This window comes from Vibrio sp. 10N.261.52.C11 (genome assembly GCF_041471405.1).
In the GTDB taxonomy this organism is placed as follows: Bacteria; Pseudomonadota; Gammaproteobacteria; order Enterobacterales; family Vibrionaceae; genus Vibrio; species Vibrio crassostreae_C.
The window spans coordinates 1-115343 of sequence record NZ_JBFROI010000029.1; the positions used below are offsets into that span (position 1 = coordinate 1).

Below are 115343 nucleotides of genomic sequence, written 5' to 3' on the forward strand. Positions count from 1 at the left end.
TTAACTGATCGGCATTACCGCCTAAGCGACTCTTTATATTCTATTTGTCAGTTTTATGAAGCTAAGTTGTAGTGTATGAGAGCAAGGCGGTGGCACGGAGCTTACGACTGTAAGTGAGTACCACCAACGCAGCTATCATGCGCTACAGCAACGATTCATTAAACTTACGCGATTTTACCGTGACACTGCTTGTACTTCTTACCGCTACCACATGGGCATGGCTCGTTACGGCCAACTTTACGCTCGTCACGCACTACCGTTTGTGGAGATGCCGCTTCAGCTTCATCGTCAGCTAGCTGGTTTTCAGCTGTTGCATGTTGCGCTTGTGCACGACGCGCCGCTTCTTCAGCTTGAGCTTGACGTTGAGCTTCCATCTTTTCAACTTCTTCTTGTTGCTGAACGCGCACTTTAGAAAGGATGGTAACAACGTCTGTTTTCAGTACATCTAGTAGGCCTTCAAACAGTTCAAACGACTCGCGCTTGTACTCTTGTTTCGGGTTCTTCTGAGCATAACCACGTAAGTGGATACCTTGACGAAGGTGATCCATCGCAGCCAAGTGCTCTTTCCAAAGGCCGTCTAGCGTTTGTAGCATCACAGATTTCTCGAAGTTACGCAGTACTTGAGCACCAACCACTTCTTCTTTCTGTTTGTACGAATCAACCGCCATAGCAAGAATACGCTCACGCAATGCTTCTTCATAAAGCTTGTCGTCTTCGTCTAACCAACCTTGAATATCAAAGTCTAGATCGAAGTCATTCTTCAGACGATCTTGCAGACCCGCGATATCCCACATATCTTCAAGAGACTGAGGTGCGATGTATTCATCAATCACTGATGCCAATACATCTTCACGGTTGTGTTCGATCATCTCGCTGATATCGTCAGAGCTCATCAGTTCATCACGAAGCTCATAAACCACTTTACGTTGGTCATTGGCTACATCATCGTACTCAAGAAGCTGCTTACGAATATCGAAGTTACGACCTTCAACTTTACGTTGTGCTTTTTCAATTGAGCGAGAAAGCATCTTAGATTCGATCGCTTCGCCTTCGTCCATACCACTTTGGATAAGACCAGCCATACGATCCGATGTGAAGATACGTAGCAGAGAATCTTCCATTGATAGGTAGAAACGAGAAGAACCCGCATCACCTTGACGACCAGAACGACCACGTAGCTGGTTGTCGATACGGCGAGATTCATGACGCTCAGTACCAATGATGTGCAGACCACCTGACTCAAGCACTTTATCGTGGATTACTCTCCAGTCAGCTTTGATCTTCTCGATCTGCTCTTTGGTTGGATTCTCTAGCTTCTCAACTTGTGCCTGCCAGCTACCACCTAATACGATATCGGTACCACGACCAGCCATGTTAGTTGCGATAGTTACCGCACTCGGCATACCAGCTTGTGCAACGATCTCTGCTTCCATTTCGTGGAATTTAGCATTTAGAACGCTGTGCTTAATTTTTGCTTTTTTCAGTGCGTTAGACAGTAGTTCAGACTTCTCGATAGAAACCGTACCAACCAATGATGGCTGACCAGCAGCTACACGGTCTTTGATGTCTTCAATGATCGCATTGAACTTGTCTTCTTCGGTACGATAAACCACATCTGGCATATCGTTACGAACCATAGGCTTGTTGGTTGGGATAACCACTGTTTCTAGGCCGTAGATAGACTGAAATTCGAAAGCTTCTGTATCGGCTGTACCTGTCATACCTGACAGTTTTTCGTATAGACGGAAGAAGTTCTGGAATGTAATCGATGCTAGCGTCTGGTTTTCATTCTGAATCTTCACACCTTCTTTAGCTTCAACAGCTTGGTGTAAACCTTCAGACCAACGACGACCTGGCATAGTACGACCAGTATGTTCATCAACGATAACTACTTCGCCTTCTTCAGTAACGATGTAGTCGACGTCTTTCTCAAACAGTACGTGTGCACGCAGCGCTGCATTAACATGGTGCAATAGGCTGATATTAGTTGGAGAGTAAAGCGTGTCACCCTCTTCCATCAGGCCGTTTTTGACCATTAGCTCTTCTACAAATTCTTGACCGTTTTCAGTCAGGTGAACCTGTTTCGATTTCTCGTCCATGGTGTAGTGACCTTCACCACGGTACTCTTCAGAATCTTCTTTATCTTGGCGCTCAAGGTTAGGGATCAACGTGTTAATACGCGTGTAAAGATCTGAACTATCTTCAGCTGGGCCAGAGATAATAAGTGGAGTACGAGCTTCATCGATTAAGATTGAGTCAACCTCATCGACAACAGCAAAGAAGCGCTCACGTTGAACACGATCTTCAGCACGGAAAGCCATGTTGTCACGTAGGTAATCGAAGCCAAACTCGTTGTTTGTTCCGTATAGGATATCCGCTTGGTACGCTTCTTTCTTCTCTGGTGGAGCCATGTTTGGCACGTTTACGCCAACAGTCATACCAAGGAATTCAAATAATGGGCGGTTTGTTTCCGCATCACGCTTCGCTAGGTAGTCGTTCACCGTTACTACGTGAACACCTTTGCTAGGTAGGGCGTTAAGATAAGCTGGTAGGGTTGCTGTAAGAGTCTTACCTTCACCAGTACGCATTTCTGCAATTTGGCCAGCATTTAGAACCATGCCACCAATCATTTGCACGTCAAAGTGACGCATGCCGTAAACACGCTTAGACGCTTCACGTACCGTAGCAAATGCTTCAGGTAGAAGTTGGTCTAGCGATTCACCTTTATCTAAGCGCTCACGAAACTCAACCGTTTTTGCTTTTAGCTCTTCGTCTGAAAGAGCTTCAAACGTTGGTTCGTAGTTATTAATTTCTTTTACAATTTTTCTAAGGCGGCGCAGTGTTCTGTCATTGCGACTGCCAATTACCTTTGTCAGCAGCTTAGTAATCATGTGCTTGGAATCTCTTCGTTCTCAGATCGTCCGCGATCTATTTTAAATGCCGTCAGTGTCTCTACTAGCTATGAACTAGTCTTCAGTTACTAACCAAGGATACTGAGATAAATCTAGTATCTTTGATATTGTACTTGAGAGTAGAGTTTTCAAGGCTTGAGTTAAAATTAATGCCCTTTAGTGTAAGTAATTTTCACACCAACAACCATTTATAACCCCATTTGTTTGATGTGCTTGGAACTTTTCTTTCTAATTGCTGATGGATTAGCCAGACTGCAGCTCATTGGGAGACAACTTTCGGATGTTGACGACACTGTATCTGGAAAATAGATACAAAAAAACCAGGTCAATGACCTGGTTTTCGAAATCTTATATTGCTGTAAACAACAATTACGCTAGAACCATTCCTGGCTCAGCAAATGCAACAGGAGAGCCTACTTCTTCTTCGAATGTTGCCCATTCCCAAGCTTCTGCGTCAGCAAGTACTGCACGTAGTAGTTGGTTGTTTAGGCCGTGACCTGATTTGTATGCACGGAACTCACCAATAATAGCGTGTCCACACATGTACAAGTCACCAATCGCGTCTAGTACTTTATGAGTTACGAACTCATTGTCAAAACGTAGACCTTCTTCATTAAGAATTCGGTATTCGTCCAGTACGATAGCATTATCAAAGCTACCGCCAAGTACTAGGTTTTGAGATTGTAGATACTCAATGTCGCGCATGAAGCCGAAAGTACGAGCGCGAGAAATTTCTTTCACAAAACCTTGTGAAGAGAAATCAAACAACAAACGTTGCTCATCAGATTCAATAGCTGGGTGGTTAAAGTCGATCTCAAAGTCCATACGGAAGCCGTTAAATGGAACAAATTCTGCCCACTTATCGCCATCTTCAAAACGGATAGGCTTTTTGATACGAATAAAACGCTTCGCTGCATTCAGTGTTTCTACACCCGCTTGCTGTAGCAAGTATACGAATGGGCTTGCGCTACCATCCATAATTGGGATCTCAGGTGCATCTACTTCAACAATAATGTTGTCGATGCCCATACCCGCTAAAGCTGCGTTAAGGTGTTCCACTGTAGAGATACGTACGCCTTCGTCATTAACAAGAGCTGTACATAGCATAGTGTCACGAACTGACGCTGGATCAGCTGGGAAATCTACAGGTGGATTTACATCTGTACGACGATAAACAATACCTGTATTTGCAGCTGCCGGGCGAAGAGTAAGTGTGACTTTACGACCAGAGTGGAGACCCACACCAGTTGTTTTCACAATTTCTTTCAGAGTACGTTGTCTGATCATCTGCTTGCCTCGTTATCAGTGCTACAAATCACGGTCAGTATTTACCGACCGCGAATTTTACCATTAATTCGACGATAGTCAAATTTTGGGTATTTGTTAATCAGCCTGACGTCGTAAGAATGCTGGAATATCTAAGTATCCACTCTCTTTCTCAGCCTTAGGTGCTGCACTTTGGCTAGCGCCTGTACCTGAAGAAACAGGTGACGTTGTTGGCTGCGGCTTAACTTGAGGTTTAACCTCAGTTTTTTCTTGCAATGGTTGTGCCACTTTCTCTTCCACTTTTGGTGCAGTTTGAGCCGCTACCTGTGGTTGAGGAGTTGGTGCAACCTTAGCTTTACCACCAGCAACTAATGTAATGTCTGGTTTTTTCTCTGTGCCGATACCTGTTGCTACAACAGTTACACGGATTTCATCCGTCATATCAGGGTCTAGAGAAGTACCAATCACAACTGTTGCGTTATCAGATGCGAATGCCTTAACTGTATTACCTACTGTTTCGAATTCATCTAGACGCATATCTAGGCCTGCTGTGATGTTCACAAGAACGCCACGTGCGCCAGCTAGGTCGATGTCTTCTAGTAGTGGGCTAGAAATTGCCGTTTCAGCAGCTTCTTCAGCACGGTCTTCACCTTTTGCGATACCGCTACCCATCATTGCATGACCCATCTCAGACATTACGGTGCGAACATCCGCGAAATCGACGTTAATCATACCAGGGCGAGTAATTAGCTCAGCGATACCTTGTACAGCGTTTTTAAGTACATCATTGGCACTTGCGAAAGCTTCTAGCAGAGTTACGCCGCGGCCAAGTACTTTAAGTAGCTTCTCATTTGGAATCGTAATTAAAGAATCCACATGTTTAGAAAGCTCTTCAATACCTTGCTCAGCAAACGCTAAACGTTTTTTGCCTTCAAAGCTAAATGGCTTAGTTACAACAGCAACCGTTAGCACACCCAACTCTTTCGCAACTTCAGCAATAACTGGAGCAGCACCTGTACCAGTACCACCGCCCATACCAGCTGCGATAAATACCATATCGGCGCCAGTTAGAACTTCTTTAATTCTTTCTCGATCTTCGAGAGCTGCATCACGGCCTACTTGTGGGTTTGCACCAGCGCCCAAACCTTTAGTGATATCACCACCAATTTGGATCACGCTGCTCACGCTTGTTTTACGAAGTGCTTGTGCATCAGTGTTAACACTGATGAATTCTACGCCTTCGATTGATTCACGTACCATGTGCTCAACAGCGTTACCGCCACCGCCACCAACTCCAACGACTTTAATTACTGCATCGTCAGACATTTCCATCATCGGTTCAAACATGTGTTATCTCCGTTTTTTCCTGCAACTCAGGTTAAAACTCTTTTTGTATCCAATTACGCAATTTGCCAAATAAACCAGACATAGAAGGTGCTGAACGCTTAGGTTCGCTGTAATCACCTTCATCACTGATCTGACAATCTCTTGCGTAATGAAGTAAACCAACCGCCGTAGAATGATACGGCTCTTTAACATAGTCAGTTAAGCCACTAACTTCTAACGGCTTACCAACTCGAACTTGATTGCGGAAAACACGTTCCGCACACTCTACCAATCCGTCAATTTGTGCCGCTCCACCAGTGAGAACGACGCCAGCTGCAAGGTGGTGTTTAATACCTTCATCTCGTAGCTGTAATTGAACCGTATCAATAGTTTGGTTAACGAGACCCATAAGTTCAGTGTAACGTGGTTCAATCACTTCCGACAAAGTTTGTCGTTGCAAACTTCTCGATGGGCGACCACCAACACTTGGGACGTTAACAGAATCATCCTTGCTTACGAGTTCACTCAGAGCGCAACCATGGTTTACTTTTATCTCTTCAGCATCGCTCACTGGCGTGCCGAAAGCGAAGGCAATATCACTGGTTACTGCATTTCCTGCGTAGGAAAAGACTTCTGTGTGTCGAAGTGCGCCGCCAGTCCAAATGGAAATATCCATTGTACCCGCACCGATATCGACAACACATACTCCAAGCTCTCTCTCGTCTTCAGTAATTACCGCATTGCTTGAGGCAAGTCCTGAAAACACGATTTGTTCTACTGTGAGACCACATCGTTCAACAGCTTTAATAATGTTTCTCGCCATGTCGCTATGGCAAGAAATTAGGTGAACACTGACTTCCATTCGAACACCAGATAAGCCAAGTGGGTTCTTAATCCCTTCTTGATAATCAATGGTAAATTCTTGTGGGATCACGTGCAGAATTCTCTGCTCATCACCTATTTTAATTGATTTCGCGGTATGGATCGCTCGATCCATATCGTCTTGAGACACCTCTTCATCAGAGATAGTGCCCATGCCTTTTTCAATTCGGCTTGCGATATGTTTACCCGATAGCGAGATAAATACATTGCTGATTTGGCATTCCGCCATCAACTCTGCTTGATCAATAGCTCGCTGAACCGACTTAACTACCGACTCTAGGTCGTTTACACCACCTTTATCCATACCTCTGGATGGGCTTTGCCCAGAACCAATGATATTGATTTGACCATCAGGCAATATTTCACCAACCAGAGCTGATATGGTCGCAGTGCCTATATCAAGACCAACGATTATGTTGTCATCTGCGGTCTTAGTCATCTGTGCTCTCTTCTAACTCTTGCTCTGGAAACCAGCCTACAGCGGCTCCCGTATCATACCTGAGGTCGATGTAGCTCACTTGATTCGCTTTACTACCAAGTTCGTTGTAAAGCGAAATGAAGCGTTCAACACGCTCATCTAAAGAATCTTTACCTAGTTCTAAACGGATACCGTTATCTAGGATTATTTGCCAAGCGCGACGCTCATTGAGAACGAGCGAGGTAACGGTTAACCCTAGATTGTTAATCAAAGGAGTTATTTGTCGCCACTTTTCTATCACTTTTTGGCTGGTGCCGTCTGGGCCGTAAAGCTTGACTCTATCGCCCTTCAAAAGACCGATATCACCATTAAACACCTGACCATTATCATTTAACAGCATGTTACCGTTCCAGATTGCTGCTGCATGATACTCAGTCAAAAATACTTTTATTGTGTCTGGCCACTGCTTACGAATGGACACCACTGAAACCCAAGGTAACGCTTCTAAACTGTCTTGCAACACACCGATGTCTTGCGACATGAACGTTCCAATATGCTCTAGCTCGCCAAAGGCATGTTGAACATCACCAGCAGTTACGTAAGTTAAGTCGCCTTGAAGTACTATTTTGGAGAGAGGCAATCGCTGATCGTCCCACATCCAAGTTAGTGTGGTATAGAAAAGAAACCCAATGAATAGCAATACCATGACAAAAAAAGACCCGCCTAAGGCGTGTTTCTTGAGCGACGGTAAACTGAATAGGTGGCGGTTTTCGCTAAAAGTACTTTCTACCAAAGCCCGCATTCCCTGTCGTTGGTTCGCAATTCTATTCCCTATCTTCGTAATAGAGGTAAAAGCACTTACTTTAACCTATGAATTATACTGAGCAAAATCAAACTATCAAACGTTGATAATAAGATTTTTGGTCAATTTTAGGTCAATCGCAAGAAGTGAGCGATTGACCACAGTCTGTAGACAGTATTCTGTTACGCGTTCTGCATTTTATTAATGTCTAACTGTAACGATTCCAACTGCTTCGCTACTCGACCAACATCGCCTGCACCCTGCGTTAAAACAAGGTCACCGCCTTGAATTACGTTGGCTAAAGCCGATGGCAGTGCGTTGATATCGGCAACAAAGATTGGGTCTATCTTACCACGCCCACGAATAGTTCGACTTAATGAACGTCCGTCAGCCCCTGCAATAGGTTTCTCACCTGCAGAATAAACATCTAACAGAATTAGGACATCAGCCTGCTCAAGAACGTTCGCGAAATCATCATACAGATCGCGAGTACGGCTATAACGGTGCGGTTGGAAGATCATAACAAGACGTTTATCAGTCCAGCCACTACGAGCAGCTTGAATCGTCACATCAACTTCGGTTGGGTGATGACCGTAATCATCGACCAGCATTGCAACGCCTTTACCTGTTTCATACTCACCTAGGTGATCGAAACGGCGACCCGTGCCTTCCGTTCCCGCCATCGCTTTGAGAATCGCTTCATCGCTGATGTCATCTTCTGTTGCAACAGCAATCGCAGCCGATGCATTCAATGCGTTGTGGCGACCTGGAATGTTCAACGTGATATCTAAGTTAGCTTTACCTTCACGTACAACCGTAAACTTGCCTTGTTGACCTTCTTGTACGTAGTTTTCAATACGAATATCTGCGTCTTCAGAGAAGCCGTAAGTAATCACTTGGCGGCTCACCTGAGGGATAAGTTCACGTACAACAGGATCATCTACACACATCACAGCCTGGCCGTAGAACGGCAGGTTGTGTAGGAAATCGATAAATGTCTGCTTTAGCGTTTCGAAATCGCCGCCGTAGGTATCCATATGATCCGCTTCAATGTTAGTTACGATACTAACCATAGGTTGCAGATGTAAAAATGAAGCATCACTCTCATCGGCTTCAGCGATAAGAATACGGCTTGAACCTAAACGTGCGTTAGTGCCAGCACTTTTAACCAAACCACCGTTTACGAAGGTTGGATCTAGGCCGGCTTCCGAGTAAATCTGTGTCACTAGCGCAGTCGTGGTTGTTTTACCGTGCGTACCTGCCACAGCAATACCGTGACGAAAACGCATCAGCTCAGCCAGCATTTCTGCACGACGAACGATCGGTGTGCGCGCTTCACGAGCTGCAATAATTTCTGGGTTTTCTTCGTTGATAGCGGTTGAAACAACCACCACACTTGCGTCGGCAACGTTACTCGCTTGGTGACCGATATAAACGGTCGCACCCTTGCTAACTAAACGATCAGTCACTGGGTTTTGAGCAATATCAGAACCCGTGATCTGGTAGCCTTCATTTAGCAAGACTTCAGCAATCCCGCTCATTCCGGCACCACCAATACCAATGAAGTGGATAGATTTAACACGGCGCATCTCTGGCACCATTGCACGGATTTGCGCTAAGTCTTGGGTATGTTCAATCGTCATCAATTCAATCTCATTATTTTGCTAAAGCTTTAATCGCTTCAGCGACGGTCACATCAGCATCAAGCTTGGCGGCTTGACGAGCTTTTGTTGCCATCATTTTTAATTCATTTCTATCAAGCTGCGTGATAGTGTTCGCTAGCTTATCAGCCGTTAGTTGAGGCTGTTCAATCATTAACGCTGCGCCACATTCAACTAAATGGTCGGCATTCAACGCTTGTTGTCTGTCTTTGTGCATAAACGGAACGAAGATAGAACCGACACCTGCCGCAGACACTTCTGATACGGTTAATGCACCTGAGCGACACACTAATAGATCTGCCCACTCATAAGCTTGCGCCACATCATCAATAAATTCAGTCACTTGAACATTACCAACAGAATGTGATTTGTATTGCTCAATAACTTGTTGTTGATTGTTCTTACCCGCTTGGTGCATCACAGTGAAGCCTTCACCAAGCTGCGCCATCGTCACTGGCAAGGTATCGTTTAGGATTTTTGCGCCCTGACTGCCGCCCATAACCAAGATGCGGATGTCACCATCACGCTCAGCCATGCGTTGCTCGGGTTCAGCTAAGGCAACCACATCTTCGCGTACTGGGTTACCCACCACTTCTGCGGTAGGGAAAGCACCAGGGAAAGCTTGGAAAACCTTTTTAGCAATCTTAGACAGCCATTGGTTGGTTAAACCTGCCACTGCATTTTGTTCATGCAGAACCACTGGAATGCCAGACAACCATGCCGCGATACCACCCGGGCCACTCACGTAACCACCCATGCCAAGTACCACATCAGGCTGCCATGCTTTAATGTGTTGTCTTGCTTGAAGTATGGCATTAATAATCTGGAACGGCGCTTTAATTAACTTGCTAATGCCTTGACCACGCAGGCCTTTCACTTTGATGAAGTCGATTTCAATGCCATGCTTTGGCACTAAATCCGCTTCCATTCTGTCTGCTGTGCCTAACCAGCGAATTTCCCAACCTTGTTGCTGAAGCTTTTTCGCTACTGCTAACCCTGGGAAAACGTGACCGCCAGTACCACCAGCCATCACTAAAAGTTTTTTGTTTTGTTTCATCACGTTAGATTCTTATTCTACTAATTCGTTTTGACTATCAGCTTGTTCTTTTTGTTGCATTCGGCATTCGTGGTCAATGCGCAGCAGCATTGATACCGCCACAGACATAACAATTAAACTCGAACCACCATAACTGATTAGCGGTAGGGTTAGACCTTTGGTCGGAACGATGCCAGATGCAGCACCTACGTTAACAAGCGTCTGAAACGCAAACCAAATACCAATACCAAAAGCCAGATAGCCGCTGAACACTTGATCGTGTTCAAAGGCTTTTTTACCTATCAGAATGGCTTTTAACACCAAGCTGAAGATCAACATTAATACTAAGGTAACACCGACAAAGCCAAGCTCTTCAGCCAACACAGCAAATACAAAATCGGTATGCGCTTCTGGTAAGTATTCGAGTTTTTGAATCGAGTTACCAAGCCCTTGCCCCATCCAATCACCACGGCCAAACGCCATCAATGACTGAGTTAACTGGTAACCACTGCCGAACGGGTCGTTCCAAGGTTCCCAGAATGAGGTAACACGTCGAACACGATAAGGTTCTATAACAATCAAACCGACGACCGCGGCAATACCTGCCACCATCAAGGCGATAAACTGTGAAAGCTTGGCACCAGCAATGAATAGCATGCCGAACAGGGTCACTAGCATTACGACCACAGTACCTAAATCGGGCTGGCCTAGCAGCAGCACGGCAAAAGCGCCGAATACCATGATCGGTTTACCAAAACCACCGAAGAAGGTTTTTCTCACTTCATCTTGCTTCCGAACCAAGTAGCCCGCCATAAAGATAAACAGCGATAACTTGGCGACTTCAGCGGGTTGTAAGTTAAATAGCCCTAATGGGATCCAACGCGATGCGCCGTTAACCGACTTACCGACGGCTAATACCACAATCAGCAAGAAGAAGGACAAGCCCAGTAGATACATACTGTATTGAAACCAGCGTTGCATCGGGATTTGCAATATGACGCTAGAGACACCTAACGCCAATACAAGGAAGATGGCATGACGGAACATAAAGTGAAACGGCTGATCGGTTAAACGAGCACTGATGGGGAACGAAGCAGACGTCACCATCACCAAACCTGTCAGCATTAGCCCAAGAGCAATCCACACCAATTGACGATCGTAAAGCGCCTCGGGAGTAGCACGGTTTAGCCACTGCCAGATGGATTGATTAATCTCTTTGACTCTTTGCACTGAATGTTAGTCCTTCAACACGTTAAGCATACTCATGAGCAAGCTCAGTGAACGCATCACCTCTTGCCATGAAATTATTAAATTGATCGAAGCTTGCGCACGCCGGAGACAGCATCACCATATCTCCAGCCACCAGCTGTGGCGAGATAGATTCGATTATCTGCTGCATGGTATCGAACTTTTGTGCCGATGGGTGCAGAGGCATGAATTGATCTGCATCTTCACCGAAACAACACAGCTGAACACGCTCAAGTTGCGCCAATACTGGTTCAAGCTCACTAAAGTCAGCACCTTTACCAACGCCGCCAACCAAAAGATATAACGTACCTTGATACTCCAACCCAGACAGGGCTGCCAATGTGCTGGCTACATTCGTTGCTTTGGAGTCATTAACCCATTTGATTTCGCGCTTGTCAGCCACGACTTGGCAACGATGCGTCAAACCGTTATAGGCCTTCAAAGCATCAAGACTTTTGCTGTAGTCGATACCAACTTGCTTCAATAGTGCAAGTGAGACTAACGCATTCGCCACATTGTGACGTCCAACCAATGTTAAATCTTGGGTAGCAAGGACAGGTTTACCGTGATCGACCAACCACTCAGTACTATCAATCGTTGATACACCAAACTCTTGGTTATCTAGGCCAAAAGTCAACAATGGCATTGTCTGGTCAGGGTAAGTCTCTTTGTCTTCACGATTAACAGTCGCACACTGCGCGTTATTAAAGATTCTTAACTTGGCCTCACGGTAATCAGCCATGCCTTGATAGCGATCCATATGATCTTCAGACAGATTTAAGAATGCCGCAGCGGCAAGTTTTAAATTCGATGTAGTTTCTAACTGAAAACTTGAAAGTTCAAGGACATATAAATCCGCATCAAGTTCTAGAAGGTCTAGGGCAGGAATGCCAATATTGCCGCCAACGCCAACATTAAGCCCAGCAGCCTTAGCAAGCACACCAGTCAGATCAGTCACGGTACTCTTACCGTTTGAACCAGTAATCGCCACAACAGGCTTATCTACAGCCCAACCAAACAGCTCGATGTCGCCAACGACAGGCGTACCCGCTTGAAGCACATCTTGAATTTCAGGTGTCGCTAAAGCAATGCCTGGGTTAGCAACCACCAGATCAGCCTCAGCTAGCCATTGGCTATTCCAGCTTCCAGAATGCAGCTCAACCGACTCAGGCAAAGATTCCTTTCCTGGTGGTAGCTCTCGCGTATCAATTACCTTTACGCAAGTATGGGGCTGATATTTTACGAGATGTTTAACGACAGAGAGCCCGGTAATACCGAGCCCCACAACCACTACATTTTGAATATTTTGCCAACGTTCCATTTAAACAAGATGCTCTTAATAGTTTTAAAGAGCCTCTAATCTGAGGCTCACATAGGATTAACGAACTTTCAGTGTCGCTAGGCCAACCAGTACTAATACCATTGAGATTATCCAAAAACGCACGATAACACGCGGCTCTGGCCAACCTTTAAGTTCATAGTGGTGGTGAATCGGTGCCATGCGGAAAATACGCTGACCACGCAATTTGTAAGAGCCCACCTGCAGAATCACTGACAGAGTCTCCATTACAAACACACCACCCATGATCACTAGTACCAACTCTTGACGAACGAGTACCGCAATCACACCTAACGCACCACCCAGTGCTAGAGAGCCAACATCGCCCATGAATACTTGTGCTGGGTAAGTGTTAAACCATAGGAAGCCAAGGCCTGCACCAACGATAGCAGTACATACCACCACCAGTTCAGAGGTGTATGGGATGTATGGAATGTGTAGGTATGCTGCAAAGTTAACGTTACCTGTCGCCCAAGCGATAACAGCAAAACCCGCAGCAACCATAACCGTTGGCATAATCGCCAAGCCATCTAGGCCATCAGTTAGGTTTACCGCGTTACTAGTACCCACAATAACAAAGTAAGTCAGCACGATGTACAGCAGGCCAAGTTGTGGCATCACATCTTTAAAGAAAGGCACCACTAATTGTGTCGCAGCAGTGTCTTGCCCATGAGCATACAGAGCAAACGCCACAACCAATGCAATAGCCGATTGCCAGAAGTACTTCCAACGCGCAATCAAGCCATCAGTGTTCTTACGAACGACTTTACGATAATCATCAACAAAACCAACTGCACCGTAACCGCCTAGCACGACAAGTACGGCCCAAACGTAAGGGTTTGATAAGTCAGCCCAAAGTAAGACCGTAATGATGATCGCAGCAAGGATCATCACACCACCCATGGTTGGTGTACCACGCTTACTGAAGTGAGATTCTGGGCCGTCATTACGAACAACTTGGCCAATTTGCAGCATTTGCAGACGCTCAATTAAACGAGGTCCTATCCACAGCGACAGACATAAAGCCGTCAAAATGCTCGCGATTGCACGAAACGATAAGTATTCGAACAAACGGAAAAAAGAAAAGTGTGGCTGTAGTAGCTCTGCAAGCCAAATTATCATGAAAAGTTCTCCTTTAAAGCAGCGGCTATTTTACTCATTCCTGCACTATTGGCGCCTTTTACCAACAAGGTATGTGGCGCGTTTTCTGGCAAGCTCAAGTGCTGCTCTATGTGCGCGATCATCGCTTCATGCGTTGCAAAGTGAGTGCCGTTACACACTTCACTAATCACCTTGGTATCATCACCGTAAGTGAGTACATGCTCAAAAGCGAATGGGGCAGCATATTCACCGACTTGACGGTGAAGTGCAAGGCTTTCATCGCCTAACTCAGCCATATTGCCTAAAATCAACCAACGTTGACCTTTGAAGCTCGATAGCAATTTAGCTGCCGCCTTCATTGCAGGCACGCTGGCGTTATAACTGTCATCTATCAGCTTGATATTCTGACTTAATTGTTGAACCTCAACTCGTCCTTTGACTGAGATAAGATTCGCTAAACCATTTTTTATTTCATCGAGCGTTGCGCCAAACTGAATGCTCAACGCTGCTGCTGCTAAGGCATTCGCTACGTTATGCTGGCCGATAATGCCAAGTTCAACGGGCACAGAACCTTTTGGTGTCTGCATATCAAAGCACGCTTCACCTTGCTCGTTGATACGAATATTTTTGGCAAAGTAATCCGCTGTATCATCACTTTCTGAAAAGGTCAGAACCGCTTTATCTGCGAGAACTTCACCCCAAAATTCGCCACCGTTACTCTCTAAACTAACAATAGCAGTGTCACCAGCTGCAAGCCCCTGAAAAATTTCACCTTTTGCTTGCTTCACACCATCAATTGAGCCAAATCCTTCTAGGTGCGCCGCTGCCACATTATTTACCAAGGCAACCTGTGGTTTCACAAACTGAGTGGTGTAGGCGATTTCACCGATATGGTTAGCGCCTAATTCGATCACCGCATAGTCATCGCTTGGTTCACTACGTAGCAAAGTCAAAGGCACACCAATATCATTATTGAAGTTACCTGCCGTAAACAGCACCTTGCCACGTTGTTGCAGAATGCTCGCCACCATCTCTTTGACGGTCGTCTTGCCACAACTGCCAGTAATCGCCATGGTTGGCACATCACATTGTTTATGGATCCAAGCACTTAACTGACCTAAAGCAAGTTTAGTGTCTTCAACAACAACTTGAGTAATATTTAAGTCAAGTTTTCGTTCGACTAACAACGCACTCGCATTCGCCTCAACGGCTTGATGACAAAAGTCATGCGCATCAAAACGTTCTCCGACGAGAGCAACAAACAATGCGCCCTCTTCAACGGTGCGAGTATCCGTAGAAACGGCATTAATTACGTTATGACTGGAGTTGACAGCCTCAATCAACTCGCCGCTGACTGCTGAACAAATTTGTTCGAGTGATACATCAATCATGATGAAATACCTAAAAGTTGAAGCGTAGACTCTCGGTCTGAGTAATGTACCGTATTGTCTTTCAATACTTGGTAATCCTCATGGCCTTTACCAGCCAAAAGAATAATGTCATTGCTGTCTGCCTGCTCAAGTGCAAACTTAACCGCTTGGTAGCGATCGTGCTCGACGAACGCCGATTCCGGCTCACTTAAACCAGCAAGCATGTCTTTGACAATCAAAACCGGATCTTCGCTGCGAGGGTTGTCATCTGAAATAATAATTTTATCGGCAAACTGCTCTGCGGTCGCTGCCATCATCGGGCGTTTCCCTGTGTCACGATCTCCACCGCAACCAAAGATAGCCCACAATTTTCCCGAGCAGTGCACGCGCAATGCTGCCAGAGCTTTCTCTAACGCGTCTGGTGTATGAGCGTAATCAACAACTACTTTAGCTTTGCTCGGCACTTGGAACAGTTCCATACGACCAATAACAGGCTGAAGCTGAGGTGCAGTATCGACTAATATTTGCTTATCGATGCCCAATGAAAGCAGAGTCGCGAAAGCAACCAATACATTTGATGCGTTAAACTGACCAATTAAAGGAACCGAAAGATCGCCTTGTCCCCAGTTACCACCGAAAGACATCTGAATACCAGTTTCTGCATAAGCGACATCAGACGCCCATACCGATTGTTGATAACCCGTTAGCGGTGATAGTGAAACAGCAATGGCCTTGGATAAATCTGTCATCCAAGCCTTACCCACTTCGTCATCCACATTTATCACAGCGTGCTTGCATTTATGCTCAGTAAACAGGCTCTTCTTAGCTAAAGCGTACTCTTCCATCGTGCCATGGTAATCAAGATGATCACGGCTCAAATTAGTGAATACACCAACTTCGAAGTCCAAGGATTTAACGCGACCTTGCACCAAACCATGAGAAGATATTTCCATAGCTGTGTAAGCCGCGTTTTCTTCCGCTAACTCACTCAGTGTGCGTTGTATTTCAATCGCACTGCCGGTGGTATTCGCCGCGGTTTTTAGACTATCTAAAAAGCCATTACCCGTGGTGCCCATTACCGCAGAGCGTTGACCAACAAGATCAAGCCATTGAACTATCAATTGGGTGATGGTGGTTTTGCCATTGGTGCCGGTAACACCAATCAGCTTAGTCGCCTGAGACGAGTAAACACGACCGGCCAACTCAGATAACACCAAGTTAAGGTCTTTAATGTAAACAACCGGAACAGCATCCAACCACTCAATCAGACCATGGGCCTTTTCAGCATCAGCTTGTGCGATAACGGCATTGGCTCCCTGTGAGACCGCTTTGTCAATGAAACGACGGCCATCAACAGCATGCCCAACTACAGCAACAAAAATATCGCCGTCTTTGATGGCACGACTATCCAACTCCAACTGTTCAACGGCAATCGCATCCAGCTCAGGTGAACTAAAGTCACCCCAAGGGGAAAGTAAAGATGACAGCGTGAGGCTATTACTCATATTGAATCCTGATTAACTCTATTCTTGAAACTTATTTTCATCAGCCGGGACATTCATGATTTGTAGTGCACCCTTCATGATCTCAGAAAATACAGGGGCTGCGACTGAGCCACCATAGTAAAGGTCACCTTGAGGCTCATTGACTACAACAACCAACGCAACTCTTGGGTCACTGACTGGAGCAAAGCCTGCAGTGATCGCAATGTATTCATCACTGTATCCGCCAGCCTCTGCCTTACGAGATGTACCCGTTTTGGCTGCAACGCGGTAACCCGGAACGGCGGCTCTTGTCGCCGTTCCACCTTTTTGAGTCACCCCTTCGAGCATGTTCAAAACCAGTTCAGCGTTTTCTCGCTTGATAATCTGCTTAGAAAAATCTTGGTCGTTGCTCTTAATAATATGAATTGGCTCATATAAGCCTTTGTTGGCTAGCGTCGCATAAGCATGTGCTAACTGCATCGGTGTAACAGACAAACCATAACCAAACGCTAAGGTCGCAATCTCAAACTTTGACCAGCGACGGCGATTCGGGAAAATACCGCTCGTTTCACCAACCAAATTCAGCCCAGACATCTCACCTAGACCAACCGAGCTGTACATACCAAGCAAGGCTTCGAGTGGCATATTAAGCGCTAATTTCGCAACACCTATGTTACTCGACTTTTTGAGGATCAACGCTAAGTCAGCCTTACCCACTTTAGACGAATCTCGCACACGACTACCACCGATCTGCATAATACCGTTGCCAGTATCAATAACGACATCTGGGTCTGCGGTGCCGTTCTCTAGCGCCGCTAAAACCACAAAAGGTTTCACGGTAGAGCCAGGTTCCATGGCGTCGGTTAATACGCGGTTTCGCATCTTAAAGCTTTGTAGGTCAGCACGGTTATTCGGGTTGTAAGATGGCGCGTTGACCATGGCTAACACGGCACCTGTTTTTACATCGAGCAGTACCGCAGAGCCTGAAGTCGCCTTATGATCGGCCACCGCTTGCTTGATCGCTCGATAAGCAATGGCCTGTAATCGTTGGTCGATGGTTAATTCTAATGGCTTGCCTTCTTCACGCTCTTCTAAGGCAATATTTTCGACAACGCGTCCATAGCGATCTTTACGAATGGTACGTTTACCCGCTTCACCAGTGAGCCACTGATCATAACTGCGTTCTACACCTTCAAGACCATGACCATCGATACCGGTTACACCAATAAGATGAGCACTGATTTCACCTGCAGGGTAGTAACGACGAGATTCAGCTTTAAGCCCCACACCCACGAGTTTAAGATCGCGGATATATTTAGCCATCGCAGGGCTAACTTGTCTCTGAAGATAAATAAATCGGCGGGATTTGTTACTAGAGATCTTATCGATCATCGGTTGTCGTTCTAGGCCAAGTACATCAGCTAACGCATACCAACGATCAATTTGAGCCATACCATTTTTATCGAAAATGGTTTTCGGGTCAGCCCATACCGCTTCAACAGGAACACTGACAGCAAGTGGCTCACCATTGCGATCAGAAATAATGCCACGAGCAGAAGGAATAGCCTTAACACGCACCGAACGAAGGTCGCCCTGACGAATTAAGTTATCTGGTTCAATGATTTGTATATAAGCCACACGACCAACAAGTGCAGCAAAGGCAAGAAACACGAAAGCAATAACGACGTTAAAACGCCATTTTATCAGAACTGGATCCGAATCCTTTTCGCTCTTCACACGCTTTTTCGTTGATTTATTAACGGTTTTCGCGGGTGATTTTTCCTTTTTACCGGTCATTTCAGTGTGATCACAACTTCTTTATCAGAGTCTGGACGTTTCATGTCTAACTCTCGTTTTGCCGATGCTTGAACGCGACTGTGTTCAGCCAAAGCTGTCTCTTCAAGCATTAAATTTCGCCACTCATCATCTAGCTGCTCTCGTTCGACTAATGCCATGTCTTTTTGCGTAATCGCCTGACGTGACATATGTGTCGTAAGAACGACCCCCATCGCACTCGCGAAGATACAGATAAGCAGCACCAATGGGACTTTACCCACGGAGATCAAATCAAAAAATATTATCTTGGCTAAGTTAGGTTTGGAGGTCTTCATTGACTATAGCTTTTCTGCGATTCGTAATACTGAGCTACGCGAACGAGTATTCTCATCCACTTCATCTTTAGAAGGCTTGATCGCTTTACCAACAGGCTTAAGATCAGCACTGCCTAGCGCTTTGATCTGCTCTTCTGTTAGTGGCAGGCCATGTGGTACTTGCGGACCTTGGCTCTCTTTACGGATAAAGCGCTTCACCATGCGGTCTTCAAGAGAGTGAAAGCTAATAACAGACAAACGGCCTTGAGGAGCAAGAATGCTTGCTGCGCCTTTCAGGGCTGTATCGATCTCTTCAAGTTCACTGTTGATGTAGATACGGAAGGCTTGGAAAGCACGTGTTGCTGGGTGCTTTTTCTCTTTGAAGCTTTTTGGAGCTACATCCGAGATAAGCTTAGCCAACTGACCAGTGCGCGTTAGTGGTTCGTTCTCTTCATTCTCTTGATAAGCAATGATGCCTTTCGCGATACGACGAGCGTGTTTGTCTTCACCGAACTCACGGATAACCCATGTGATGTCATCAAGATCGGCTTCAACTAACCACTGAGAGACAGGAATACCGGTTGTTGGGTCCATACGCATATCAAGCGGACCGTCTTTCATGAAGCTAAAGCCACGCTCAGCGTCATCTAGCTGTGGTGAAGAAACACCTAGATCCAGTAACACACCATCCACTTGACCGACTAAGTCATAACGCTCCGCATATTCAGCCATACCTGAGAACGGGCCGTGAATAATCGTAAAACGAGGGTCATCAATCTTTTGCGCTTCTGCAATCGCTTGTGGATCGCGGTCAATACTAAAGAGTCGTCCATTCTCGCCCAGTTTAGACAGGATTGTACGGCTGTGACCACCACGGCCAAAAGTACCATCGATGTAGGTACCGTCAGGTTTGATCGCAAGTCCGTCAATAGATTCGTTAAGCAATACTGAAATATGTTTGAATGCTTCTGTCATAGTCTTCTCAGTGAGTGGATTGAGCCATTAGTTCGGCAATAATTTGTTCTATTAACGTTTTAGTGTACTGATTTCACGCCGTATCTCCACCATATTGTGTATAGGCTTTGGGAATTTTTGACCCAAGCTCATATCAGGATGAAGGATTCTAAGGAAATCTAAATAATTTACGTCAATATAAAGCAAAAAACCCATCACTACCGTTAAGTAATGATGGGTTTTTTATATAGGTGGAGTTGACACATACGCCGGGTTCTGTTCCGCTTGCGCGGCGGTAACCATTCGTCTAGGCCTGCAATCGCTCACAGGCTCAAGCAATCTACCCGCCCCCATACGCGAGCAACGCAATGTGAGGGCCTATTTGATCTTGCTCCGGGTGGAGTTTACCTTGCTACGAACTGTTGCCAGTCGCACGGTGCGCTCTTACCGCACCCTTTCAGCCTTACCTGTGCCCCTTCCGAAGAAATGAGGCCATCGGCGGTCTTCTCTCTGCTGCACTTGTCGTGGGCTCGCGCCCCCCAGACGTTATCTGGCACCCTGCTCTATGGAGCCCGGACGTTCCTCCCCTCTGCCAGTCTCCCGAAGGACTTCAACGTCAGTTTCCCGAAGGACCTCAACGTCAGTCTCCCGAAGGACATCAGCAAAGCAGCGATTACCCGTTCAACTCCGAGGGCGGATTGTATAGAGATTAGAGTGCAGTGTCTAGCGAGATCACAAATATGCTGCAAACCGCTAAGTAAACGCATGAATTTCACACAATCCAGACAAAAAAAGAGGAATGAAGGGACGACCTTCATTCCTCACAAGCTTTAAAATAGCACTCTAGCGACTTATACACTGAGCAGCTATTTATCTATTCAGCGTTAACCATCTAGGTGCTCAAGGCCCCACTTGTACAACGCGTTCTTTTTCAGATTGTAGATTTCTGCCGTCATCGCCGCCGCTTTTTTAAGAGGCAGCTCTTTGGTTAGAATGCCTAGTGTGCGAGTCGCTTCGTCTGGCAGTTCTGTGCTCGCTTCTTCACGGTGGCCGTGAATCAGTAACACCATCTCACCGCGTTTACGGTTCGCGTCTTCTTCAATCCACTCAATAAGTTCACCAAGTGGCAGCCCTTGGATGGTTTCGAAGGTTTTGGTTAGCTCACGCGCCAATACAACCTCACGGTCAGGGCCAAGAATCTCGAGCATATCTTGTAGAGAATCTGAAATACGGTGTGGTGATTCATAGAAGATGCATGTGCGCTCTGCCTTTGCGATCTCTAAGAACTTGTCTTTACGACCTTTGCTCTTTGGTGGCAAGAAGCCCTCAAAACTGAAACGATCTGACGGTAAACCAGAAGCACTCAACGCGGTAATCACAGCACAAGCACCAGGAAGTGGCACAACTCTCACACCCGCTTGACGACATTGTGAGACAAGATGGTAACCTGGGTCACTAATTAAAGGAGTACCCGCATCAGAGACTAATGCGATAGACTGACCTTCTAATAACCTTTCGACTAGAACTTGCGCTTTAGTTTGTTCATTATGATCATGTAAAGCGAACGTTCTGGTTGATATATTGAAGTGAGCAAGCAGCTTACCCGTGTGGCGTGTGTCTTCGGCTGCAATAACATCGACACTTGATAAAATTTCAATTGCTCTTTGAGTGATATCTCCCAAATTTCCGATTGGGGTTGGCACAATGTAGAGAGTTGGGCTCTCTGTGAGCAAGGTTTTGTTATCTGTCATTTGTTTACCATCACTTCAACGATTAATATAGATACAAATTTATACGGAATTTAAAGAACTCATGGCAACGATGAACCATAAGAGACTCAGTGTACCACGCTTACTAACTCCAATTGCATTAGCAATTACATTGGCGGCTTGTTCTTCAGGTCCTCAAGCACCAACGAGCGTTGATATTACACTAGATCCAGCGCAATCAACTGAAAGTTACATGATGCAAGCGGATAGTAGCAAAGGAAGTCTACAAAACGACTGGTTAATCATGGCGCTTAAGGCTTCTGTGCAAGCTGGAAAAACCGATCAAGCAACTCTGCTTATTAAACGCTTAGCAAAACAAGAGCTGAGCGAAACGCAACAAGCGGAATGGCAATTAGCTCGCGCTCAACTGTTGGTGAATAACTCGCAGCCTGAACAAGCTTATAGCCAACTGAACTTCCAGCCTTGGTGGAAACTTCCGAACGAGCAGTGGAAAGATTATCACGAGCTACGCGCGAACATTTCTGAAATGCAAAGCGAGTATTTTGAAGCAAGCCGTGAGTTAGTTCTTTATTCAGAATATCTAGACGCTGACGACGAGCTCCAACAACAAGCTGCTGACCGTATTTGGCAGAACCTAAATAGCTACTCTCAATATGAGATTCTAGAGCTTAAGACGTCGCCTACAGAAGACGTTCTTGCAGGTTGGTTACAGCTGGCGATTTACATGAAGACGCTGAATTCAAACCTTCCAAACCTGCAGGAAACCCTGTCTGATTGGCTAGCAGAGAATTCTCAGCACCCAGCAGCAACATATACACCTCAGGCGATCACTGACATCTTGGCGCTAGAGATCAGCAAGCCAACCAGCACTGCACTATTACTGCCGCTAACGGGTAAATACGGTAAGCAAGCACAACTGGTACGTGATGGCTTCATCTTTGCGATGATGAACGACAAAGAACGCGAAGAAGATGCAACGCTGACAGTAATGGATACCAACGTGCAAAGTGCTGCTGAGATTAAAGCGACACTGGAAGAGAACAACGTTGATTTCATTGTGGGTCCGCTGATCAAGAGCAACATTACTAAGCTTCAGCAAGCGCAGAAAAACCACGAGGATTCGATTCCAGCTTTAGCTCTGAACATTCCAACGCAACTAGAACCTGATACCAATATTTGCTATCTCGCTCTATCGCCTGAACAAGAAGTTGCTCAGGCAGCGAAACACCTATTTGCTCAAGGCTACAAGTACCCGCTTATCCTTGCGCCAAGAGGACGTTTAGGTGAGCGAGTTGAGCAAGCGTTTAAAGAAGAGTGGAAAAAATACAGCAGCAACGATGTTGCTATCAGCTTGTTCTCTGACAAACGCCAACTGCAACGTAATGTGAATCAGGTATTCGGCTTGCAAGAGAGCCAACAGCGTATCGCTCAAATGGACGGATTACTGAACCTAGACCTAGAAACCGAGCCACGCAGCCGTCGTGATATCGATTCTGTCTACATTGTGGCTAAGAACTCAGAGCTAACACTAATCAAACCCTTCATTGAAGTTGCAATTAACCCAGATGCGAGCCAACCCGCTCTGTTCTCAAACTCACGCAGCAACAGCGGTGATAAGCAGTATGAAGACCTAACCGGTGTGTTCTACAGCGATATCCCACTATTAGTTGAGAATAAAAACGAGCTTAATAAAGAGCTCAACGACCTATGGCCTGCGCACTCAAACGGCCAAAAGCGTCTGCAAGCACTAGGAATGGATGCATACTATCTAATGGATGCACTGCCACAGATGAAAGCCGTGCAAGGTTACAGCATTCCAGGTGAAACGGGTGTGCTAACCATCGATAACAACTGTGTGGTTCAACGTGAAATCAGCTGGGCAGAGCATGGGGCTTTTTAGCCGAAAGTTCCTATCCAAACCAACCATCACCCACAAACAAGTGGGTGATAAATACGAGGCCGTGGCAAAATCTTATCTGATTAACCACGGTTTATCGTTAATAGAAGAAAACTTCATAGCAAAATGTGGCGAGATTGATCTTATAATGCGCCATAACAATACGGTTGTGTTTGCTGAGGTAAAATACCGCAAGCAAACCCGCTACGGACATGCCGCTGAAATGGTGACTGCCAAGAAGTCACAGAAACTGCTCAAAACAGCCAATGTTTGGCTTATGCAGCAAGGCTTGTCGGTGCACTCTACAGATTTCAGGTTTGATATTGTTGCCATTGAAGGGCCGAATGACACTATCGACTGGATTCAAAACGCGATTACCCAAGGATAAACATGCTAGACAGCATTAAAGAAAGTTTCACAGAAAGTATTCAAATCCAAATTGCGGCTGCAGAAGCTCTGCCTGACGCAATCACGCATGCCGCTCAAGCAATGGTTGCGACCTTGCTTAACGGAAACAAAATTCTTTGTTGTGGTAATGGTGGTTCGGCGTCGAATGCTCAGCAATTTGTATCGTGCCTACTCAACCGATTTGAAACAGAGCGCCCTAGCCTTCCAGCGATGGCACTCACAGCAGATAACACCACGCTAACGGCTGTGGCTAACGACTACCACTATGAAGAGATCTTCTCTAAGCAGGTACGTGCGTTTGGTCAAACTGGCGATATCCTGTTGGCTATCTCGACTAGTGGTAACAGCAAGAACATCATCAAGGCAATGGAAGCGGCGGTAACTCGCGACATGACAATTATCGCCTTTACCGGTAAAGATGGTGGTGAGATGGCAGGTTTGCTTGGTGAACACGATGTAGAGATTCGTATCCCTTCACACCGTACAGCGCGCATTCATGAAGTACACATGGTGACACTACACTGCCTATGTGACCTAATCGATCAAGTACTCTTCCCTGCTCACGAAGAGTGATATACGGAGCATCACAATGAAATCATTAACCTCTATGAGGCTGTTTAAGCTGATTAGTGTTTCGCTACTTACACTGTCTCTGTCTGGTTGTGCTGGCATTTTCATTGCTGGTGCTGCAACCACTGCAAACCTAGTCACGGATACGCGAACAACCAAAGAGATTTGGAACGACAACAACATCGAATTTGAAGTCGCAGCGATTACCAATAAACAACCATTCCGTGGCAACGTACGTGTCACCGCAAGCTCGTACCGAGGTTCGGTGGTATTGATGGGACAAGCAACCACAGATTCAGAACGTCGCGCTTTTGAAAACCAAGCCAAAGAAGTGGCTGGCGTTGAGAGCATCCACAATCAGGTTCGAGTGAAAGAACCTTTGTCTGTAAGTGCTATTAGTAAAGACAGCTGGATTACCACTAAAGTGAAATCAGCTCTGCTTGCGAATGCTGAGCTTAACGGCATCAAAGTAAAAGTGATTACTGAGGATTCAGAAGTATTCCTGCTTGGACTCGTGACTCGAGAGCATGCCGATATCGCAACAGAAGTTGCTCGTAACATCTCTGGCGTAAAACAGGTCATTCGAGCGTTTGAATATGGTGAAGAAGAGACGGCTGTTAACTAGCCTTAAGCCAGTCAATTGAATGCTATATAGCAGAAAAGAAAAAGCAGCGACGAGTCGCTGCTTTTTTATTTGGTTCGTTATTTAACTAACGTTATTTGATAACACGAAGGCTTGGACGACCTTTCGCTGGACGAGGTGGCTCAGGATCTGAGTCAGGCTCTTCGGCATCTACGTCTGCCGTTGCAACGCTCAAAGATGGGCCTTTTTCTGGTTCTTCAAAAGGACTTTCTTCAATCCCTTCTTCAAACGCTTCCATGTAAGCCTCTTCAGGTTCAAACATGGTACCAGCACCATTTTCACGAGCATAAATCGCTTGTACTGCGTAAAGCGGAACGATCACAGAGTGTGGACGACCACTAAAGCGAGCACTAAACGTCACAGCTTCGTTACCCAGTTCAAGTTGTCCAACCGCACGAGGCGCGATGTTCAGAATGATCTGACCATCTTGAACAAACTCTTCTGGAACTCGCACACCCGGTAATGTTGCTTCAACAACAAGGTGTGGAGTTAGTTCGTTATCAACCAGCCATTCATAAAATGCACGAAGCATGTATGGTCGGCGTGGAGTCATATTAGAAATATCCATAAACGCTTAGCGAACGAGTCGCATCTCACGCTCAGCTTCAGTTAGAGAAGCTAGGAATGAATCACGTTCGAATACGCGGTTCATGTAAATCTTAAGCTCTTTAGAACCAGGACCAATCAGTTCGATACCAAGCTCAGGTAAACGCCATAGTAGCGGAGCTAGGTAACAATCAATTAGGCTAAACTCTTCGCTCATGAAGTATTCATACTCAGCGAAGATAGGAGCAAGAGTCAGTAGGTCGTTGCGCAGTTTAACGCGAGCTGCTTCAGATTCTTCAGCGTTGCCTTTAACGATCTTCTCTGCAACTGAATACCAGTTACGCTCAATGCGGTACATCATTAGACGGCTGTTACCACGAGCAACCGGGTATACAGGCATCAACGGTGGATGAGGGAAACGCTCATCTAGGTATTCCATGATGATCTTCGAGTCATATAGAGCAAGCTCACGATCAACAAGAGTAGGTACTGATTTGTACGGGTTCAGTTCAACAAGCTCTGCTGGTAGATTTTTTTCATCAACCAACTCAACTTCAACACTTACGCCTTTTTCAGCAAGAACGATGCGCACCTGATGGCTATACATATCAGAAGCACTTGAGAAAAGAGTCATTACAGAACGTTTATTGGCAGCTACAGCCATGGAGCCCTCCAGTACACTTTAAATAAAAACAATGGAGGCCTAAAGCCTCCATTGAACATTAACATAATTTGGGAATTAGCACGGTATTATAGCACAATTAGTGCACATCACGCCAATACTCTTTCTTCAGCAAAATCACGATGATAGTGAAGATTACTAAGAAGGCCATTACCCACCAACCCATAGCGTGACGCTCAAGTTGAACTGGGTCGCCCGAGTAAACCAAAAAGTTAACAAGGTCACGAACTGCTTCGTCGTATTCACCAGCACTTAATTCGCCAGAGCCGTCAGTCTCAGTGCCAACAACAACCGTCACTTCCTCGCCATCTACCATATGAGTATCGTAGATTGGTGTTGGGATACCTTGCAGTTCTTCAAGAACGTGCGGCATACCAACGCTTGGGAAAACAATGTTGTTCACGCCAAATGGACGAGACGGATCTTCATAGAAAGTACGAAGGTAAGTGTACAGCCAGTCTGCGCCACGAACACGAGCAACCAATGTTAGGTCTGGTGGCGGAGCACCAAACCAACTTGCCGCTTGATCAGAAGGCATAGCATTAACCATCAAGTCACCGATTTTCGCTTCAGGGTCGAAAATCAGATTTTCCTTCATAAGATCAACGGGGATCTCTAAATCATTCGCAACACGTTCATAGCGCTGGTACTGCGTTGAGTGACAAGCGAAACAGTAGTTCATGAACATCTTAGCGCCATTTTGCAATGAAGCTTTGTCTGTTAAATCATTGTTCGCTTTGTCTAATGGTACGTTTGCACCCGCTGCCATCACCAGTGACGGCAACATAGCAAATAAAATTACAATCCACTTTTTCATTTGAATGTCACCCTTTCTGGTAATGGTTTCGTCGCTTCATTTTTACTGTAGAACCACAGTAGAACGAAGAACATGAAGTAACCTAAGCTAAAGATTTGAGCCAGTAGCGTGTATGTTGGCGTTGCTGGAAGCGCACCAAGTACACCAAGCGCAATAAAGCTTATTGTGAATTGGATGATGTTAATCAAATGCAGTTTGCTACGGTAACGGTAAGAACGCACTTTACAACGGTCGAACCATGGTAGTAGGAATAGCACAACAATAGATGCGCCCATTGCTACAACACCTAGCAACTTATCAGGAACAGCACGCAGAATTGCGTAAAACGGCGTGAAGTACCATACCGGAGCGATGTGCTCTGGTGTTTTCAGTGGGTTAGCAGCTTCAAAGTTTGGCGGCTCAAGGAAGAATCCACCCATCTCTGGGTTAAAGAACAGCACATAACAGAAGAAGAATAGGAAACCGGCCACACCAACCATATCTTTCACGGTCCCGTATGGGTGGAAAGGAATAGAGTCAATGATGTCGTATTTCTTAGTGTAATCCTTGTGGAATGGGAACTGCGTTTTGTAGTCGTCGCCCATTGTGCCTTTAGGAAGTTTCGTCTCAATACCGTCTGGGTTGTTCGAACCCACTTCGTGCAGTGCTAGTACGTGAAGTACGATAAGCAGCAGAAGTACAATTGGTAGAGCGATAACGTGCAGTGCGAAGAAACGGTTCAGCGTTGCACCAGAGATGATGTAGTCACCACGGATCCAAAGCGTTAGGTCATCACCGATAACAGGGATCGCACCAAACAGAGAAATGATTACCTGAGCACCCCAGTAAGACATTTGACCCCATGGTAGTAGGTAACCCATGAAAGCCTCAGCCATAAGCACTAAGAAGATCAACATACCGAAGATCCAAAGTAGCTCACGAGGCTTTTGGTAAGAACCATAGATTAGGCCACGGAACATGTGCAGGTAGATAACAACGAAGAATGCCGAAGCACCTGTTGAGTGCATGTAACGTAGTAGCCAACCGTATTCCACATCACGCATGATGTATTCAACAGAAGCAAATGCACCCTCACCTGACGGTACGTAGTTCATTGTTAGCCAAATACCCGTAAGGATTTGGTTAACCAATACCAACATTGCCAAAGAACCGAAAAGGTACCAAAAGTTAAAGTTCTTAGGCATTGGGTATTCAGATAAATGCTTTTTATACGCATTCATCGCGGGTAGACGTTTCTCTACCCAATCAAGCAATCCTTGCATTACGCGTCTCCCTCGTCCACACCGATCATGATCTTAGTGTCACTCAAATACATATGCTTTGGTACAACAAGATTCAATGGAGCTGGTACGCCTTGGAATACTCGACCTGCCATATCAAACTTTGAACCATGACAAGGACAGAAGAAACCAGACTTAACACCCTGAACTTGTTCTGCAAAAGAATCCGGCAGGTAAGTTGGAGAACAACCTAAGTGCGTACAGAAACCAACAGCAACGAAGAATTCCGGCTTAATTGAACGGAACTCGTTCTGTGCGTATTCTGGTTGTTGTTCAGCTTCAGATTGAGGGTCACGAAGTTGACCACCGATCGATTTTAGGTTTTCTAGTACCGACTCAGCACGGCGTACAACCCATACAGGTTTACCTTGCCACTCGACACGAACCATTTGTCCCGGTTCTAACTTACTGACTTCCACTTCCACCGGCGCGCCCGCAGCTTTCGCCTTGGCACTCGGATTCCATGATTTAATAAAAGGCACGGCTACAGCAGCTGCTCCTAAACCACCAACAACGGCTGTTGTTGCGGTTAAGAAACGCCTGCGACCGTTATTTAAAGGCGCGTTGCTCATCCAAACATTCTCCCATTTGCTCCTTGTGGATTGAAATAATTCCGATTAAAGAGCATGGCTAACAAAATATGTATTTAGTTCTATTTATTGACGGCAAATGATAAATAAAACCCTACTTTTTGACAAGATAAAGCTACCTTTTTGTAACAATCATGAGGCAAAGCGCACATTGGGTTACAAAAGCTTTCAAAATATAAGAATTTGGAAATAAAACGAGGAAGGGAAAGCGTTTAGAGGGGGTATAAAAACAAAAAGCCCGGCATATAGCCGAGCTTTGAACCACAATTCCAGTCGTAAAACTGGGGGCGTGTACTTTTTCGTAAAGAAAAATTAACGCTTAGAGAATTGAGGTTTACGACGTGCTTTACGTAGACCAACTTTCTTACGTTCAACGCAACGAGCGTCACGAGTAACGTAGCCAGCTGCACGTAGAGCAGGACGTAGAGTTTCATCGTACTCCATAAGAGCGCGAGTGATACCGTGGCGGATTGCGCCAGCTTGACCAGAAATACCACCACCAGAAACAGTGATGTAAAGGTCAAGTTTCTCAGTTAGTTCAACTAGCTCAAGAGGTTGCTTAACAACCATACGAGAAGTTGGACGACCGAAGTAAACATCAAGGCTACGCTTGTTGATTACGATCTCACCAGAGCCTGGTTTGATGAAAACACGAGCTGCTGAGCTTTTGCGACGACCAGTGCCGTAGTATTGATTCTCTGCCATTTTCATAATCCCCTTAGATGTCTAGTACTTGTGGCTGTTGAGCAACATGGTTGTGCTCAGTACCAGCGTACACTTTAAGCTTACGGTACATCGCGCGGCCTAGAGGACCACGTGGAAGCATACCTTTAACTGCTAGTTCTAGAACCATTTCTGGTTTCTTAGCAATTAGCTTTTCAAAAGTGATAGTTTTAAGACCACCTGGGAACTCTGAGTGACGGTAGTAAACCTTACCCTTAGCTTTGTTACCAGTTACAGCAACTTTCTCAGCGTTAACAACGATGATGTAATCACCAGTGTCTACATGAGGAGTGTATTCTGCTTTGTGCTTGCCGCGTAGGCGAGAAGCGATTTCACTTGCTAGACGGCCAAGAGTTTTGCCTTCAGCGTCTACAACATACCAGTCGCGTTTTACAGTTTCTGGTTTAGCAACGAAAGTTTTCATGCTAATAATTACCTATTTAAAAAATTTACACTTAAGGAATACTCGCGTATTCCCACTGTCTAAGAGTTACCATTCATCACCCCTTCGAGTGTTGGAAAACTCTTGGCATAACGTGATTTTACTCATCGCTAGAGGCCCGCAGTAACGGTAGGTCGCAGGATTATAGAGAAGAGCGAAGAAAAAATCACCTCTTTTTGAACAAAATCACGATTTTTTTAATTCTATTTCTTATTCGAGATAATCAAAGCTAACTTAAGTGTTCTTTTGCCAAATATTCATGGCTCTGCATTTCAATTAAACGCGACTGACAACGTTTAAATTCAAACTCTAGCTGACCATGGGTGTATAGCTTTTCTAGCTCCACTTCCGCTGAAATAATCAGCTTCACATTGCGCTCGTAGAACTCATCAACTAATGCAATGAAGCGCCTCGCAGCGTCATCTGAAGTCGCGCCCATTTGCAATACATCCGCCAATAGAACTGTGTGATAAACCCGAGACAACTCAATATAGTCGTTCTGGCTACGAGCCGACTGACAAAGCTGAGCAAAGGTACCATGCAGTACGCCATCACTCGCTTCGACTACATCTAATTGACGGTGGTTAACCTCTATCTGCTTAAGCTTCTCTTTATCTTCACCAACGAGCTGAGCGTAATACTTTTCGAGATTAATATTCGCTTGGCTATCTAGCGGGTAATGGTAAATCTCAGCCTGTTCTAAGGTACGTAGACGATAGTCAATACCACTATCGACATTAAGGATATGACAGTTGTCTTGAATGAGCTTGATGGCAGGTAAGAAACGCGCTCGCTGTAACCCGTTGCGATACAGATCCGCAGGTGGAATATTAGAGGTCGCAACCAAGATAGCGTTTCGAGCGAATAACTCTTGGAACAAGGTTCCTAGGATCATCGCATCGGTGATGTCTGAAACAAAGAATTCGTCGAAACAGATAATGTCCGCTTCTTCCTTCAACTTGTCTGCGACTAAAGGCAATGGATCACTCACATTACCTAGCGCCTTTAGCTCGTCATGAACTCGATACATAAAGCGGTGAAAGTGAACACGCATTTTTTTAGTGGTCGGTAAGGCATCATAGAATGTATCCATTAGGTACGTTTTTCCTCGCCCTACGCCACCCCAAAAATAGAGACCTTTCGGTGGTTGTGGCAGTTCTGGCTTTTTGCCTAGTAATTTCTGGAAGCGAGTCAGTTGAGGAATGGGCGTATTCATGTAATCTTGAAATTGATGAAAGAGTTCATCTAAAGATTTTACGGCTTGCTCTTGTGCTGGATCTCTTTGAAATCCATGTTCTTTTATATCTTGTTCGTATTTTTTAATGGGATTCATGACGACATTTCCACAATGAAAGCAATATCAGACAACAACTAAAAATGAGCCCAAACAGTACGAGGAATAACGTGATGTGGTGAATAATGCAGCATCAAACTGCTAACTAGCGCACACGCATTTCTCTTTATACTGCGGCTTTCTCATAGTACCATGGAGCCGTATCACGTGTAACTAAGCAGTAACAAACATGTTAAAAAACAATAATAAGGAGCTGTTATGCCTTGGATGTATGCCGTTGCCGGTTTACTAGTCGGAGTTATTTTAGGGGTCGCTATTTCTCGTCTCATGACACCTGAATACAAAAAACAAAAGAACGTACAGAAAGAATTGGATAGCGCAAAGTTTGCCCTTGAGCAGCAGCGACAAGAGCTGGCTGATCACTTTGCGAAATCAGCAGAAATGTTGGACACATTAGGTAAAGACTACACAAAACTGTACCAACACATGGAAAAAACAAGCTCAGAGCTGATTCCTAACCTGCCAGAGCAAGATAACCCGTTTGTGAAAACAGCCGCTGCCCATTCGGACAAGCCACAAGAGAAGCCTTCAGTAAAAGAGGCGACACTTGAGGAACAACCGAAAGATTACGCTAATGGCGCAACCGGTTTATTTACAGAGCAGAAGAAAGAAATCATGAATGCTCCCGATGTTGTTACAGCAAAAGCATCGTAAACATTTAACACTTCTGTGAACTTTACAAAGGTTTTTGAGTCATAACTTTCACTCAGGTCATTTGAAACTTATCATACTTATTAAACGTATAAGAGGGTTAAGACCTTAACTAGAGAGGAGTTTATGATGAAAAAACCTTTGCTTGCTTTATCAGTGCTAACTTTAAGCTTAAGTTCAATCATCACCCCCATTAAAGCAACAGCCGCACTGCCATTAAGTGTGGGTAATGAACAATTACCGAGCCTTGCTCCTATGCTTGAACAAGTGACCCCCGCTGTGGTTAGTATTGCCGTAGAAGGCAAACAGGTACAACGTCAGCAAATCCCTGAACAATTTCAATTCTTTTTTGGTCCAGAACAAACACGAGAGCGTCCCTTCCGCGGATTAGGCTCTGGTGTCATCATTGACGCCGAGAAAGGTCATATCGTGACCAATTACCATGTCATTAATGGTGCGGACGATATCAAAGTAAAACTGCATGATGGTCGAGAGTACGATGCTGAGCTAATCGGCGGCGACCAGATGTCTGATATCGCACTGCTAAAATTAGAAGAAGCCAAAAACCTGACCCAGATAAAAGTCGCAGACTCAGACAAACTAAGAGTTGGTGATTTTAGTGTCGCGATCGGTAACCCATTCGGACTTGGGCAAACCGTGACATCCGGTATTGTTTCTGCACTCGGCCGTAGCGGCCTGAATCTAGAAAACTTTGAAAACTTCATTCAAACCGATGCAGCAATCAACAGCGGCAACTCTGGTGGTGCGCTAGTGAACCTTAACGGTGAGCTAATTGGTATCAACACCGCCATTCTTGGCCCTAACGGAGGTAATGTCGGTATCGGCTTTGCAATCCCTTCTAATATGATGACAAACCTGACAGAACAAATTCTCGACTTCGGTGAAGTAAAACGCGGCATGCTTGGCGTTCAAGGCGGAGAAGTGACCTCTGAATTGGCAGAAGCACTCGGTTATGAATCAAGCAAGGGCGCCTTTGTTAGCCAAATCGTCCCTGACAGCGCAGCCGATAAAGCAGGACTGAAAGCGGGCGATATTATTGTCTCTATTAATGGCAAACGCATTGATACCTTCAGCGAGTTAAGAGCTAAGGTCGCAACACTCGGCGCTGGTAAGCAGATTGAACTGGGTGTGGTTCGTGACGGTAAGAGCAAAACCTTTGATGTGACGCTTGGTGAATCCACCAATAATAAAACACAAGCTGAGAAGCTCCATGAAGGACTAGCTGGTGCTGAGTTAACCAACACAACAGAGAGTGACTCTGCAACGGGCGTCAAGGTATCGAATGTTGCTCAAGGTTCACCAGCCGAAGCCTATCAACTCCTGAAAGATGACATCATCATCGGAGTAAACCGCCAGCCCGTTAAGAACCTTGCTGAGTTTAGAGAGATTCTTGAAAAACAACCTGGTGTACTGGCGCTTAATATCCAGCGAGGCGACCGAACTATCTATCTTGTGATTCGATAGTCTTACGTCAGCGCAATTACAGGGAGGCTCAGTAAGTTTGCTTTAAACTTACTCAGTCTCCCTTTTCTTTAGATCAATCAAAATGCTATGCTTCACTTGTAATCAAATCAGTCATCCATTGATGGAGGCTTCACACCTTACTTGTTGAAGAGGGAAACATGCTGTCCTTTCTATTTCGTTCTATTTCCCTTGGACTCGTTTCAGCGGCGCTTATTCTTCTCGCCTTCCCGAGCTTAAGACCAGCGATTGTCGCTGACGTCACTAGCCCTAAAGTCGATAATATTGGCTCTCTTCAGATTTCATTTAACCAAGCAGTTCGCCGCGCGGCGCCTGCAGTGGTTAACATTTATAGCCGTAAATACGCTGAAAGCGATCGAAACAAACTGCTCACACAAGGTTTGGGCTCTGGGGTGATTGTTAGCGAGAAAGGCTACATCATTACCAACTTCCATGTGGTGGCTCAAGCAGACCAAATAGTTGTGGCACTTCAAGATGGCCGAGTAGCAGCTGCGCAACTTGTCGGTTCAGACAAACGCACCGATATCGCGATACTTAGAGTCAGCGGTGATAATCTACCGGTGATCCCACTCAATCCTAATTACAAAGCCAATGTCGGTGATGTTGTACTGGCTATCGGTAACCCATACAACCTAGGTCAAACAACAACCTTTGGTATCATCTCTGCAACCGGCCGTTCTTCGATCAGTGCCGATGGCCATCAAGCCTTTATCCAGACCGATGCGGCAATCAATGAAGGTAACTCAGGTGGCGCACTGGTGAACTCACAAGGTGAGCTAGTCGGTATCAATACCGCCTCTTTCCAGCAAGCTACCGACATGGAAACCTATGGGATCTCATTCGCTATCCCCTATCCGCTTGCTAATAAAATCATGGAAAAGATCATCGCCGATGGTCGTGTGATTCGTGGCTATATTGGTATCGATGGACAAGACATCAACTCAGTCACCTCACGCATGTTGGGTACTAAGAATATCGGCGGGATCGTTGTGTTGGGGATAGACCCTAATGGTCCGGCTGCCGATGCGGGTTTTGAAGCTCAAGACATTATTGTCAGTATCAACGATAACCAAGTAAATGGTCGCCAGAGTGTAATGGACATCGTTACCGACCTGCGACCTGGTACAGTTATCGATGTGGGTATATTGCGCCAAGGTGAAAGCAAAACCTTAAAGGTGACCATCGCCGAAGATACTCGCCTGTAGAGCAAACTCTGTAAGCAATGATTCAAGCTGCTAATACACAAGTACAAAAAACCCAGCTCATAGGCTGGGTTTTCTTTTATCTAAAGATTGTTTCAAGTATCTCTACGATTCACTTTGCTCTTCGATATCGATGCGAGTCACTCGCTGTAGTCCTCTAGGCAGTAGACCACCACGACGACCACGTTCACCACGGAAGTTTTCAAGATCCGCAGGTTTCAAACCAAGCTTACGTTTACCGGCGTAGATAGTCAGCGTCGCATTCTCTGGGATAGCCATAAGATGTGAGACAAACTCTTCACGCTCTTTTGCTTTCGCAGAAGGGATGTTGATGATCTTGTTGCCTTTACCTTTGCTCAGCTGAGGGAGATCTTTAATCGGGAACAACAACATACGACCTTGGTTAGTAATCGCCAGAATCTGATTACTGTCCAAGTCAGCAATAGGGCTTGGCATCATCACTTCAGAAGCTTGTGGCAAGTTAACCAAGGCTTTACCGCTCTTGTTCTTGGACAGCAGATCGCTACCCTTACAAACAAAACCATAACCTGCATCAGAACCGACTAACCATAATTGTTCATTCTCTCCCATCACCACTTGGCGAATAGAAGTACCTGGGCTGACGTTCAAGCGGCCTGTAATTGGCTCACCTTGGCTTCGCGCCGACGGTAATGAATGTGACTCAAGGGAGTAGCTTCGACCATCACTGCCGAGGAACACCGCTTGTTGGTTACTCTTACCCTTAGCACTCGCTAAGAATTTATCACCCGATTTGTAGTTCAAACCTTCAGCGTCAACTTCATGCCCCTTGGCATGACGAATCCAACCTTTCTCAGACAACACAACCGTGATTGGTTCGCTTGGTACTAAGTCGCGCTCTGTTAGCGCTTTCGCTTCAGCGCGCTCAATCAGAGGTGAACGACGATCATCGCCGTATTTATCCGCATCTGCTTGGATTTCTTTCTTGATCAGCGTATTCAAGCGACGCTCTGAACCGAGTAGCTTTTCAAGCTTCTCACGTTCAGCTTCAAGCTCTTCTTGTTCCGCTCGGATTTTAAACTCTTCTAACTTAGCTAAGTTACGAAGTTTAATATCAAGAATCGCATTGGCTTGAATTTCAGAAATGTTGAAACGGCTCATTAGGACAGGACATGGTTCGTCTTCTGTACGAATGATCTCAATCACTTCATCGATATTAAGATAAGCAGCAAGCAAACCTTCTAAGATGTGCAAGCGTGCCAGTACTTTATCTAAACGGTACTGCAAACGACGGCGAACCGTTGTGCGACGGAACTCGATCCACTCTTTCAGGATTTGAACTAAGCCTTTAACTTGAGGACGATTATCTAAACCAATCATGTTCAAGTTAACGCGGAAGTTTTTCTCTAGATCCGTCGACGCGAACAGGTGACTCATCAATTGGTCACAGTCGATACGATTCGAACGAGGAACGACAACGATACGCGTTGGGTTCTCGTGATCCGATTCATCTCGCAAGTCGTCAACCATTGGCAGCTTCTTAGCGCGCATCTGGTTAGCGATTTGCTCAAGTAACTTCGCACCTGACACTTGATGAGGTAAAGCCGTGATAACAATATCAGAGCCTTCCTTGTGCCAAACCGCGCGCATCTTGATGCTGCCACGTCCAGTACGGTAGATCTTTTCGATGTCCGATTTCGGGGAGATAATCTCAGCTTCAGTCGGGTAATCTGGACCTTGAATGAAACCCATCACGTCTGAAAGCTCAGACTTAGGCGTATCAATTAGGTGAATGGCTGCATTAGCGACTTCACGCACGTTGTGTGGTGGAATATCGGTCGCCATACCTACCGCGATACCTGTAATACCGTTAAGTAGGATGTGAGGTAGGCGAGCAGGCAACATTTGAGGCTCTTTCATCGTGCCATCAAAGTTTGGTTGCCAGTCAACAGTGCCTTGACCTAGTTCACCTAGAAGAACCTCAGCAAACTTAGATAATTTGGCTTCGGTATAACGCATCGCAGCGAACGATTTCGGATCATCAGGAGCACCCCAGTTACCTTGACCATCTACCAATGGGTAGCGGTAAGAGAAAGGCTGCGCCATCAATACCATCGCTTCGTAACAAGCAGAGTCACCATGTGGGTGATACTTACCTAATACGTCACCAACGGTACGTGCTGATTTTTTGTATTTCGATGCAGCCGATAAGCCTAGCTCAGACATCGCGTAGATAATACGACGCTGTACTGGCTTCAAGCCATCACCGATATACGGCAATGCACGATCCATGATCACGTACATTGAGTAATTTAAGTAGGCATCTTCGGTGAACTTGCGCATTGGCAGCTGTTCAACGCCATCATATGTAATTTCGTTAGACATCCATTATACCTCGGCCATATCACCGTTAGTCTGTAGCCATGTACGGCGATCATCTGCACGTTTCTTACCAAGCAGCATGTCCATCATCTCGTTGGTTGCTTCGCTGTCATCAATCGTTAACTGCACAAGGCGACGAGTGTTTGGATCCATGGTGGTTTCACGCAACTGAAGTGGGTTCATTTCACCCAGACCTTTGAATCGTTGCACGTTGATCTTGGCTTTCTTCTGCGATAGTCGCTCAAGCACACCGTCTTTCTCTGCGTCATCGAGTGCGTAGAACACTTCTTTACCGCAATCGATACGATACAGAGGAGGCATTGCCACATAGATATGACCCGCTTCAACTAATGCATGGAAATGGCGAGTAAACAAAGCACACAGCAGTGTCGCGATATGAAGACCATCCGAGTCCGCATCGGCAAGGATACAGATCTTACCGTAACGCAGGCCGGATAAATCATCGTTGTCCGGGTCGATGCCTAGAGCCACCGAGATGTCGTGCACTTCTTGCGAAGCCAATACTTGGTCTGCTGACACTTCCCATGTATTTAGGATCTTACCGCGAAGTGGCATAACTGCTTGGAACTCACGATCACGTGCTTGTTTAGCAGAACCACCCGCCGAGTCCCCTTCCACGAAGAAGATTTCGGTACGGCTTAAGTCTTGAACTGAACAGTCAGTTAGCTTACCCGGCAGTGCTGGACCTGAAGCGATTTTCTTACGCACAACCTTTTTGCTTGCGCGCATACGGCGGTGGGCATTCGCAATACAAGCTTCTGCTAGCTGTTCTGCCAGTTGTGGCTTTTCGTTCAACCACAGGCTAAACGCATCTTTTACCACACCAGACACAAACGCAGCAGTTTGACGTGAAGACAAGCGCTCTTTTGTTTGACCAGCAAACTGCGGATCTTGCATCTTCACCGACAGTACGTACGAACAGCGATCGAAGATATCGTCGCCCGTTAGCTTAACGCCACGCGGCAGCAAATTACGGAATTCACAGAACTCACGCATTGCATCAAGAAGACCTTGGCGAAGACCGTTTACGTGTGTACCACCTTGTTTAGTCGGTACTAAGTTCACGTAACTTTCGGTGATCATGTCGCCGCCTTCTGGCTGCCAGATGATCGCCCAGTTTGCCATTTCTGTTTCAGCGACAAATTCACCAACATACGGTTCTTCAGGCAGTAAGGTGTAACCTTTCACGCCTTCGGCAAGGTAGTCTTTTAGGCCATCTTCATAGAACCATTTATGCTCTTCGCCACCGACTTTGTCGATAAAGGTAATTTCTAAACCTGGGCAAAGCACTGCTTTTGCACGTAGGTTGTTAATCAGACGAAGTGTCGAGAATTTAGGGCTATCGAAGTACTTAGGATCAGGCCAGAAATGTACTGATGTACCACTGTTACGATGACCACAAGTGCCCGTCACAGTAAGCTCTGTTACTGCATGACCGCCTTCAAGTGCGATCTCGTGAACCTGACCTTCTCGGCGTACGGTCACTTCAACACGTTTTGACAGCGCGTTTACAACCGAGATACCTACACCGTGCAGACCACCAGAGAACTTATAGTTGTTATTCGAGAATTTACCGCCAGAGTGGAGCTTAGTTAAAATCAGCTCAACACCTGAGATCCCTTTTTCAGGGTGGATATCGACAGGCATACCACGGCCGTCATCGGTAACTTCTAACGATTGGTCTGCATGAAGTACCACTTTGATCTTCTTAGCGTGTCCCGCTAGTGCTTCATCGACCGAGTTATCAATGACTTCTTGGGCAAGGTGGTTAGGTCTTTCTGTCTCGGTATACATTCCCGGGCGGTGTCGCACAGGGTCGAGACCTTCAAGTACCTCGAGGTCTTTTGCATTATATTGTTCAGTCATAATACGGAGTTTACTCAAAAAGTTTGCGTCAGTTCGCTGGCTCCAGTTTCACTAAAGCAGAATCATTACTATGAACCGTCATAGTAGAGCGAACGAGCGAAGTATTGGGGAATATAGTCTGGAAGCTGAGTAATGATGTCAAGCTAGTTCAAAAACTAAGACATCAAACTATGATATTTCACCATTGATAGATGAAATAACAGGCAAACAAGAGAAAATCACTTGGTTGGTGGAACAGATTAAAGATTTAGAAAGGTGATGATTTGTTGTGGGTAGCGTTCAAAATCAACAAAGCTATGATCCCCGCCCTCTTCTACTGTCTGTGTTGCACCTTGGTACTTCTCTACCGCTTGTCGGTAATCCAGAACTTCGTCTTCCGTTTGCTGAAGTAACCAGAAGTCGCTCGGCTTAGCGATAGCCGAAACCTCTAACGCCTTCAGTTCATCAATATGTTTTGTTTCCAGTACATATCGTTCATCTGTGTATGGGTTTACTTGTTCACCTAAATAGTCAGCAAGAAGCTCATACGGCTTCACTGCTGGGTTTACAACCACCGCTTTAAAACCATAGTGGCTATTCAGCCATGTTGAAAGATAGCCACCCAGCGAGCTACCGACCAACGCTATTTGATATTGCTCTTTGTATTGCTCCACCAGATGTTGCAGATGAAGTGCCGCTTGCTGAGGGAAACTCGGCAGTTGAGGAGTGACGACTTTAATATCAGCCCGATGCTCCGCACAGTAATTAGCCATCACATTCGCTTTATGAGAACGAGATGAACTGTTAAACCCATGAATATAGAGAAGCAATGATGGCTTAGCGACTTGCTGATTAGAACCGGACATTAATAGCCTCCTACAACAATAATCACTAACATCAATAACCACCCGCTTCAAAATCAGGTAAGAACTGCCCATTAGGCAAGCGGCGCACTTGAGTGCTTACTGTGCCATCTTGATGTAATTCAATCTCTCTCCAACCCGGAGACAATGTATCAACGGCAAAGTCATCTGAATTAGGTTTGAATTGCACACAAGTCGACGGGGTTGCCATGACTTGCACACCATGATGATCTCGATTCATGTCTTGATGAACGTGGCCACACAGTACCGCTTTGACATTGGTATGCTGCTGAACCACATCCCAAAATTGATCCGCATCTTTTAGGTTATGTTGATCCAGCCATGCGCTGCCCACTAATAACGGGTGGTGGTGCAGTAAAACCAAGGTATTACGCTCAGGGAATTCGATCAATTTTTGTTCTAACAGATCAAGTTGTTGATCGCTTAGACGCCCATGAGGCACACCAACCACTTGCGAGTCCAGCATCACCATCTGCCAGTTATCACCCAGTAAGACATGGTCAACGCACTGTATTTGAGGTGATGGTAAGACACTGCCCATATTAGGCTTGAAATCATGATTTCCTGGCAACCAATAACATGGCTTTTCCAGAGGTTGAATACCTGATTCAAATTTTTGATACGACTCAGCACTGTGATCTTGAGAGATATCACCCGTCGCCAAGATCGCCTCATAATCGAAGCCTTGGTTAACAATGCCATCAACTACAGCACGAAAGCTATCTTGAGTATTGATGCTTAATAAGCTGCCATTGCTCGGCGCAAACAAATGCGTGTCCGTTAGCTGTACAAGCTTAATACTGCTCTCATCAAATTTTGAAGTGTGTGATAATTCCAAAATACCAAATCCAGATACGTTACTGTTTAAACTTTAAAGTGTTTTTACAATGGGGCTCAATTAAAAAGGAATTGGCGAACGGCTGATACCCGTTTTTAAACAAAACGTTAACCATTCTCCAAGAAATTTGTTCAACTGAAATTTCTCATCCTTTTGCAGAAGCTTAGTGTTGGGATAGTCATATTTCGCTTTGACTCGTGAAAAATCCCCGCTAGCGCACACTTCTGCAACTCGAGCGTCGTGATATAGCCTGACAGACATTTTTGGCAAAGGAAACACTGGCGTCTCGTCACTCTGACATATGTCTATTAATGTGGTGTATTTTGTGACCTCATTCACTGTCAATTGATACACCATATTAACGGCTTGGTAACAGCGAACATCACCAACCTCATGCCCTACCGGCAACAGAGCGTTAAGCTTGGCATAGTTAGTCTCGTAAACTCGCATCAGTTCAGCAAGATCAACATGATACGGTTTCTTGACTGCTATATTTGGCATAACGTTAATCTATCCACTCTGACTGTAATTCTTGGTAGTTCAATTGTAGCCACTGTAGCGCAATGATCGTGGCTCCATTTTCAAATACACCATCTTTTACCAACTGATAAGCAGCTTCGCGACTCATCACTTGTACACGAATGTCTTCACCTTCGTAGTCCAATCCGTGTACCCCTTTGGCTGTCGTTGCATCAACACAGCCAACAAAGACGTCGAGCTTTTCAGAGCAACCACCAGATGAAGGATAATACGAAGTAATAGGCAATACAGATCCGACTTCGACTCCGGCTTCTTCCATTGCTTCACGACGAGCAACATCTTGTGATGATTCGTTCGTATCAATGATCCCGGCCACAATTTCATATTGCCAAGGGTTCTCATGCTCTAGAGCGCCGACACGGATCTGTTCTACGATCACCACTTCGTCACGAATAGGATCATAAGGTAACAAAGCGGCAGCATGACCACGTTCAAACATCTCGCGTTCTATAGGTTGGCTCCAGCCTCCCTCAAATAGTCTATGTTTAAATGTGTACTTGACCATTTTGAAAAAACCACGAAACAGCGTCTCTTTTGAGACTATTTCCACATCTTGCGGAGTAAACTCATGTCGTTGATTGTCATACTGTTGCATTTGGTACCTCACTAAGTGATCTTTATAGTTTACTCATTGTCCGAGTTAACTACCAAGGATAAGGTTCAACTTTTTGTATAAATTTTATAATTAAAGTTAAGTTTTAAAAAATAAATATTGCACAAGTGGACAGTTAAATGTAAAAAAGTGCAAAGTTTCGAGTAAATTACCATCAAACTGGGTTAAACTCTTTCAGAGAAAATTCTATTAAAGGCAGGAATAGGAAAATGAAAAAACTGCTTCCACTATTTATCAGTGCAGCAATTGGCAGCCTGAGTTCGTCAGCTTTCGCTGATACGCTAGCTGAAGTTTACGACCAAGCAAAACAGAACGATCCACAACTTCTTCGTTCAGCAGCGCAGCGCGATGCCGCTTTTGAAGCAGTAACGTCAAGCCGTAGTGATTTGCTACCACAAATTAACCTAACAGCGAACTACGACATTAACCGTGGTGACAGAGATACTTCTGGTTCAGGTAGCTCAAGTATTGATAATAACACTTGGGGAGCAGCGATCGGCTTCACTCAAGAACTTTATCAACGCTCTTCATGGATCTCGTTAGATACAGCAGAGAAAACCGCTCGTCAGGCTGATTCAGCGTATGCAGCAGAGCAACAAGCTTTGATCCTGCGTGTAGCAACAGCATACTTCGAAGTACTGCGTGCTCAAGATAACCTAGAGTTCGTTCGTGCAGAAAAAGCAGCGGTTGCTCGCCAACTAGAGCAAACAAAACAGCGCTTTGAAGTAGGTCTTTCAGCAATCACCGATGTACATGATGCGCAAGCTCAATACGATGCTGTTTTAGCTGATGAAGTTTTAGCAGAGAACACTCTGATTAATAACTACGAAGGTCTACGTGAGATTACAGGTCAAGAACACTCTAACCTAAGCATCCTAGACACTGACCGTTTCTCAGCAAGCAAATCTTCTGAGTCTGCGATTGCACTGGTTGAACAAGCAGAGCAAAAGAACCTTAGTCTACTTGCTGCTCGTATCTCTCAAGACGTAGCAAAAGATAACATCTCTCTAGCAAGCTCTGGTCATCTACCTAGCCTAACTCTTGATGGTAGTTACGCTCTTACAGATCAATCAAACAGCTCAACTGATTATGATCAAGATAACCTAAACCTAGGCTTGAACTTAGTGGTACCTCTATATACGGGTGGTAGCACAACTTCTTTGACTAAACAGGCTGAATACAACTACGTTGCAGCAAGTGAAGATCTAGAAGCAACTTACCGTAGCGTTGTAAAAGACGTACGTGCCTTCAACAACAACATCACAGCTTCTATTGGTGCTCTACGCGCTTACGAACAGTCTGTTGTTTCAGCTCAGTCTGCTCTAGAAGCAACAGAAGCTGGTTTTGATGTGGGTACTCGTACTATCGTTGACGTACTAGATTCGACTCGTCGTCTATATGATGCGAACAAAAACCTTTCAGATGCTCGTTACAACTACATCCTAAGTGTACTTCAGCTTCGTCAAGCAGTTGGTACGCTAAGCGAACAAGACATTGTTGATGTAAACGCAGGTCTAAAAGTAGCAAGTAAGTAATTATTAATTACTTAAGTTACCCCTACAAAAATGCCGCTCATTGAGCGGCATTTTTATTATCTATTGAAAGCTAATTCTCAACCTAGCTCAAAGTTAAGCCTTGAGACTAGAAAACGGGAAGGCTAAGAGTTAGCCTCGACCACCTTTAATCGCTTTAATGATTTCAGTCGTAGAGCAACCATCTTCAAAGTTAAGTACTTTAACTTCACCACCAGCAGCAATCACTTCCGCACCACCAGCGATATCTTCAGGTTTGTAATCACCACCTTTCACAAGAATACTTGGCAATACCTCAGAGATTAAACGTTGAGGTGTATCTTCAGAGAATGGGACAACCCAATCAACTGCACCTAAGCCAGCCAATACCGCCATACGACGATCAGTTGGGTTCACAGGGCGACCAGGGCCTTTCAAGCGCTTCACTGATTCGTCCGTATTAACCGCAACGATCAAACGATCGCCCAACTCAGCCGCATGGTTCATGTAAGAAACATGACCAGCATGTAGAATATCAAAGCAGCCATTGGTCATAACTACCTTCTCGCCTTTCGCACGAGCACGCTTCACCGCTTCAACCAGTGCCGCTTCAGAGATAACGCCGTAGTCTGTGTCTTGACTACCGTGAATTGCTTCCGCTAACTCAATCGTAGATAGAGTAGATGTACCAAGCTTACCCACTACCACACCCGCAGCAGCGTTCGCCAGTGCACACGCCTCATCCAGTGGCTTACCAGCAGCAACGGAAGCTGCCAGTACCGAGATAACTGTATCACCCGCACCCGTCACGTCATACACTTCTTTCGCTTGAGTCGGCAAGTGGAATGGTTCTAAACCTTTGCGAAGTAGTGTCATACCATGTTCACTACGAGTCACTAGCAATGCTTCAAAATCAAACTCTTCGATCAGTGCGAGTCCTTTTTCGATCATTTCTTCTTCAGATTTTACTTTGCCAGCCACCAACTCGAACTCAGCCATGTTTGGTGTAAGCAACGTTGCTCCACGGTAGCGTTCAAAGTCTGCGCCTTTCGGGTCGATAAACACAGGAACTTTTGCTGCGCGCGCTTTTTGGATAAAGCTCTGCACGTGCTCCAACGCACCTTTTGCGTAATCAGATAGAATTACCGAGCGCACATTTGGAAGCGCTTGCTCCATACGAGATAAAACCAGCTCAGGATCCGTATTCTCAAATTTATCTTCAAAATCAAGGCGAATTAGCTGCTGACCACGGCTCATCACTCGCAGTTTAGTAATGGTTGGGTAATCTTCTAACTCAACGAAATCACATTTAACCTTTAGTGCGCCTAAGGTATTTTTTAACACCTCAGCAGGCTCATCTTTACCGGTCAAACCAACGATATGAGCATGGCCACCAAGAGAAGCAATATTCATTGCTACGTTGGCTGCACCACCAGGACGCTCTTCGTTATTTTCTACTTTTACAACGGGTACAGGCGCTTCTGGTGAAATACGGCCAGTTGGGCCATACCAGTAACGGTCAAGCATTACGTCACCGACAACAAGAACGCCTGATTGGCTGTAGTCAGGTAGAATTGGTTTCATTATGGATCTCCAAAAATCGAATCTGGCTAGAGTCTAGCACACTGATTACAGAGGCTAAACTATAGATAAATGAGTAAAAGCCTATCAAGATAGGTACATCCGTCATTACTGTATGACTGGGTTATGCTTCCATCCACTGCTTCCATGCTTGAACAACATGTTCTCTTTCCATTTCGAACTTTTCAATCGCCACATCCGCATCAAGGTTAAGTAGATTACGGTGGTGGATTTCATCCCTTAATGTGGTGTACGCATTGGTCAATGCCATACCTTGTTGCTCGTCCATTATCCCTTGCGACAACAAGCTTTCAAAGATTCTCACATTGTCACACCAACGAGTAAGCTTAGGTTTCTCGTTGCTGTATCTCAGCACTAAGTATTGCGCCAAGAACTCAATATCAGTAATACCGCCCGCATCTTGTTTAAGCATGAATCGATCGGCTTTTTTACCGCCTAAATGGCCACGCATTTTTTCACGCATATCCACAACTGACTTTTTGAGTGTTGCCTCATCTCGTGGCAAGCACAAAACCTCATGCCTAGTTTTGTTAAACGCAGATACCAATAAGTCATCACCGTAAATCATACGAGCACGAGTGAGGGCCTGGTGCTCCCATGTCCACGCGTCATTGTGCTGATACTCGTCAAAGGCATCGGTTGGACTCACCAATAGACCAGATGCACCAGAAGGGCGTAGGCGAGTATCGACTTCGTACAAAATGCCAGAAGCAGTTCTGGTCGAGAAAATATGAATAATACGCTGCGCTAATCTTAAGTAGAATTGGCGTCCATCGATCTCTTTCTTTCCATCAGTATAGATGTGTACCGGGCAGTCGTGCATGAACACGATATCAAGATCGGAGTTATAACCAAGCTCCCAACCACCGACTTTGCCATAACCAACGACAGCAAAACCGCGACCTTCGCGATCTTTAACATGGGTCGGTTCACCAAACTTGGCGGATACTTGTAACCAAGCTTGATTGACCCCCGCCTCCACAATGGCTTCTGCTAAGTAGGTCAGGTGATCACTGACCTTCATGACAGGTAGAGCACCCGCAATATCCGCGGCTGCAATTCTCAATATACAGGTCTGCTTAAACTGACGCAGACCTTCCATCTGTTGCTCCATATCATCTTCAGGGATACGGGCTAGATAATCACGCAACTCGGTCTTGTAAGACTCTAAAGGCACGGGATTGTAGAGTTGCTGAGGGTCGATAAGTTCATCTAACAGAATTGGATAACGACCCAACTGCTCCGAAATCATCGGGCTTGCCGTACACAGGCGAACTAGCTGAGTCAACGCGGCAGGGTGTTCATCTAGTAGTTCAAGGTAAGTGGTACGCGTAACGATTTTATGCAGCAGATGCAGTACTCGCGACAAACCAAACTCGGCATCCTTAGCGGTGTACAGCGCTTGAAACACTTTCGGCATCAGTCGATTGAGGACTTCCCGCCCACGAGGGCCAAGAGTCTTTTTAGCCAAATCGGCTTTAAACTGAATGATCGTTTTCGCCGCATCAGGCGGGCTCGCGACCGCAATGTCGTGTTCCAACACGTGCTCAATTACATCGGGTTTATGGGCCATATCCCACAACTCGCTAAAGTGGCTCGCGATCGGATTAGCGTCATCTTCATCAACGCCAATTAGGTCTTCGAACACGGTATGTACATTCGCCATATGGGCGCGAGTTGCCACAATCAAGCTATCCCAATCGGAAAATTGCATGGCAACCGCAAGCTGCAGTTGTTCGAATTCACCGTCAGGTAAGGTTTGAGTTTGCTTATCAGCCATGGCTTGTAACAGGTTCTCAAGGCGACGCAAAAACAGATAAGCTTCACGTAGGTGCCCCACCTCTTCAGACTCTAGCAGATGAAGGGATTCAATCGCACTTAAGGTTTCGAGTAACCCTCGACCGCGTAAGCTAGGCTCGCGTCCACCACGAATCAATTGGAAGACTTGTGCGATAAACTCAACTTCACGAATACCACCAGAGCCAAGCTTGATGTTGTTCGAGAGACCACGACGACGCACTTCGCTGCTGATCATAGACTTCATTCGGCGCAGAGATTGAATCGCACTAAAATCAATATAACGGCGGAACACAAACGGGCGTAGCATTTGGCGAAGCTCTTGATACTCAGGGTACATCTCACTGCCCATCACACGCGCTTTGACCATAGCGTAGCGTTCCCAATCGCGACCTTGTTCTTGATAGTAATCTTCTAGCGCAGCGTAACTCATGACCAGTGGACCACTCTCACCGAATGGACGCAGGCGCATGTCTACTCGATAACAGAATCCATCGAAGGTTTGCTGATCAAGCGCCTTAATAATACGTTGCCCGAGACGTGTAAAGAACTGCGCATTGGCAATGCTGCGTCTTGCACCTTGGGTTTCACCATTCTCTGGGTAGGTGAAGATCAGATCGATATCGGAAGAGAAGTTAAGCTCACCGCCCCCTAGCTTGCCCATACCAATGATCAACATCGGCTGTGCTTCGCCTTGTTCATTACAAGGTGTGCCCCACTCTTTACAACAAATATCGTACTGCCATTGGTAGGTTTCGAAGATCATCGCCTCAGCCAACATCGATAGATGATTTAGGCTCTGCTCTAGCTCCCACGAACCCATAAAATCACGCCAAGCAATGTAGGTCATTTCTCGATTTCGGAATTGACGCAGCACGCGCTGACCGCTCATTTCATCGGTGCAACTAGAAAGTAATTCAGCCAAGCGTTCTCGGTATCCTTCAGCGCGTTCTTCGCATGCCAACATATTAGGTAAGTCACCACATAAAACCGTATCACGCTGCAGGCAATCACCAATAAAACAGCTTAAACCGAGTACACGTTTAAGATCTTCAGTCAGTGGCTCAGACCAAGTATTGATGGCTTCACTTTGATGCTCTAATAATTGCTCAAAAGCAGACTGGGAGTGAGTGATGAGTTGAGAAGGCAATGGCATGTTTCTTCCTTGTATAAGCTGCGCGCCGAACAATCGGTTTATCGATTCAGTTCTTCAATAACGAGTTTTCATAACTAAAGATAAGTTATACCAAAGTTACGCCAATAAAAAACGCCCACATTAACAATGTGGGCGTTTTATCGATTAACTTATCTGGTTGAGCTTACAACCGAGAAACAGTCTCTGGGAATTAGCCTTTGACGGATGAAGATTGGGTGCTGAGGACTAAACCTTAAATTGCTTAATCTTACCGTCGAGTTCTTGCGCGTTACTTTCCATAAGCTGAGAGGTCTCGAGCAGTTCACCAACCACCACAACTGAAGCTTCAACAAGCTCGCGTACATTGGTCAGGTTGACGCTCATCTCTTCAGCAACACTGCTCTGTTGGCCTGCAGCGGTCGCGATCTGGAAGTTCATATCATTGATTTGATTGACTTGGCTTACAATGCCGTCAAGCTCACTTCCCGCGTTAGTCACCAGATCAACACCTTCAGCCGCTTCAACAACACTCTTCTCCATCAGTTCTACCGCAGAGTTAGCGCTGCTTTGTAGATGACTGATCATGTCTTGAATCTCTACCGTCGCTTGCTGAGTGCGCTGTGCAAGGTTACGAACCTCATCAGCAACAACCGCAAAACCACGACCCGCTTCACCGGCACGTGCCGCTTCAATTGCAGCGTTCAATGCTAGTAGGTTTGTCTGTTCTGAAATGCCTTGGATAGTACCAACCACACTGCCAATTGAGTCAACGCGTTCTTCTACTTGGTTTACCGCTGCTGCAGATGCTGCGATATCTGAAGATAGCTCACTCATCTTAGACACTGATCCTTGAACGAACTTCTGACCAGTAAGAGCTTGGCCTGATGCCTGTTCAGTCAATGACGAAGCGCTTTGTGCATGCTCAGCGACAGTTTGCACCGTCGACGTCATCTCACTCATTGCTGTTGCCAGTTGATCGATCTCGTTGAACTCTTCTTGAGCTGACTCTTTGGTTTCAGACATGCTGATGGTCATCACTTCCGTCAGAGCAAACAGCTCATCAGAAGAGGCCACCTGAGTTTTGATCATGTCGTTCAGTTGGACGCGAGTTTTTTCAAGTTCGCGTGCCACATCGCCGTATTCATCTTTACAGTCCATTTGAATCGGCACTGATAAGTTCTTATCTGCCATGGTTTTAATGGCGTCATTAAGGTATTGAGTCTGGCGCAGCATAACGCGCGCCGCTGCTAACAGAAGAACCACAAACACAATGATCATCAAGGCTGTTTGCCAAGCCACTTGAACTAGGTAAGTCTCGTAATGCTGTTGTGCGACTTGCGCATTGTTCGTTACAGCAAGCAATGAATCGTGAAACGTACTTGCGTCCCATAGCTGCTTCGAAATGATCAAGATAGTGCTGAATATCATCAACATGACCATTTTTGGAACGAGACGAACGTCAGAGATTACCCTTTCCCACGGCTTGAATGACAGTTTAGTCATTGTCAGTTCTCCATTAATTCTTATATATTGATGGCTTCTATATCCGCGAAGTGGCTATGTCAGTCAAAGTTCGCGATTTATTTTGAGCCTCGTATGAATGTTGAATAATACCAAAGACGCCACCAAGCCGATGAGCTTATTGTCACTGATTCTCTCTTTCTTAGCGTTATTTGTGATCTCAGGCTTATTGTTCGTACCGATCGATAAAGAATCGAAACAAGTCCTTATCGGCCTCGATTTTATAATCTGTAGTGTTTTTCTTTTTCAGCTCACGATTGATCTATTGAGATCACAAAATAAGAAAGAATATCTAAAAGTACACTGGATCGATTTCTTAGCAAGTATCCCAATGATCGAACCACTTCGTTTCGCTCGCATTTTTCAGATCCTGCGTGTCATTCTTGTGCTCCGCTCGGGTAAACGTGTTTTTAGAGAGCTGTTTCGTAATCGCAAAGAAACCACACTCGCTTCCATCATTCTGCTTTTGGTGATCTTACTGACTATCGGTGCTGGCACGATCCTGCTATTGGAACACAAAGATCCGAACGCCAACATCACTACAGGTCATGATGCTTTATGGTGGGCGTTTGTGACCATCAGTACTGTGGGTTATGGCGACCATTACCCAGTGACAACTTCCGGTCAGTTAGTGGCTTCAATGGTGATCATCTGTGGTGTCGGTGTGTTTGGTATGATTTCAGGCTTGATTACTTCTTTGATCACCTCCCCAACTCATCATGAGAATCAACGAGCGGAAAACAAAGAGAAACACCTTGAGAAGATCATCGAGCAGCAACAGAAAATCTTAGAGCGACTCGAAAAACTTGAGCAACAAACAAAAAAATAGGGCCCGAGCCCTATTTTCAAATTCATACTTCTATTGATACAGGTATCGAGTTTAGTCTTGCCAGTATGGCTCAACCTCAACACTGATTTGGCGTGTCTGTTCCATCGCATGCAGAATAGACACTTCTTGGCGAGCCAACCAACGCTCTAGCTGAAGCTTCTCATCGCCTTCCAGCTTCTCAGTCAAAGGCTCTAATGTTTTAAGTGCCAGCAAGTCATCAATGCCTTGCACCATATCGGCCCATGGCAAGCGGAAGCTGTTTCGTTCATCGTCATCATACAAACTCGCGAAACCAACGCCAGAATACAGATTACGCATCAAACGGTATTGCTGATCAATATACGCTTGGCTAGTCATCACTCGCTCTGGCGGGAAAGCTTCCATCAAATCGGCCCATGTACGATCGAGTTGCTGCACGGAAAACCATTCGATACCACGAGCCATTTGCTCACGTGCTTTTTCATCTAAGAAAGGTTGCCAGCCACGAGACAAGATCCAACGGCTCAGATCTAACAATAAACCGGTGTAACGAGCAGAGCTCAGCAAGGTAAGCAGATCTTCACGATCTGGCAGTTGCTCTTGCATCTCTTTAAGCTCAGCGACTAAGAACTTACGCGCATCGAGTTTACGTAGTACATGGCCTTTATCTTCCAGCAAGTCTTCGAAGTGATCATAGCTTTTCAGCCAGTCGAGCTCTTGCTCAAGCCACTTCAACTCTTGACGTAAAATCGCACTTGCTCGTCTAGGGACAATGCCGCCATAGATAGTGAAAGTTTGGCGAATAAAACTCAGCGAGTGACTGATCTCATGCAAAGCTTCAATCGATTGACGCTCTGTGAAAATCTGCTCGTGATAATGCCAATGAGCGAGAGCATGCTCTAAAGATTGAATAAAACACGATTCAACGGTATCACTTTTGTCAGTATCAACTAAGGTCAAAGGAGTAACTTCATCTCCTTGATAACCTTGAGCAAGACGGTAACCCTTAGCTGCTTTACTTAGGTTACCCAAACGCATGCCACCTTGTTCGCAGAATTGGCGAGACAATGTAAATAGCGCATCCGTTTGACCGGATTTAAGTTCCAATTCGACTTCGCAAATCGGTTCTTGCAGGTCGCCTGATTCAACAAAGCCTTGATCGAATGCGACCTCGACTTGGCTACCATCAGGCATACCAATCAACCACTGCTCACGCGTGAAGTTGGTAGAGAACAGAGGAGTCAGCTCAGCTTGCAACGTTTCGATGTCTTTACCTGTTGGCCAGATATCCTCTGGGTGCAGGGCTAGCTTAGGTTCGTTGCTGTCGTGTTCTGCATTGTATTCAGGCCTTTGATGCAGGCCAGCAACCACACGACCAGCAGTCTTTACGGTTTGTACAAATACGTCATCAAAGCGTCGAATGCGTAAGCCTGTATCGTGCTTACGTAGCCAGTTGTCAGCGGTGTCAAAGTAGATGTTACCTAGCTCACGACAACTGTGCTGAAGTACTTTAGTTTCAGCAATTTTATTGCGTAAAGTCTCTGAAAATTCAGGAGAAACAAAAAACTTCAGTTCTATCTCGGTTTCCATAGTTATACCTTTCTGTGAAGATAGGGACAGGATATTGCCAATTTGAAAAGTCGGCAAGTCAGAAATATCGCCCTTATGATGATCTAAAACAGTTTTAATGAGAGATTGATTAGGTTAACATGCGCGACTTTGTAGCCATCGCTTAACATTTCACCATGAATATGGTGTATGTTGTTTTAAGGTTATTATTTATTAGGTTGGATGACCATGCCAGTAAATACAATTATGGGGTTATTTGCAAAGTCCCCAATTAAACCTTTGCAGCGTCACGTAGTATGCGTGAACGAATGTTGTTCTCACCTAGTTAATTTCTTTGAAGTTTCTTCAAAAGGTGACTGGGAAAAAGCATCAGAAATTCGAGCTCAAATTTCTCACCTTGAGAAAGAAGCTGACGTACTAAAACGTGAAATTCGCCTTAAACTTCCTCGTGGTTTGTTTATGCCAGTTGATCGCACCGATATGTTGGAGCTATTAACTCAACAAGACAAACTCGCAAACCTAGCGAAAGACATTGCTGGCCGTGTATATGGTCGTCAACTTGTCATTCCTGCTCCTATGCAAGAAAACTTCATCGCTTACGTTAAACGTTGTCTAGATGCAGCGAACCAAGCACAAAACGTAATCAATGAATTAGACGAATTACTTGAGACTGGCTTTAAAGGCCGTGAAGTAACACTCGTTGCCGAAATGATTCATCAATTAGATGTAATTGAAGATGACACGGATGCGATGCAGATCGAACTACGCCAACAACTAATGGCAATTGAAGGCGATCTGAATCCAGTTGATATCATGTTCTTATACAAAATTCTTGAATGGGTTGGTGGTATTGCAGATCAAGCACAGCGTGTAGGCGCTCGTCTTGAAGTAATGCTTTCTCGATCTTAAATCATACGTTAACCATATAACGAAGAGCATTTTTTGAACAAACCACTTATGCGCTGAGTATTCCTCTCGCTGAGCGGTTTTTTGCGTCTAAATTTGTTCCGCTTGTTATCAAACAACTAGGTATTACGATGGATATCCTTGCTAACTACGGCACTGTCCTGATTATTGTTGCAGCAGCTTTCGGTTTCTTGATGGCTATTGGTATTGGTGCAAATGACGTTGCGAACGCAATGGGCACCTCAGTAGGCTCTAAAGCTTTAACCGTTAAACAAGCGATCATTATCGCAATGATCTTTGAATTCGCAGGTGCTTACCTTGCGGGCGGCGAAGTAACAGACACGATCCGTAAAGGTGTTATCGAAACGTCTCTATTCGCTCATCAACCAGATGTACTTGTGTACGGCATGATGTCAGCACTTCTTGCTGCGGGTACATGGCTACTTCTCGCTTCTTACATGGGCTGGCCGGTTTCTACGACTCACTCAATCATCGGTGCAATCATCGGTTTTGCGTGTATTTCTGTAGGTACTGAAGCTGTAGACTGGAACAGTGTTCAAGGTATTGTGGGTAGTTGGATTATCACACCCGTTATTTCCGGCTTCTTCGCTTACGTCATATTTGTAAGTGCTCAACGACTGATTTTTGATACAGAGAACCCGCTATTTAACGCGAAACGCTTTGTACCGGTATACATGTTCATTACAACAATGGTAATTGCACTTGTAACCATCAAGAAAGGCCTTAAGCACGTTGGTCTTCACCTAAGCAACACTGAAGCATGGGTTTGGGCTGCTGGCGTTTCTGCGCTTGTGATGATCGGCGGTTACCTATACATCCAGAAGAAATTCGCTAACCGCGAAGAAGACCACGGCTTTGCAGGTGTTGAAGGCATCTTCTCTGTACTCATGGTTATCACAGCTTGTGCGATGGCATTTGCACACGGTTCAAACGACGTTGCGAACGCGATTGGTCCACTGTCTGCTGTTGTATCAACCGTTGAGCACATGGGTGAAATCACAGGTAAGAGTACTATCGCATGGTGGATTCTTCCTCTAGGTGGATTCGGTATCGTTGTTGGTCTTGCAACAATGGGTCATAAAGTAATGGCAACCGTTGGTACTGGTATTACAGAACTAACACCAAGCCGTGGCTTTGCTGCACAACTTGCAACTGCATGTACGGTTGTACTAGCTTCAGGTACTGGCCTTCCAATCTCTACTACACAAACACTCGTTGGTGCTGTTTTAGGTGTTGGTTTTGCTCGTGGTATCGCAGCACTAAACTTAGGCGTTGTACGTAATATCGTGGCTTCTTGGATTGTGACACTACCTGCAGGTGCTCTACTTGCTGTTGTGTTCTTCTACGGAATTCAAGCTGCGTTTACTATGTAATCGCGACTGCGTTAGTGAATACTAGCGTCAGAACAGTGTGAGCTTCAGTAACGATATGTAAATGCCATGTCATTATTGACTCAAACGCACAGAAAGGGAGGCTTTGCCTCCCTTCTTTGTTGCACCGCATAAAGAAACTAAATATTATTTGCTGATTGAGGCTGACTCATACGCCTACCCAATTTGAATCGTTAAGGGATTTACTGTGAAAAAACTGATTAGCTTAGTTTTGTTCGCAATGCTTGCGGCTCCAGCTGCCTTTGCACAAGACCGTTATATTGCTGACAAACTATTTACTTATATGCATTCTGGCCCAAACAACACATTCCGTATCATCGGTAGTGTTGATGCTGGTGAAAAGATTACATTCCTACAAACTAACAAGAGTACGGGTTACACCCAAATTCAAGACAACCGTGGCCGTAAAGGTTGGGTTGAAAGCAAGTTTGTAAGCACTCAAGAAAGCATGGCACTGCGTATGCCTAAGCTAGAGAAAGAGCTGACGGAAGTTAAAGGCAAGCTAGCGAATGCTCGTCAGAGTGCTGACAGCGAAAAAGCTGGCCTAGCAAGCTCTCTAGATTCTCGTAACAAGCAGATTGCTGAACTAGAACAGAACTACAGTGAAATTAGCCAACAGCTAACGAGTTCTCAAACAGAGAACCGTGAACTGCGCGCTAAGCTAGACACTCAAAAAGACGACCTACTATTGAAGTACTTCATGTACGGTGGTGGTGTTGCGGGTATTGGTCTACTTCTAGGCCTTGTTCTGCCACACATCATGCCTCGTCGCAGAAAATCACCAAACGGTTGGGCGTAGACGTAACGCTTGTATCAGGTACAGTAAATTCAGTATCGAATATCAAAAAGGAGCACCGAGGTGCTCCTTTTTATTTGTCTGTTATCTAAATACGTATAGAAATCGCTAACCTTTCCACTCGTACAGAGCCGGGATTTCTATCTTCTGTTGATTGAACTCTATGATCACTGATTGTGGCTTAATCTCTAGTAATTGAATGTCTTGTCCAATCCAATCTCCTTGCGCCACTTCTTGGCCGTTCACTTTTACCCAACGTTTGGTCTCGCTGCTCGAGTACATATGAGTTTGTAGGTCTAACTTAGGAAGGACTCCTGATAAGCTATTGGTGTGCGTTTCCAACTCAATAACCTGAGAGCCTCTTTGCCCTGCGGGTCTAGAGTCCATCGGCTCAGGAGTGCTTTGTTGCTCCCCCATAATGGATTCAAGCTTCAATGCCAAATCAGGTGGCAACTCACTGAGGTCTAGCCCTTGCAGCAGATCACTGTCCGATTGTAAGTCACTATTTGATTGCTGATCAGTGCTTGATTGCAGAGCAGTCGTTTCATCACTCGCGCCTGGCTGAACGGATGACGATTCGGAACTGGCTGTCATTTGAGTGTTGTTATCAGCATTAGCGAAGATCACTGCTGAGCCACCAGCGGTGTTTGCACGATTAGCGCCAGAATCAATCTGTGCATACATCTCTTGGCGTGGCAATGCTTTCAACGGTTGGCTCGCCGGTGCAGGGCGAACGGTGAACAAGGCATCTTCTTCCTCAGACACGGCATCCATGCTTGCTATATCAGCATCCGCAATTTCAGGCTCAATGTCTGATTCAGTTTTAAATTCTGGCAGAGCGACATTGGCAGCTTGGTTCACGGCTTCTTGTTGTTGGATATACGATTGATAAGCCAAGACGCCACCCACCAACAAAGAAGGAACCAAGATTAAGAGTAGCCCCATCGCTAACGATGAACCTCGCTTGTTGCTCATCCCTTTTGCAGAATTAGGAACATGATGATTCTGGTAGCCTTTGAAGCTTGGTTTGCTAAGAGAGTGCTGATTAATAGAAGATGGCTTGTGAGACGGCTGTTTAAGTTCGTGCATAATACGTGACATTAGCTTTCGCCCCCTTCTAGTGACATCAGCTTAGGCGAATCGAGTTGAGCTAATCTCTGCAATCTTGCTAAGGTGCGCTTACCTGCAATGCCATCAACAGACATACCTTGCCACGTTTGAAATGCTTCGATTTTCATTTTTAACTCATAATCAAATACATCACTACCGGAAACAACCTCTCCTAATACTTCAGAAAGCAGTAGATCAAGCAAAGCAACCGCTTCACCTTGATAGCCCTCTTTAAGGGTCTCTCGCAGCGGCTGCTTCCAAATAGCGACGTAATCGCCTTGCCAGATTTGCTCTAAGGATTGCTTCGGCATCACCAACAGCTTTTCATTAACCAGCAACTCGACAGAATCCTTAGACACGCCATACAGCACAGCAAACACTGGTTTTTGGTCTATGTCGAGATTAAGTACCACAGGAACACCAAGTTCTAACAAGGTATCCAAACTGGCCTGCTGCTGCTCACACACAAAAACACTTTGTGGCTCACTTAAGCACAATCCATCACGCAGTGAAGATTGATATCCCCACAGCGTATACAAGTCTTTGATAGCGAGAGAACGATTGGTCCCCTGCATCAAATGTTGTTGAATGTGTTGTGGCAATTCGAACTTGGCAGGTTTTGGCTCAGCAACCAACTTAGGAACATCTGATACCAAAGAACGCTGAGTACGTGCTAACACTTCCGTCTTTGCTTCATTTGATGCATCCGTAGGCAACCAAGCATTGATATAGCTTGGAGCGAAGTTAAAGGTCGCTATTGCAAGACCAACGCTTAACGTCGCAATCCCTGCGTATTGGAATAACTTAGGCGCGACACGAGAAGTTAGAGCTTTCTCGACGTGATACACATCGGCCTGAAAGGACATAACCTGCTGACACGCTCGGTTAACCGTTTCATTGCTCGGTAGCTGCTCACCGTCATGAAAAGCCAACTGCAGTGCTTTATCACACACCAAGTTAATGAGCCTTGGAATACCATGCGTATATTGAGCAATCAGCTTGATAGAACGGTTCGAAAACAACATCTGCTCGCCACCCGCCGTCTCCAAACGAAACGCGATGTACTTGCCCGTTTCTTCGGTATTAAGAGGCAGTAAGTGATAACGACCAGTAATGCGCTGTGCTAGCTGACGTAGCTGCGTGGTTTGTAAGTGCTGTTGTAATTCCGGCTGGCCGACCAACAGTACTTTTAACAGCTTACGATTGTCGGTTTCCAAGTTTGTTAGAAGGCGTAACTGCTCCAACACATCGGCAGCGAGGTGTTGGGCTTCATCGATCACCAATAGGGTTTGAATGCCTTCGGCATGGCTATCAAGTAGAAAATAATGAATAGCCTGACTGAGCTGTTTCAACGATGCTTGTTCTGGGTACTCGACCTCAAACTCATCGCAGATAGCTTCTAGTAAATCCGTATTTGAAAACGTAGGGTTAAGTATAAGGCCAGCCTGAGTATGACTATCCAATGAAGACAACATCGCCTTAGCGACCGTTGTTTTCCCTGTACCAACCTCACCAGTAAGCATCGCAAAGCCCCCACCCTCGCCTAAACCGGCTTGTAGGTTCTGCATCGCTTCTTGATGGCGCTGACTCAAAAACAAGTAGCGAGAATTTGGTACAATCGAAAATGGCATCTCAACGAAGCCAAAATATTCCTTATACATGTGCTACCCTATAATTACGATTAATGGAAAGTACCATTGCTTGCAGTAAAGTCCAGCAGTGATAAAACATTTCGAGGTGATAAGTTGCAAATTTACGATAGCCTACCAAAAGACAACGGGCTACAACGCTATCTAGTCGGTGGAGCAGTGCGCGATAAGCTGCTCAATATTGATAGTTATGATAGAGATTGGGTCGTGGTAGGGAGTACCCCTCAAGAGATGGAAAACCTTGGCTTTACTGCTGTGGGAAAAGATTTCCCGGTATTCTTGCACCCAAAAACCAAAGAAGAGCACGCACTGGCTCGCACTGAGAGAAAATCAGGCTCTGGTTACACAGGCTTCGAATGTTACTTCGCGCCAGACGTGAGTTTGGAAGAAGACCTGATGCGTCGAGATCTGACCATCAACGCTATAGCTCAAGATGATAAAGGCCAACTTCACGATCCTTATCATGGCCAGAAAGATCTCTCGGATCGTATCTTAAGACACGTTTCAGACGCTTTTGTTGAAGATCCTCTTCGTGTGCTGCGTGTGGCTCGCTTCGCCGCCAAACTCCATCACCTCAACTTTACGGTTGCACCAGAAACCATGGTGATGATGAGCGAGATAGTTCAATCCGGTGAACTGGCACACCTTACTGCAGAGCGAGTTTGGCAAGAGTGGCATAAGTCTCTTAGTACACCGCACCCTGAAGTGTTCCTCTCTGTATTGAAAGAGTGTGGTGCATTGGCAGTCGTATTACCTGAGATTGACGCTCTATTTGGCGTCCCTCAACCTGAAAAATGGCACCCTGAAATCGACACGGGTATTCACACTCTGATGGTTGCTCAGCAAGCCGCACTATTAAGCCCATCGCTACCGGTACGCTTTGCAGCTCAAGTGCATGACTTAGGTAAAGGCGTCACACCACAAGCTGAATGGCCAAGCCATAAAATGCACTGCCACACAGGTGTTAAGATAATCAAGAAACTGTGTGAGCGAGTGAGAGTGCCCAATGAGTTCAGAGACCTTGCGTTGTTAGTGTGCGAGCAACATTCTAATATCCACCGCGCAGGCGAGCTCAAACCAACCACCTTTCTCAAGGTTCTCAACAAGTTCGATGTTTGGCGTAAGCCAGATAGGCTCGACGATATACTACTTTGCTGCCAGGCCGACCACGCAGGCCGAAAAGGATTAGAAGATCAGCCTTATCCTCAAAAAACGCGCTTTGAAGTCGCCTACCAAGCGGCGCTTCAAGTCGAAGTAAAAGCGATCATTGCAGATGGCTTTAAAGGTAAAGATATTCGAGAAGAGCAAGAGAAGCGCAGAGCGGTGGCTATTGAAAGCGCGTTATCAGAACTCACTGATAGTTAGTCTTCACTCCGTTAGTAAGCACGCATTAAAAAACCCGCAACTTAAGCGGGTTTTTCCGTTTCAATCTGTAGGACGAAACATTTGTCTTCGTAGGTCGAGCGCTACTGCATCATCAAGAAAGCAAATAGACCACAACCTAGAATCAGGCGGTAGATAACGAACGGTGTCATGCCCATACGAGAGATAAGCTTCAAGAAAAAGTGGATACAGATGTAAGCACTGATGAAAGACACCGCCACGCCCGTTAGCAAAGTGCCAACATGGATTGGATCACCGCTTGTCACCAACTTAAGACCTAAATAACCACCAGCCAGAGTGATGATTGGGATAGACATCAAGAAAGAGAATCGAGCCGCCGCTTCACGTGTGAAACCAAGGTAAAGCGCCGCGGTAATGGTTGCGCCAGAACGAGACGTGCCCGGAATGATCGCCATTGCTTGAGCAAGACCAATAAACAGCGCCTTTTTCCAACCCGCTTGGTATTCGTCATCGCGCAGGCTTGAGTTCTTGTCCACCCACCATAACAATAGACCAAAGATAATCGTTGTCGTCGCGATCACCCACGCACTGCGTAAGTAAAGCTCAACAATATCTTTCATCAACAAGCCAAAGATACACGCAGGAATCGTCGCGAGAATGATCATCCACGCTAACTTCGCTTCTTTACTACGATCGCCTTTAAACACTGAACCAAAGAATGCGCTCAACAGAGAGACCACTTCTTTACGGAAATAGATAACAACAGCTGCCAAAGTACCAACGTGGACAGCGACATCAAAAGCCAAACCTTGATCTTCCCAGCCTAAAACAGCTGAAGGAAGGATTAGGTGTGCAGAACTGGAAATAGGTAAAAACTCTGTAAAGCCTTGCACCAACGCCAATATAAACGCTTCAAAATAACTCATTACTTACCTTAAAAATTATAGTTTTATATCTACGACAGAGAGCGAGTCTAATTGCTGCATCTTCTGCCATATTTCACTGACGGTTCTTCCGTCTTGCGGGATCACTCGCGCAGGACAAAGATCATAAAGCGGCTGTGTTACAAAAGGATATTTGTAGATATCACTGCGTGGTAATTCTGGTTCACACTCAGAAACCTCCTCTCCAAACAGCACAATATCAAGATCGAGTTTTCGATCTTGTAGTTTGTGCGCATCTTGAGAGCGACCCCATTTAAACTCAATTTTACGCAGCTGCTGTGAAAATTCAGTCAATGAGAGTGACGTGTCGAGCTCTATCACAAAGTTATAAAACGGATGGCTATTAAAACCGACGGGCTCACAGTGATAGATTTTAGAGCATTTAAGGTTAGTCCCTAACGATTGAAGCTCTGTCCATGCCACCCTTGCATGCTTGTCACGGTCTATGTTCGTGCCAACACCAACATAGGCTACTGTCATGCTTGACCTCGTTCGATGATCACACCAACGGCTTTTGCTTGTGGCACTGCGCCAGGTTTAGCCAATCGGATTTTAATCCACGGCACAGAGAACTGAGTCATAATAAGCTCTGCGACTTCTTCAGCAACACGTTCTACGAGTAGAAAACGGCCATTTGCAATGTGCTCAAGTACTGCAGTGCTCACTTTCGAATAATCCAAAGCATCAACCACATCATCACTCTTGCCTGCTGGGCGGTTGTCATGAGCCATTTCAATATCAAGCACCAGTTTCTGTTTGATCTCTTGCTCCCAATCGTAAACACCGATCGTTGTAATTACTTCTAGCTGCTCAATGAAAACTTTATCCAGTGCCATGACTTGTCCTTTTAGAGGTCGGATACCCAAATTGGGGAAAAAAACGTATTATTTGCGTAATTCGAGATATGATATCAATTACTCTTGGATTGAGCATTATTTTCCCATCGTTAGGCGTATAACCGTTAAAGGACAGACATGACCCCATTGGCACTTATCATGATCATTGCTGCCTACTTACTAGGTTCAATCTCTAGTGCGGTCTTGATATGCCGAGTTTTGAGGCTCCCAGATCCTCGAACAGTAGGTTCTAACAACCCAGGAGCAACCAATGTCCTGCGTGTTGGTGGTAAAGGCGCAGCAGCTGCCGTCCTTTTGTGTGACATGCTGAAAGGCACTATCCCTGTCTGGCTTGGCTACTACCTCAAGATCGACCCAATCATTCTTGGGGTTGTGGCAATTGCGGCGTGTCTTGGCCATATGTATCCGATCTTCTTCCACTTCAAAGGTGGTAAAGGCGTGGCAACCGCACTTGGCGCTATCGCCCCAATAGGATTCGATCTAACCGGAATGATCATGGCGACTTGGTTAGTGGTCGCGTTTTTGTTTCGTTACTCTTCTTTAGCGGCACTGGTTACTGTGCTACTTGCCCCTTTCTACGCTTGGTTAGTCAAACCTCAATACACATTGCCAGTAGCCATGCTGTGCTGTTTGATCGTGTTACGTCACCATCAGAATATCCGCCGCCTACTCGATGGCAGCGAACCAAAACTCGGACAAAAAAAATCGGCTTAAACTGTCACGTCTAAGCCGAACTATTTTTAAACCGAGATGCGTTTAAACCGACGTAAGTATAAGTCGAACAACACTATTCAGTATTTAAGAACTTACAGCAGATGTTTATCTAAAAACGTCTTCAGCATTGTGTTCACAAACTCTGGTTGCTCTAACGAGCTAATATGACCAGCGCCAGGAATCACCACTAATTCACTGCCCGTAATGCAATCGTGCATTAAGTACGACTCAAGTACCGGACGTGGTTTATCTTCTTGTCCTACAGCAATCAAAACAGGCAGAGCAAAGTTCTCTACCGATTCAATCATGTCACGACGTCCAAACACCATTCGACCAATTCGTGCCACTTCTTCAGCGTTGTCACCCTCAAGAGCAGATAACTGCTGAGTAAAACCTTCCACTAAAGTTGGCGTGTTGGTTTGAGCATCATTAGCGAAGAACAGTGGAACAACCGCTTCAACAATTGGCTGAGGAACCGTCTTGGTTTGAGTGATGGTATCTAACATGCTGAAGTACTTAGCGTGAGCAACCTCTGGTTCTAAACCCACAAAAGTATCCATTAGAACCAAAGACTTAATACGTGCAGGTGCAAGTTCCGCTAACTCTGTTCCCCACATACCGCCAACCGATAAGCCAACCACTGAGAATTCTTCGATCTCTAAATGATCAAGCAGAGCCAAAACGTGCTGAGCGTAATCTTTCAAGTTACGCATCGAAGCGGGTGCAGCTTGAGACTCACCATGAGACCAAAGCTCTGGAACAATACAGCGATACTGAGTTTTTAAAGCTTCGATCTGCGGCTTCCACATTGCACTATCCCAAAGGTAGCTGTGGCCGAGTACAACAACAGGGCCTTGACCTTCATCTAGGTACGCCATCGATTGATTGTCTACTGTGAACTTGTTCATTTTCTTCCCTAATCTCTATCAGCAATTATTTATCGACATACAGTCGGTAAGCTAGGATATAAAAACGGCCGCACAAGGCGACCGTTTATCGAAACACTATAGTCAATTACGCAATTGGCTCTAGCTGGTCAATAGGCCAACGCGGTGTGGCATGAACAGACAAATCAGCCGTTTCGCCATTCTTTAGGCGCTGCATGCCCGCATAAGCGATCATCGCACCATTATCTGTACAGAATTCTGTGCGTGGGTAGTACACCTCACCACCGACTTTCTTAGCAAGAGCTTCAAGCTCAACACGCAGTTGTTTGTTGGCACTTACACCGCCAGCAATCACTATACGTTTCATGCCCGTTTCAACCAAGGCTCGCTTACACTTGATTACTAAGGTTGCACAAACAGCTTCTTGGAATGCATAAGCGATATCAGCGCGAGTTTGGTCATCATTATCGTTATCGCGAATGGTATTCGCTGCGAACGTCTTCAAACCAGAAAAGCTCATATCTAGACCCGGACGATCGGTCATTGGACGCGGGAACTTAAAACGACCCGGAGTGCCTTTTTCCGCCAAACGAGATAACAGTGGACCACCAGGGTAATCTAAGCCCATCAGTTTCGCGGTTTTATCAAACGCTTCACCCGCTGCATCATCAATCGATTCACCAAGGATTCGGTATTCACCAATACCTTTCACTTCTACCATCATGGTATGGCCGCCAGAAACCAGCAGAGCCACAAATGGGAATGGTGGTGGGTTATCTTCTAGCATTGGCGCAAGAAGGTGACCTTCCATATGGTGAACAGGCACTGCAGGCACTCCCCACGCATAAGCAATACTGCGACCAATCGTTGCACCAACCAGCAGTGCACCCACTAAACCAGGGCCAGCCGTGTAAGCCACACCATCAATGTCTTTCGACGTTAGGTTCGCTTCAGCTAATGCCGCTTTAATAAGAGGAATTGTTTTTTTCACGTGGTCACGTGAAGCTAGCTCAGGTACCACACCACCGTAATCGGCGTGCAGCTTTACTTGGCTATATAATTGATGAGAAAGCAGCCCTTGCTCATCATCATAAATCGCGATTCCTGTTTCATCACAAGAGGTTTCAATACCAATAATGCGCATAATTTTCTCGGCACGCTTCGTCTAAAATGGGAAATTAGCGCAATATTACCCTGCCTAAGCTCTTCAAACAAATATTGTACAGACTATAATCGACAAAGTGCTTTACAAAGCCACTGTGATCGGATTAAAATTCCGCACCATTTTTGATCAAGCTGGTTAATGGCCAAACGCGAATAGAGAGTTAGCTCGATGGGTAACTTCTCTGATTTGGTACTGAGTAGCCAGCGATAATGAATAACCCCTGAGGTGAAAGGCATATGCCAATAGTTAAAGTACGTGAAAACGAACCGTTCGACGTTGCACTACGTCGTTTCAAGCGCTCTTGTGAAAAAGCAGGTATCCTTTCTGAAGTTCGCCGTCGCGAGCATTACGAAAAGCCAACTACAGTTCGCAAACGCGCTAAAGCAGCAGCTCAAAAGCGTCACGCTAAGAAGCTAGCTCGCGAAAACGCACGTCGCGTTCGCCTGTACTAATAACTTAATCCATAAGGACTGAGTTATGGCTCTTATTGAACAACTCAAAGAAGAGCAAAAATTAGCGATGAAAGCCAAGGACAAACCGCGCCTTGGCACTATCCGCTTAGCTCTTTCAGCAATTAAGCAACGTGAAGTTGACGAACGGATCACTCTGAACGACGACGACATTCTTGCTGTATTAGTTAAAATGGTTAAGCAACGTCGCGATTCTGTTGCTCAATATGAATCAGCAAATCGTCAAGATCTTGCTGACGTGGAAAAAGCAGAAATTACGGTACTTGAAGGCTTTATGCCTCAACCGCTAACTGATGAAGAAGTTATTGCACTACTTGATAGCGCAATCGCCGAAGCTCAACCAGCGGGCATGCAAGACATGGGTAAAGTAATGGCTATCTTGAAACCACAAATTCAAGGGCGTGCAGATATGGGGAAAGTTAGTGGTTTAGTTCGTTCTAAACTCGCTTAATCCCAAATCAAATTGCAACAAGCCGTGCAATCCTTCGGAACGCACGGCTTGTTTGTATCTGTAACCTATTCAAACTATTATTATCCACACTCTCAGTTAGTGCATTTTTCTAAGGTTTTATGGCAGGACACATCCCGCGTAGTTTCATTGATGATCTCCTAGCGCGTCTCGACATTGTCGACATAGTGGACGCACGCGTGAAACTTAAGAAAAAAGGCAAAAACTATGGTGCTTGTTGCCCATTCCACAACGAAAAGACCCCTTCTTTTAGCGTAAGCCAAGAAAAACAGTTTTATCACTGCTTTGGTTGTGGCGTACACGGTAATGCTATCGACTTCATTATGGAGTTCGAACGTCTCGATTTTGTTGAAGCGATTGAAGAGCTTGCCTCTTTCTTAGGCCTCGATGTTCCTAGAGAGCAACGTAGCGGCGAGATATCAACAGCACCAAGAGCCAACAGCGAACAAAAACGTAACCTCTACGATTTGATGGGCGGCATCAGTAATTTTTACCGCTCTCAACTGAAAATATCAGCCAACAAACCTGCGATTGATTACCTAAAGAATCGTGGCCTTTCGGGCGAGATCGTCCAGAAGTTTGGTATTGGTTATGTGGCCGATGAGTGGGACTTAGTTCGTAAGAACTTTGGCCAACAGAAAGAAGCCCAAGACATGCTCGTGACTGGCGGCATGCTAATTGAGAACGATAAAGGTAACCGATACGACCGATTCCGTGGACGCGTAATGTTCCCGATTCGCGATCGTCGTGGCCGTGTGATTGGTTTTGGTGGTCGTGTATTAGAAGACGGTACTCCAAAATATCTCAACTCACCAGAAACGCCTATCTTCCATAAAGGTAAAGAGCTTTACGGCCTTTATGAAGTGCTGCAAGCCTACCGTGAACCGCCGCAAATACTTGTGGTTGAAGGTTACATGGATGTCGTGGCATTAGCGCAATATGGTGTTGATTACTCAGTAGCATCACTGGGCACATCGACAACCGGTGACCACGTTCAAATGCTGTTCCGCCAAACCAGCACAGTGGTTTGTTGTTACGATGGTGACCGAGCAGGTAAAGAAGCCGCGTGGCGCGCACTAGAAAATGCCCTTGAGTACCTGAAAACCGGTAACACACTCAAGTTTCTATTCTTGCCCGACGGTGAAGACCCAGACAGCTATATTCGAGAGCACGGCAAAGCCGCTTTCGAACAACTGGTCCACAATGCGACGCCGCTCTCGACCTATTTGTTCGATAACCTAATTGAAATACACAAGTTGAACTTGGGAACAACCGAAGGGAAATCAGCACTGCGTGCACACGCCAGCGCCTTGATTAACAAAATTCCTGACAGTTACTTCCAAGAATTGCTCGAAAAACTGCTCGATGAGCGAACTGGATTTGATAACCAATTGCGACGTGCGCGTGTTCATACACAGAACCCGACACCTCAACCGCATAAAGAGCTGAAGCGCACTCCAATGCGTGAAGTTATCGCTTTGCTTATCCAAAATCCGAGCTATGCTGATATGGTACCGGATTTATCAAGTGTCAAAGGCTTACAGTTGCCTGGGCTAAGTTTATTCGTCGAAGTACTTGATAAATGCCACGCGCATCCCCATATCAACACAGGCCAATTATTAGAGCATTGGCGACACAATAAACATGAGGCTCTTCTGTCTCGTCTCGCGAGCTGGGAAATCCCCCTCGACGAAGACAATCAAGAAGACATATTTTTAGACTCATTGGACAACATACTTGCCCAGTGCGTTGAAAAACAAATTGAAAACCTGCAGGCCAAAGCAAGAAGCGTCGGTTTATCAGCCGAAGAAAAAAGGGAGCTACTAGCTTTAATGCTAGATCTAAAAGCGTAACCCTGTTTGATTAGTCAGCATTTAATAAATTTGTTAACATAATTGGTTTGCATTTGAGAATGCAACGTCCTTCACCAGACCTGAAGTTGGATATCATCTATGGATCAAAATCCGCAGTCACAGCTTAAATTACTTGTTATTAAAGGCAAGGAACAAGGCTATCTGACCTACGCCGAAGTAAACGACCACCTACCTGCAGAAATCGTGGATTCTGAACAGGTAGAAGACATCATTCAAATGATCAACGACATGGGTATCAAGGTAGTTGAAACTGCACCTGATGCTGATGATCTAGCACTTAATGATGACGATGCCAATATAGATGAAGATGCAGCCGAAGCTGCAGCTGCTGCGCTTTCAAGCGTAGAAAGCGAGATTGGCCGTACTACTGACCCAGTTCGTATGTACATGCGTGAAATGGGTACGGTTGAACTACTGACTCGTGAAGGCGAAATCGACATTGCGAAACGTATTGAAGATGGTATCAATACAGTTCAACTATCGGTTGCTGAGTACCCAGGCACTATTCCATACATCTTGGAACAGTTTGACCGCGTACAAGCAGAAGAGATTCGCTTAACAGACCTAATCAATGGCTTTGTTGACCCAGACGACGATGGCACAGCTGCGCCAACGGCGACTCACATCGGTTCAGAACTTGCTGAAACTGATCTGGAAGACGAAGACAAAGAAGACGCTGAAGACGACGAGGAAGAGGAAGAAGAAGATACAGGTATCGATCCTGAGCTTGCTCTTGAGAAGTTCACAGCGCTTCGTACTAGCTACCAGAACCGTCAGCTAGCGATCAACGAGTACGGCCATGAAAGCCCGAAAGCAACGCTTGCAACGACAATGATGCAAGACGTATTCAAAGAGTTCCGTCTAACACCAAAACAGTTTGATTACCTAGTAAACGAACTGCGTAACTCTATGGATCGCGTACGTACTCAAGAACGCCTAATCATGCGTCAAACGGTTGAGTACGGCAAAATGCCGAAGAAATCTTTCATTGCTCTATTTACTGGTAACGAATCTAGCGAAGCATGGTTGGATGAAGTTCTTGCTTCAGACAAGCCATACGCAGAAAAGATCAAACGTAACGAGCACGACATCCGTCGCTCTATCCAAAAACTGGATATGATCGAACGTGAAACGTCTCTTACTGTTCAAAGCATCAAAGATATCAGCCGTCGTATGTCTATCGGTGAAGCGAAAGCTCGTCGTGCGAAGAAAGAGATGGTTGAAGCGAACTTACGTCTAGTAATCTCGATTGCTAAGAAGTACACAAACCGTGGTCTACAATTCCTGGATCTAATCCAAGAAGGTAACATCGGTCTGATGAAAGCGGTAGATAAGTTTGAATACCGTCGTGGTTACAAGTTCTCTACTTACGCTACTTGGTGGATCCGTCAAGCAATCACTCGTTCGATTGCCGACCAAGCTCGTACTATCCGTATTCCGGTTCACATGATCGAAACGATCAACAAACTAAACCGTATCTCTCGTCAAATGCTACAAGAGATGGGTCGTGAACCACTTCCGGAAGAACTGGCTGAACGCATGCAAATGCCTGAAGACAAGATCCGTAAAGTACTGAAAATCGCTAAAGAGCCAATCTCAATGGAGACACCAATCGGTGACGACGAAGATTCGCACCTAGGTGATTTCATCGAGGATACAACGCTAGAACTACCTCTAGACTCTGCAACGGCAACCAGCCTACGCGGTGCAACTAAAGACGTTCTTGCAGGCCTAACACCTCGTGAAGCTAAAGTACTGCGTATGCGTTTCGGTATCGACATGAACACTGACCACACTCTTGAAGAGGTTGGTAAACAGTTCGACGTAACTCGTGAACGTATCCGTCAGATCGAAGCAAAGGCACTCCGTAAACTTCGTCACCCAAGCCGCTCAGAAACTCTGCGTAGCTTCCTAGACGAGTAATCGCACACTCAAGTGTGGTTAGCTTTTAAGCATAAATAAGAAAAGGTGAGCGTTGGCTCACCTTTTTTTTATCTGTGTGATTTAAGTGGCTAAGATGTAAGCGGAATTGCCCCTTATAGTGTCTAGACACCATTGAACGCTTCCCCTATAATCTATGCCCTACGGCCCCTTAGCTCAGTGGTTAGAGCGCACGACTCATAATCGTTCGGTCCCCAGTTCAAATCTGGGAGGGGCCACCAAATTAGAAAAGCCAGAACAGTTCACGCTGCTCTGGCTTTTTGCTTTTCTGATTCAGTACCAATCACACCCTGCACTTCCGAACCAAAAACGAATCGTCCCGCACACAATTCCAATTGCCTCTCTGTGACTAAACATACTTTTCTTTTATAAAAAAATCGGCAATATGAGAGTACATAAATCGCTCAATAGTTCAGGGAAGACTCATGAAAGACGAAACACTCTCGATTCACTTCGGTTACGACACTGATCCAACAACCAAATCGGTTGCCACTCCAATCTACCAAACCGTCGCGTACGAATTCGATGACGCACAACACGGCGCCGACCTCTTCAACCTTGCGGTGCCAGGCAATATCTACACTCGCATAATGAACCCAACCAATGATGTGTTAGAAAAACGCATGGCCGCCTTAGAAGGAGGTATCGCAGGCTTAGTGGTAAGTGCGGGCAGTGCTGCGATCAACTATGCGATTCAGACGTTGGCGCAAATCGGTGACAACATTGTCTCAACGCCTCAGCTTTACGGTGGTACTTACACCCTATTTGCTCATATGCTGCCAAACCAAGGGATCGAAGTTCGTTTTGCTAAAGACGATAAACCAGAAAGCTTAGCGGCACTGATTGACGAAAAAACCAAGGCGGTTTACTGCGAAAGTATCGGTAACCCAGCAGGTAATATTATCGACTTAGAGCGTGTTGCTGAACTTGCTCACGCACAAGGTGTACCTGTGATTGTTGATAACACGGTGGCGACGCCTGTACTGTGTAAACCTATCGATTTTGGTGCTGACATCGTGGTGCACTCACTAACTAAATACGTGGGTGGTCACGGTACAACGTTAGGTGGCGTGATTGTCGACTCAGGTAAATTCCCATGGGCACAGCACAAGGACCGCTTCCCTGTGTTTAATCAGCCAGAGCCTTCTTATCATGGCGTGGTTTATACCGAGGCCTTTGGTGAGGCTGCGTTTATTGGTCGTGCTAGAACGGTTCCCCTACGTAATACAGGTGCAGCACTGTCACCAATGAATGCTTTCATGTTGATGCAAGGTTTGGAGACGTTGTCGCTACGCATGGAGCGACACACAGAGAATGCCTTGAAAGTAGCGGAATACCTCAAGCAACACGAGAAAGTCAGTTGGGTAAGTTACGCTGGCCTGCCTGATTCAGAATTCTATCCACTCGCTGAAAAGTACATGCAAGGTAAGCCATCGGCCATTCTATCTTTTGGTTTAAAAGACGGTTATGAAGCCGGTGTTCGCTTCTATGATACACTGCAAATCTTCAAGCGCTTAGTTAACATTGGCGATGCGAAATCTCTCGCTTGTCACCCAGCTTCGACGACACACCGTCAACTAAGCGAAGCTGAACAGAAACAAGCCGGTGTATCACCGGAGATGATTCGCCTATCAGTAGGTATCGAGCACATTGACGATATCTTGGCTGACCTAGAGCAAGCACTGAGCGCTTAATGACGCTACAGCTAGCTCTAACACTGATCGTTAACTAACAGACATAAAAAAGCCCATCACAGGATGGGCTTCTTATTATCTATATCTTAGGTAAGCTGTCGATTACTCAACTGTTACCGCTTTCGCTAGGTTACGAGGTTGGTCAACGTCGGTACCTTTGATTAGTGCGACATGGTAAGACAGCAGCTGCATCGGTACTGTGTAGTAGATAGGCGCTGTTACTTCACTTACGTGAGGCATCTTGATGATCTTCATGTTCTCATCGCTTTCAAAGCCCGCATCTTCATCAGCGAATACGTAAAGTAGACCGCCACGAGCACGCACTTCTTCAACGTTCGATTTCAGCTTCTCTAGCAAGTCGTTGCTTGGTGCAATAACGACTACAGGCATATCTGCATCGATAAGAGCCAAAGGACCGTGCTTAAGCTCACCAGCTGCGTATGCTTCTGCGTGGATGTAAGAGATCTCTTTCAGTTTAAGAGACGCTTCCATCGCGATTGGGTAGAACTCACCACGACCCAAGAACAGTGTGTGATGCTTATCAGCAAAATCAGGTGCCAGTGCTTCAATTTCTTTATCGAACGCTAATGCTTTCTCGATATCAGCAGGCAGTTGGTGAAGTGCTTGAACGATTTCCGCTTCTTTTTCTTCATTGATACGACCTTGTAGACGACCAATTGACGTTACCATCATCAGCATCGCTGCTAGTTGAGTTGTGAAAGCTTTAGTAGAAGCAACACCGATCTCTGTTCCTGCGCGAGTCATGAAGGCAAAATCAGATTCACGAACCAGTGAAGAACCCGCAACGTTACAGATAGTCATTGCAGACATATAACCCTTCTCTTTTGCAAGACGAAGTGCAGCAAGCGTATCCGCCGTTTCACCAGATTGAGACAGAGTCACCAATAGGCTGTTCGGACGAACAACGAAATCACGGTAACGGAATTCAGAAGCAATCTCTACGTCACAGCTTACGCCAGCTAGAGATTCAAACCAGTAACGCGCTGCCATGCCTGAGTTGTAAGACGTACCACATGCGATGATCTGCACGTGTTCAACCTTGCTTAGGATCTCTTCAGCTTTAACGCCGATCGCGTTAGTGATAACCGAAGTGTCAGAGATACGGCCTTCCATTGTATTGATCAGCGCTGTTGGCTGCTCGAAGATCTCTTTCTGCATGAAGTGGCGGTATTGACCTTTGTCACCTGCGTCGTGTTCAGCGTTTGACTCAACGATTTCACGCTCAACACGCTCACCCGCTACATCAAATACCGTAACATCACGACGAGTTACCTCAGCAACATCACCTTCTTCTAGGTACATGAAGCGACGAGTTACGCTCAGTAGCGCCAGTTGATCAGAAGCAAGGAAGTTCTCGCCGACACCAAAACCGATAACGATCGGGCTACCAGAACGAGCTACAACGATACGGCTAGGATCTTTACGATCAACCGCAACCGTGCCGTACGCACCGTCTAATTGTTTTGCTGTTTTCTGTAGCGCTTCAACCAAAGAAGCTGAAGTGCGAAGTTCCCACTCAACTAAGTGAGCAATAACTTCTGTATCCGTTTGTGAAGTAAATACGTAACCACGCTCTTGCAGCATAGCGCGCAGTGCTTCGTGGTTTTCGATAATGCCATTGTGTACAACGGCAATATCACCAGACATGTGTGGGTGTGCGTTCGCTTCAGACGGCTCACCGTGTGTCGCCCAACGTGTATGAGCGATACCTGTACCACCAATCACTTGTTGCTCTTCTACTGCGTCAGCTAGCTCTTGTACTTTACCTAGGCGGCGTACACGAGTTAGGTTAGATTCAGTATCGACTACAGCGACACCAGCTGAATCGTAGCCACGGTATTCTAGACGACGAAGGCCTTCTACTAAAATTTCAGCTACATCACGCTGTGCTACTGCACCAACAATTCCACACATAGTTTCACTCCATCAATTTTGTTTTATTCCTATTGGCAGCAAGCAAAGGCCAAATCTTCATTAAGATCAATTATAGGAAGGTAAATGCATAATACTTAAATTTGTTTTTACGCTGGATCGGTCAGGATCACTCGAACATCATGTGATTCGATACTTGCTTTGGATTCTTCGCCTAAGTCTGTATCGGTAATTAAGATGTCAATGTGTTCCCATGCCAGCTCTAAGTTCGGGATCTTTCGTCCCACCTTTTCCGACTCAACCATCACGATCACTTCTCGTGACACTTCAGCCATTACTTTGCTCAGGCCAACCAGTTCGTTAAACGTGGTTGTGCCTCTATCGAGGTCGATACCATCAGCCCCAATAAATAGTTGGTCAAAATCGTAAGCACGAAGTACCGACTCTGCAACTTTGCCTTGGAAAGAGTCCGAATGGGTATCCCAAGTGCCGCCAGTCATTAATAACGTCGGCTCGCTTTCAAGCTCATTAAGCGCATTAGCAACGTGCAATGAGTTGGTCATAACAACCAAGCCACGCTTAGCATTAAGCTGCTGAATTAGAGCACCGGTCGTACTGCCACTATCGATCACGATGCGGTTATGGTCGCGAATTAAATCTGCAGCGGCTTTTGCCAATGAAATCTTTCGAGTCGAAACTTGTTGACCCAGCTCTTCGTTGACAACCTCTTTCGGTAACGAAATCGCACCACCATAACGGCGTAAAAGCTGACCGTTTTTCTCTAAAGACGCCAAGTCCTTTCTAATAGTGACTTCTGAGGTTTCGAACTTAGCGGATAATTCATCAACACTAACCTCCCCTTTTTCATTCACTAGGTTAGAAATTGCATGTCTTCTGAGCTGGGTGTTTCGTTTCGACATTTAAAAAAGGCCATTAAGTTTCGATATGAAACATATTATAGTTACAACGAAACTATTTAGTCCATTTATTTTGATCCAAAAAATTAATAAATAGCGATAAAACCTTGTCCTAAGACAATTGTTAAGCAGTGATATTGAACTCATTAGGTGGTAGAATCCGCACCCGAAAAGAAAAAAAATTACAAAACTGACTGTTATTTTTTTGCAACTTACCCCCTATATAGTGGGGTAAGTCACAGAAAACCGATATTGAATCAAAATCTTTTAGTCATAAAATGACTAAAATTGATGAAAGACTTACAACTCTGAAGGACATATTGGAAGTCCCGCGCTTTTACACAACAGGCACAAAATGTTGATGTAGCGGACCAATCTTCAGAACTTAAATAAATTTCAAATTGTAACAATACTTACCGGAGAGTACCTTCCATGAAAAAGACCAAAATCGTATGTACGATTGGCCCTAAAACTGAATCTGTAGAGAAGCTAACTGAACTAGTAGATGCTGGCATGAACGTTATGCGTCTTAACTTCTCTCACGGTGATTTCGCAGAGCACGGCACTCGTATCGCGAACTTCCGTAAAGTAATGGAAAACAAAGGTGAGCAACTTGCTATCCTTCTAGATACTAAAGGTCCAGAAATCCGTACTATCAAACTTGAAGATGGTAACGACGTAGATCTAGTAGCTGGTCAAGAGTTCACTTTCACAACTGACGCAACAGTTGTTGGTAACAAAGACGTAGTAGCAGTAACTTACCTAGGTTTCGCTAAAGACCTAACAGCAGGTAACACTATCCTTGTTGATGACGGCCTAATCGAAATGGAAGTTATCGCAACAACAGAAACTGAAGTTAAGTGTAAAGTTCTTAACAACGGTGCTCTAGGCGAAAACAAAGGTGTTAACCTTCCTGGCGTTTCTGTTCAACTTCCTGCTCTTTCTGAGAAAGACAAAGCTGACCTTAAGTTTGGTTGTGAGCAAGGCGTAGATTTCGTTGCTGCTTCTTTCATCCGTAAAGAAGAAGACGTTAAAGAAATCCGTGAGCTTCTAAACGCTAACGGCGGCGAGAACATCCACATCATTTCTAAGATTGAAAACCAAGAAGGTGTAGATAACTTCGATTCAATCCTTGAAGCTTCTGACGGCATCATGGTTGCTCGTGGTGACCTAGGTGTTGAAATCCCAGCTGAAGAAGTAATCTTCGCTCAGAAGATGATGATCGAGAAGTGTAACCGTGCACGTAAGATGGTTATCACTGCAACTCAAATGCTTGACTCTATGATCAGCAACCCACGTCCAACTCGTGCTGAAGCGGGTGACGTTGCGAACGCAATCATGGATGGTACTGATGCAGTAATGCTTTCTGGTGAAACTGCTAAAGGTAAGTACCCAGTTGAAGCTGTTACTATCATGGCTCAAATCGCGAACCGTACTGATTCAGCTCTTAAAGCTGAGCTAGGTTCTCGTCTAGACAGCCCACGTCTACGTATCACTGAAGCAGTATGTAAAGGCGCCGTAGACACAGCAGAGAAGCTAGCTGCTCCTCTAATCGTTGTTGCAACTGAAGGCGGTAAATCTGCACGTTCAGTACGTAAGTACTTCCCAACTGCAAACATCCTAGCTCTAACAACTAACGAAAAGACAGCTGCACAGCTAGTTCTTACTAAAGGTGTTAAGCCAGTTCTTGTTGACTCTATCGAGAACACAGACGCGTTCTACATCAACGGTAAAGAAATCGCTCTACAATCTGGCCTAGGTAACAAAGGCGACATCGTAGTTATGGTTTCTGGTGCTCTAGTAGCTTCTGGTACTACAAACACGGCATCTGTTCACGTTCTATAAGAATGAACCGATTCGCATAAAATATAAAAGAGGGCTTCGGCCCTCTTTTTTTATGAAACAAAATCTTGCCTAACTTTTCAGTACGCTGTATTATCAATCACAATAGAACTACGTACTGTTAACCTCCAACTGACTCTTTCTAAGAGACGGATTAGCAGACTAGAAATCATATATAGATGAGGTTTGTAATGTCTAGTCCTACGCTCACTGACAAAGTATCAAAGATGATTCGCCAAGATATTCTTAATGGTGAGTTAACCCCAGGCCAAAAGCTTGTTGTTGCTGATCTAAAAGCACGCTACAACGTTGGCGCATCCCCTATTCGCGAAGCCTTGGTACAGTTATCTTGGAGCAAATACGTAAAGCTAGAGCCACAAAAAGGCTGCTGGGTATCTCCTGTATCAAAGAAAGAACTGAATGACCTATACGAAAGCCTTCGTGTTGTATCATCGGTTCTGCTTAAAAAAGCGATTGCAGCAGGTGATGAGAGCTGGGAACTGGATGTACTAACGTCTTACCATAAACTATCGCGAGTACAGTACGTATCTGAAGAGTTTGACTGTGTAGAATGGGAAGAGCGCCACCAGCAATTCCATGTCGCACTGCTTGAAGGTGCAGATTCAGAGAACATGTTTAAGTTCTTTGATGACCTAATTAACCAAGTGAAACGTTACCGCTTCCTCGCTATGTCTGCAGAAAGCGCATCAGATGATCTGTTCAATATTGATGAACACGAAATGATCATGAAACTAGTACTCTCTAAGAATGTAGAACAAGCGACTGAACTGCTTGATCAACACTTACTAGGTTCAATGAAACGAATTGAAGAAGTTATCGAAGCGGCATGATGCCAAGATAGATTCTAACCAAATAAAAACGGAGCCCAGCGGCTCCGTTTTTTTGTTTCCAGTACCACGACTGAACTACCACCCAAAAAACTCTTTGTGATGAGTATTGAGCAGCACAACCATAGGTAAAAAATACAATGCACTAAGTTGAAAGCCAAGAATGGCTAATGTGCCTATGGTTAACCTAACTAAAAAATCGACAAACATACCACGCCTCTTTTAACCAGACTGTATGATCCCCAAACTCTTGCTCCAGCTAACCTAATTCTACTGCTGCCTTTCAAACCATTGAAAAGGCTAGCTAATCAGTTGAATTAAGTTAACGGTGTCATCCTTTTACATCTGGTAAACACTCTATTTATTACACCGTTAAGCACGATGTAATCTGAAGCAAGGTAGTTTACTTATTGTTCATTTTAGCTCAAATTTCCACCAGCATTAGACTTTAGTCTAACTGTATAGATTTTGTGACATAGGTCGCTCAAAAGTGAGATTCCTATAAAAAGGGGGAGAGATAAAGTGAGTCGGGCCGCGACTTGAAGAGGTGAAGGAAATAGAAGACAGGACTAGATAGAAGCGACCCTAAGCGACATCATCATAGCTAGGACACATAGAGACCGTATTACGGCCAGACGATTTAGATTCGTAAAGCGCAACATCCGCACACTTGTATGAGCGAGTGCTGTTACTGGTTAAATCCGTAAAGCCAACACTCACTGTTACCTTAGTTCCGGCCGCTAGCTCAATCTCGATTCGTAAGCGATCCAATACGCGCTTTGCTTCTGGCAGTGAGGTGTGTGGCATCAAGAGTGCAAACTCTTCCCCTCCGACACGTGCAACAAAATCCGTCCCACGAAGACTGTCTTGCAGAAGCTTAGCAACACCAGCAATCACACGGTCACCTTCGTCGTGGCCAAGCTCATCATTGATTCGCTTGAAGTTATCGATGTCCACCAAGGCTAAGCAGGTGGTCGCTTCGTTCGGGTAACGCTCAACTAAGCGAGAATAGTAGGCCAGCTGCTCTTCGAATTTTCGTCGGTTCCAGAGATTACTCAAAGAGTCACGTTCACTTAAAATCCTCAAACGTACCTCAAGCTCCTTCCTTACGGAAATATCAACCAACGAGGTGATGTAGTAACTGACTTTGCCTGAATTGTTTTTGACCGCATGCACTCGCATGATCGCAGTAAAAGGAATACGCAGCTTGTTCTTACACTGAACCTCCCCTTCCCATACTTCTTCTTGCTCTAAATGACTCCAAATAGCCGAGCTTGAGAGCACTTGGTCGGTATTCTCAAGCAGCAACTGCAATGCATTTTGACCGATCACCTGTTTTTTGCAGTACCCAGTCATGTTCTCAAATTCGTTGTTGATCATCATTGTGCGGTGCTGCTTGTCAGAGATCATCACTGCCGACATACCATTCAATGCGGCGCGTGCCAATTTACTCTCTAGGCTTCGGCGTCGGCAGTGCGTCACCAGGTAAGCAAACGGGAAAGCGAATATCAGCACCGTAATCAGAACAATGATCTCTTCATGGGCCAAATCATCTAGATCACGCTCAGCCCGATCCATCAGTTGCTTTTGATTAAGTTGAATCAGTAAATGGACCTTTTGACTGTTCGCGAGCATAACCGTGTTAAAGGCAAACAAATTACCATCTTCAAAAACGTATCCCACCTGATCATTGGAGATCGCATCCCACGTCTTCGGCGCGATATTTTTCAGGTTATAGCCTTTTCTTTCAGGAATAGAGTCTCCGAACAACTTACCGCTGTTGTTACTCGCGATGAAGTAACCCGCGTCATTGAGAACTTCTGCTCTAAGATCGTTATCTGGTGAAAAGCTCAGACGCGACGATAAGCCCCATACATCAAGATTGATGACGAGGTAGCCTACTCTTTCGTCAGGGGTTTCTACTGGGGTAAAGACACGGATTACCGGCGAATAAGGGAAGGTGACTTCACCATGCTCAGTTTCAAGCTCAATACCCCAACCGCCAATCTGTTCGGCTTCTAGTTTTTGAGCGTCTTGGAAGTAGTTAGAATCCGACCTATCTTGCAGCTGTTGAGGAAACGTCACTCTACCGGTATCAGAGGAATAGTTAACACGCACCAATTCTTTGCCAGTGACATCTAACAGATGGATTTGTGTATACCACTTCTGGTTCACGAGAACAGATTGCCAGACCTCTTCAAGTAGATGTTTGGTTTGGTCTGAGGGAGAGGAAGCAAAGTTAACCAAGCTCTGGCTATGACTGAGTAGCTCCATGACCGAGACTAACTGAGTCTTGAGAAGATCATAATCTCGCTTGGCATACACTAACTGATGAACGGCTTGCTTAGCTGAGTAGTCAAAGCTCTGCTGTTTTACTTCTTTGTAGCGCTGCAAATAATACAGACATACTGCAGAAGACAATATGATAGAGATAATCAGCAATGTAATTATTGATTTTTTATTTCGCATTGCTAACTCAGATGAATGGAAGTGCAGCGCGGGATTATAGCACTCTAAAAAATTAACAAAATAAAAGCCGCTTAAAAAAGCGGCTTTAAAGTTATTTTTTAAAGACTTATCGTCTAGGCTTTCAACGCACGTTCGCCTCGTGCGATGCCAACAACACCACTTCGAGCTACTTCAAGCACTTCCGTCACTTCAGACAGCGCCTGAATGAAGGCATCCAGTTTCTCGCTAGTACCCGCCATTTGAACCGTATATTGAGAAGCCGTAACATCAACGATCTGACCACGGAAGATATCCGCTGTGCGCTTCACTTCCGCACGAGCAAAGCCGCTCGCACGTACTTTTACCATCAACAGCTCACGTTCAATGTGTTCAAGTTCAGACACTTCTTGTACTTTAAGTACGTCGATTAGCTTATGCAGTTGTTTCTGAATCTGCTCAAGCTGCATTTCGCTCGAGTTAGTAGTGACGTTCAAACGAGACAGCGTCGGATCATCGGTTGGAGATACGTTCAAAGACTCGATGTTGTAGCCACGCTGAGAAAACAAGCCAACCACACGAGAAAGCGCACCAGGTTGGTTTTCCATTAGTAGTGAAATAATGTGTCTCATATTATGTTCTCTCCGTTTTGCTTAGCCACATGTTATCCATACCCTCGCCTTTGATCTGCATTGGGTATACGTGCTCGGTGTCATCCACACTAATATCGACAAATACCAAACGGTCTTTCATCGCCAGTGCTTTTTCCAAACCTGATTCCAATTCATCCGGAGATGAAATGCGCATACCAACGTGGCCATAAGCCTCAGCGATAGCAGCAAAATCAGGAACAGAGTCCATATATGAGTTAGAGTAACGGCCTTGATAAACAATGTCTTGCCACTGTTTTACCATGCCTAGGAAACGGTTGTTAAGGTTAATAATCTTAACCGGGATATTGTATTGCAGCGCAGTCGACAGCTCTTGGATATTCATTTGAATACTGCCGTCACCGGTTACCACAACCACCTCTTCATCTGGCTTAGCAAACTTAACGCCCATACCAGCAGGCAGGCCAAAGCCCATCGTGCCTAGACCACCAGAGTTAATCCAACGACGTGGCTTGTTAAACGGGTAGTATAAAGCAGCAAACATTTGGTGTTGACCTACGTCAGAAGCAACATAGGCATCGCCATTGGTTACTTTATGCAGTGTTTCAATTACTTGCTGTGGTTTGATGCGCTCAGACGATTTCTCGTAAGCTAGGCAGTCACGCTCTTGCCACTGCTTGATTTCACTCCACCAGCTTTCAATCGCTTCTGCATCGTTAGTGCCGCCTTGCTCAACGAGCAAGTTCACCATGCTCTCTAGAACCTTTTCAGCAGAACCTACAATCGGTAGATCCACTTTTACGTTCTTAGAGATCGAAGATGGGTCGATATCAATGTGCATGATCTTCGCATCAGGGCAGTACTTATCTAGGTTATTGGTCGTTCGATCATCGAAACGTACGCCAATACCAAAGATCAAATCCGCATTGTGCATCGCCATATTGGCTTCATACAAACCATGCATGCCCAACATACCCAAAGAGTTCTTATGGGTGCCAGGGAAAGCGCCAAGCCCCATTAGGGTGCTTACCACAGGTAAATTCAGTGCCTCTGCTAATTTTAACAGCGGCTTATCTGCCTCAGAAATAACCGCACCACCACCGACATAAAGTACCGGCTTCTTCGCTTCAAGAAGGGCTTTTAGCGCCTTTTTGATCTGACCTTTATGACCCGTAACCGTTGGGTTATACGAACGCATTTTGAGCGTTTCTGGGTATTCATAAGGAAGCTTGATTTGTGGGTTTAAGATGTCTTTCGGCAGATCAATAACCACAGGACCGGGACGTCCTGTCGTTGAAATATAGAATGCTTTTTTAACGACTTCAGGGATATCTTCCGCTTTCTTAACTAAGAAGCTGTGTTTAACGATCGGGCGTGATACACCCACGATGTCACACTCTTGGAAGGCGTCATTACCAATGAGGTTATTTGGTACGTTACCAGAAATAACAATCATTGGGATTGAGTCCATGTAGGCGGTTGCAATACCAGTAACGGTATTGGTCGCACCTGGACCAGAACACACAAGTACTACACCCGGTTTACCGGTAGAACGAGTATAGCCATCTGCCATGTGGGTAGCGGCTTGTTCGTGTCGCACTAATACGTGTTTAATTTCAGCAGTTTTAGCATGCAACGCATCGTAGATATCAAGTACAGAACCACCTGGGTAACCAAAGATTTGTTCTACACCCTCTTCAATTAGAGACTGCACCACCATCTCAGCGCCGGATAACATTTCAGCGCCGGATGACATGGCTGTTTCAGGTTTTGTTGTCATATTGCTCTCCTCACCAGTTTCCAATCATATTTGGTGAACATGTTGGGCTGGTTTTTCATAGTCTAGGGCTTATTCGTAGCCTAATTCGAAATACTTCCACTTTTTCGGCTATGGCTGTCTGTCGTGATAACAACAAACAGTAATACGAAACAACTTTAACGCTTTATTATCATCTGGTCTAACACCTGTTATTCGGCAACTGTGCCAAAAAACCAACTATTAGCTCAAAGCATTAAATAAAACCCAACTCAGCCCCACACGCCAGGTTTAAACACTAGTTAGCGAACAAAAAAAAGCACTTAATATTTTAATAGATCGCTATTTATCGATAAACCGCGAGCTTGCTGGTGTGCGCTTTCGCACATTGTGCTGTGTCATTAGATACAAAAAATCCCCCTAAAAATGCAATCACATTCGTAGGGGGATTTTTAAACAACTGAAAATTTATCTAAGCAGAAAACTACTTATCTTTAGGCTTTTCGTTGTACATTTCTTCGATTTCGTCTTGATACTTATCGTTGATAACTTTACGACGCAATTTTTGAGTTGGTGTCAGTTCACCATCATCCATAGAAAATGCTTTTGGTAGCAGTTTGAATTTCTTCACTTGCTCAAACTTAGCCAGTTCTTGCTGTAGGTCATTCACACGCTTTTCTAGCATCTCGACGATTTGGTGGTGCTTAACAAGTTCAACGCGATCGTGATACTTGATATTAAGCTCTTTGGCGTACTCTTCTAGCGAGTCATAACAAGGAACAATCAGCGCAGAAACGAATTTGCGTGTATCAGCGATAACAGCAATCTGTTCGATAAAGTGATCTTTACCAATCGCACCTTCAACCACTTGCGGGGCAATATACTTACCACCAGAAGTTTTCATCAGCTCTTTGATACGATCAGTAATGAACAGGTTACCATTTTCATCAAAATGACCCGCATCACCGGTTTTCAAGAAACCGTGCTCATCGAATGTCTTAGCTGTCTCTTCTGGCATCTTGTAGTAGCCACGCATCACCATTGGACCGCGAACAAGAATCTCGTCCTTAGCACCAATCTTAACTTCTGCGCCCGGCATCGACATACCGATAGAATCAGGGTTAAAGCAGCGGTCATCCCAGCAAGACACCGTTGCTGTGGTTTCTGTCATGCCGTAGCCAAGTTTTACGTTGATACCGATAGCATGGAAGAAGCGACCGATGGTTTCATCTAACTTAGCTCCACCACAAGGCATGAAGTTGATGTTACCGCCGAGTAGAGCGCGCAGTTTAGATAGCACAAGCTTATCAGCTAGCGCATGGCTCTTCTTCAGCATCAACGATGGAGTACGACCTTCTTGGTGACAAACTGAAAGCTTTGCTCCCATGTTCACCGCCCAAGTAAATAGCACTTTACGAATAAATGGTGCTTTAGATACCTTCTCGTGAATCGCAGAGAAGATCTTCTCGTAGAAGCGTGGAACCGCACACATTACAGTAGGTTTCACATCACTTAGCGCATCACGCACTTGCATCGTATCTTGCAGGTAGCAGTTGGTTGCGCCTTTATAAAGAACGTAGAACGTCCAAGCACGCTCAAATACGTGTGATAACGGTAGGAAACACAATGAGACATCGTCTTTGCTCAGGCTAAGGCGCTCATCGTGGCCTTCTAACTGGTAGCCAATGTTGGTGTAATCAAGCATTACGCCTTTTGGCTGACCTGTGGTACCAGAGGTATAGATAAGAGTCAGCAGGTCGTCCATGCTTGCATCAGCAAGACGCACGTCAAGTTCAGCTTGTTGTGCTTCAACGCCACGCGCCATGAAGTCATTCCAAGATACGGCAAAGCTGTGTCCTTGCAGGTCGATGTCATCAGACATAGCCACAACAACTTCTAGCTGCTCGCACTCTTCAAACAGGCTAACCGCCGCATCGAATTGAACTTGCTCACCAACGAATAAGATCTTCACATCTGCATTTTGGATGATGTAAGAAGACTGTGCTGCTGTATTCGTTGGATAAATCGGCACAGTCACAAGGCGTGCTTGTAACGATGCAAAATCTGCCACGGTCCATTGAGGCATATTGTTCGAATAGATACCGATCTTATCCTGAACTCTCAGTCCTTGAGCCAACAGTGCTAATGAAAGCGTATCGATTTGTTGTCCAAACTGCTGCCAGCTAATACCTTGCCATACATTATCTACTTTGTGCTTCAAAGCTGTACGGTTGCCGCCTTGGGCAATTTGGTCACGAAGTCTTTTTACGATATGAAAATCTAAATTGGCCATCTCTTTACCTTTAGGCTTACACCTGTAAGCTTTTTTGAGCGCACAAGTGTACCTCTGATCATGGAAAAGGCAACTGATGAAGCTCAAAGTTATAAGTAATAGTACGTCTAACGCTAAGTTTTCTACCTACTAAAATAGCACGCATAAAAAAGCCCTAAGCCAGTCTCCTAGCTTAGGGCTTATAAATCATAGGGATTAGTGTCTAGTTAAGTGCCACTACTTCGCCACAGATCATCATTAACTGATCTCGTAACCAAATGTGTCCTTTATCCTTTTCACTTGATTCGTGCCAGCTTAGGAAGCCAGAAATCGCCGCATTATCGAATGGGAAATCTAGAATCTGAAGCTGCTCTTTGTTTGCTGCATGTTCTACCATCCAACGAGGAGCAATTGTTACTAGTTCAGATTGGCCTACAACGTAAAGAACGTTGCTTAAGCTCGTACCTTCGTAGAAAGGCGTGCAATCTAGGTCACGGTAAGCTTGCTCAGAGAAGCTACGTTGACCATGGATGCGAGACAGTTTTGCGTGCTTTTCGTTAAGCAGCTCTGCCGCAGAAACTTCACCGTTGATACGTGGGTGAGAAGCAGAAGCAACCACAACTAATTCGTCTTGGAAGATTTCAGTGCTTGAGAAGCCTTGCTCATCAAAACGAGCGTAATCAATAACGAAGTCGATTTCTTGGTAGCGCATACGCTCAGAAAGTTGACGATCGAATTCAGCATCCATGTGCAGTTTCACGCTAGGTGCTTGCTCGTTGATTGTCGACATAATCTTAGGAGCAAAACGCATATCACAAGGGCTGCAAATCGCTAGTTTGAACAGGCGAGAAGACGACTCTGGAGAGAACACAGAACTTGGTAGTTCGTTGCGTACTAACTGTAGCGCTTGGCGGATTGGACCAAACAACTGACGAGCACGTTGAGTCGGTTGAATACCACGACCTTGACGCATGAATAGTTCGTCGTTAAACATCACTTTTAGACGAGCAACAGCGTTACTTACAGCAGGCTGAGACATACCCAGATTGTGAGCTGCACGTGTAATGTTTTGCTCTTGCATAACTGCATCAAATACAGTCAAAAGATTTAAGTCGACTCCACGAAGTGTGCTTTCCATTCTGTAGCTTGCAATAGCACTCATTGCGTCTTTCTTATCTAACATTCAAGTTGCCTCTTGTCGGTTCGACAGCGTTAAATTGGTAATGGTATGAGAATAGATAACCACTAATTCTTATATTTATCAGACCGATGTTTTTCGGATTGACATTACTATTAACCAATGCATCTCGAGCTACCAACAAGATTGATAAAGAATAATTTTATTTTACCTTAATGATTAAACAACATCTAAAAATCAATTATTTATAGAGTTATAAAAAAACATAAAATGCGTCACTTATGAGTTTAATTTCGACTTATTTAGCTGTTCTATCGTTTGGTTACATTTGTTACAATTTATTGAACTCGTGAATTGTTCAACCGGCCAATTCAGAAATAGCACTTATGAGTTAGGTGAGCGATGCATAACTTGGAAAGTCGACCTTGTCCCAAAGTTGCTTTCTTAAATCATCTTGATTAGACCAATTCCCTGCTAATACCCACTCAACGAGTGCACTTGCCACGTCTGGATAGGTGACCACTTCGGCCTGTTTTTCACTGAGCCAAGCGCGCAAGATAGCCGCATCTAAAAACGTCATGGTTTGAGCTAACCCAAGGGCCTCTAGCGTCGCCACATTGCTCTGTTGTTCGAACTGTCCTTCGAGTGGTTTGAGAAGCAATTTCTTCCCCAAAGTTAGGGCTTCAGATGGCAATTCAAAGCCGCCATTTGCGACCACACCAGAGCACTGATTGAGGTCGAATTGAAAGCCCGCATGACTCAGTGGTTTGAACTCAATATTTTCAACTCGGCTATGCTCAATCACATCCGGGTGGTAACAGACAAAGTTTTGCGAAATGAACTTCATCAGCAGCTCTGAGATCGACTCAAGATCCTCAAATGGCAAATAGACCAACGTAAAGTCTTGTGCTGTTTTGGTTTGTTGCTCACCAACCAGCGTGTGAACGATAGGCGGCAAAATCGGCTGTTCAAAGTGATACCAGTGCAAGCCAATAGAGTGCTCGGTTGGGGCGAAATGTTGAATCACTGAATGTTCAATCCAGTTGCCCCCTTCTTTGGGTACATCATAACGAAACGCATTCTGGTGGCTTATCCCAATGCATGGCACACCTTGTCTCTTAGCCGCCCATGCAGTGACAGGCTCAAAATCATTAATCACTAAGTCATAAGGCGTAAGATCGATCTGGTTAATCTCACGGAGAAATCGCCAGATGTTGTTCTTCATGAATGTTTTGCCGTATTTAACCTGCCCCTGCTCGCTGTAAAAAGTTAAGCCGCTGCGGGTCTGATAGTTGCCAAACGCTTCCATCGAAAAGTATTTGCTCTCATCTCGCCCAGAGAACAGAAAATCGACATCAATATTTTGCTGACGAAAAGCGACGGCCATTGCTCTCGCTCGAGCGATGTGCCCATTTCCTGTGCCTTGTACGCCATATAAAATTTTCATGCATGTTCCTTTAAGTTTGCCACTTAAACTCGGCAGTGGTTGCCAACAAAATAATTACAGGATGAAGCTGATAGCGAGGCTGGTACAAGCGATGCCCAAGGCTGCGCCAATCAGTACGTCCGTTAAAAAGTGCACACCGAGCAGGATTCGAGAGCCTGCAATCGCAGTTGCCCACACCAAGCTAAAGAGGTACAAGCTCGGATAGAAATGTCCGATTAGAGTCGCCATAACAAAAGCCGCAGCGGAATGCCCAGAAGGCAGGCTGTATTTATCAGATGGCACAATATGGGAGTAAAGCAATGAAGAGAATTCAGCGGGTCTGCGACGCTTGAGGGTATTTTTGGCAAACCAGTAAATAGGTAACTCGATTGCAAAGGCAGTTAAGCCCACCAATAGAAAATCTCGACCGGTGTAACTGTCAGCCAGTAGTGCAACCAAAGCAATCAAAACGTAAAGGTGTCCATCTCCAGTATGAGACACCGCCTTACTGAGTGTCGCCTGTTGTCCGCTATAACGACTCTTTAAACAGAAAACAGAAAATGCCACATCCCAGCGGACAATAGGTTCGATAGTACGCATACAATCTCCTTAACAATCCTTATTCAGTTAAGGCTCAAGTTATGCTCCTGAAATGACAGTTAAGTGACGTTTTGAATGAACTAAAATGAATTTTGAGGCGAATTGACCGCTTTCGCTAAGCAAGCTGATGAGGCCTAGAAACTGTCGATAAAAATAAAGCGACCCAAGGCCGCTTTATTCTTCTATGTTTTTACTTCTTTATATAAGCAAGCAAACGCTACTTCTATCGTGTTAATGGTTATAGCGTTCGCTAATGATAATAGCGCTAAAGGCTATAGCACTAAAAGTTATAGCGCTAATGGCTCGTGCTTTTTCACCAAACCGAAATCCGCCAATATCGCGTAGGCCGCTGGGATCATAAACAATACTAATAAGGTCGAGGCAAATATGCCGAATACGATCGAAATAACCAGTGGCTGGATAACCTGAGCCTGTAAGCTGGTTTCCGTCAACAGCGGTAGCAAACCTGCCGCAGTCGTCATTGAGGTCAAGAATACCGCTCGGAAACGCTCGCGACTGGCTTTCACCACCGAGTCATGCACGCTATCTCCCTCATCGACATGGTGACGAATGTACTGCACCAACAAGATGGAATCATTAACCACAATTCCGGCAAGCGACACAAAGCCCATCATGCTTGGCATACTCAAAGAATGGCCAAGTATCCAGTGACCAACGACCACCCCAATAAAAGCGAGTGGAATCGCTAACATCACGACCACAGGCTCTAAATAGCTTCTGAACTGATAGCTAAGAATCGCAAACACGCCGAATAAGCCGAGCAAGAATCCTTTGCCCATCGAAGCGCCAGTCTTGGCTGCATCCTTGGCCTCCCCTTCGAAATCAAAGCGTAAACCCGGGTACTTCTGAATAAGTTTGGCGGCTTCATCTTTTTGGAACTGAGCCAAAATCGCGGATGAACTCGCTTTCTTATTATCAATATCACCAAAAATACTGATGGTTCTCAGCCCATCAATACGCTGAATTCGCACGTAGTTACGCTGGAAATCTAATGTCGCCAACGTTGCTAGCGGGATCTGACTGCCATCTGCGGTAATGATTGGGAAGTTAGCTAGCTGCTGTATGTCGCCCGCTTGTTCTTTATCAAGACGAACTTCAATCGAGATATTCTCAACACCGATTTGAATCTCATCCGCTGTCTGACCAAAGAAAGCCGCACGTAATTGGGAAGCGATCATCTGTCCATTCACATTGTAGGTCTCAGCGCCCGGACGCAGCTTCACCAAAATCTCTTCTTTACCCATACGCATGTCATCCAGCACGCCGTGCACGCCATCAAACTGATTAAGGTATTCCTGAATATCCAAAGAAGCGGATTTCAATGCGCTCAGGTCATCGTGTTTGGCGCGGATTTCAATAGCACGACCGCCCGGCCCCATAGTCGGTTGCTTGAACACCAATGAAATAGGATCCGCTAAATCGCCAATATCCTCTCGCCACGCATCAATGAAATCATCGATAACCGTATTACGACTCTCTGCTCCGCGTAAATCTAAGCGCACTGTGGCTAAGTGCGGGCCGGATTCATTGGCATCGGCGTTAGCATTGAATTGGCTAGTTATGTGCTCGACCAGTGTATTGCCTTCTTCAACCTCTTCGCTCCATTGCTTGTTCAAACGCTCAGCAGACGCGACAATTTTGTCGACCACTTTCTCGGTTTGAGACAGTGACGCCCCCGGCGGAAGAATAATACGCGCCTCGGCGATATCACCATCTAGCTCAGGGAAAGGTTGAAACTTAACAACGCCACCAGCAATCAAGGCGACCGAAAGTAACAACAACGTAATCACTCCGCCCATAAAGGCGTAGCGGAAGGTCACGACTTTCTCAACCATGTTCATCAAAGTGGTATTACGGAAGTTCTCAAACTTCTCAAGCAACACCACTTTAAAGCGCAGCGCTGGCTTATCATTTTTTTCTTTATGTAATGAATGAGATAAGTGATTAGGTAGAATCAGGAAGGCTTCAATCAAGCTCAACGACAGCACCAAAATCAATACTTGAGGAACGGCCTTAAGCACCGCGCCCATCTCGCCATCTAGGAACAGTAAGCTACCGAAAATACACACCGTGGTTAAGAAAGAAGACAACACTCCGGGAAACACTTTCTTAACGCCGTTGTACACCGCATCATCGACGCTTTGTCCCCTATCTAAGTGGGAGGCTATCGATTCGGCTATCACGATGGCGTCATCCATCATAATACCGATTGCCATTAACAACCCGACCAGCGACATAATGTTGATCGACAAACCAAGGTTGGCCATTAAGAACAAGCCACCAAGGAAGGCCACTGGCAACCCTGCCGCCACCCAAAATGAATAACGTAAGCTGAAGAACAGCCACATGGTGGCGAACACCAGCACAATACCTTGCCAGCCATTGCTCACCATCATGGTTAGACGATCCCAAAGCACAGATGAGAGATCGTTGGTCATTTGTAGTGTCACGCCATCAGGAGCAATCGCGCTTTGATCTTCAACGAATCGTGTTACGTTCTCTTTGATTCGCAGCGCATCGTCTTCTTTGTTCTTACTGATCTTAAGCAGCGCTGAAGGCTTGCCATCAAATAGCACCTTTTGCTCATCAAGCTCAAAGCGGTCGGTTATTTTGGCTATGTCTCTCAAACGAATCACCGAGCCATTAGGCGCAGATCCAACCACGATGCTTTCCAGCTCAACAGGCGTAACTCGTCTCTCGTCGAAACGAATCAGAAAGTTTTTGTCTGGTGTTTCAACGTTACCACTCGGCAGTTTTACATTCTGTCGACCAATTTGATCCGCGATATCACCGACACTCAAACCCAACTGACGAATAGCTTGGGTATCCAGTTCCACTCGATATTGATGATCCGAGAAGCCGCTAACCTCGACCAAAGATACATCGTAATCAAGCTTCATGGTGCGCTTAAGATCTTCCGCGTAGGCCTTAAGTTCTGGCCACGACGTTTCGGCTGTTATAGCGATATCGACAACCGGTTCATTCCAATCTAGCTCTTGAACAACAGGCGATTCAATCTCAGTTGGGAAGTCATTGATCGAGTTGATCTGGGTTTGCACGTCCACCAGCATTCGGCCGATGTCCGCTTTTTCATTTAACTTGAGAATTAAACGGGCGCTGCCTTCGATCGCTTCACATTGAGTCTCTTCAATGTTGGCTAAGCCGTCTACTGCATCTTCCATTCGTACACACAAGCTCTCTTCCACTTCTTGTGGAGAGGCGCCGGGATAGACAATCGCAGCCATAATGTAAGGCGGATCGTAAGCGGGGAAGGTTTCACGTTTGATGGTTGATAGTGAGCTTATACCCAAGATCAACAACCCAAGCATCAACAAGTTTGCTGCTGTTGGGTGCCGAGAGAAAAACTTGATCATGACGCACTCTCCTGAGTATCTGATTCAAGCTCAGCCTCTTCAGAGTTGGACTCTCTCAGTAACATGCCTTCTATTGCTGGCAGGACATCATTAAGAACCAGTTTATCTCCAGTTTGTAGCTCTCCACTCACAACCACTTGATTGTCTCTGCGATAAAGCACTTCAACATTGACCACTTGCAAACGCTGGTTGTCATCCATCAGGTAAACCTTATCACCATGCAGTGCTCGCTCTGGAACCACCCAACTTAGATTCGCGACACCCTCAATCTCAGCTTTGACAAACATACCGTTAACCAAAGGCGTTGCGCTGTCTGGTTGCAATTGTGAGTAATCTTGAGCGATCTCGAGAATAATCCCCGCCGTCGCTTGGTTTTCATCAACTGTTTCGCTGATTCTTGCCACCTTCGCTGGCCAACTGAGGTTCAGGTTGCCGCTGTTAAGTTGAATGCTTGCTTTGATTGGCGCTTCATAAGGATTAGGGATTCCTGCAGCATCGCGAGGAAATTGGTTAAAGCTGGAGGCTAAAGTTTGCATATCGTGAATAGAAAGTTGCGCCTCCACTTCCATAACATCAATCCCGTGAGCAATAAACATCTCTTGCTGAAGGTTAACTACTTGATTTTGTTCAATATCAACTTGAGCAATTCGCATCGCTCTTGGTAAAGTGATCGTGGTCTTATCGAGAGAGCGCTGCGCCTCTTTTACCTTAGACACGTTGACCTTAATCACCGCTTCCGCAACACGCTTTTCATCTGGCATCAACGCGATTTGGTTCGCGATATCTAATACCAACTTCTGCTGAGACAATGCGCTTTGTTGTTGCAGGTCGACATCCGATTGAGAGGTGAGCCCTTTCTTACGCAGATCCTGTTTACGTTGTAGCTCTTTATTGCTGATCACCAAACGATTCTTTTCGATCTTAAGAGTCTGATTAAGGTTGTCTTCTTCTTGATTCAATTTCGCTAATGAGGTTTGGCTTGATTTTAGATCCGCCTCTGCTTGTATCAGTTTCAATTCGTAATCCAATGGATCAACCTTGAGCACGACCATTCCTGCAGGGATCACCTGGCCTTTTTCAAGATCTGGATGTCGATACACGATCTGTCCTGTCACCTCAGCAATCGCTTTCCATTCAACTTTAGGCACTACTTTGCCAAAGCCGACCGCTAACGGCGCTATCAGTTGTTGTTCTAGGCTCACAGTATCAACTAAGCGAGCCCTATCACCCGCAGGTTTGGTTGGAAGATCCGGCTTCAAGTTAATCGCGGCGACAAGGCCAATAACACCAACCGCAAGTGCTGGAAAGAAGAGTAGTTTTTTATTTATTTTCATTATCTTTGGTCCTGCACGGAAGAAGGGCTCGGTGCGTTAATAAAGCCTTCAGTCATCAATTGAATGTTGTGTTCGATTAAACGATTAAGAAATTCTTCATTAATCTCAATCCCATGAATTGCCAATAAAGGCGGCGGAGCGATGAAAGGAAACACCATCAAGCTTACATACGAAATACGGCACAATTTTGGATCCATGTTCTGTTTTAAGATGCCTTGTTCAACCAACTTTTCAAAAATGACATCTTGGGCTGGCTTTGCAACATCGAGGAAAACCTTTTCGAGCAACTCTCTTTGCACTTCAGAGGGAGGCATATTCATCACTTGGGCTATCAAGCGAGGAAACTTCGGCACTTTGACCATCTCTTTGTAGTAAGTCCGCATTAAATCAAGAAAGTTCTCATGACTGCTTTCATCAACGAGTCTCTGCATTTGTAATTGCATAGGGCGTAATGTTTCACGCAGCATCGCCTCAAACAATCCGGCTTTACTGCCAAAGTAATAGCGAATCATCGCAATATTCACACCCGCTCGCTCAGCAACTAAGCGAGTCGATACCTTGTCGTACGGTTGAACCACGAACAGATCTCGAGCGTGCTCAATGAGTAACTGCCGTACATCTAGATTCTGTTGAGGTCGCCCTGCTTTACGCGCTGCCATCACTGAGACCTATCCCTATAATTAATCACACGATTAATTATAGGGATAAATCGACATGGTTGTAGAAGATTAATTACTCACTATTTAATCAAATGATTAATTAATTTAGCCGCCCTTTTAATTTTATTGGTGAATCGTTCCATCAAAAAGATTTACTACAAAGTTTTAACCTACACATAAGCCAAACGATAAACTAACCGCCCAGTACGAAACACTCAATCAGCCGATAACACCAACAAACAACACGCAAGCAGCACAAACCAAACCAAAACGCCGCTAATGTATGCTGATATTGGATTTTCTTGTTTGACGCTCAGAATAAATTACGGTACATATGGTGTTAACAGTTTATTTACGGATATTTGTGTAATGATTTTTTCTTCTTCTCGACTGCTGAAACTTCTCCTTATCGTGAACCAATCGCGCGGGTAAGTTGTGGGTCAAGAACTACACAAATATTAAAACCCGCGCTGAGCGGGTTTTTTTGTAACTGGCACTTTTAAAAGAACATCATTCTCAATAATAATTTGGATAGCAATCGATACAATATCGATATAAGGAAGCACCCATGAACGATCAAGTGATAATTTTTGATACGACTTTACGTGACGGCGAGCAAGCGTTGGCAGCAAGCCTTACGGTAAAAGAGAAATTACAGATCGCTTATGCACTTGAACGACTGGGTGTAGATGTTATTGAAGCGGGTTTCCCTGTGTCATCGCCAGGCGATTTCGAATCAGTACAAACCATCGCAAAAAATATTAAAGATAGCCGTATCTGTGCGCTTTCTCGTGCAGTTGCAAAAGATATCGATGCCGCTGCAGAAGCGCTAAAAGTGGCTGAGCAGTTCCGTATTCATACCTTCATTTCTACATCGACGGTTCACGTGCAAGATAAATTACGCCGCAGCTACGACGATGTTGTCGAGATGGCAGTGAAAGCGGTAAAGCATGCGCGCAACTACACTGACGATGTTGAGTTCTCTTGTGAAGATGCCGGTCGTACACCTATCGACAACCTATGTCGTATGGTTGAAGCCGCGATTAACGCGGGCGCAAAAACCATCAACATTCCAGACACCGTAGGCTACACAGTACCGAATGAGTTTGGTGGCATTATCCAAACGCTATTTGATCGCGTACCCAACATCGACCAAGCGATCATCTCTGTTCACTGTCACGATGACTTAGGCATGTCGGTTGCTAACTCAATTGCTGCCGTTCAAGCAGGTGCTCGACAAATTGAAGGCACAATCAATGGTATTGGTGAGCGTGCGGGTAACTGTTCTTTAGAAGAAATCGCAATGATCATCAAAACTCGTCAAGAGCTATTAGGTGTTCATACCGGTTTGGACCACAAAGAGATTCACCGTACCAGTAAATTGGTTAGCCAGCTTTGCCATATGCCAATTCAAGACAACAAAGCTATCGTCGGTGCAAACGCGTTCAGCCACTCTTCAGGTATTCACCAAGATGGCATGCTAAAGAACAAGAACACTTACGAGATCATGACTCCTGAGTCTATTGGCTTGAAAAACAAGGCATTGAACCTAACAAGTCGCAGTGGTCGTGCAGCCGTTAAGAGCCACATGGACGCAATGGGCTACAAAGACAATGAGTACAACCTAGATTCATTGTACGAAGACTTTTTGAAACTGGCTGACCGTAAAGGCCAAGTATTCGATTACGACCTAGAAGCACTAATGCACTTCGCAAATCTACGTGACGAAGATGACTTCTATAAACTTAACTACCTAAGCGTACAATCTGGTAGTGTTATGTCTACCACCAGCATCAAGCTGCAATGTGGTGATGAAGAGAAATGCGAAGCGGCTGTCGGTAACGGCCCGGTTGATGCTTTATACCAATGTATCTACCGCTTAACGGGTTACGAAATTGCATTGGATAAATTCGACCTTACCGCGAAAGGTGAAGGCGAAGATGGCTTAGGCCAAGCTGATATTATTGCGAACTACAAAGGCCGCAAGTACCACGGTACAGGCGTTTCAACGGATATCGTTGAGGCCTCTGGTCAGGCGCTACTGCACGTTATTAATAGCATTCAACGCGCAGACACCATTGCTGAAATGAAACAGCAAAGAATCGCAACAGTTTAAACACCCAATAACAGAGCCCTAGAGCCGATGTTATTGGCTTTAGGGACAAAATTTAAAACGAGCTAAATAGCTCAGTAACAAAGAATTAAAGGATTAACATGACTGATAAATCATACAAAATTGCCGTACTACCTGGTGATGGCATTGGCCCAGAAGTAATGCAACAAGCGCATAAAGTGCTAGACGCGATCGAAAAGAAGCACGCGATTAGCTTTTCTCGCGAAGAGTATGATGTTGGTGGTATTGCAATTGATAACCACGGCTGTCCACTTCCAGAAGCAACAGTCACTGGCTGTGAAGAATCTGACGCAGTACTTTTTGGTTCTGTTGGCGGTCCTAAATGGGAACACCTTCCACCGAACGACCAACCAGAGCGTGGTGCCCTACTTCCTCTACGTAAACACTTCCAACTGTTCTGTAACCTACGTCCAGCTCAAATCCATAAAGGTCTAGAGTCTTTCTCTCCTTTACGTGCTGACATCTCAGGTAACGGTTTCGACATCGTGGTAGTCCGTGAGCTAACAGGCGGTATCTACTTCGGCCAACCTAAAGGCCGTGAAGGCGAAGGCGCAACTGAAAAAGCTTTTGATACAGAGGTTTACCACCGCTACGAAATCGAACGTATTGCAAAGATTGCGTTTGAATCGGCACGCCTACGTAACAAAAACGTTTACTCAATCGATAAAGCGAACGTTCTACAGAGCTCTATCCTATGGCGTGAAGTCGTTGAAGAGATCGCAAAAGATTACCCAGATGTCACGCTAAACCATATGTACATCGACAACGCGACCATGCAGCTAATCAAAGACCCATCTCAGTTTGACGTAATGCTATGTTCAAACATCTTTGGTGACATCATCTCTGATGAGTGCGCAATGATCACTGGCTCTATGGGTATGCTTCCTTCTGCAAGTTTAAATGAAAGCAACTTCGGCCTATACGAACCAGCAGGTGGCAGCGCACCAGATATCGCAGGTAAGAACATCGCAAACCCAGTCGCGCAAATCCTTTCTGCAGCCCTAATGCTTCGTTACAGCCTAGGCGAAGAAGCAGCAGCACAAGACATCGAAGCAGCGGTATCGAAAGCACTTTCTGCAGGCGAGCTAACGGCAGACCTTGCAGGTAAGAACGAAGCACTGACTACCTCAGAAATGGGTGACAAGATCGCTGAGTACATCTTAGCTTCATAAGCTAAAGGCTCCGATTAGAAGCAAGTACATAAGAATAATATCAAGCCAAGTCAGCGTAAACCGCATGACTTGGCTCGAAACAAACACTGGGACTGATGCTCCCAAGGAAGAAAAGCTATGTCGACAAACCAGCACGCAAAAACCTTATACGAAAAAGTTTATGACGCTCACGTTGCGGTTGCAGCGAAGGGCGAAACACCAATTCTTTATATCGATCGCCACTTAGTCCACGAAGTAACGTCGCCACAAGCCTTTGATGGCCTGCGTGAAAAAGGTCGTAAAGTTCGCCAAGTAGGCAAAACCTTCGCGACCATGGATCACAACGTATCGACACAAACTAAAGACATCAACGCTTCTGGTGAGATGGCTCGTATCCAAATGGAAACGCTATCGAAGAACTGTGAAGAGTTTGGTGTCACGCTTTACGATCTAAACCACAAATACCAAGGTATTGTGCACGTAATGGGTCCTGAGCTAGGTATTACGCTACCGGGCATGACCATCGTATGTGGTGACTCGCACACGGCTACACACGGTGCATTTGGTTCACTAGCATTTGGTATCGGTACTTCAGAAGTGGAACACGTTCTAGCTACGCAAACGCTAAAACAAGCTCGCGCTAAAACCATGAAGATCGAAGTAAAAGGCAAGGTTACTCCTGGCATCACTGCAAAAGACATCGTGCTAGCGATCATCGGTAAAACAACGGCTGCTGGCGGTACTGGCTACGTAGTTGAATTCTGTGGTGAGGCAATTACCGACCTTACGATGGAAGGTCGTATGACAGTATGTAACATGGCAATCGAGCTTGGCGCTAAAGCAGGCTTAATCGCTCCAGATGCAACGACATACGAGTACATCAAAGGTCGTAAGTTCTCTCCAGAAGGCGAAGACCTAGAAGCAGCAATCGAATACTGGGATACGTTAAAAACCGATGCTGATGCAGAATTCGATGCAGTTGTTACATTAGAAGCGGCAGACATCAAACCACAAGTCACTTGGGGTACCAACCCAGGTCAGGTTATCTCAGTAGACACACCAATCCCTGCACCAGAAAGCTTCGCAGACCCTGTAGAAAAAGCATCAGCTGAAAAAGCGCTGGCTTACATGGGTCTTGAAGCCGGTAAATCTCTATCTGATTACAACGTAGATAAAGTGTTCGTGGGTTCTTGTACTAACTCTCGTATCGAAGACATGCGTGCAGCAGCAGCGGTAGCGAAAGGCCGTCAAGTAGCGAAACATGTTCAAGCGCTTATCGTTCCGGGTTCAGAGCAAGTTAAAGCACAAGCTGAGGCTGAAGGCCTAGATAAGATCTTCATCGAAGCAGGCTTTGAATGGCGTTTACCGGGTTGCTCTATGTGTCTTGCGATGAACAACGACCGTCTAGGTCCACAAGAGCGCTGTGCTTCTACATCAAACCGTAACTTTGAAGGTCGCCAAGGCCGTGATGGTCGTACGCACCTAGTTAGCCCAGCAATGGCAGCCGCAGCGGCTATCGCTGGTCACTTTGTCGATATTCGTGAACTTTAATTAGAGGATTTAACATGTCAGGTTTTCAACAACACACCGGATTAGTCGTTCCTCTAGATACGGCCAACATCGATACTGATGCGATCATTCCAAAGCAGTTTCTACAGAAAGTAAACCGCATCGGTTTTGGTAAGCACTTGTTCCACGATTGGCGCTTCCTAGACGATGCAGGCCAACAGCCAAACCCTGATTTTGTAATGAACGAAGCTCGCTACCAAGGCGCTTCAATTCTTTTAGCTCGTGAAAACTTCGGTTGTGGTTCATCTCGTGAACACGCACCGTGGGCGCTTGCCGATTACGGTATCCAAGTAATGATCGCACCAAGCTTTGCCGACATTTTCTACGGTAACTCGATCAACAACCAAATGGTGCCAGTTCGATTGACTGAGCAAGAAGTGGATGAGCTATTCCAATTCGTTGAAGCGAATGAAGGTGCAGAAATTACGGTTGATCTAGAAGCAATGAAAGTCAGCGCGAACGGCAAAGAGTACTCGTTTGAAATTGATGAGTTCCGTCGTCACTGCTTACTGAATGGTTTAGATAATATCGGCCTTACACTTCAACATGCCGATAAGATCTCAGAGTTTGAAGCTAAGATTCCTAGCTTCCTAAAATAATGAGACGTTTCTGAATAAATCTAAAGGTTGGCCAAGTGCCAACCTTTTTTATTTGGCTAAGCTTTTAACTTAACTTCATATGTTTATTTAAATGAAGAGCAATGAAAGAAAATGGTAAGCCTTAAGGTCTTAGTAGTCAGTCATCAGGAGAATGCCATGAAACAACTACTTTTTATTGTCAGCCTACTTTTCTCAACCTTAGCTTGGTCTGCGCCTAAGTCCGATCTTTGGCCATACTGGAACCAAAGCGACGAAACCAAACTAGAACAGGTATCTCATCAAGATTGGCAGCAATTCCTCGATAGCTACTTGGTTAAACAGGGGCAAAATACGTTAGTTCGCTATAAAGCAGTGAACACCGCCGATAAAACAAAGCTTAAACAATACATCAAGCAACTCGAACAGGTGAATCCGCTCGACTATTCAAAAGCGGAGCAGTATGCCTATTGGGTTAACCTATACAACGCCGTGACTGTCGATTTGATTCTTGATGCCTACCCGATCAAATCCATAACTAAACTTGGCGGACTATTTAGTTTCGGTCCGTGGGGAGATGATGTGGTAGTCGTTAATGGGAAATCACTGACACTCAATGACATTGAACACCGAATCCTAAGACCAATTTGGCAAGATCCTCGCACGCATTATGCAGTGAACTGTGCCAGCCTAGGTTGCCCTAACTTACAACCTGACGCTTTTACCTCTAAAAATACTGAAGCCTTGCTAGAGCAAGCTGCAACTGAGTTTGTAAGCAGTGACAAAGGCGTGATGGTTACAAACAATAAGCTTCAACTATCATCGATTTACGAATGGTTTGCTGTGGATTTTGGTACGAAGAAACAGCTTATTCAGCACTTAGAACAATATCGAATTGAAGCAGTAACCAATACTCAAAACATCAGTTATGAATACGATTGGTCGCTCAACCAAGCAAACTAGCTCTAAGGCTAAAGTTGATCACTAAAGTAAAAAAGAGGCGAGAGGTTTTTATTAACCTCTAGCCTCTTCTCAATTCTTTGACCGTATTTCTACAATTAAAAGCTTGAGCTCGGTTGCTGCAAGAACTCAATCTCTTCGGGAGTCGAAGCTCGCCCTAACACCTCATTACGGTGCGGATAGCGACCAAGTCGCTCAATGATAACCTTGTGCTTAAACTCAAAGTCCAGATTATGCTCTAATCCCGTTTGAGAAAAGAGTTCCACGGCTTGTTCATGGACTAACAAAGATTCACTGTGCATATAAGGCATATACAGGAAGCTTTTCTGTTGCTCGTTAAGCTGGTGATCAAAACCACCCGCTACCGCCTCTTGGGCTAGAGCCAACGCCATCGGATCAGCAGAAAATGCTGTCGGACTTTTTCTACCAATATTTCGAGAAAACTGATCAAGTACGATAATCTCAGCCAATCGTCCTTGCGCAGTTTGGCGCCACTCAAATAGCTCGCCTTGAATGGCTGCTTTATGCAATTCAGAAAATCGAGACTCTATCAAAGTGTCAATCTCGGCGCCGCCAGTAAACCAATCTTTAGGCGTCAACTCATCGAACCAAAACTCTAGAACATCCTGATACGTTACCGTCATATAATTCCCTTTAATAAAAAACCGAGTAACTTTGTTATTACTCAGTTTAGTGTTCAATTACTTAAAACCTTTTACTTTCTTTATCAGGTCATAAGCATTCTGAATTTCTTGCGATTTCTCTTTCGCAACATTCATCATCTCAGGCGGTAAGCCCTTCGCCATCAGTTTATCTGGGTGATGTTCATTCATCAGCTTGCGGTAGGCTTTCTTCACCTCTTTACCGTCAGCACTTTCACTCACACCAAGAACCTTATATGCGTCGCCAAGTTGGTTCTGTTGCGAAGCCTGTTGCCAACCTGATGATTGCCCATGACCCTGATGGCCACCAAAGCTTCCACCTTGCTGTTGGAAACGGAACGCAGCTTCTTGCATCTGCAAGCGGCGTTCTAGTTGTGCTGCCGAAAACCCAAGCCCTTGCGCTATTTTATGCAGAACTTGACGTTCACTCGGGTGCAAACTTCCATCCGCAAATGCGGCAGATACCTGAAGCTCTAGAAAGAACTGCAGAAGATCAAAACGACCACCCGATGAGATTTTAACTCGCTCAAGTACGTCGTTCAGAGGGAAGTCGCTCTCTTTGCCGTCACGGAATGCATCTTGCGCTGCTTTACGCTGTTCGCCATGCAGGTTCATACGCTCCATCATGGTAGAAGCGAGTTGAATCTCTTCTGGCGTTACCTGCCCTTTCGCTTTAGCAACGTGCCCCATAACCGCAAAAGCGGATTTAAAAAACTCGTTCTGTCTTTCTGCTTGGCTTGGACCTCGACCAAAACCAGAGCTATTGAAGCCTGATTGGTTCAATCCGCGAGCTTTATCGAATTGGTGTCCTAAAAACAGACCAAAAACTAAACCGAGTGGCCCTCCAAATAAAAAGCCAAAAAACGCGCCCAAAATTTTGCCAAATATTTGCATTATGTGTTCTCTATCTATGAATTTTATCTGAGTAATGCTGTCTGATGATGCTGAATGCTATTATTTCCTTTATCATAAGGAAAATGCTTTATTAATTGGATTGATACTAGATCAACCCTTCATCTAGTGACACAGGATAGTTCAACTTCATGCAATCTTTTTCCCGCACCTTGTTAGCCGCGTCTATAAGTACGGCGTTATACGTGTCGACAACTCAAGCTGAAACAATCACCGATAGTAGTGTGCAGGAAATGCCCTCTATAGATCAATGCTTGATCGAGCCCGCTGCAGAAAACGAGACACAGCTACCCGCTCATGTTGAGTCAGATCGCTTAGAAGCTATCAATGGTGACAAGGCAATATACTCAGGTGACGTAGTCGTTACGCAAGGGAACAAGACCATCCTTGCAGATAACGTAACCCTGCACCAACAAGAAAATATCGTTGTAGCTGAAGGCAACGTAAACTTTAGTGATGGTCAAATCAAATCTACCTCAGACAGAGCGACCAATAATCTGACTACAGATGAAATGACGCTTGAGAACACCGATTACGAATTCCTTTGCGAGCCCGGTCGCGGAGATGCTGTTTATATAGCAAAAACAGGTAAAGCGGTTTATGAGATTGAAGATGGCTCCATTACCTCTTGCCCTATCGGCGATAATGCTTGGCGTCTAAGAGCATCGAGCATCAGTGTCGACCAAGACGAAGAACAAGCCACTTTTTATAATCCACGTTTTGAAATCCAAAGTGTTCCCGTCTTTTACTTACCTTACTTAACAGTACCGGTGGGTGATACACGTAAAACCGGTTTCTTGTACCCAACAGTTTCGTATGGTTCAAGCGATGGTTTTGAAGCTGAAATTCCTGTTTATTGGAACTTAGCACCAGACTACGATTTGGAAACTACCTTCAAGTACATGCAAGAGCGTGGCACTCAACTCAACAGTAAATTCAGATATTTAAGCGATTTTGGTTCCGGTAGTATCGAGTCTGAATATTTACCAGACGATCAAAAGTACACTGATCTAGGCGATCGTTGGGGTTTCCAACTAGAACATTCAGGAATATTCCAACAATCTTGGTTATTCGAAATTGATTACTCTAAAGTCAGTGATATTGACTACTTTTCGGACATGAGCTCAAATATCGGTAACCGTGAAGATGGACAACTGCTTCAAGAAGGGCAAGCAACATACCGTTCTCAAAATTGGGATGCGTCTGTACTTGTTCGAGACTTCCAAGTTCTTACCACCAGCAATAACTTGCCTTATCGTCTAATGCCACAACTCGAGTATAACTACTATGCTCCAGAGGTAATGGATTACCTAGATTTTGACTTAATCAGTCATATATCAATGTTCGATACCGACGCATCAGGCAAACCATCAGCCACTCGTGTTCACGTTGAACCTGGTATTACAATCCCAGTAGGTAACACTTGGGGTACTTGGACAACAGAAGCTCGACTACTTGGTACTTACTATCAACAAGACCTTGATGGCGTTGATACCGGCGCAGGCTCTGATTATGAAGGCTTGGAAGAATCAGTAAGTCGAGTTATTCCAGAGTTTAGAAGCCACGCAGGTATCGTTCTTGAACGTGATACAAAAATTGTAGGTAATTACACTCAAACACTCGAACCTCAAGTTCAGTACCTTTACGTGCCAGAAGAAGATCAAAGCGAAATTGGTCTTTACGATACAACACTACTACAGACTGATTACTATGGCTTATTCAGAAGCCGCAAATACAGTGGTGTAGACCGCATTGCGTCAGCAAATCAAATTAGCTATGGCGCATCATCTCGCTTTTTTGATGATGAGTACCGAGAGCGCTTAAACATATCTTTTGGTCAAATTTTCTATTTTGATAAAGATACAAAGCAAACTTTAGGCAACGAAGACTCCGCTGACAAAACTAATTATTCATCTTGGGCTATTGAAATGGACTTCAACTACGATGATTACCTTTTCTACCATGGCGGTGTGCAATACGACATTGATTCATCTTCGATGCAACTTGCTAACAGTACCATTGAGTACCGTTTTGCCGGCGGCTATATACAAACCAACTACCGCTACGTTACAGAAGAATATATTGAGGATAATGTAGGCGAAAGTATAAATGTTGGTTCAATAACTAGAGATGGTATCTCACAAGCAGGCTTACTTGGTGCTTACCAGATTTCGCGGAAGTGGAATGCCAGTGCTCAATATTTCTATGATTTAACCACACAAGAAAATCTAGAATGGTTGGCTCGCTTGAACTATAAATCGGATTGTTGGTATATCGGATTTACGTATAGTAACCAGCTGACAAATAACATTAGTGATCCAAATGTCACGCCTGAATATGAAAATAACTTTGGTGTGAATTTCGGTATTATCGGCTTTGGTACTAACTTAGGCTCTGATTCAGGCGCTGTTGGGGATAGCAGTTCTGATAACTCATTGAGCTACGGTCGCCCATTCTTCTTAAACAACTAATTTTCTTTACTGATAAGAAATCAGTAAATTTAAAGGATTACACATGACATTGTGGAAACGCACATTAATTGCTATTGCAGCGACTTGTACTTTATCAACAAGCTTTGCAGCACCGGTTGAGCTAGACAGCGTAAAAGTTATCGTTAACGAAGGCGTTATCTTACAAAGCGACATCGATGCTTCGATGAAGACACTGCGTGCCAACGCAAAAAAAAACGGTCAAACACTGCCATCGCAAGATGTGCTCAATGAGCAAGTACTAGAAAAACTGATCATCGATACTATTCAAACTCAAGAAGCAGAACGTATCGGTGTTCGTATTGATGATGCTCGACTTGATCAAGCAATTGAAGGTATCGCTAAAGACAACAACCAAACGGTAGAACAACTTACCGCATCGGTTGCTGAAGAAGGCCTTAGCTACAATGCATTTCGAGAGCAAGTAAGAAAAGAAATTGCGGCAAGTGAGGCTCGCAATGCTCTAGTTCGCCGTCGTATTAACATCCTTCCTGCAGAGGTCGATAACCTAGCGGATATCTTAGCGCAAGAGACTAACGCAACCGTTCAATACAAGATTGGACACATTCAACTTCGCTTCAATGATGACCAAACCAAAGAAGAGTTAGAAGCTCAAGCTACTGAACTGGTTGAAGAACTGAACTCAGGCAAAGATTTCAGCACCATGGCATATACTTACTCTAAGGGTCCTAAAGCGCTGCAAGGTGGTGATTGGGGTTGGATGCGTAAAGAAGAGATGCCAACCATTTTTGCTGACCAGATCAAAATGCAAAATAAAGGCAGCATCATCGGTCCTTTCCGTAGCGGTGTAGGTTTCCACATTCTAAAAATTGAAGATGTGAAAGGCTTAGAAACCGTAGCAGTAACGGAAGTGAATGCTCGTCATATCTTGATTAAGCCAACCGTAATCTTGAGTGACGATGGCGCGAAAGAACAACTTGAAGAGATCACGCGCCGCGTAAACACAGGTGAAGCGAGCTTTGGCGACCTTGCACAGCAATACAGCCAAGATCCAGGTTCTGCAGTACAAGATGGTGAGCTAGGCTACCAAACACCAGATTTGTATGTACCAGAATTCAAACACCAAGTAGAAACGCTACCAGAAGGCAAAATCAGTGCGCCATTCAAAACCGTACACGGTTGGCACATTGTTGAAGTACTAGACCGTCGCGAAGTCGACCGTACCGATTCAGCTTTGAAAAACAAAGCTTACCAAATTCTATTTAACCGTAAATTCAACGAAGAAGCTGGTGCTTGGCTACAAGAAGTAAGAGCAAGTGCCTTTGTTGAGATGGTTGAGGACGACCAAGATGACAACAACTAAACGTATTGTCATAACCGCAGGTGAACCAGCAGGGATAGGCCCAGATTTAACTTTGGCTCTATCTCAAGAAAGTTGGCCTCATCAACTCGTGGTTTGTGCTGATAAAACACTGCTATCCGAGCGAGCTAAAATTCTTGGTATCGAAGTCGATCTTCTGGACTACGATGCAAATGCAGCTAAGCAACCGCAACGCGCTGGCACACTGGTAGTGAAACACGTTCCACTTGCTGAAACGGCAGTTGCAGGTCAACTCAATGAGGCTAATGGTCATTACGTATTAAATACTTTAGAAACCGCAGCAATTGGCTGTATGAATGATGAATTTGATGCTATTGTCACCGGCCCCGTTCACAAGGGTGTAATTAACCGAGCTGGCGTTGCTTTTAGCGGCCATACCGAGTTCTTTGCAGAGAAGTCCAATACACCACTGGTGGTGATGATGTTGGCAACTGAAGGGCTGCGTGTTGCGCTAGTAACAACGCACATCCCACTAGCTTATGTATCTCAAGCTGTGACCGAAGACAGATTAGAGCAAATTATTGCTATGCTAAATAAAGACTTGGTTGAAAAATTTGCTATTGAGAAACCAACTATCTATGTGTGTGGCTTGAATCCACATGCTGGTGAAGATGGTTGTTTAGGGCGTGAAGAGATTGAAACTATCACCCCGACGCTAGAAAAAATTCGCCAAAAAGATGGCATCAATTTAGTTGGCCCATTGCCAGCAGACACCATCTTTAATGAAAAATATTTGCAAAATGCAGATGCTGTTTTAGGTATGTATCACGACCAAGTACTCCCGGTATTGAAATACAAAGGGTTTGGTCGCTCAGTGAACATCACGCTTGGCTTACCGTTTATTCGCACATCAGTCGACCACGGTACCGCCTTAGACTTGGCAGGGAAAGGCCAAGCCGATACAGGGAGCTTTAGAACAGCGCTCACGCACGCCATTGAATTAGTAGAGAAAAAGCAATGAGAAATGATGTCCACTTAGGGCACAAAGCGCGTAAACGTTTTGGTCAAAACTTCCTTAACGATCCATACATTATTGATGGCATCGTATCGAGTATTAACCCACTACCAGGTCAAAACTTGGTAGAGATCGGTCCTGGTCTAGGCGCAATTACTGAGCCTGTGGGTAAGCTTGTCGATAAATTTACTGTTATCGAATTGGATAGAGACCTTGCAGAACGTCTTCGTAACCATCCAGATCTTGCGGACAAGCTAACGATCCGTGAAGGCGATGCGATGAAGTTCGATTTCCAAGAACTGGTTAAGCCAAACAATAAGCTACGCATCTTTGGTAACTTGCCATATAACATCTCTACACCATTGATGTTCCACCTTTTTGAATTCCATAAAGACGTGCAAGACATGCACTTTATGCTTCAAAAAGAAGTGGTTAACCGTCTAGCTGCTGGCCCTGGCAGTAAAGCTTACGGTCGTCTTACTGTAATGGCTCAATACTACTGTAAAGTAACGCCTGTGTTAGAAGTTCCACCAACGGCCTTCGTTCCGCCACCGAAAGTAGACTCAGCAGTCGTGCGCCTACAGCCATACGAAGTGCTGCCTTATCCGGCAAAAGATCTGAAATGGCTAGATCGCGTCTGTCGTGAAGGCTTTAACCAACGTCGTAAAACAGTTCGTAACTGCTACAAGAGCTTAATCGATAAGGAAGTGCTTGAAGAGCTAGGTATCAACCCAAGCATGCGTCCTGAGAACTTAACGCTCGAGCAGTTTGTCGACATGGCAAACTGGTTGTACGACAGTCATAACGCTGACAAATAAATAAAAAAGGCTCCTACACTTCGGTTAGGAGCCTTTTTTATGTAATACTTTAATTACATTAAGTATATCAACAACAAAAGGTGCGAATATGGATATATCTACGCCTTGTATCAAATGCCAGGTTCACTCTAAGTACATAGAAGAACAATCTGAGCCAACGAAGAATCGTTATGTCTTCGCCTACATTATTACCATCAAAAATCTAAGTAAAACAACGGTGCAACTTATGTCTCGCCGCTGGTTAATTACCGACTCTAACGGCAAGCAGCTCACCATTGAGGGTGATGGTGTAGTTGGCCAACAACCCGTGATTGAAGCCAACGACGAGTACACCTACACAAGTGGTACGGTCATCGAAACCCCTGTTGGCGTTATGCAAGGTCACTATGTGATGACCGATAACAAGGGCATTGATTTTATTACCGAAGTTGACCCATTCAGACTCGCAATCCCTAATATTCTTAATTAGCCGTACATCCGTATCTACAGGAAATTATTGTGTCGAATTACATTGTCGGAGACATCCAAGGGTGCTTCGACGAACTTCAAGGACTACTTGAAAAAATTAACTTTGATAAACACCAAGATACTTTATGGGTCGCCGGAGACTTAGTTGCTCGAGGCCCTAAATCATTGGAGGCGTTACGCTTTATTCGTAACCTTGGTGACGCAGCTAAGGTTGTATTAGGCAACCACGACTTACATCTTCTGGCGGTGTCCTTAGGACTATTTCCAGCGAAACCAAAAGATAAGACTCAAGCGATTCTTGATGCTGAAGATCGTGAACTGCTAATCGAATGGTTAAGACAACAGCCTTTGCTTCAAGAACACCCAGAGTTCGTGATGTGCCATGCGGGTATCTCACCGCAGTGGAATCTAGAAAGAGCACGTGTTGAAAATCGAGAGATCGTATCCTTGTTAAAGTCCGATAAATGGCAATGGCTAATCGAAAACATGTACAGCAACGCGCCTGATGTATGGCATCAGGATTTACATGATATTGAGCGCTATCGCTATGCGATCAATAGCCTGACAAGAATGCGTTTCTGTTTTGAAGATGGCCGTCTCGACATGGCATGTAAGCTACCACCGAATGAGATTACCGATGAACCATTAGTGCCATGGTTTGACCTTCCGCAACGCATAAAGCTCGATAAAACCGTTGTTTTTGGACACTGGGCTGCGCTTGAAGGCTATAACGGAAAAGACGTAATTGGACTTGATACTGGATGCGTCTGGGGAGGTGAATTGACAATTCTTCGCTGGGAAGATAAACAGTTTTTCACTCAGAAAGCGCTATAAAGATACGAGAAACTTGCGCTACCTTGGTAGGGTAACGCAAGCATTTTTCAGAGACTTGCTATTGATAACCACAGTTAACGCTCGAGAATCACAAACTCCATGTTGTGTTTGTTTTTCTCGTCAGCTTGATAGCTCTCGTTAAAGCTCTGCTTCCAACCTTCACCCCAGTCAGGAAATTGTGTATCTCCATCGACGGCGAAATCGATGTAAGTCAGATACAACTTGTCCGCTTTAGGTAAGCAGCTCTCATAAATAGAGCCGCCACCAATGATCATCACCTCTTCAACATCACTGAGTAGCTCTAGAGCCTGTTCAATAGAAGTTACCGTCGTTACACCTTCAATCTTTAAACTCTCATCACGGCTGATTACGACATTCAACCGACCCGGCAAAGGGCGTCCAATAGAATCGTAGGTCTTACGTCCCATCACGACTGGTTTACCCATAGTCGAGCGTTTAAACCATGCAAAATCCGCAGGTAAATGCCAAGGCATCTGATTGTCTTTACCAATTATACGGTTGTTTGCCATTGCCGCTATCATGCTGATGATCATAAATCGAAAGTCCTGTCCCTAAAAAGAAAATTAACGCTAAACGATAGGTCTACGGCGATAGAATAACAGCCCTGGCACAGCTAAGCCAACCGCCAACCCTGCGATAATGAACATCGATTTTAAAAAGTTCTCCATCAACATTGCCAACAACTCAGGCGTGTAGCCTGCCCTGTTAATCTCCACCATCGCAATCATCGCCTTGAAGGCGAACACACCTGGCACCATAGGAATTAGAGCTGCAACCGTAAACACCTTCGGATGTGCTAACAGTTTATGTGACCAATGAACCCCTATCATACCAACCACGGTTGCGGCGAAGAACGTCGCCCATTCGATTGGAATACCAAAGTGCATCATCAGATACCGGCTACCATGACCGATAGAACCACCGAGTGCACAATAAATTAAAGCACGTTGCGGAACGTTAAACACCAATGCAAACCCAACCGCAGGAATAGCGGCGAAAAACATATCGTTGAGCAGACCTAAAAACAGTTCGAAAATACTCATTAGCTTGCCCACCCCCAAACATCTGATAGACTCATCGCCGCGACAATGCCCAAGCTCGTCGCCAGAGTTAATAAGCTGGCCATGGTAAAGCGCGCTAACCCCATATTAATATGGCCTTTAAGCATATCAGCGACGGAGTTAATCAGAGGAAAACCAGGTACTAACATTAATACAGATGAAGCCATCACGATCGTGGGTTGGCCGCCAATATTGTAAAGTACGGCTTGAGCTGAAATGGTCGTGGTAACGAATGCTGTGATAGCAAAGTTTAATAGCGGATTGAAATGGCAGTGCCCAATCTCTTGCCTGACGATCATACCGCAAGCTGAAGCAATAAAAGTCATCATGAAGACTTGCCAGTCTCCGCCCGCAAGGTGGCTAAAAGAGGCGCACGACAACCCTATCATCACAACCACTAACCAACGGTTGTAGCGCTCGGGGCTGATGTTTTGAATCTTTTTATACGCCAAATCATAATCGAGAATTCCCTTCTCCATCATGATGCAAATGCGTTGAATGTCGGTGATAACCTGCATGTTAATGCCACGATCAGCACAACTTCGAGTAGTGGTAATACAGTGATCATCCATTACGGTAGTTACAACAAGCGCATTGGCTGACAGTGCGACTTCAACCTCATTCACCCCACAAGCAATACCGATGCGACGCATGATATCGCCGACCAGTGTGCTCTCTGCCCCGTGCGCCAATAACATTTGTCCTGATTGAGCGACGAGTCTTGAGATCGCTCTTTGCTTTGATGCCATGATTTCCTTCCCATAGGCGTTAATTATCTAAAGATAAATTTTGCATAAAAAACAGTAAGACGTCATGATTTAGATACAAAAAAACCGCAATTTTCATTGCGGTTTAATAAAACTATCAGTGTACTTGTAAGAAGCGACCGATGCGTTATGAGAAACTAAGAGGATTAGTCACGAACATAGATAACATGGCCGTCATCCTCTTCGTCATCCCAATCGTCCCAATCGTCGTCATCTTCAGTAACGACATTCTTACCGCTCATCGCATCTTTATGGTAGTCATCCCACATAAAGTCTACTTTTTCTTCTTCTTCAACTTCTACAACTTCACGAGGTAGGTTTTCCATAAACTCACCTAGTTTGAAGCAAAGATCTTTGGTGCCGATTTTATTCACAGCAGAGATCTTGAAGTACTCGCCTTCCCAGCCCAAAGCATCGATGATTTCTTGAATCTTTTCGTCTGCTTCGTCTTCTGGCATTAGGTCAACTTTATTGAACACTAACCAGCGAGGTTTTTGTGAAACTTTTTCACTGTATTGCTCAAGCTCATCGATGATCGTTAGTGCATTCTGAATAGGATCAGATTGATCGATCGGCATAATGTCGATCATATGCAGAAGAACACGACAACGCTCAAGGTGCTTAAGGAATCGGATACCAAGGCCAGCGCCATCAGCTGCGCCTTCGATTAGTCCTGGGATATCGGCAACAACGAAGCTCTTTTCAGGGACAACACTTACCACACCCAAGCTTGGGATCAAAGTAGTGAACGGGTAATCAGCCACTTTTGGTTTCGCAGCAGATACTGAACGAATAAAAGTAGATTTACCTGCGTTTGGTAGGCCAAGCATACCAACGTCAGCTAATAAAAGAAGCTCTAAACGCAGTTCACGAACTTCGCCTTTAGTACCCATTGTCTTTTGACGAGGAGCGCGGTTAACAGACGATTTAAAACGCGTGTTACCAAGACCGTGCCAACCACCTTTACCAACCATTACTTTCTTGCCGTGTTCAGCAACTTCAGCAACGATTTCGTTGGTGTGGATATCAACTGCACGCGTACCAACTGGTACTTTCAGCGTAATGTCTTTACCACGTTTACCAGTACAGTTACCGCCGCGACCATTCTCGCCACGCTCTGCATTGTAAAAACGTTGGAAACGGTAATCGATCAGTGTGTTTAAGTTCTCATCCGCTTGGATGTAAACATCACCGCCGTCACCACCGTCACCGCCATCAGGACCACCTTTAGCGACGAATTTTTCGCGCCAAAAGCTAACTGTACCATTACCGCCATCACCGGCTTCTATTTTTACTACCGCTTCATCAACGAATTTCATTTTTTAACTCCGCACTTACGTTGCGTTACCACTCATCAAGGAGTGATATAAATTCTAGCAGATCCGTGTTTAGATCGATCACCTAAGATCTAGGCCGACCTGCAACCAAGGAACAAATAAGGAGAGGTTCTTTGCTTCTTATTTCTTAAAAACAAACGGCTTCTTAAAAACTAATCTGTTTATCAAAAAATAAAACGGCTTCTCAAAACCAAAACAAGAGCGTCTGCTTTTTTATTCTTGCTATAAATAAAAAACCCTGCCGAATCGGCAGGGCTTTTGAATTCAGCTTGAAAGCTAATAAAATAATCTAGTTAAAGATTAAATTACTCAGCTTCGATGCTTACAAACTTACGGTTTTTAGGACCTTTAACAGCAAATTTCACTTTACCTTCAGTAAGAGCGAAAAGAGTGTGGTCTTTACCGATGCCAACGTTTGTGCCAGCGTGGAACTTAGTACCACGTTGACGAACGATGATGTTACCTGCAAGAACAGATTCACCACCAAAACGCTTAACACCAAGACGTTTGCTTTCTGAATCGCGGCCGTTATTAGTAGAACCGCCAGCTTTTTTATGTGCCATTGTTAAACTCTCCTAATACTTAAGCGTTAATGCCAGTGATTTTCACTTCAGTGAACCACTGACGGTGACCAGCTTGCTTACGCGAGTGCTTACGACGACGGAACTTAACGATTTTTACTTTATCGCCACGACCGTGTTGTACTACTTCTGCAGTAACCTTGCCACCTTCAACAAGAGGTGCACCAACAGCGATTTCTTCGCCGTTAGCAACAAGAAGAACTTTATCAAATTCAACAGTTGCACCAGTTTCAACGTCTAATTTCTCTAAACGAAGTGTTTGACCTTCGCTTACTCGGTGTTGTTTGCCACCAGATTGGAAAACAGCGTACATATTTTACTCCGCTTTTTCCGCACAGCCTATGGTTGTTAATTGTACAACTCGGGTGTGCGCTAAACTAATCAATAGGGCGCAGATTCTACGGGAATCATGGCGCTATGACAAGCCATATTTTTAAAAAATTGGCGAAAACCTGTTCGCCAAAGAAAAGTGCGGCAATCATGCCCTTTAGCGATGTATTAATCAACGTTTTTTAGTGTATTATTCAACAATTAAATACAACGTATAAGCCTTACAGGGTCTAACTTCAGCCGGATGAACAATGGATTTTAAAGCTATCCAAACGCTTACTGCCAATGATATGGCAAAAGTGAATGAAACAATTCAAGCCCAACTTAATTCTGACGTAAGTTTAATCAACCAGCTTGGTTTTTATATCGTTAGCGGTGGTGGCAAACGCCTACGCCCTTTGCTTGCTCTTTTATCTGCTCGCGCACTTGGATATCAAGGTGAAGCTCATATCACCTCTGCAGCCTTTATCGAGTTTATTCACACCGCAACCCTGCTTCACGACGATGTTGTCGATGAATCAGACATGAGACGCGGTAAAGCGACGGCCAATGCCGCTTTTGGTAATGCCGCTAGCGTTTTGGTGGGTGACTTTATCTACACACGCTCATTCCAAATGATGACAACGCTAGGATCTTTAAAGATCCTTGAGCTAATGAGTGAAGCGGTAAACGTGATTGCCGAGGGTGAAGTTCAACAATTAATGAACTGCAATAACCCAGACACCACAGAAGAAAGCTACATGCAGGTGATCTACTCTAAGACTGCTCGTTTGTTCGAAGCTGCGACCCAAATCGGTGCGATTCTTACTGAGTCATCACCAGAGATCGAAACAGCAATGCAGAACTATGGTAAATACCTAGGCACCGCTTTCCAACTGATTGACGATGTGATGGATTACACTGCAGATGGTAAAGAGATGGGTAAAAACGTTGGTGACGATCTAGCCGAAGGCAAACCAACACTGCCTCTACTTTACGCAATGCATAATGGCTCTCCTGAACAAGCAAGCATGATTCGTGAAGCGATTGAGAAAGCGAACGGCATGGAACGTCTTGACGATATTATGGCTGTAATGAAAGAGACAGGCTCTTTAGAGTACACAACAAATAAAGCCTACGAAGAGGCCGATAAAGCCATCGCTGAGCTTTCTGTACTTCCTGACTCAGAATATAAGCAAGCGCTAACCACGCTCGCACACTTAGCTGTTAAACGCAGTAAGTAAGCAGGTTAATAGACAACTCGCTTCTAGCTTCTATATAAATAACAAAAAGAGCCTCAGGGCTCTTTTTTTTGGTTTTCAACAAATATTTGTAGGTGAGCCAAATTCAATATCGACTGGCTTCTAATGATAACGGCAGTTGTGCTTCAATCTCTTCAAGCTCTTCCATTGGCACCGCGTACTGCTCATGCCCGTTGTAAGTCTCTACTAGCGCGTACTGCTCTTGCTCATCAATTACCAATACTTTTCCTAAGTGCCCCAAATATTCGACATTCATACCCTTCTGAACAGTAGCCATAACATTTACCTTCACATTAATTGTAAAGCTAAATACGAGTAGCTTGAACTTCAGGATCAAAAAAGCCGATCATAATGACCGGCCCTTATTAATTAGCTTAAGTCTGAGTTAAATAGCGTTTCGCTTATTTAGCGAATTCAACACCAATCTCGATGTCACCATTTAGCGTTTCAAGCATGCTATCTAAAGCGTTACGTTCGAAGTCACTTAGCTCACCGTAGCTAAGGATCGCTTCAGCGCCCTCTTTGCCTAGTTTAACTGGCTGTGCGAAGAATGGAGCGTGCTCGCCTTCACCTTCAACGTATGCACATTCAATCACGTTTTCTTCACCTTGAAGTGCTTTAACTAGTGCAAGACCGAAACGACAAGCCGCTTGACCCATAGACAGTGTCGCACTGCCGCCGCCAGCTTTAGCTTCTACTACTTCAGTACCTGCATTTTGGATGCGAGTCGTTAGCGCTGCAATTTCTTCATCAGTGAACTCTACGCCTTCAACTTGAGAAAGTAGAGGAAGAATCGTTACGCCTGAGTGACCACCGATAACAGGAACACGGATGTCGCCTGGATCTTTGTCTTTTAGTTCAGCAACGAACGTTTCAGAACGAATCACATCAAGAGTCGTAATACCGAATAGACGACGCTTGTCGTAAACGCCCGCTTTCTTCAGTACTTCAGCCGCGATTGGCACTGTTGTGTTTACTGGGTTAGTAATGATACCAACACAAGCAGTCGGACAAGTAACTGCGATTTTCTCTGCAAGAGACTTAACAATGCCAGCGTTCACATTGAAAAGATCCGCACGATCCATACCAGGCTTACGAGCAACACCCGCTGAAATAAGTACAACATCCGCACCTTCTAGTGCTGGTGTTGGATCTTCACCCGCGTAACCTTTGATCGAAACAGGCGTTGGGATATGGCTAAGATCGGCAGCAACACCCGGTGTTACCGGAGCGATGTCGTAAAGTGCAAGATCTGAACCAGCAGGTAGGCGGTTCTTAAGTAGTAGGGCTAGGGCTTGACCGATGCCACCAGCGGCACCAATAACAGCTACTTTCATTGTTATTCTCCTTGAGAGCTTTCTCTTATAGATTCTTTGTAGGGTAATTCTTGAGCTAAATCTAAGTTAAAAAACTATATTAATCACAAAGTGATTACAATCAATTAACGCTAGCTTTGCGACTTCGCGCAAGTCAATAAAACCGTGCTACACAGCAAGTTCGCATTATGGCGATAATCGACTGAAATAACAAAATAAGTCGTCGCAAATAACACATTATTCTATTAAATATTTACAGTGATATGACTAACAAATTACAGGGATGTTTTGGCTAAAATTGAATATGTATGCGAGAATATGCAAACATCTTTGTTAATGAATAAGAATGACATATGCGCAATACAGAAAAGCAAGACAACTTAGTTCGTGCATTTAAAGCCTTACTAAAAGAAGAACGTTTTGGCTCACAAGGCGAAATTGTTGATGCTCTAAAACACGAAGGTTTTGAAAGCATCAACCAGTCTAAAGTCTCGCGTATGTTAACCAAGTTTGGTGCCGTTCGAACTCGTAACGCAAAAATGGAGATGGTTTACTGTCTTCCTGCTGAGCTAGGTGTTCCGACCGTTTCTAGCTCTCTAAGAGAATTAGTACTAGATATTGACCACAACAATGCATTGGTGGTGATACACACAGGTCCTGGTGCGGCGCAGCTGATTGCTCGTTTATTAGACTCACTAGGTAAGTCGGAAGGTATACTGGGCGTAGTCGCAGGTGATGATACTATCTTCATTACCCCAACGTTATCGGTTACCACTAAGCAACTGTTTGATTCAGTGTGTGAACTGTTTGAATACGCAGGATAATTGATCGCTGTTTCATAACTATCAGCCTTATTAATGGATCACGAGTATCTATTTGCTTCGTGATCCAAATCACATCCTAGAATATCCATACCTCCCTTCCAAAATCACACTAAACCATTGATTTTAAAAAACTCAGTAGCAAATCAAACACGAGATCAAGACATCATTTGTTAGATTTTTTAGCTATATCTTTTAACATTCGAGTAATTTTCTGCCAATTTTTGATATTATTCAGCCACTTTTTCATCACATGGATTGAAAAAGGTGCCGTTTCCAAATAGGAAACTCCTGAAGCAACTACACTTGTTTCAGGGTTAATAATGAATAAAGGAAGGGAAATTCATGGCATTTACCAAACTTATTAAAGTTGGTGCTATTGCAGCTGCTGTAATGGGCGCTGGCGCTGTTAACGCTCAAGAGTTCATCACGATTGGTACTGGTTCAGTTACGGGTGTTTACTACCCAACTGGTGGTGCGATTTGTAAGCTAGTGAACAAGGGCCGCAAAGACCACAACATTCGTTGTTCTGTAGAGTCTACTGGTGGTTCAATCTACAACGTTAACACCATCCGTGCTGGTGAACTAGATTTCGGTGTTGTTCAATCGGACTGGCAATACCACGGCTACAACGGTACAAGTAAGTTCAAAGATCAGGGCGAATACAAGAAACTTCGCGCGATGTTCTCTCTACATACAGAACCGTTCAACATCATCGCTCGTACTGATGCTGGCATCAACAATGTGTCTGACCTAGCAGGTAAGCGTGTAAACATTGGTAACCCAGGTTCTGGTGACCGTGCAACGATGGGTGTTGTAATGGACGCTATGGGCTGGACTAACGACAGCTTCAAGCTTGCTTCTGAACTTAAAGGTTCTGAGCGTTCACAAGCACTTTGTGATAACAAGATTGATGCATTCATCTACATGGTTGGTCACCCGAACGGATCAATCAAAGAAGCAACAACGTCTTGTGATGCAAAACTGGTTTCAGCAACAGGTCCACAGATCGACAAGATCGTAGCTGAAAACCCATACTACGCTTACAGCACAGTTCCTGCTGGTATGTACCGTGGTACTGACGCTGACGTAAACAGCTTCGGTGTTGCAGCTACTATGGTAACAACTTCAGACGTTTCTGAAGAAGTTGCATACAACGTTGCTAAGGCAGTATTTGAAAACTTTGACACTTTCAAACGCCTACACCCAGCATTTGCTAACCTGAAAAAAGAAGACATGGTTAAAGCGGGTATCTCTATCCCTCTTCACCCAGGCGCAGCAAAATACTACAAAGAAGTGGGCCTTCTAAAGTAACTCTACTTTAAGCCTACTACACCAATAAGGAGGCTAGCCCTCCTTATTGGCTTTTCACGTTTTATAAAAATAATTTAAGTGAAAAGAACAGCCCTTTAAGTTTCTCCAATTTGGCGGACTTACCTTCGTATCAAGCCTAAGACAAAGACGAGCAAAAAACGCATTTCCCTATCCATTCACTACACTAGATAGGAAAGAAATAATGTCTCGTTGTTCGTAAGAAAGGCAGACCATCAATAATAAGGATAAAGTACATGACGCAGACAACATCACCGTCTCCAGATGTGCAAGAAATGGTGGCACAATCAGATACTGGTGCGCGTAGCCCTCGTGGTATCCAAGGCC

General features: G+C 45.0%; 99 protein-coding genes, 1 tRNA gene and 1 other RNA gene (1 of these 101 running past the window's edge). 37 read left to right on the plus strand and 64 right to left on the minus strand.

The window, feature by feature from the left end:
• Positions 1–164: 164 nt before the first annotated feature.
• From secA to rsmI, 17 genes are all read right to left on the minus strand, one after another.
• Positions 165–2891, minus strand: coding sequence for a preprotein translocase subunit SecA (secA, locus tag AB4323_RS11955; RefSeq protein WP_017066234.1), 2727 nt, complete (start codon positions 2889–2891; stop codon positions 165–167).
• A 390-nt stretch (positions 2892–3281) separates the two neighbouring features.
• Positions 3282–4199, minus strand: a complete 918-nt coding sequence (gene lpxC / locus AB4323_RS11960; protein WP_010434751.1) for a UDP-3-O-acyl-N-acetylglucosamine deacetylase — start codon at positions 4197–4199, stop codon at positions 3282–3284.
• 96 nt (positions 4200–4295) lie between these two features.
• Positions 4296–5525 carry a cell division protein FtsZ gene (gene ftsZ / locus AB4323_RS11965; protein ID WP_017059291.1) on the minus strand — a complete coding sequence of 410 codons (1230 nt, stop codon included), beginning with the start codon at positions 5523–5525 and terminating at the stop codon, positions 4296–4298.
• A 31-nt stretch (positions 5526–5556) separates the two neighbouring features.
• On the minus strand, positions 5557–6825 hold the full coding sequence (ftsA, locus tag AB4323_RS11970; protein WP_010434747.1) for a cell division protein FtsA: 1269 nt from the start codon (positions 6823–6825) through the stop codon (positions 5557–5559).
• Complete coding sequence (locus tag AB4323_RS11975) at positions 6818–7510, minus strand: cell division protein FtsQ/DivIB (RefSeq protein WP_004729846.1); 693 nt, start codon at positions 7508–7510, stop codon at positions 6818–6820. The genes ftsA and AB4323_RS11975 overlap by 8 nt, the downstream gene beginning before the upstream one ends.
• A gap of 278 nt (positions 7511–7788) precedes the next feature.
• Positions 7789–9249 (minus strand): UDP-N-acetylmuramate--L-alanine ligase, encoded by a 1461-nt coding sequence (murC, locus tag AB4323_RS11980; RefSeq protein ID WP_372152550.1) that lies wholly within the window; start codon positions 9247–9249, stop codon positions 7789–7791.
• A 13-nt stretch (positions 9250–9262) separates the two neighbouring features.
• Complete coding sequence (murG, locus tag AB4323_RS11985) at positions 9263–10324, minus strand: undecaprenyldiphospho-muramoylpentapeptide beta-N-acetylglucosaminyltransferase (RefSeq protein ID WP_017059287.1); 1062 nt, start codon at positions 10322–10324, stop codon at positions 9263–9265.
• A 12-nt stretch (positions 10325–10336) separates the two neighbouring features.
• Entirely contained in the window at positions 10337–11533 is a 1197-nt protein-coding gene (ftsW, locus tag AB4323_RS11990; protein ID WP_065584711.1) for a cell division protein FtsW, read from the minus strand.
• Positions 11534–11555: 22 nt separating this feature from the next.
• Positions 11556–12872, minus strand: coding sequence for a UDP-N-acetylmuramoyl-L-alanine--D-glutamate ligase (gene murD, locus AB4323_RS11995; RefSeq protein WP_065584710.1), 1317 nt, complete (start codon positions 12870–12872; stop codon positions 11556–11558).
• Between the two features lie 57 nt (positions 12873–12929).
• A complete protein-coding gene (gene mraY, locus AB4323_RS12000) occupies positions 12930–14012 on the minus strand; it encodes a phospho-N-acetylmuramoyl-pentapeptide-transferase (RefSeq protein ID WP_372152553.1) in 1083 nt (360 codons plus the stop codon).
• Complete coding sequence (murF, locus tag AB4323_RS12005; protein WP_372152555.1) at positions 14009–15382, minus strand: UDP-N-acetylmuramoyl-tripeptide--D-alanyl-D-alanine ligase; 1374 nt, start codon at positions 15380–15382, stop codon at positions 14009–14011. The genes mraY and murF overlap by 4 nt, the downstream gene beginning before the upstream one ends.
• The gene (murE, locus tag AB4323_RS12010; RefSeq protein ID WP_372152558.1) at positions 15379–16866 is read right to left on the minus strand and encodes a UDP-N-acetylmuramoyl-L-alanyl-D-glutamate--2,6-diaminopimelate ligase; all 1488 of its coding nucleotides are present in this window, start codon (positions 16864–16866) and stop codon (positions 15379–15381) included. The genes murF and murE overlap by 4 nt, the downstream gene beginning before the upstream one ends.
• Positions 16867–16884: 18 nt before the next feature.
• Positions 16885–18642, minus strand: coding sequence for a peptidoglycan glycosyltransferase FtsI (locus AB4323_RS12015; protein ID WP_010434717.1), 1758 nt, complete (start codon positions 18640–18642; stop codon positions 16885–16887).
• Entirely contained in the window at positions 18639–18956 is a 318-nt protein-coding gene (gene ftsL, locus AB4323_RS12020) for a cell division protein FtsL (protein ID WP_048662657.1), read from the minus strand. Before ftsL ends, AB4323_RS12015 begins: the two co-directional genes overlap by 4 nt.
• Before the next feature lie 3 nt (positions 18957–18959).
• A complete protein-coding gene (rsmH, locus tag AB4323_RS12025; RefSeq protein ID WP_017062902.1) occupies positions 18960–19910 on the minus strand; it encodes a 16S rRNA (cytosine(1402)-N(4))-methyltransferase RsmH in 951 nt (316 codons plus the stop codon).
• A gap of 228 nt (positions 19911–20138) precedes the next feature.
• An RNA gene (gene rnpB / locus AB4323_RS12030) (RNase P RNA component class A) lies at positions 20139–20578 on the minus strand.
• 195 nt (positions 20579–20773) lie between these two features.
• Positions 20774–21640 carry a 16S rRNA (cytidine(1402)-2'-O)-methyltransferase gene (rsmI, locus tag AB4323_RS12035; RefSeq protein ID WP_086714228.1) on the minus strand — a complete coding sequence of 289 codons (867 nt, stop codon included), beginning with the start codon at positions 21638–21640 and terminating at the stop codon, positions 20774–20776.
• 61 nt (positions 21641–21701) lie between these two features.
• Between rsmI and AB4323_RS12040 the strand changes: the two genes are divergently transcribed.
• From AB4323_RS12040 to AB4323_RS12055, 4 genes are read left to right on the plus strand one after another with little or no spacing between them, the layout of a single operon-like run.
• Complete coding sequence (locus AB4323_RS12040) at positions 21702–23519, plus strand: penicillin-binding protein activator (RefSeq protein WP_372152560.1); 1818 nt, start codon at positions 21702–21704, stop codon at positions 23517–23519.
• Positions 23506–23904: a YraN family protein gene (locus AB4323_RS12045; protein WP_017059277.1), complete on the plus strand. Its 399-nt coding sequence runs from the start codon at positions 23506–23508 to the stop codon at positions 23902–23904. The genes AB4323_RS12040 and AB4323_RS12045 overlap by 14 nt, the downstream gene beginning before the upstream one ends.
• 2 nt (positions 23905–23906) lie before the next feature.
• On the plus strand, positions 23907–24497 hold the full coding sequence (locus AB4323_RS12050; RefSeq protein WP_004729817.1) for a phosphoheptose isomerase: 591 nt from the start codon (positions 23907–23909) through the stop codon (positions 24495–24497).
• Between the two features lie 16 nt (positions 24498–24513).
• Positions 24514–25119 (plus strand): BON domain-containing protein, encoded by a 606-nt coding sequence (locus AB4323_RS12055; protein WP_017059276.1) that lies wholly within the window; start codon positions 24514–24516, stop codon positions 25117–25119.
• Positions 25120–25210: 91 nt separating this feature from the next.
• Here the strand turns inward: AB4323_RS12055 and sspB are convergent, their stop codons facing one another.
• From sspB to zapE, 8 genes are all read right to left on the minus strand, one after another.
• Positions 25211–25705 carry a ClpXP protease specificity-enhancing factor gene (gene sspB / locus AB4323_RS12060; protein ID WP_017072808.1) on the minus strand — a complete coding sequence of 165 codons (495 nt, stop codon included), beginning with the start codon at positions 25703–25705 and terminating at the stop codon, positions 25211–25213.
• A gap of 6 nt (positions 25706–25711) precedes the next feature.
• Positions 25712–26347 carry a stringent starvation protein SspA gene (gene sspA, locus AB4323_RS12065; RefSeq protein WP_009848943.1) on the minus strand — a complete coding sequence of 212 codons (636 nt, stop codon included), beginning with the start codon at positions 26345–26347 and terminating at the stop codon, positions 25712–25714.
• A 97-nt stretch (positions 26348–26444) separates the two neighbouring features.
• Entirely contained in the window at positions 26445–27182 is a 738-nt protein-coding gene (locus AB4323_RS12070) for a cytochrome c1 (RefSeq protein ID WP_017061436.1), read from the minus strand.
• The gene (locus AB4323_RS12075) at positions 27179–28444 is read right to left on the minus strand and encodes a cytochrome bc complex cytochrome b subunit (RefSeq protein ID WP_017061435.1); all 1266 of its coding nucleotides are present in this window, start codon (positions 28442–28444) and stop codon (positions 27179–27181) included. The genes AB4323_RS12070 and AB4323_RS12075 overlap by 4 nt, the downstream gene beginning before the upstream one ends.
• Positions 28444–29034 carry a ubiquinol-cytochrome c reductase iron-sulfur subunit gene (gene petA, locus AB4323_RS12080; protein WP_017061434.1) on the minus strand — a complete coding sequence of 197 codons (591 nt, stop codon included), beginning with the start codon at positions 29032–29034 and terminating at the stop codon, positions 28444–28446. Before petA ends, AB4323_RS12075 begins: the two co-directional genes overlap by 1 nt.
• A gap of 330 nt (positions 29035–29364) precedes the next feature.
• Positions 29365–29757 carry a 30S ribosomal protein S9 gene (rpsI, locus tag AB4323_RS12085; protein WP_004740758.1) on the minus strand — a complete coding sequence of 131 codons (393 nt, stop codon included), beginning with the start codon at positions 29755–29757 and terminating at the stop codon, positions 29365–29367.
• A gap of 13 nt (positions 29758–29770) precedes the next feature.
• Complete coding sequence (rplM, locus tag AB4323_RS12090; protein WP_010434689.1) at positions 29771–30199, minus strand: 50S ribosomal protein L13; 429 nt, start codon at positions 30197–30199, stop codon at positions 29771–29773.
• Between the two features lie 247 nt (positions 30200–30446).
• Positions 30447–31550, minus strand: coding sequence for a cell division protein ZapE (gene zapE / locus AB4323_RS12095; protein ID WP_017061433.1), 1104 nt, complete (start codon positions 31548–31550; stop codon positions 30447–30449).
• Between the two features lie 219 nt (positions 31551–31769).
• Between zapE and zapG the strand changes: the two genes are divergently transcribed.
• The 3 genes from zapG (at position 31770) to degS (ending at position 34930) form a co-directional block, all read left to right on the plus strand.
• Positions 31770–32225, plus strand: coding sequence for a Z-ring associated protein ZapG (gene zapG, locus AB4323_RS12100; protein WP_017061432.1), 456 nt, complete (start codon positions 31770–31772; stop codon positions 32223–32225).
• A 126-nt stretch (positions 32226–32351) separates the two neighbouring features.
• Complete coding sequence (locus tag AB4323_RS12105; RefSeq protein ID WP_017061431.1) at positions 32352–33707, plus strand: Do family serine endopeptidase; 1356 nt, start codon at positions 32352–32354, stop codon at positions 33705–33707.
• A gap of 158 nt (positions 33708–33865) precedes the next feature.
• Positions 33866–34930: an outer membrane-stress sensor serine endopeptidase DegS gene (gene degS, locus AB4323_RS12110; protein WP_017061430.1), complete on the plus strand. Its 1065-nt coding sequence runs from the start codon at positions 33866–33868 to the stop codon at positions 34928–34930.
• Between the two features lie 102 nt (positions 34931–35032).
• Here degS and parC read toward each other — a convergent pair whose 3' ends face one another.
• The 6 genes from parC to nudF form a co-directional block, all read right to left on the minus strand.
• Entirely contained in the window at positions 35033–37291 is a 2259-nt protein-coding gene (parC, locus tag AB4323_RS12115; protein WP_017067236.1) for a DNA topoisomerase IV subunit A, read from the minus strand.
• Between the two features lie 3 nt (positions 37292–37294).
• Positions 37295–39175 (minus strand): DNA topoisomerase IV subunit B, encoded by a 1881-nt coding sequence (gene parE / locus AB4323_RS12120; RefSeq protein ID WP_017061428.1) that lies wholly within the window; start codon positions 39173–39175, stop codon positions 37295–37297.
• Between the two features lie 239 nt (positions 39176–39414).
• The gene (gene yqiA, locus AB4323_RS12125; protein WP_102332767.1) at positions 39415–40020 is read right to left on the minus strand and encodes an esterase YqiA; all 606 of its coding nucleotides are present in this window, start codon (positions 40018–40020) and stop codon (positions 39415–39417) included.
• Positions 40021–40051: 31 nt separating this feature from the next.
• Complete coding sequence (cpdA, locus tag AB4323_RS12130) at positions 40052–40876, minus strand: 3',5'-cyclic-AMP phosphodiesterase (protein ID WP_010434672.1); 825 nt, start codon at positions 40874–40876, stop codon at positions 40052–40054.
• 60 nt (positions 40877–40936) lie between these two features.
• Complete coding sequence (locus AB4323_RS12135) at positions 40937–41377, minus strand: DUF1249 family protein (protein ID WP_010434670.1); 441 nt, start codon at positions 41375–41377, stop codon at positions 40937–40939.
• 4 nt (positions 41378–41381) lie between these two features.
• A complete protein-coding gene (gene nudF, locus AB4323_RS12140; RefSeq protein WP_372152561.1) occupies positions 41382–42011 on the minus strand; it encodes an ADP-ribose diphosphatase in 630 nt (209 codons plus the stop codon).
• Between the two features lie 227 nt (positions 42012–42238).
• On the opposite strand from nudF, the gene tolC reads away from it, so the two are divergent.
• The gene (gene tolC / locus AB4323_RS12145) at positions 42239–43564 is read left to right on the plus strand and encodes an outer membrane channel protein TolC (RefSeq protein ID WP_017062911.1); all 1326 of its coding nucleotides are present in this window, start codon (positions 42239–42241) and stop codon (positions 43562–43564) included.
• Between the two features lie 129 nt (positions 43565–43693).
• Here the strand turns inward: tolC and hldE are convergent, their stop codons facing one another.
• The 3 genes from hldE to AB4323_RS12160 form a co-directional block, all read right to left on the minus strand.
• Positions 43694–45124 (minus strand): bifunctional D-glycero-beta-D-manno-heptose-7-phosphate kinase/D-glycero-beta-D-manno-heptose 1-phosphate adenylyltransferase HldE, encoded by a 1431-nt coding sequence (gene hldE / locus AB4323_RS12150; RefSeq protein WP_050649505.1) that lies wholly within the window; start codon positions 45122–45124, stop codon positions 43694–43696.
• Positions 45125–45245: 121 nt separating this feature from the next.
• The gene (gene glnE / locus AB4323_RS12155) at positions 45246–48095 is read right to left on the minus strand and encodes a bifunctional [glutamate--ammonia ligase]-adenylyl-L-tyrosine phosphorylase/[glutamate--ammonia-ligase] adenylyltransferase (RefSeq protein WP_017062913.1); all 2850 of its coding nucleotides are present in this window, start codon (positions 48093–48095) and stop codon (positions 45246–45248) included.
• Between the two features lie 225 nt (positions 48096–48320).
• A complete protein-coding gene (locus AB4323_RS12160; protein ID WP_372057802.1) occupies positions 48321–49577 on the minus strand; it encodes a methyl-accepting chemotaxis protein in 1257 nt (418 codons plus the stop codon).
• Between the two features lie 97 nt (positions 49578–49674).
• Between AB4323_RS12160 and AB4323_RS12165 the strand changes: the two genes are divergently transcribed.
• The gene (locus AB4323_RS12165; RefSeq protein WP_017067683.1) at positions 49675–50424 is read left to right on the plus strand and encodes a potassium channel family protein; all 750 of its coding nucleotides are present in this window, start codon (positions 49675–49677) and stop codon (positions 50422–50424) included.
• Positions 50425–50475: 51 nt separating this feature from the next.
• Here AB4323_RS12165 and AB4323_RS12170 read toward each other — a convergent pair whose 3' ends face one another.
• Entirely contained in the window at positions 50476–51993 is a 1518-nt protein-coding gene (locus AB4323_RS12170) for an inorganic triphosphatase (RefSeq protein ID WP_102321462.1), read from the minus strand.
• 207 nt (positions 51994–52200) lie between these two features.
• Between AB4323_RS12170 and AB4323_RS12175 the strand changes: the two genes are divergently transcribed.
• The 3 genes from AB4323_RS12175 to AB4323_RS12185 all read left to right on the plus strand — a co-directional run bounded on the left by AB4323_RS12175 (position 52201) and on the right by AB4323_RS12185 (position 55089).
• On the plus strand, positions 52201–52881 hold the full coding sequence (locus tag AB4323_RS12175) for a TIGR00153 family protein (protein WP_010434644.1): 681 nt from the start codon (positions 52201–52203) through the stop codon (positions 52879–52881).
• A 128-nt stretch (positions 52882–53009) separates the two neighbouring features.
• Positions 53010–54272 carry an inorganic phosphate transporter gene (locus tag AB4323_RS12180; RefSeq protein ID WP_017061418.1) on the plus strand — a complete coding sequence of 421 codons (1263 nt, stop codon included), beginning with the start codon at positions 53010–53012 and terminating at the stop codon, positions 54270–54272.
• Positions 54273–54477: 205 nt separating this feature from the next.
• On the plus strand, positions 54478–55089 hold the full coding sequence (locus AB4323_RS12185) for a TIGR04211 family SH3 domain-containing protein (protein WP_017062917.1): 612 nt from the start codon (positions 54478–54480) through the stop codon (positions 55087–55089).
• A 105-nt stretch (positions 55090–55194) separates the two neighbouring features.
• Here AB4323_RS12185 and AB4323_RS12190 read toward each other — a convergent pair whose 3' ends face one another.
• On the minus strand, positions 55195–56187 hold the full coding sequence (locus tag AB4323_RS12190) for a general secretion pathway protein GspB (protein ID WP_017062918.1): 993 nt from the start codon (positions 56185–56187) through the stop codon (positions 55195–55197).
• Positions 56187–57857 (minus strand): ExeA family protein, encoded by a 1671-nt coding sequence (locus AB4323_RS12195; protein ID WP_229647471.1) that lies wholly within the window; start codon positions 57855–57857, stop codon positions 56187–56189. Before AB4323_RS12195 ends, AB4323_RS12190 begins: the two co-directional genes overlap by 1 nt.
• 36 nt (positions 57858–57893) lie before the next feature.
• Here AB4323_RS12195 and AB4323_RS12200 point away from each other — a divergent pair, with 36 nt between their 5' ends.
• Positions 57894–59210: a multifunctional CCA addition/repair protein gene (locus tag AB4323_RS12200; RefSeq protein ID WP_372152565.1), complete on the plus strand. Its 1317-nt coding sequence runs from the start codon at positions 57894–57896 to the stop codon at positions 59208–59210.
• A 101-nt stretch (positions 59211–59311) separates the two neighbouring features.
• Here AB4323_RS12200 and AB4323_RS12205 read toward each other — a convergent pair whose 3' ends face one another.
• The 3 genes from AB4323_RS12205 to folB are packed head-to-tail and all read right to left on the minus strand — an operon-like array spanning position 59312 to position 60969.
• Positions 59312–60115 (minus strand): undecaprenyl-diphosphate phosphatase, encoded by an 804-nt coding sequence (locus AB4323_RS12205; RefSeq protein WP_010434624.1) that lies wholly within the window; start codon positions 60113–60115, stop codon positions 59312–59314.
• Between the two features lie 15 nt (positions 60116–60130).
• Positions 60131–60613: a 2-amino-4-hydroxy-6-hydroxymethyldihydropteridine diphosphokinase gene (gene folK / locus AB4323_RS12210; RefSeq protein ID WP_017062921.1), complete on the minus strand. Its 483-nt coding sequence runs from the start codon at positions 60611–60613 to the stop codon at positions 60131–60133.
• Complete coding sequence (gene folB / locus AB4323_RS12215; RefSeq protein ID WP_017061412.1) at positions 60610–60969, minus strand: dihydroneopterin aldolase; 360 nt, start codon at positions 60967–60969, stop codon at positions 60610–60612. Before folB ends, folK begins: the two co-directional genes overlap by 4 nt.
• Positions 60970–61107: 138 nt before the next feature.
• Between folB and plsY the strand changes: the two genes are divergently transcribed.
• Positions 61108–61704 (plus strand): glycerol-3-phosphate 1-O-acyltransferase PlsY, encoded by a 597-nt coding sequence (gene plsY / locus AB4323_RS12220; protein WP_009847793.1) that lies wholly within the window; start codon positions 61108–61110, stop codon positions 61702–61704.
• Between the two features lie 92 nt (positions 61705–61796).
• Here plsY and AB4323_RS12225 read toward each other — a convergent pair whose 3' ends face one another.
• Entirely contained in the window at positions 61797–62612 is an 816-nt protein-coding gene (locus AB4323_RS12225; RefSeq protein WP_017062922.1) for an alpha/beta fold hydrolase, read from the minus strand.
• A gap of 106 nt (positions 62613–62718) precedes the next feature.
• Positions 62719–63735, minus strand: coding sequence for a tRNA (adenosine(37)-N6)-threonylcarbamoyltransferase complex transferase subunit TsaD (tsaD, locus tag AB4323_RS12230; RefSeq protein WP_017061410.1), 1017 nt, complete (start codon positions 63733–63735; stop codon positions 62719–62721).
• A 257-nt stretch (positions 63736–63992) separates the two neighbouring features.
• Between tsaD and rpsU the strand changes: the two genes are divergently transcribed.
• From rpsU to AB4323_RS12260, 6 genes are all read left to right on the plus strand, one after another.
• Entirely contained in the window at positions 63993–64208 is a 216-nt protein-coding gene (gene rpsU / locus AB4323_RS12235; RefSeq protein ID WP_004396009.1) for a 30S ribosomal protein S21, read from the plus strand.
• Positions 64209–64233: 25 nt separating this feature from the next.
• Positions 64234–64677 carry a GatB/YqeY domain-containing protein gene (locus AB4323_RS12240; protein ID WP_017069475.1) on the plus strand — a complete coding sequence of 148 codons (444 nt, stop codon included), beginning with the start codon at positions 64234–64236 and terminating at the stop codon, positions 64675–64677.
• Between the two features lie 119 nt (positions 64678–64796).
• A complete protein-coding gene (gene dnaG, locus AB4323_RS12245; protein ID WP_017069474.1) occupies positions 64797–66548 on the plus strand; it encodes a DNA primase in 1752 nt (583 codons plus the stop codon).
• 99 nt (positions 66549–66647) lie between these two features.
• On the plus strand, positions 66648–68492 hold the full coding sequence (rpoD, locus tag AB4323_RS12250; RefSeq protein ID WP_017061407.1) for an RNA polymerase sigma factor RpoD: 1845 nt from the start codon (positions 66648–66650) through the stop codon (positions 68490–68492).
• A 163-nt stretch (positions 68493–68655) separates the two neighbouring features.
• Positions 68656–68731: transfer RNA gene (locus AB4323_RS12255), tRNA-Ile, on the plus strand.
• A gap of 204 nt (positions 68732–68935) precedes the next feature.
• Positions 68936–70204 (plus strand): O-acetylhomoserine aminocarboxypropyltransferase/cysteine synthase family protein, encoded by a 1269-nt coding sequence (locus AB4323_RS12260; RefSeq protein WP_102428405.1) that lies wholly within the window; start codon positions 68936–68938, stop codon positions 70202–70204.
• Positions 70205–70306: 102 nt separating this feature from the next.
• Here the strand turns inward: AB4323_RS12260 and glmS are convergent, their stop codons facing one another.
• Positions 70307–72139 carry a glutamine--fructose-6-phosphate transaminase (isomerizing) gene (gene glmS / locus AB4323_RS12265; RefSeq protein WP_017061405.1) on the minus strand — a complete coding sequence of 611 codons (1833 nt, stop codon included), beginning with the start codon at positions 72137–72139 and terminating at the stop codon, positions 70307–70309.
• Between the two features lie 107 nt (positions 72140–72246).
• Complete coding sequence (locus tag AB4323_RS12270; protein WP_017061404.1) at positions 72247–73017, minus strand: DeoR/GlpR family DNA-binding transcription regulator; 771 nt, start codon at positions 73015–73017, stop codon at positions 72247–72249.
• A gap of 429 nt (positions 73018–73446) precedes the next feature.
• Between AB4323_RS12270 and pykF the strand changes: the two genes are divergently transcribed.
• Positions 73447–74859, plus strand: a complete 1413-nt coding sequence (gene pykF / locus AB4323_RS12275) for a pyruvate kinase PykF (RefSeq protein WP_017061403.1) — start codon at positions 73447–73449, stop codon at positions 74857–74859.
• A 176-nt stretch (positions 74860–75035) separates the two neighbouring features.
• Positions 75036–75707, plus strand: a complete 672-nt coding sequence (locus tag AB4323_RS12280) for a GntR family transcriptional regulator (protein WP_080582236.1) — start codon at positions 75036–75038, stop codon at positions 75705–75707.
• Between the two features lie 582 nt (positions 75708–76289).
• Here the strand turns inward: AB4323_RS12280 and AB4323_RS12285 are convergent.
• The 10 genes from AB4323_RS12285 to AB4323_RS12330 all read right to left on the minus strand — a co-directional run bounded on the left by AB4323_RS12285 (position 76290) and on the right by AB4323_RS12330 (position 91340).
• Positions 76290–78173 carry a diguanylate cyclase gene (locus AB4323_RS12285; RefSeq protein ID WP_372152567.1) on the minus strand — a complete coding sequence of 628 codons (1884 nt, stop codon included), beginning with the start codon at positions 78171–78173 and terminating at the stop codon, positions 76290–76292.
• Between the two features lie 113 nt (positions 78174–78286).
• Entirely contained in the window at positions 78287–78781 is a 495-nt protein-coding gene (ilvN, locus tag AB4323_RS12290) for an acetolactate synthase small subunit (protein ID WP_008219984.1), read from the minus strand.
• Between the two features lies 1 nt (position 78782).
• Positions 78783–80540 carry an acetolactate synthase 3 large subunit gene (locus AB4323_RS12295; protein WP_017062926.1) on the minus strand — a complete coding sequence of 586 codons (1758 nt, stop codon included), beginning with the start codon at positions 80538–80540 and terminating at the stop codon, positions 78783–78785.
• A gap of 460 nt (positions 80541–81000) precedes the next feature.
• Positions 81001–82809 carry a long-chain fatty acid--CoA ligase gene (locus tag AB4323_RS12300; protein ID WP_017066937.1) on the minus strand — a complete coding sequence of 603 codons (1809 nt, stop codon included), beginning with the start codon at positions 82807–82809 and terminating at the stop codon, positions 81001–81003.
• A gap of 202 nt (positions 82810–83011) precedes the next feature.
• Entirely contained in the window at positions 83012–83971 is a 960-nt protein-coding gene (gene leuO, locus AB4323_RS12305; protein ID WP_017061397.1) for a transcriptional regulator LeuO, read from the minus strand.
• Positions 83972–84317: 346 nt separating this feature from the next.
• Positions 84318–85373 carry an MJ1255/VC2487 family glycosyltransferase gene (locus AB4323_RS12310; RefSeq protein WP_017068817.1) on the minus strand — a complete coding sequence of 352 codons (1056 nt, stop codon included), beginning with the start codon at positions 85371–85373 and terminating at the stop codon, positions 84318–84320.
• A gap of 54 nt (positions 85374–85427) precedes the next feature.
• On the minus strand, positions 85428–85952 hold the full coding sequence (locus tag AB4323_RS12315) for a phosphatase PAP2 family protein (protein ID WP_372152570.1): 525 nt from the start codon (positions 85950–85952) through the stop codon (positions 85428–85430).
• A 287-nt stretch (positions 85953–86239) separates the two neighbouring features.
• Positions 86240–89347 carry an efflux RND transporter permease subunit gene (locus AB4323_RS12320; protein ID WP_372152573.1) on the minus strand — a complete coding sequence of 1036 codons (3108 nt, stop codon included), beginning with the start codon at positions 89345–89347 and terminating at the stop codon, positions 86240–86242.
• Complete coding sequence (locus tag AB4323_RS12325) at positions 89344–90681, minus strand: efflux RND transporter periplasmic adaptor subunit (protein WP_372145528.1); 1338 nt, start codon at positions 90679–90681, stop codon at positions 89344–89346. The genes AB4323_RS12320 and AB4323_RS12325 overlap by 4 nt, the downstream gene beginning before the upstream one ends.
• The gene (locus AB4323_RS12330; RefSeq protein ID WP_017062933.1) at positions 90681–91340 is read right to left on the minus strand and encodes a TetR/AcrR family transcriptional regulator; all 660 of its coding nucleotides are present in this window, start codon (positions 91338–91340) and stop codon (positions 90681–90683) included. Before AB4323_RS12330 ends, AB4323_RS12325 begins: the two co-directional genes overlap by 1 nt.
• Positions 91341–91908: 568 nt before the next feature.
• Here AB4323_RS12330 and leuA point away from each other — a divergent pair.
• From leuA to AB4323_RS12355, 5 genes are all read left to right on the plus strand, one after another.
• Positions 91909–93456: a 2-isopropylmalate synthase gene (gene leuA / locus AB4323_RS12335; protein ID WP_048614879.1), complete on the plus strand. Its 1548-nt coding sequence runs from the start codon at positions 91909–91911 to the stop codon at positions 93454–93456.
• 98 nt (positions 93457–93554) lie between these two features.
• Complete coding sequence (leuB, locus tag AB4323_RS12340) at positions 93555–94646, plus strand: 3-isopropylmalate dehydrogenase (RefSeq protein WP_102393667.1); 1092 nt, start codon at positions 93555–93557, stop codon at positions 94644–94646.
• 117 nt (positions 94647–94763) lie between these two features.
• Positions 94764–96176, plus strand: a complete 1413-nt coding sequence (gene leuC, locus AB4323_RS12345; protein ID WP_017062936.1) for a 3-isopropylmalate dehydratase large subunit — start codon at positions 94764–94766, stop codon at positions 96174–96176.
• A gap of 14 nt (positions 96177–96190) precedes the next feature.
• Positions 96191–96793, plus strand: coding sequence for a 3-isopropylmalate dehydratase small subunit (gene leuD / locus AB4323_RS12350; RefSeq protein WP_017062937.1), 603 nt, complete (start codon positions 96191–96193; stop codon positions 96791–96793).
• A gap of 156 nt (positions 96794–96949) precedes the next feature.
• Positions 96950–97732 (plus strand): DUF547 domain-containing protein, encoded by a 783-nt coding sequence (locus AB4323_RS12355; protein WP_137001752.1) that lies wholly within the window; start codon positions 96950–96952, stop codon positions 97730–97732.
• A 95-nt stretch (positions 97733–97827) separates the two neighbouring features.
• Here AB4323_RS12355 and AB4323_RS12360 read toward each other — a convergent pair whose 3' ends face one another.
• Together AB4323_RS12360 and djlA are read right to left on the minus strand one after the other, a co-directional pair.
• Positions 97828–98373 (minus strand): DUF924 family protein, encoded by a 546-nt coding sequence (locus tag AB4323_RS12360; protein ID WP_372152575.1) that lies wholly within the window; start codon positions 98371–98373, stop codon positions 97828–97830.
• Between the two features lie 57 nt (positions 98374–98430).
• Positions 98431–99285, minus strand: coding sequence for a co-chaperone DjlA (gene djlA / locus AB4323_RS12365; RefSeq protein WP_017061385.1), 855 nt, complete (start codon positions 99283–99285; stop codon positions 98431–98433).
• Between the two features lie 149 nt (positions 99286–99434).
• Here djlA and lptD point away from each other — a divergent pair, with 149 nt between their 5' ends.
• The 6 genes from lptD (at position 99435) to AB4323_RS12395 (ending at position 106209) form a co-directional block, all read left to right on the plus strand.
• On the plus strand, positions 99435–101774 hold the full coding sequence (gene lptD, locus AB4323_RS12370; RefSeq protein ID WP_102398247.1) for an LPS assembly protein LptD: 2340 nt from the start codon (positions 99435–99437) through the stop codon (positions 101772–101774).
• 43 nt (positions 101775–101817) lie between these two features.
• Positions 101818–103116 (plus strand): peptidylprolyl isomerase SurA, encoded by a 1299-nt coding sequence (surA, locus tag AB4323_RS12375; protein ID WP_372101339.1) that lies wholly within the window; start codon positions 101818–101820, stop codon positions 103114–103116.
• Complete coding sequence (gene pdxA / locus AB4323_RS12380) at positions 103103–104095, plus strand: 4-hydroxythreonine-4-phosphate dehydrogenase PdxA (RefSeq protein ID WP_372152578.1); 993 nt, start codon at positions 103103–103105, stop codon at positions 104093–104095. Before surA ends, pdxA begins: the two co-directional genes overlap by 14 nt.
• The gene (rsmA, locus tag AB4323_RS12385) at positions 104092–104907 is read left to right on the plus strand and encodes a 16S rRNA (adenine(1518)-N(6)/adenine(1519)-N(6))-dimethyltransferase RsmA (RefSeq protein ID WP_017062942.1); all 816 of its coding nucleotides are present in this window, start codon (positions 104092–104094) and stop codon (positions 104905–104907) included. Before pdxA ends, rsmA begins: the two co-directional genes overlap by 4 nt.
• 88 nt (positions 104908–104995) lie before the next feature.
• Positions 104996–105376, plus strand: a complete 381-nt coding sequence (apaG, locus tag AB4323_RS12390; protein ID WP_004735899.1) for a Co2+/Mg2+ efflux protein ApaG — start codon at positions 104996–104998, stop codon at positions 105374–105376.
• A gap of 29 nt (positions 105377–105405) precedes the next feature.
• Positions 105406–106209, plus strand: a complete 804-nt coding sequence (locus AB4323_RS12395; protein ID WP_372152580.1) for a symmetrical bis(5'-nucleosyl)-tetraphosphatase — start codon at positions 105406–105408, stop codon at positions 106207–106209.
• Positions 106210–106283: 74 nt separating this feature from the next.
• Here the strand turns inward: AB4323_RS12395 and folA are convergent, their stop codons facing one another.
• The 6 genes from folA to rplU all read right to left on the minus strand — a co-directional run bounded on the left by folA (position 106284) and on the right by rplU (position 110289).
• The gene (gene folA, locus AB4323_RS12400; protein WP_017062944.1) at positions 106284–106763 is read right to left on the minus strand and encodes a type 3 dihydrofolate reductase; all 480 of its coding nucleotides are present in this window, start codon (positions 106761–106763) and stop codon (positions 106284–106286) included.
• A 36-nt stretch (positions 106764–106799) separates the two neighbouring features.
• Positions 106800–107273, minus strand: a complete 474-nt coding sequence (locus AB4323_RS12405) for a threonine/serine exporter family protein (protein WP_017062945.1) — start codon at positions 107271–107273, stop codon at positions 106800–106802.
• Positions 107273–108040, minus strand: coding sequence for a threonine/serine exporter family protein (locus AB4323_RS12410; RefSeq protein WP_372152582.1), 768 nt, complete (start codon positions 108038–108040; stop codon positions 107273–107275). The genes AB4323_RS12405 and AB4323_RS12410 overlap by 1 nt, the downstream gene beginning before the upstream one ends.
• Before the next feature lie 164 nt (positions 108041–108204).
• A complete protein-coding gene (gene cgtA / locus AB4323_RS12415; RefSeq protein WP_017061377.1) occupies positions 108205–109377 on the minus strand; it encodes an Obg family GTPase CgtA in 1173 nt (390 codons plus the stop codon).
• A 323-nt stretch (positions 109378–109700) separates the two neighbouring features.
• Positions 109701–109958, minus strand: coding sequence for a 50S ribosomal protein L27 (rpmA, locus tag AB4323_RS12420; RefSeq protein WP_004735905.1), 258 nt, complete (start codon positions 109956–109958; stop codon positions 109701–109703).
• 19 nt (positions 109959–109977) lie between these two features.
• Positions 109978–110289: a 50S ribosomal protein L21 gene (gene rplU / locus AB4323_RS12425; protein WP_004740823.1), complete on the minus strand. Its 312-nt coding sequence runs from the start codon at positions 110287–110289 to the stop codon at positions 109978–109980.
• A 268-nt stretch (positions 110290–110557) separates the two neighbouring features.
• Between rplU and ispB the strand changes: the two genes are divergently transcribed.
• A complete protein-coding gene (gene ispB / locus AB4323_RS12430; protein WP_017061376.1) occupies positions 110558–111529 on the plus strand; it encodes an octaprenyl diphosphate synthase in 972 nt (323 codons plus the stop codon).
• A 103-nt stretch (positions 111530–111632) separates the two neighbouring features.
• Here the strand turns inward: ispB and AB4323_RS12435 are convergent, their stop codons facing one another.
• Both AB4323_RS12435 and mdh read right to left on the minus strand, forming a co-directional pair.
• Entirely contained in the window at positions 111633–111824 is a 192-nt protein-coding gene (locus tag AB4323_RS12435) for a hypothetical protein (protein ID WP_017061375.1), read from the minus strand.
• Between the two features lie 124 nt (positions 111825–111948).
• A complete protein-coding gene (gene mdh, locus AB4323_RS12440; RefSeq protein WP_009847834.1) occupies positions 111949–112884 on the minus strand; it encodes a malate dehydrogenase in 936 nt (311 codons plus the stop codon).
• 332 nt (positions 112885–113216) lie between these two features.
• Between mdh and argR the strand changes: the two genes are divergently transcribed.
• From argR to AB4323_RS12455, 3 genes are all read left to right on the plus strand, one after another.
• Positions 113217–113687 carry a transcriptional regulator ArgR gene (argR, locus tag AB4323_RS12445; protein ID WP_004740827.1) on the plus strand — a complete coding sequence of 157 codons (471 nt, stop codon included), beginning with the start codon at positions 113217–113219 and terminating at the stop codon, positions 113685–113687.
• Between the two features lie 342 nt (positions 113688–114029).
• Positions 114030–114998: a TAXI family TRAP transporter solute-binding subunit gene (locus tag AB4323_RS12450; RefSeq protein ID WP_017061374.1), complete on the plus strand. Its 969-nt coding sequence runs from the start codon at positions 114030–114032 to the stop codon at positions 114996–114998.
• Positions 114999–115252: 254 nt separating this feature from the next.
• Positions 115253–115343, plus strand: partial view of a TRAP transporter permease gene (locus AB4323_RS12455; protein WP_372073158.1) — the start only. 2489 nt of this gene lie beyond the right edge of the window; the window shows 91 of its 2580 coding nt (coding positions 1–91); the start codon lies at positions 115253–115255; its stop codon lies off the right edge, out of view.

Excerpts from the sequence above, each read along its gene's own strand:
- leuC (WP_017062936.1), top strand. The coding sequence starts at position 94,764 with ATGTCGACAAACCAGCACGCAAAAACCTTATACGAAAAAGTTTATGAC.
- pdxA (WP_372152578.1), top strand. The coding sequence starts at position 103,103 with ATGACAACAACTAAACGTATTGTCATAACCGCAGGTGAACCAGCAGGG.
- AB4323_RS12195 (WP_229647471.1), bottom strand. The coding sequence starts at position 57,857 with ATGTATAAGGAATATTTTGGCTTCGTTGAGATGCCATTTTCGATTGTA.
- degS (WP_017061430.1), top strand. The coding sequence starts at position 33,866 with ATGCTGTCCTTTCTATTTCGTTCTATTTCCCTTGGACTCGTTTCAGCG.
- AB4323_RS12325 (WP_372145528.1), bottom strand. The coding sequence starts at position 90,681 with ATGAAAATAAATAAAAAACTACTCTTCTTTCCAGCACTTGCGGTTGGT.
- AB4323_RS12055 (WP_017059276.1), top strand. The coding sequence starts at position 24,514 with ATGAAATCATTAACCTCTATGAGGCTGTTTAAGCTGATTAGTGTTTCG.
- parC (WP_017067236.1), bottom strand. The coding sequence starts at position 37,291 with ATGTCTAACGAAATTACATATGATGGCGTTGAACAGCTGCCAATGCGC.
- AB4323_RS12225 (WP_017062922.1), bottom strand. The coding sequence starts at position 62,612 with ATGAACAAGTTCACAGTAGACAATCAATCGATGGCGTACCTAGATGAA.
- AB4323_RS12330 (WP_017062933.1), bottom strand. The coding sequence starts at position 91,340 with ATGGCAGCGCGTAAAGCAGGGCGACCTCAACAGAATCTAGATGTACGG.
- parE (WP_017061428.1), bottom strand. The coding sequence starts at position 39,175 with ATGACTGAACAATATAATGCAAAAGACCTCGAGGTACTTGAAGGTCTC.
- mdh (WP_009847834.1), bottom strand. The coding sequence starts at position 112,884 with ATGAAAGTAGCTGTTATTGGTGCCGCTGGTGGCATCGGTCAAGCCCTA.
- rplU (WP_004740823.1), bottom strand. The coding sequence starts at position 110,289 with ATGTACGCTGTTTTCCAATCTGGTGGCAAACAACACCGAGTAAGCGAA.
- leuO (WP_017061397.1), bottom strand. The coding sequence starts at position 83,971 with ATGTTAGATAAGAAAGACGCAATGAGTGCTATTGCAAGCTACAGAATG.
- glmS (WP_017061405.1), bottom strand. The coding sequence starts at position 72,139 with ATGTGTGGAATTGTTGGTGCAGTAGCACAGCGTGATGTAGCTGAAATT.
- AB4323_RS12105 (WP_017061431.1), top strand. The coding sequence starts at position 32,352 with ATGAAAAAACCTTTGCTTGCTTTATCAGTGCTAACTTTAAGCTTAAGT.
- ftsZ (WP_017059291.1), bottom strand. The coding sequence starts at position 5,525 with ATGTTTGAACCGATGATGGAAATGTCTGACGATGCAGTAATTAAAGTC.
- sspA (WP_009848943.1), bottom strand. The coding sequence starts at position 26,347 with ATGGCTGTAGCTGCCAATAAACGTTCTGTAATGACTCTTTTCTCAAGT.
- rsmA (WP_017062942.1), top strand. The coding sequence starts at position 104,092 with ATGAGAAATGATGTCCACTTAGGGCACAAAGCGCGTAAACGTTTTGGT.
- AB4323_RS12070 (WP_017061436.1), bottom strand. The coding sequence starts at position 27,182 with ATGAAAAAGTGGATTGTAATTTTATTTGCTATGTTGCCGTCACTGGTG.
- sspB (WP_017072808.1), bottom strand. The coding sequence starts at position 25,705 with ATGGATATTTCTAATATGACTCCACGCCGACCATACATGCTTCGTGCA.
- ispB (WP_017061376.1), top strand. The coding sequence starts at position 110,558 with ATGGATTTTAAAGCTATCCAAACGCTTACTGCCAATGATATGGCAAAA.
- AB4323_RS12405 (WP_017062945.1), bottom strand. The coding sequence starts at position 107,273 with ATGAGTATTTTCGAACTGTTTTTAGGTCTGCTCAACGATATGTTTTTC.
- apaG (WP_004735899.1), top strand. The coding sequence starts at position 104,996 with ATGGATATATCTACGCCTTGTATCAAATGCCAGGTTCACTCTAAGTAC.
- murF (WP_372152555.1), bottom strand. The coding sequence starts at position 15,382 with ATGATTGATGTATCACTCGAACAAATTTGTTCAGCAGTCAGCGGCGAG.
- AB4323_RS12355 (WP_137001752.1), top strand. The coding sequence starts at position 96,950 with ATGAAACAACTACTTTTTATTGTCAGCCTACTTTTCTCAACCTTAGCT.
- AB4323_RS12190 (WP_017062918.1), bottom strand. The coding sequence starts at position 56,187 with ATGTCACGTATTATGCACGAACTTAAACAGCCGTCTCACAAGCCATCT.
- AB4323_RS12410 (WP_372152582.1), bottom strand. The coding sequence starts at position 108,040 with ATGGCATCAAAGCAAAGAGCGATCTCAAGACTCGTCGCTCAATCAGGA.
- pykF (WP_017061403.1), top strand. The coding sequence starts at position 73,447 with ATGAAAAAGACCAAAATCGTATGTACGATTGGCCCTAAAACTGAATCT.
- murE (WP_372152558.1), bottom strand. The coding sequence starts at position 16,866 with ATGAGTAATAGCCTCACGCTGTCATCTTTACTTTCCCCTTGGGGTGAC.
- murC (WP_372152550.1), bottom strand. The coding sequence starts at position 9,249 with ATGACGATTGAACATACCCAAGACTTAGCGCAAATCCGTGCAATGGTG.
- folK (WP_017062921.1), bottom strand. The coding sequence starts at position 60,613 with ATGACAGTAGCCTATGTTGGTGTTGGCACGAACATAGACCGTGACAAG.
- rpsU (WP_004396009.1), top strand. The coding sequence starts at position 63,993 with ATGCCAATAGTTAAAGTACGTGAAAACGAACCGTTCGACGTTGCACTA.
- argR (WP_004740827.1), top strand. The coding sequence starts at position 113,217 with ATGCGCAATACAGAAAAGCAAGACAACTTAGTTCGTGCATTTAAAGCC.
- AB4323_RS12450 (WP_017061374.1), top strand. The coding sequence starts at position 114,030 with ATGGCATTTACCAAACTTATTAAAGTTGGTGCTATTGCAGCTGCTGTA.
- lpxC (WP_010434751.1), bottom strand. The coding sequence starts at position 4,199 with ATGATCAGACAACGTACTCTGAAAGAAATTGTGAAAACAACTGGTGTG.
- AB4323_RS12240 (WP_017069475.1), top strand. The coding sequence starts at position 64,234 with ATGGCTCTTATTGAACAACTCAAAGAAGAGCAAAAATTAGCGATGAAA.
- rpsI (WP_004740758.1), bottom strand. The coding sequence starts at position 29,757 with ATGGCAGAGAATCAATACTACGGCACTGGTCGTCGCAAAAGCTCAGCA.
- AB4323_RS12435 (WP_017061375.1), bottom strand. The coding sequence starts at position 111,824 with ATGGCTACTGTTCAGAAGGGTATGAATGTCGAATATTTGGGGCACTTA.
- rsmI (WP_086714228.1), bottom strand. The coding sequence starts at position 21,640 with ATGACAGATAACAAAACCTTGCTCACAGAGAGCCCAACTCTCTACATT.
- AB4323_RS12270 (WP_017061404.1), bottom strand. The coding sequence starts at position 73,017 with ATGTCGAAACGAAACACCCAGCTCAGAAGACATGCAATTTCTAACCTA.
- AB4323_RS12160 (WP_372057802.1), bottom strand. The coding sequence starts at position 49,577 with ATGACTAAACTGTCATTCAAGCCGTGGGAAAGGGTAATCTCTGACGTT.
- surA (WP_372101339.1), top strand. The coding sequence starts at position 101,818 with ATGACATTGTGGAAACGCACATTAATTGCTATTGCAGCGACTTGTACT.
- AB4323_RS12310 (WP_017068817.1), bottom strand. The coding sequence starts at position 85,373 with ATGAAAATTTTATATGGCGTACAAGGCACAGGAAATGGGCACATCGCT.
- rpmA (WP_004735905.1), bottom strand. The coding sequence starts at position 109,958 with ATGGCACATAAAAAAGCTGGCGGTTCTACTAATAACGGCCGCGATTCA.
- ilvN (WP_008219984.1), bottom strand. The coding sequence starts at position 78,781 with ATGAGACACATTATTTCACTACTAATGGAAAACCAACCTGGTGCGCTT.
- folB (WP_017061412.1), bottom strand. The coding sequence starts at position 60,969 with ATGGCACTGGATAAAGTTTTCATTGAGCAGCTAGAAGTAATTACAACG.
- murG (WP_017059287.1), bottom strand. The coding sequence starts at position 10,324 with ATGAAACAAAACAAAAAACTTTTAGTGATGGCTGGTGGTACTGGCGGT.
- AB4323_RS12170 (WP_102321462.1), bottom strand. The coding sequence starts at position 51,993 with ATGGAAACCGAGATAGAACTGAAGTTTTTTGTTTCTCCTGAATTTTCA.
- AB4323_RS12135 (WP_010434670.1), bottom strand. The coding sequence starts at position 41,377 with ATGCCAAATATAGCAGTCAAGAAACCGTATCATGTTGATCTTGCTGAA.
- leuA (WP_048614879.1), top strand. The coding sequence starts at position 91,909 with ATGAACGATCAAGTGATAATTTTTGATACGACTTTACGTGACGGCGAG.
- zapE (WP_017061433.1), bottom strand. The coding sequence starts at position 31,550 with ATGAATCCCATTAAAAAATACGAACAAGATATAAAAGAACATGGATTT.
- ftsL (WP_048662657.1), bottom strand. The coding sequence starts at position 18,956 with ATGAAGACCTCCAAACCTAACTTAGCCAAGATAATATTTTTTGATTTG.
- AB4323_RS12360 (WP_372152575.1), bottom strand. The coding sequence starts at position 98,373 with ATGACGGTAACGTATCAGGATGTTCTAGAGTTTTGGTTCGATGAGTTG.
- hldE (WP_050649505.1), bottom strand. The coding sequence starts at position 45,124 with ATGAAACCAATTCTACCTGACTACAGCCAATCAGGCGTTCTTGTTGTC.
- folA (WP_017062944.1), bottom strand. The coding sequence starts at position 106,763 with ATGATCATCAGCATGATAGCGGCAATGGCAAACAACCGTATAATTGGT.
- cgtA (WP_017061377.1), bottom strand. The coding sequence starts at position 109,377 with ATGAAATTCGTTGATGAAGCGGTAGTAAAAATAGAAGCCGGTGATGGC.
- secA (WP_017066234.1), bottom strand. The coding sequence starts at position 2,891 with ATGATTACTAAGCTGCTGACAAAGGTAATTGGCAGTCGCAATGACAGA.
- AB4323_RS12320 (WP_372152573.1), bottom strand. The coding sequence starts at position 89,347 with ATGATCAAGTTTTTCTCTCGGCACCCAACAGCAGCAAACTTGTTGATG.
- mraY (WP_372152553.1), bottom strand. The coding sequence starts at position 14,012 with ATGATAATTTGGCTTGCAGAGCTACTACAGCCACACTTTTCTTTTTTC.
- AB4323_RS12300 (WP_017066937.1), bottom strand. The coding sequence starts at position 82,809 with ATGGCCAATTTAGATTTTCATATCGTAAAAAGACTTCGTGACCAAATT.
- AB4323_RS12040 (WP_372152560.1), top strand. The coding sequence starts at position 21,702 with ATGGCAACGATGAACCATAAGAGACTCAGTGTACCACGCTTACTAACT.
- AB4323_RS12295 (WP_017062926.1), bottom strand. The coding sequence starts at position 80,540 with ATGACAACAAAACCTGAAACAGCCATGTCATCCGGCGCTGAAATGTTA.
- AB4323_RS12180 (WP_017061418.1), top strand. The coding sequence starts at position 53,010 with ATGGATATCCTTGCTAACTACGGCACTGTCCTGATTATTGTTGCAGCA.
- dnaG (WP_017069474.1), top strand. The coding sequence starts at position 64,797 with ATGGCAGGACACATCCCGCGTAGTTTCATTGATGATCTCCTAGCGCGT.
- murD (WP_065584710.1), bottom strand. The coding sequence starts at position 12,872 with ATGGAACGTTGGCAAAATATTCAAAATGTAGTGGTTGTGGGGCTCGGT.
- rplM (WP_010434689.1), bottom strand. The coding sequence starts at position 30,199 with ATGAAAACTTTCGTTGCTAAACCAGAAACTGTAAAACGCGACTGGTAT.
- lptD (WP_102398247.1), top strand. The coding sequence starts at position 99,435 with ATGCAATCTTTTTCCCGCACCTTGTTAGCCGCGTCTATAAGTACGGCG.
- AB4323_RS12045 (WP_017059277.1), top strand. The coding sequence starts at position 23,506 with ATGGGGCTTTTTAGCCGAAAGTTCCTATCCAAACCAACCATCACCCAC.
- tolC (WP_017062911.1), top strand. The coding sequence starts at position 42,239 with ATGAAAAAACTGCTTCCACTATTTATCAGTGCAGCAATTGGCAGCCTG.
- petA (WP_017061434.1), bottom strand. The coding sequence starts at position 29,034 with ATGAGCAACGCGCCTTTAAATAACGGTCGCAGGCGTTTCTTAACCGCA.
- AB4323_RS12315 (WP_372152570.1), bottom strand. The coding sequence starts at position 85,952 with ATGCGTACTATCGAACCTATTGTCCGCTGGGATGTGGCATTTTCTGTT.
- ftsA (WP_010434747.1), bottom strand. The coding sequence starts at position 6,825 with ATGACTAAGACCGCAGATGACAACATAATCGTTGGTCTTGATATAGGC.
- AB4323_RS12280 (WP_080582236.1), top strand. The coding sequence starts at position 75,036 with ATGAGGTTTGTAATGTCTAGTCCTACGCTCACTGACAAAGTATCAAAG.
- AB4323_RS11975 (WP_004729846.1), bottom strand. The coding sequence starts at position 7,510 with ATGGTATTGCTATTCATTGGGTTTCTTTTCTATACCACACTAACTTGG.
- AB4323_RS12205 (WP_010434624.1), bottom strand. The coding sequence starts at position 60,115 with ATGAGTTATTTTGAAGCGTTTATATTGGCGTTGGTGCAAGGCTTTACA.
- yqiA (WP_102332767.1), bottom strand. The coding sequence starts at position 40,020 with ATGTCCGGTTCTAATCAGCAAGTCGCTAAGCCATCATTGCTTCTCTAT.
- AB4323_RS12165 (WP_017067683.1), top strand. The coding sequence starts at position 49,675 with ATGTTGAATAATACCAAAGACGCCACCAAGCCGATGAGCTTATTGTCA.
- nudF (WP_372152561.1), bottom strand. The coding sequence starts at position 42,011 with ATGCAACAGTATGACAATCAACGACATGAGTTTACTCCGCAAGATGTG.
- rsmH (WP_017062902.1), bottom strand. The coding sequence starts at position 19,910 with ATGACAGAAGCATTCAAACATATTTCAGTATTGCTTAACGAATCTATT.
- tsaD (WP_017061410.1), bottom strand. The coding sequence starts at position 63,735 with ATGCGCATTATTGGTATTGAAACCTCTTGTGATGAAACAGGAATCGCG.
- djlA (WP_017061385.1), bottom strand. The coding sequence starts at position 99,285 with ATGCAAATATTTGGCAAAATTTTGGGCGCGTTTTTTGGCTTTTTATTT.
- plsY (WP_009847793.1), top strand. The coding sequence starts at position 61,108 with ATGACCCCATTGGCACTTATCATGATCATTGCTGCCTACTTACTAGGT.
- leuD (WP_017062937.1), top strand. The coding sequence starts at position 96,191 with ATGTCAGGTTTTCAACAACACACCGGATTAGTCGTTCCTCTAGATACG.
- AB4323_RS12050 (WP_004729817.1), top strand. The coding sequence starts at position 23,907 with ATGCTAGACAGCATTAAAGAAAGTTTCACAGAAAGTATTCAAATCCAA.
- rpoD (WP_017061407.1), top strand. The coding sequence starts at position 66,648 with ATGGATCAAAATCCGCAGTCACAGCTTAAATTACTTGTTATTAAAGGC.
- AB4323_RS12175 (WP_010434644.1), top strand. The coding sequence starts at position 52,201 with ATGCCAGTAAATACAATTATGGGGTTATTTGCAAAGTCCCCAATTAAA.
- AB4323_RS12075 (WP_017061435.1), bottom strand. The coding sequence starts at position 28,444 with ATGCAAGGATTGCTTGATTGGGTAGAGAAACGTCTACCCGCGATGAAT.
- AB4323_RS12015 (WP_010434717.1), bottom strand. The coding sequence starts at position 18,642 with ATGACCGGTAAAAAGGAAAAATCACCCGCGAAAACCGTTAATAAATCA.
- zapG (WP_017061432.1), top strand. The coding sequence starts at position 31,770 with ATGCCTTGGATGTATGCCGTTGCCGGTTTACTAGTCGGAGTTATTTTA.
- AB4323_RS12285 (WP_372152567.1), bottom strand. The coding sequence starts at position 78,173 with ATGCGAAATAAAAAATCAATAATTACATTGCTGATTATCTCTATCATA.
- leuB (WP_102393667.1), top strand. The coding sequence starts at position 93,555 with ATGACTGATAAATCATACAAAATTGCCGTACTACCTGGTGATGGCATT.
- glnE (WP_017062913.1), bottom strand. The coding sequence starts at position 48,095 with ATGCCATTGCCTTCTCAACTCATCACTCACTCCCAGTCTGCTTTTGAG.
- AB4323_RS12260 (WP_102428405.1), top strand. The coding sequence starts at position 68,936 with ATGAAAGACGAAACACTCTCGATTCACTTCGGTTACGACACTGATCCA.